The sequence below is a fragment of the Bifidobacterium italicum genome (genome assembly GCF_002286915.1).
GTDB classification, from domain to species: Bacteria; Actinomycetota; Actinomycetes; order Actinomycetales; family Bifidobacteriaceae; genus Bifidobacterium; species Bifidobacterium italicum.
The window spans coordinates 57,672-173,014 of sequence record NZ_MVOG01000005.1 but is presented as its reverse complement, the minus strand read 5'-3'; the positions used below and the strand labels follow the sequence as shown (position 1 = coordinate 173,014).

Sequence of the window (115,343 nt, the reverse complement as noted above, 5' to 3'; positions counted from 1 at the left end):
CACGCGCACCGGCCTGACGGACCTGCAGCGCGAGATGATCACGTTCTGCTATCTGTCGCGTCGAACCGCAGCTCACCGCGCACGCGAAGGCGAACATCGCGCTGGGCAACGACGCCGGTTTCCTGCGCAAGGTCTCACTCCAGTGCCTGCCTTACATCGGCTATCCGCGCACCCTCAACACGCTGCATATCGTCGACGAGGCCGACAAGGCGCTGCGCGCCGCGTGAACCGGCGGTCGTTGATTACGCAGAATCGGTGAGCATTCGCGACGTAGCGGCGCGCGCCCACATGCCGCCCTCTATAATCATGGCAGCATACGCATCATCAAGGAGGACGCCATGCAGGGATTCGCGACGTACATGGGCACCTACGGCCCCGTGAGGATCGATTGGCGGGACGACGCGATCACCGGACTGCGCATCGTCACGCGGGACGACCACGAGCACGACGGCGACGGCACGCCCACGACGCTCACCGACAGGACCTTCGACGAACTCGAACGGTACTTCGCCGGCGGGCTGCGTGAGTTCACCGTACCGGTCGCGTTCACATTCGGCACCCCGTTCCAGCGCGCCGTATGGCATGCGCTGCAGCAGATCCCGTACGGGCAGACGCGCACCTACGCGCAGATCGCACAGGCCGTGGGACAACCGAAGGCGGTGCGTGCGGTGGGATCGGCGAACAACCGCAACCCGATTCCGTTCATCGTGCCGTGCCACCGCGTCATCGGCGCCAACGGCAACCTCGTCGGCTACGCCTACGGCGTGGAGATGAAGCGTGCGCTGCTGCTGATGGAGATGCGCGCACCCGAGGCCGAGTGACGGTCATCGCATCCGTGGAACGGCACCGAACCAAGCCGTCCCGCGGATGCGCGGCTCACATGTCCGACGCCTCACCCTCCCCGGATCGTGCATCCTCTCCGGACTGCTCTTCCTCGTCGATGAGGATGTACGGCACGTAAAGGCCGCAGACGGTTCCATCCTCGGCATAGGCGAAGTAGGTCGCATAGTAGCCGTCGCCCCAGCCGCTCGTTGTCACGATGACGTCGTCGTCGGTGCCGGGCACCGTCCAGTTCACCCAGTCGCCGTATTCGGTCTGGTACTTCGGATGCGCCTTCGCGTTCTCGGCGAGCGCCTCCTCGAACGGCGTCTCCCACTCCTCCAGATCGCCGGCGTCCACGAGCTTGGCGGTATAGGCGACCGCCTCGTCACGCGTCCGCGCATCGGTGACGCACCCGACGCCGGCGTCGACGCCGAATCCGTAGAAGTCGCCGGGCTCGATCGGCTCGTCGATCTTTTCCGTGCCGGTCATGCCGCATTCGTAGCGAAGCGGCTTGGCATCGCTGATGCGCACATGCACGCAGGCGTAACGGTCGCCGTGCTCCTCACTGGGGATGACACACGCCTGCACCGGATAAACGCCTGGCGGCACGGTCTGCATGTACGGCTTCGCATCCTCCAACTCCGTCATCGGATCGCAGGCGACGATCCGCCCGGTAGGCAGATGCAAGTCCCCCAGCGCCAGCACATCGACCGCCACCGCGCCGATGGCGGGCTCGGTGAAATACTTCGCGAAGTCGGTGGCGGCATCCAACTGATGACGAATGGTCTCGTATCGTTCCATCCAGGATTGGTCCGGCATTGCACATCACTTCCTTGTGTCCGTCATCTCGATGGCATGGGCCGTCAAGGCATCGACGCCTCAGGCCCATGCGGGCATCGTAGCAGATGAGACGCGGGCGCCGCCGTGCAGCGTCCATATGCGACGCCTGACTCGCATATGCGGACCACCGGAACGCGGACGCCGCTACCGGTCGAACAGCCAGCTCATGATCTCGGCGTCGTACTGCAGGCGATGCGAGAGACCGACACGATCGTCATCGGCTCGCCGGTGTACCGGCATGACCTGGGCGGCATGGGCTACATGGGTATGGCGCGCGACGAACGCGAAGCGCGCACGCTCGCCGGCAAATTGTGACCAACACCCGCTATCGCATCGAGCGCCACACTCCAGTTGGTGCTGACCCGCACGGGATCACACGACGACCTGTTCTGAGGCGTCGGGCGTCGGGGGCGCTCACCTATCCAACGCGGCCGTCCCCGAGCCTGCACGGCCCATACGGCTGTACAGCACGAGCAGCACGACGGCGAGCGCGGCGAAAGGGACGCCGCTCAACGCCGGATAGTGGTAGTTCATATGCGATGCGTCGAGCACGGCGCCGCCGACCATCGAGCCGACGGCGTTGCCGAAGTTGAACGCGATCTGCACGGCGGCGCCGCCGATCAGGCCGCCGCATTCGGCCATGATGAGCTGCTGCGGCGCGGAGACGAAGAACAAGCCGAAGGAGATCACGAAGGTGAGCACCGCCGTGCTCACATGCGAACCGGGAATCAGGAAGACGGCGAGCAGGCCCATGCAGGCGACGAACTGCCCGAGCGCCGATGTGGCGCCCGGATTCCACCGGTCGCAGATGCGCCCGCCGATCAAGCCGCCGACGACCATGCCGAAGCCGGCGAGCATCATCAACGCGGAGACCATCGTGTTCGGCCAGCCGCCCACACGCTGCAGCCACGGGCTGACGTAACTCCACCAGCAGAAGATGCCCACGTTGCCGACGAAGACGGCGACGAGCACCATCCACGGGCCCGGCTTGCGCAGGAACATGAACTGGCCGCCGAGTCCGGCGTCGGCGCCCGTGGCCGCGATGAACGGCACCCATACACGCACGAGGACGCCCGTGACGACGGCGCAGGCGGCGAGCGCGGCGAACGCGAGATGCCAGGACAGATGTTCGGCGAGCAACGTCCCCGCCGGCACGCCGAGCATGTTCGCCACCGTCTGCCCCGTGACCATCGACGCCACGGCCTGCGCCTCCTTCCCGCGCCGCGCGAGCAGCTTCGCGATGAGCGTCGCCGTGCCGAAGAACGCGCCGTGCGGGAAGCCAGCGATGAAGCGCGCGACGATCATCATCGGCGCATTGACGGCGACCGCGCTCAATGCATTGCCGGCGAATGCAATCGCCATGAACAGGATGATGAGCGAGCGCGGCGGGATCCTGCGTCCGAAGATCAGCAGCAACGTGCCCACGCACACGCCGATCGCGTACGCCGAGATGAAGTTGCCGGCGAAGGGGATGCTCACCCGCAGCGCCTGCGCGACCTGCGGCAGGATGCCCATCATGACGAACTCGGCCGCACCGAACACGAACGCGCCTGCGGCGAGCGCGAACAGGCCGAGACCGTGGCCCCGTCCTTCGTTGTCCGCCGCCGCTCCGTTCGATGAATTGACTATTGTATTCGCCATCTACCGCCTCACCTTGTGCTCTGTTGATACCGATACGACCTATGCATCCGTCCATCCACCAGCGCGGATCGCCGCATGAAACGCCTAACAGCATAACGGACTCCCTGACCGCGCGTCTGCGCGAGCACGCGTATCGGCTCACCCGCGGTCGCTACGCCGTTTTGTGCGCGACGAGCGGCACGGCGGAACGGTCGGCGAGGCGCATATACTGCGGCCCGAGCCACGTCGTCAGCTCGGTCGGATGCAGGATGAGCGGCATCCGCGGATGCACCGGCGCCATCACGGCGTTCGCGCGCGTCGTGATCATCGAATACTCGTCGCCGCGCCGTATGCCGCCGATGAACATGACCGGCATATCGGGGACCACGAACGCATACCGCTGCTTGACGACGCGCCCGGTGCGCTCGCTGACGCGCGTCTCGGTCCCGCTGAATTCATAGAAGCGACGGCAGGCGATGATACAGCGGTCGTGCTCCATCGACGGCCGCCAGATCGGCTTGTCCGCGCTTTCGATGCGCGTGTTGAAGATCGGCTGCGGATTCCACTGCGTACGGTATCCCCACGACAGGTCCGCGCGCTCCAACGTGCCGGGAGTCAGGTCGCCGACGCCGACCGCCGTATCGAAGGTCGGCACGATCACCGGCGACACCGTCTTCGGATACACGTCGATCCATCGTCGTTCCCGCTCCTCGCGCGGGCTCCCCGACGACTGCGGATAGTCGAGCTCGCGCTGTTCGTACTGCGGCGTCGTGGCCTCCGCGGGCCTCGGCTCGGGTCGCTCCGGACGTTCCCCGCTCAGCTGTTCCACCAGCCGATCGACTTCCTCATCCGACAATCCCAGATAATGCACGCACATGCCTTCACCGTACATCCCGACGATCCCGCCGGCGTCCCCGTCCCCTGACAGCGTCACCGCACGAGTCATATGCGCCACCGTGAACGTTCCCGGCGGGTAGCGCACCCCTGACAATCGCTTGCGTCGCCCTTCGCGAACGGTATGTGCGCCGTCCGCACCCACAACGGTCGCAACGGGCACCATCTGCGAACGCGATGGGTGCGGTTTGCACCCGAAGCGTTCGCAACAGACGTCGTTCGCGAACGCAATCGGTGCACAGCTCCCCTTCGACGTTCACAAACGAGGGGGTCGGCGCCGGCTCACTTTTGACCCACAACGATTCCAGAGAGCGGATGACGGGAGTCGAACCCGCCTTTAAAGCTTGGGAAGCTTTCGTTCTACCGATGAACTACATCCGCATGCGGCCGTGACCGCCATCAGCTATCTTACCACACCCGCCGGCCACATCGGGACGTCCTATGCTCGTCCGCCGCGCGCGACCTGCGCGAGACGGTCGGCGTCCGCGATGCCCGGCGCGCCCATGTCGGCCGCCATCTGCCGCAGGCGGGCGATGCGGTCCTCGGTCGGCGGATGCGTCGAGAACAGCCGCGAGAAACCCTTCGCCGAGAACGGCGACTCGATCATCATCGCCGCCGTCGATTGGTCGGTCGCCGTCGCCGGCATCGGGTTCTGCGCGATGCCGTACTGGATCTTGTACAGCGCGCTGGCGAGCGCGTTCGGGTCCCCGGTCAGGACGCTGCCGTCCTCGTCGGCGTCGTATTCGCGCGTGCGCGAGATCGCCATCTGGATCAGCGACGCCGCGATCGGCGCGAGGATCATGCTGAGCAATGCGCCGAACGCACCGAGCGCGCCCGCGCCGTTGTCGGAGTCGCGGTCGTTGCGCGTGGAGTTGCCGAAGTACATCAGCGAGTAGCCGAGGTAGGTGATGACGGTGGCCATCGCGCCGGCGATCGCCGACGTGCGGATGTCGCGGTTGTACACATGCATCAGCTCGTGGCCGAGCACGCCGCGCATCTCCCGGTAGTCGAGGATGCGCATGATGCCCTGCGTGCAGCACACGGCCGCGTGCCGTTCGTTGCGGCCGGTCGCGAACGCGTTCGGCGTCTCGGTCGGGGCGATGTAGATGCGCGGCATCGGCTTGCCCGCCGTCTGCGACAGTTCGCGCACGATCGCATACAGCTGCGGCGCCTCCTGTTCGCTGACCGACTGTGCGTGCATCGAGGCGAGCGCGAGCTTGTCGGAGAACCAATAGGAGACGAAGGACATGCCCAAGCCGATCATCACGTAGTAGACGAGCGTGTCCACGTACGCGCCCGTCGCCCACCAGATGACCATGATGATCGCCCACATGACGGCGAACAGTATCGCCGTCTTCAGCCCGTTGTAATGGTTGTGCATCCGCAGTTTCCCGTTCATAGGCACCAGTGTACCGACGGCCCCCATCCGTCCATATCCCCTCTTCCGCCGTTCGCGCATATCGGCTACGCTAGTATGCCGTGACTAATGATTCTGAACTTCGCATTGCCGTCATCGGCGCCGGCCCGGCCGGCGTGTATTCCTCCGACATCTTCCTGCGCCAGCTCGCCAAGCTCGGCGACGAGCTCGGGCTGGGCACCGACGCACGCATCGACCTGTTCGAGAAGCTGCCGGTGCCCTTCGGCCTGGTGCGCTACGGCGTCGCGCCCGACCACCCGTCGATCAAGTTCATCGCGTCCGCACTCGAGAAGACGCTCGACAATCCGAACATCCATCTGTACTGCGACGTGGAGTTCGGCAAGGACGTGACGATCGACGATCTGCTCGAACGCTACGACGCCGTGCTCTTCGCGACCGGGGCGATCAAGGACAAGCCGCTCAACCTGCCGGGCGCCGACTATGACGGCGTCTATGGCGCGGCGAAGTTCGTCGAGTGGTACGACGGCTATCCGACCGGCGTGCGCGAGTGGCCGCTGCAGGCCGAGGAGGTCGCCGTCATCGGCGGCGGCAACGTCGCGATGGACGTCGCCCGCGAGCTGATGCGCAACGCCGACGATCTGCGCGCGCGCACCGACATTCCGGACAACGTGTACGAGGGCATCCTGCGCAACAAGGCGAAGACGCTGCATCTGTTCATCCGCCGTGGCGTCGCCCAGGCGAAGTTCTCCGTCCAGGAGCTGCGCGAGATGGAGAAGCTGCCCGGAGTCCAGCTGATCATCGACGAGGACGACTTCGAGCTCGACGACGATACGATCGAGGAGGCCGGCAAGGACAAGCTGACCCGTCAGATGGTCGAGGAGCTGTTCGCGATCCGCGAGATGGCGGAGGACATGGAGGACGACGGCGACGTCGACTTCGAAGGCAACCCGGCGGACCGCAAATACTACATCCACTTCAACTCCGCGCCGGTCGAGATCCTCGGCGAGGACGGCAAGGTCTGCGGCATCCGCGTCGAACGCACCGAGACCTCGGCGGACGGCAGGATGACGCGTACCGGCGAATACACCGACTACCCGGTGCAGGCCGTCTACCATGCGATCGGCTACAAGCCCGAATCCGTGCCGGGCATCGCCTATGACGAGCAGGGCGCGCATCTGGCGAACGCGAACGGCGACGGCCGCATCACCGTCGACGCCGTCAACGGCGAGGTGCGCGACCGTCTATACGCGACCGGCTGGGCGAAGCGCGGGCCGGTCGGCCTGATCGGCTCGACGAAATCGGATGCGCTGATGATCGTCACGGCGATGCTCGAGGATCTGGCGAAGAACAAGGAGAACGCGCGTCTGGCCCCGGACCGCGACCCCGAATCGATCGACCGCCTGCTCGCCGAACGCGGCATCAAGCCGATCGACTTCGCCGGCTGGAAGCGCGTCGACGCTTTCGAACGCGCCGAAGGAGCGAAGGAAGGACGCGAGCACAAGAAGGTCATCGAACCCGACGAGTTCCGTCGCCTCGCCCACGGCGAATGACGAGTTCGAAGCGGACGACCCGGGCGCGATGATCACGCGGGGCGGACGGCGGCAGGCCGTCCGCCCCGCTCTGCGTCGTCCGGCTCGCCCACCAGCCGATGCCGAAGGGTCACCCTATAGTTTTCCTTGGAAAAGCGTGGGCATACGTGAGAAACGGGTGCGCTGGGATGCAGAAGAAGACGAGACGCGGCACGAGTCCCAAATGGCGTGACGTACCGCTGACCGACGCGCAGTTCGACATCGCGATCGCCGGCCATCGCAGATCGATCGCCAAATGGAAGGGCATCGCGATCGCCGCGTCGGTCGTCGCGATGGGCGGCCTGCTCAGTGCCGGGGCCGTCGGCGTCTTCGGCGACGGCCCCGCGAGCGCCGCGCATCCCGCCGCATCCGCCATGCAGACGGCGCCGTCGCCGACGAGCCCCGCATCGGACGCCGCCGAGACGCCTTCCGACGGCATCGAAAAGACGATCGTCACGCCGAACCTCAACGACGTCGTGGCCGCCGCGTTCACGAATCTGCGCGCGGCCGACACAGCCGCCGCCGTATCGGCCGCCGGCGTCACGCTGAGCGACGCCGAATCCGCGCAGCTGCAGCGCGCGATCAGCGCCTACCATGAGGAGGGGTTCGAGGTCTCCTTCGCGGTCGTCGACATGCGCACCGGCGCCGTCGTCACATCCTTCGCGAACGTGCCGCGGTATTCGGCATCCTCGATCAAGGCCCCGTACATCCTGTCGCTCGCACAGACGGGAGCGTTCGACCTCGACGCCGTCTCGACGAGCGTCGACGCCGATGCCGCCTATCCCAACCGTCTGATCACGGCGACGCTCACCGTCTCCGACAACGACTCCTATGAGTCGCTGTACCGGCGCTACGGCACGCCGCCGTTCACGGCATGGACGGCCGGCTACACCTTCGACGCGCCGCTCATCGGCTACTACGAGTTCCTGACGGCGAGCGATCTGGCACGACTGTGGGTGCTCGGCTACCAGTATCTGTTCTCGGACACGGCGCCCGCGAAGGCGGACGGCGCCGCCCCCGCATCGCCGGAGGCGCGCGCATGGCTCGCGCAGCAGATGCGCGGCTCGCTCAACTCGTCGATCCAGATGGCGCACACCGAGAACGAGGAGGTGTACACGAAGGCCGGCTGGATCTACGGCGAGGGCGGCCTCTACGCGCTCAACGACGCCGGCATCGTGCTGCCGGCCGGCGCGCACGACCTGCAGACGCATCCGCAGGGCTATGTGCTCGCGATCCTGTCGGACGCGTGCGGCCGCAACGATCTGCTGAGCGCGCTGGCGACGACCGTCGACGACGTCATCGCCGACCTGCACGGCGAATCGTAAATTCCGCGCGGATGCGTCACGGGGCCGTCGCGGCGGACGATGACGTCCGCCGCGACGGCCCCGTGGCAACCATGTCCCGAATACGCGGCCCCGCCGCCGCTACTTGCGGTCGAACAACGCCGTCAGCGCCCACAGGATCGAGACGACGTCGATCGCCTCCTGCAGGAACGCGCCGGCGACGACCGGGATGAGGTTGAACGCCGCGCACACCATGCCGACGATCGCAAGCGCGATGCCGACGAGCACGGCCTGCAGCATGCGCTGCTTCGTCTGCCTCGCGATCCTGACGCCCTTCGGCACGGCGCCGATGTCGTCGTTCATGATGACGACCTCCGCCGATTCCGAGGCCGCCGTCGACGTACCGTCGGTCATCGCCATGCCGATGTCGGCGACGGCGAGCACCGGCGAATCGTTGACGCCATCGCCGACCATCATCGTCACGTCGCGGTGGATCGGTTCGCCGAGCAACTTCGCGGCCGCACGCTTCCACCATGTCTCGGTGCCGCTCCTCCCCTCCTGCGAAGCCCGACGCACGGCCTCCACCTTGTCCTGCGGCAGCAGTTCGTAGCGCACGTCGGTGATGCCGACCTCGTTCGCGATGATCATCGCCGACGACTTCTTGTCGCCGGTGAGCATCGTCTCCTCCTTGACGCCGAGGTCACGCAGTTCCCGGACCGACTGCTTCGCGTTGTAACGCGGGATGTCGCGCAGCACGATACGCGCCGCAAGGTGCCCGTCGATGGCGATGTAGGTGGCCATCTCGTCCGGTTCGAGCTCGTCGGGCCACAACTTGGCGGCCTCACGGTCGGCGGCTTCCATCGCCTTCTCGTTGCGTTCCTCCTCGGCCGCGTTGCGGACCTCCTGACTGGCGATGTCCTGCTCGGTCACGAAGGCGTAACGCCCGACCTCCACCTTGTGGCCATCCACGGTGCCGCGCACGCCCTTGCCCGGGATCTCGGAGACGTTGCCGACGACCGGGTAGTTCTCGTTCGGGTTCGGCAGCACACGGTGGGAGGCATCCACATGGTCGTCGACGGCCTTCCTGCCGCTCGAGCTCGGCAACCGGCCGAGCCGTTCCATCGCACTGCGCCCGGCCTCGACGATGCCCTTGGCGAGCACATGGACCGAGAAGCCCTCGACGACGCCCGCCATCATCAGGATCTCGTCCTCGGAGACGTCCGCCGGCACGCCCTTGGCCTTCTCGACGCGTACGACCTGCGGCTGCTTGACGGTGAGCGTGCCGGTCTTGTCGAAGAAGACATGCGTGACGCGGCCGAGGTTCTCGAGCACGTCCTGCGACTTGACGAGGATCTTGTGCTTGGCGAGGCGCGCGGTGCCGGCGACGTAGGCGACCGGCGCGGCGATGAGCAGCGGGCACGGCGTCGCGAGCACGAGCACCTGCGCGAAGCGCAGGCCGGTGCCGGAGACGATCCACGCGACGATCGCGATCGCGAAGGAGACGATCGTGAACGGCACGGCGAGCATGTCCGCCGTGCGCACGACGGCGGCGCGCGACTCCTCGGCGGCGGAGACGAGCTTGAGGATCTGCTGGTACTGGGAATCGGCGGCGAGCGACGTCGTGCGGATCATCATCGTCGTCGATCCGTTGATCGACCCGGAGAGCACCTGCGCGCCGGCGAAGATCGTGCGCGGCACCGGCTCGCCGTTGATGTTGCTCAGGTCGACGCTCGCCGTGCCGCTCAGCAACACGCCGTCGACCGGCACGATCTCGCCGGGCAGCACGAGCAGTACCGACCCAAGCCTGACGTCGTTGACCGGCACCGTCTCGAAATGGCCGTTGCCGGCGTTGAGCTGCCTGCCTTCGCGCTGGGCGTCCTCGACGGCCTGCTGCACCTTGCGGAAGCCTTCGTCGGTCATGTCCGCCTCGCCGGAGCCATCTGCGCCCGGCAGCGTGACGACGTGCGCCTGCTGCGGCGCGGCCTTGATCAGCGCGGCGAGGTTGCCCTTCGCCTTGTTCTGCGCATACGATTCGATCGCCTCACCGGAGGCGACCATGAGCACGACGGCCCACGACGCCCAGTACTGCTGCACGCAGACGGTGGAGACGAGCGCGACGATCGCGAGCAGGTCGACGCCCACATGGCCGTGCCTGATGCTGTCGATCATCTCGCGGACGCTCGTGTAGATCGTCCAGACGACGAACAGGATGATGATCCATTCTCCGACGCCGGGGTCGAAGGCGGGGTGGATGTGGCCCCATGGGCGCCACTGCGGAATGAGCGCGAGCGGGATCGCCGCCAGCAGCGTGAGAGGAAGAAGCGGCACTTCCTTGCAAAGATCGATGATTCTCCTCATCGCATCTCCTTACGGTCGGTATCGTCTTCCCGTCCCGCGCACGGCCGCGCAACGGGTGCGCGATTCCGGCGGGTCCGGGAACGTCAGCTTCACGCCTTGTTAGCCCATCGAACACGGCGCCCGGCTTGGCGCGCTTACGACACACGGCGTAAAAAGATTGCTAGGTTCATCTTCAGTTATCGGTTCGCGGACATGGGATTCCCATGGTGCGAACGTGTTTCACTGTAACAAAGAACGCCGGACAGTGCGAATCGCACTGTCCGGCGTCATCCCGGGATGCCGTCCGGGGCGGGGCCGAACCACCTCAGCACCGACCGGGAAGGCCGCAGGGGTCTACCACAGGCCGAAGGGGTCGAAGACGCCGCCGCCGTTGCGGTCGTTGCGCTGCTCCTGCTGCTGGCGGCGCTGCTCCTGCTGGTCATCCTCGCTGCGAGACGAACCGTTGACGTCCGCCTCGGGCTTGTCGAGCGTGACGTCGACGTCCATGACCTTGCCGTCGCGCACGACGGTCAGCTTGGCCGTCGAACCCATCGCCGCGGCACGCACGAAGCCGAGCAGCGAGTAGTTGTTCGTCACCGCCAGGCCGTCGTAGGCGACGATGACGTCGCCCTTGACGATGCCGGCCTTCTCGGCGGGGCCGCCCGAGACGAGCGCCTGCACTTCGGTGCCGGCTCGCGTCACGCCGTCCGCGGTCACCGTCGTGTTCTTGATCGTGACGCCGAGCGCGACGTGCTCGACCTTGCCGTTCTTGATGATCTCGTTCGCGACGCGCTTGACGAGGTTCGACGGGATCGCGAAGCCGATGCCGATCGATCCGACGTTCTCCTCGCTGCTCGCCGTCGACGCGATCGACGAATTGATGCCGATGACCTGGCCGGCCGCGTTGAAGGTCGGGCCGCCCGAGTTGCCCGGGTTGACGGCCGCATCGATCTGGATCGCGTTCGTCACGATCGTCTGGTTGTCCTCGTCCATCACCGAGACCGGTCGGTTGAGCGCGGAGACGATGCCGGTCGTCGCCGTGTCATCGTAGCCGAGCGGGTTGCCGATCGCCATGATCGGCTCGCCGACGGCCACCTTCGAGGAATCGGCGAACTCGACCGTCGTCAGGTTGGACGGCGGGTTCTTCAGCTGGATGACGGCCAGGTCGGTCGTCGAATCGGTGCCGACGACGTCGGCCTCGTACAGGTCGCCGTTGCTCAGCGTCACGACGATGCTCTTCGCACCGGAGACGACGTGGTTGTTCGTGACGACATGTCCGTCCTTGTCGATGATCGCGCCGGAACCCTTCGACGCGCCCCCTTCGACGGTCGTCGAGATCGAGACGACGGCGTTCGAGACCTTCGACGAGACGGCCGTCCAGTTCGGCGTCGCGCCGCCCTCGACGACGGCGCTGCCTTCAGAGCCGCCTTGGTTGGAGGAGATCGACGATATCGACGACGAGGTCGGCACCTTCACCCAGCCGTAGGTGAGCGCCGTCCAGCCGACGCCGAGGCACAGGATCGCGGTCACGACGGCGGAGACGACGCCGATGAGCACGCCGTGCGACTTCGTCTCCTCGCGGCCGATGTCGGCATACGGGTTGTGCGGGTCGTCGCCGCCCAACGGCGCGGCCGGCGACGCCGGCGCGCCGGGCGTGCCGTTGCCGTTCGCGCCGCTGTTCGCGGTGCCGAAGGGGACGTACGGCGACCGTCCGGCGTGCGGCTGCTGGTTCGCGCCGGGCATGTTCTGGTCCTGGAACGGCAGTGCGAACGGCGACGTCGGCTGCGTCTGGGCAGGGGCCGGCTGCTGGTTCTGCTGCGGCTGTGCCGGCGTCGTCGGCGCATAGGCGCCGTACATCGGCGCCGGACGGTATCCCTGCGACGCCGGCTGCTGTGCGGGCTGCGCATCGGACGGAGGAATCGGCGACGTATGCGCGTCGTCGGTTCCCGACGTTGTCGGCTGCATCGGCGGCAGCGTATGCGTCGCCGCTTCGTCCGACGGCGCGGCCGCGCCCGGCTGCTGCGCCGACGCCGCGTCATGCGCCGGTGCATCGTCCGTGTATGCGGCGTTCGGCTGCGCGCCGTCCGCGCGCCGCGCATCGTCGGGATCGCTCGTCTCCCACGGGTAACGGTTCTCGTCACTCATATGTCTCTCCGTTCGTCACTCCATGCATGGTCTACGTTCGTCACCGGTCATCGTAGTGCGCGGGCGGCGGGCGCGCGGCGCTGTTCGTCACCGGTAGAGGAATCTCTACCCACATAGTTAAAACACGGCTGCTTGACGTTTCCTGAATGTTTGTTGAGAGTCAAAACCATGTTTGATGGCAAGTTCCTTAGGAGCAGACAATGGCGGAACGCCTTCCGAGGCGTACATTGATAGGATGCTGCCATGGAGCGCAACGACGACCCCAACTGCCCGCACCACCTACGACACGACCGCGCGCCGGACATCGACCCCGGACATGTCCGCCCGCATGTGCCGATTCTGCGATACGACGACCTCTATTACTGCTTCGCCGACCTCGTGATCGGCCCCGTGCTGCCGACCGTCCAGCTCACGCTCCCCTCGTTCGCGAAGGACCGCCGCGGCAAACTATACGTCCGCGAGCGCAGCCTCATCGGCTTCTATCCGCAGAACGACGGGCCAGAAGACGTCGTCTCCATCAAACCCGTGCCGATCTGCCACCGGACGGTGATGGATACGACGCTCATGACGTACGGACAGTGGGTGCGGGAATACCGCGACCTTCCCGGCACACCGTTCTATTCCTCCACCTATGACGACGGCGACTACTGCAAACGGGCGTCCCGCTACGACGCCGACGGAGCAGAGGCGCAGGAGCACGCGATGTTCTACTTCGAGGAGGCGATGCGTGCGCACGCGGATATGTTCGGCACGACCGAATCGCTCAGCGATTGGGAGCGCCAGCAGCATCATGACTGTCTGAAGCTCGCCGAGATCCTGTTCCGCCACGCGGCCGGCCGCGGCAACGCGCGCGCATGGCTCGCCCTCGGCCGCATCTACGACGACGACCTCAATCACGGCGACTATTTCGACAGCTGCTACACGGCGAGCATCAAAGGGCAGCCGCCGATCATCGAGCAGCCGCCGCTTCCCGAACGCGCGCGGATCTGCTTCGAACGTGCGGCGACGCTCGGCGACGCGGAGGCGCTCGCGTTCCTCGGCGACCTGCGATTGGAAGGAAGGACGTGCAGACGCGACGCACGACGCGCGTTCGCGCTGTATGAGGAGGCGTATGCGCGCGGCGGCGGCCCGGGGCAGGTCCGCCATGCGCAGGCGGCTGCGGCGCTGCGGCTCGCGCGCTGTTATGAGTACGGCGTCGGATGCGCGGTCGATACTGCGAAGGCACTCACGCTGTATCGCTATGCGCAGGATCATCTCGCGGATATCGCGACGAAGAATCCGTGGTGGTATCTGCACGCCCACGCTGAAGCCGCGGATGAGATTGCGTATCTAACGAATCCGCCGATACACCTCGCCGTGGGCGACACCGACGCAATCGCCAAGGTTTCCTATACGCCGATTACGAAGTACCTGCCGACGCTTGAGCGGATGGACGATTTCGGCACGACTCATATCGGCATGGACTGGTTCTTCTACAACGACGACGTAATCCGCTTCATGGATGCCGTGTCACGATTCGCCGAAGAGCACCCCGAACTGGGCGCACGCAACTATCTGGGATTTTTGGAGGCGAGCATCCTCAGCACACCGATCGACAACGTTGATCCGGCGGATTGCGACGCGCGCACCGTGTTCCTGATGATTTTCTACGGCGTGCGGCAGGAGCGGTTCTGCACTGGCCTTCTCAACGACCTGCTGCGTGCGGGAACCATCCAACGCTGGCTGCGTCGCCTTGCGCAATTGGACGAGGAGCGGATGAGCGCGGAAGCAGCGCAACCCTGATATCGCATAACCTGACCGGCTATCCTTGCATGCTTACACGAATCCTTTCAGTGAAAGAACTAATTCTTTCACTGAAAGGATTCGATGTTAACATGAAAGGAGAGATGGAACCATCGTCTTGGAATCATAGGAGGATAGATGCTTCCGGAACACGAGTCTCTCACCGTAGAGTTCAAGAGCGAAAAGAGCCGCCCACAGACCGACAACGAAATCATCGACAACGTAGTCGCTTTCGCTAACACTGAAGGTGGTTCCTTGTATCTCGGCGTCGAAGACGACGGCACAGTAACCGGAATCAACAAAATCCATCAAAACACGAATAGACTTGCAGCTTTTATCTATAACAAAACCGTGCCACCCGTGCGGGTTCGCGTCGAGAAGCTTCAAATCGACGAAAAAACTGTTATTTGCATCGAAGTGGACAAGAACGAACAGATCGTAGCCTCGCGTGACGCCAAGATATCGCAACGCCGCCTGAAAGGGGACGGCAGCCCCGAAGTGGTTCCTCTCTACCCATCAGAATTCATCAGCCGACTATCCCAACAGCGTCAATATGATTACAGCGATCAGATCGCACCGACCGCTACTTACGATGATTTGAATCCCGCCTCCCGCGAGAAACTCCGTGAGCACATTCGTGAGACCCGCGCAGATAACACATTGTTGAGCTACAACGATGAGGACTTCGACAGGACTTTGGAGCTCGTCAAGGACAGTCCCCACGGATTATTGCCCTCTATCACGGGACTGCTGATGATCGGGAAACCCGAATCCATCGACCGCTGCGTCCCCTCGGCCAAGGCATCCTTCCACGTGCTGCGGAATCTGCAGCCTGTTGTAAGCAAGGACAACATAACGTTGCCCCTCGTCGACATGTTCGACGCCATCGATGATCTGCTGGCTCCTTGGAACACCAACCATGAAATCATGAGCGGACTCCTTCATGTGAATATTCATGATTATCCGCCGCAAGCATTCCGAGAAGCGATGGTAAACGCCTTCTGCCATCGCGACTATGCGCAACTGGAAAACGTAATATTCACCATAGACGAGCAGGGGATGACCATCTCCAACCCAGGTGGATTCATCGAGGGCGTCAACGCACAGAATCTACTCTCCGCCCAACCGCGCTCCCGCAATCCTCGGTTAGCGAACGTCCTGAGGATCGCCGGTTATGCCGAACAGGCAGGACGCGGCGTGGACACCATCTACAAGGATTACCTGTCCGCCGGAGGAACCCAACCTGATTACTCGGCTTCGAACATGCATGAGGTGGTGCTGCTTACCCGCAAAATCGTTCCCGATAAGGGGTTCGCAACCATGGTGGCCAAAGAGGAACGCCGTTTGAGCGGCCCGTTATCGGTCTGGTCGCTCATCATCCTCTCGTTGTTGAAGGAGCACCGTCAACTCACCCATGCACAACTTTGCTCCTATGCAGACGTGGAGGAACGACGCATTACATCATCAATCGGCACACTCATCGAAACAGGACTCGTCGAAGCTATCGGCAGCGGCAAATCACGCAGCTACATGCTCTCGCCAGAAGTATATAAACGCAATGAGGATCTGGTGACATATGTGCGGCAGAAAGGCGCATCCTCCACCCGCCACGATGCGATGATTCTGGATTACGCGCAATCGAACGACGACGCAATCACGACCGCCGAAGTTCAGGAGCTGCTTGGCGTGAGCTACATCACGGCATACCGGCGACTTAAGGATCTTGAGGACAAGGGACGCCTCATCCACGAGGGTGCAGGCCCCTCATCCCGGTATCGCATAGCGTGACCGGCTATCTTTGCATGCTTACATGGATCCTTTCAGTGAAAGAATCAGTTCTTACAGCGAGAGGATTCATGTAAGCATGCAAAGATCATCCACGCAGCGCACAATCGCGAGCCTTCGTCACAGACAGGAACACGTCGCACCGTGTCATTGCTCAGAACGAAACAGCGGCAAGCGTACATCGGCCCGGACGGACAACCGCAGGCCCTAGAATTGCGCACATGACCAGCACGAGCATTCCAGCAGACAGTACGATTACGAGCGCGCCGGCACCGCAGCTTGTCGAACATCCGCGCGGCGCCGAACCGGGCGAACCCGGCGATCGCAGCGCCTTCCATTTCGAACAGATCACACGGCTGCCCGACGCCGCGGACGGCAAAGGCAAAGGGGGCGCACGCTACGGGCGCACCGGCATCCTGCACACGCCGCACGGCGACATCAGGACGCCCGCCTTCGTGCCGGTCGCCACACAGGGCGCGATGAAGGCCGTGCTGCCCGAATCGATGGTCGAACTCGGCGCGCAGTGCCTGCTGTCGAACGCGTTCCATCTGTACGAACGCCCCGGCGAGGACGTGCTCGACGAAGCGGGCGGCTTGGCGAAGTTCATGAACTGGAACGGCCCCACCTTCACCGATTCGGGCGGTTTCCAGGTGCTTTCGCTCGGCGCGGGCTTCAAGAAGACGCTCGCGATGGACGTGAAAGGCATGAAATCGGACGACGTCATCGCCGAAGGCAAGGAACGCATGGCCTTCGTCGACGAGGACGGCGTGACGTTCAAATCGCCGCTCAACGGCTCGCTGCACCGTTTCTCGGCGGAGATATCGATGAACATCCAGCACAAGATCGGCGCCGACATCATGTTCGCCTTCGACGAGCTGACGACGCTGATGAACACGCGCCGCTATCAGGAGAACTCGGTCGAACGCACCTACCGCTGGGCGCAGCGCTGCGTCGCCGAGCACGAACGGCTCACGACGGAACGCGTCGGCAAACCCTACCAGGCGCTCTACGGCGTCGTGCAGGGCGCGAACTACGAGGATCTGCGGCGCCACGCAGCGCAGCAGATCGCGTCGCTCGACTTCGACGGCGTCGGCATCGGCGGCGCGATGGAGAAGCGCATCATCGGCGACATATGCGCATGGATCTGCGACGAGATGCCGCAAAGCCGCCCGCGCCATGTGCTCGGCATCGCCGCCGTGGACGACATCTTCGCATGCGTCGAGAACGGCGGCGACACCTTCGACTGCGTGGCGCCGGCGCGCTGCGGCCGCAACGGCGCGATCTTCACGCGCGACGGCCGCTACAACATCAAGCGCGCACAGTTCAAGCACGACTTCGGCCCGCTCGAGGAGGGATGCAGCTGCTACACATGCACGCACTACTCGCGCGCCTACGTCGACCATTTGCTGCGCTCGCACGAGATGAACGGGTTCACGCTCGCGACGATCCACAACGAGTACTTCTTCGTGCATCTGCTCGACGACATCCGCGCATCGATCGACGGCGGCTACTTCGACGAGTTCCGCGACGAGACACTCGCTCGCTTCTACGCGAACGGTTCGCGCGGATAGCAGCGCCGCCCACTTGTTCGTTACTTGCTCACGAGGGAGATGCGCTCGCGGATGTGCGGGTGGTCGGTGACGATTTCATCAGCTATGCCGATCGCGTAATCGGCATAGCTGATCTCGCTCTTGCCGTCGGCGTTCAGCATGAGGTCATCGGCAAGCTCAAGGACGCCGGCCTCGTCACCGTGGACGCCGGCGTCGGCGGCGCGCACATCGCACGGCCGTTGACGTCAATCACGTTACTGGACGTCTACCAGGCGATCGAGGGCCCCGACCGCCAGCTGTTCGGATTCCACGACAATCCCAATCCGCAGTGCCCGGTCGGCCGCAACATCCACACGCTGCTCGACGGCGAGCTCGATGCCGCACAGCACGCGCTCGAAACGCAACTGGGGCAGACGACGCTCGCCCGGCTCAACGACCGCCTGGACACGTTGACCGAGGGCTAATCAACGCAACACGCCGAGTTGCACGCCTGTTCCACATGGTGTAGATTAGCTATTTGTCTGCGAGCGTGGCGGAATGGTAGACGCGCTGTCTTCAGGTGGCAGTGAGCTCATGCTCGTGCGGGTTCAAGTCCCGCCGCTCGCACCAGCAAGAAATGGCTGATTCCCAACGGAATCAGCCATTTCGTTTTGCCCGGAAGCGGCCTTGTGACAACAATCCGAGAGCAGTTTGAGAATCCGACGGCGAAGGCATATCTGTCGGCGGCAAGCGACCGACTGTGCATGGGCCGCATCCAGATGGCGCGCCTCGTCGAACGCGCCAACCTGCAATGCTCCGAGGCGTCCCCGCCCGCACAACTCGGTTTTTCGCACCAAACCACGAGTGATGCGGCGCCTCGATCGGACGGGAGCCGCAGGACGCTCCACAATTCGCACAATTACGCACAACGACACCACCCATCCGCGCATAGGCCACCAAAACGACCAGAATCCCCCACATGCAGGGGCGCCACATCCATGCATCCCAGTGATCGGCCGCATATATCGACAGTTGGCCCGAACAATCCAGTTATGCACCCACCACCCGGATATGCGCGACGGCGCCGCCGGCGAGTGCAAACACCACCGCCATATGCATCACATCTACCACGGATGCCGCCAATATGCGTCCCTGCCACTGCATGCACGCCCTTCCCGCTAGGATGGCGGCATGAATCCTGCGAAAATCGCGCGCTTCCGTGACAGCGAACGCTACTTCATTTGCCCGATTTGCCATGAGACGCTGCACTTGGATGGCGCGAGCCTGCGCTGCCCGAACCGTCACACCTTCGATATCGCGAAACAGGGCTACGTCAATCTCGCGCCCGCCGCGAAACAGTCGCCGTTCTACAACAAGGCGTCGTTCGAGAACCGTGCGCGCATCCTCGAGGCCGGCTATTACGACGACATCCGCGACGCCGTGCTCGACGCCGTCGGCAGATATCTGAATCCGCGCGCCGCGATCCTGGATGTCGGTTGCGGCGAAGGCTTCTACGCGCGCGCCGTGCAGCGCGCGAATCCGGCCGCCGATGTGCTCGCCTTCGACATCTCAAAGGACTCGATTCAGCAGGCGGCGCGCGAGGACGCGACGATGGCCGTCCGATGGTTCGTCGGCAACCTCGCCGACCTTCCGGTGCGCGACGACGCAATCGACTGCATCCTCGACGTCTTCTCCCCGGTAAACGCCGCGGAATTCCACCGCGTCATGAAGGATGACGCCATCGTCATCAAAGTGATCCCCGGCGTGCATCACGATGAACAATTGCGCGAACTCGCACGCGAGCAGCTGCGCAACGCCGATTATTCAAACGAACACGTAATCGAACAGTTCCGTGAACACTTCAACGTCCTCGATATGCGCACCGTCTCGCGTACCTTTGCGATGGCAGCCGACGACGTGCACACCTTCGCGCATATGACGCCGCTGCTGTTCAACGTCGATATCGACGCGCTCGATCTCGCCCAAATCAGCGAACTGACGATAGAAGCGCGCATAATAGTCGCACGAAAGTAATTTTTCCAATTCGTGCGCGTGCTATTTTTCTCCTGTCTATGATGGATTATGCTGCCCGAGAAGAACAGCAACAGTCACTACAGACCACTGAAGGGGGTCATTATGACACAGGGAAAGCATGCGCAGGCGCGGCGCGAACAGCAGAACAAATCATTCCCGACGATGAAGACGGTGAACGGAGCGGTCGCCACGATGGCCGCGATCGCGACGCTCGGCGCGCCGATGGTCGCCATCGCCGACGAGCCGGCGGAGCCGCAGCAGCCGGACACGCAGACGCAGCAGCAGACGGCGACGAACGCCGTGCAGCAGGCGCAGGCGGCCGTCGACGCCGCCAAGGACGGAGTGGCGCAGGCGCAGGAAGCGCAGAAGAACGCCGAAGGCACGGTCACTGACGCGAACGGCGAAGTCGATCAGGCGAACGCGGCCGTGCAGGACGCGCAGCAGGCCGTCGACGACGCCATCGCCAACGATCCGAACACGGCGGCGGCGCAGGAGGCGCTCAACAAGGCCAACACGAAGCTTGACGAAGCCTCCGAACATCTGCAGAACGCCGTCGACACGCAGACGCAGAAGGCGCAGGCGCTCAAGCAGGCACAGGATGCGCAGACTGCGGCCAAGGCCGAGGAATCGAAGGCGCAGGACGCCGTGGACGAGCAGCAGATGAAGGTGGACGGCCTGCAGCAGCAAGTGGACGCCACCAACATGGAAGCGCTCGAGCAGGCCGCCGACAGCACCGCGAAGGCGGCGTCGGAAGCCAACGACGCGAGCGCGGACGCCGCCAAGCAGGCGGCCGCGGCACAACAGCAGACGGACGCCGCGAAGCAGCAGCTCGACGACGCGGAACGGATTGCCGGCGATGCCAAAGATCCGGCGAAGGTGGAACAGGCACGTCAGCACGCCGACGACACCGCCACGCAATACGATGAAGCGCTCAAGCAGGCGCAGCAGGCAAGCTTGCAGGCCGATCAGGCCAACGCGGCGCTCAACGACGCGACCCACACCTATCAGAACGCCAGCGACGGCCTGCTGAACGCACGCAACGACGCGGACGCCGCCAAGCAGGCGCTCGACAAGGCGAACGCGGCGCTCGCCGCCGCCGAACGCGACGAGACGACGACGGCGGAGGCGCTCGCGGCCGCGGCAACCGCGAAGAGCGACGCCGAGCAGAAGGTCGCCGACGCCGAACAGCGGGTGAAGGACACGCAGGCGGCGGCCGACAAGGCCGCGCAAGACAAGGTGGCGGCCCAGCAGAAGCTCGAGGCGGCGCAGAAGGCCGTCGACGAGGCGACAAAGGCCGCAACGAGCGCGACCGAGCTCGAGCGGAAGGGCGCGCTGGGCTGGTTCGAGCATCGCAATGCGGAACTCGCGCAGCAGGTTCTGACGGATTCGGCGTTGAGCACCAAGAATCCAAGCGAACCAGACGAGATCGCACCGCCCGATGGAGGATCGTGGCTGCAGTACACGCACATCGGGGATGCCAAGGACGCCACGAGTCTCGACAACATGCTCCGCGCAGTGGCGCTCATCCAGGAACTCAACCAGCTGCGCGCCAGCGAGGGCCTTGCACCGCTGAAGATCTCAGACGCCGCCATGGCTGCCGCGATGGTGCAGGCGAACGCGGCGACTGCGCAGTTCGAGCACAATCAGGTGCTGACGACCAACCTCTGGCTGGCCGAGAATCTGGCAATGGGACTCCCCGACCCCTTCACCGGTTGGTGGACGCAGGAGAAGGCCGTCTATAAGGAGGCCGTTGCCAGCGGTAAGTATCCGGGTCTCGAATCGATGACCCCGTATCAGGTCAGCATAAAGTACCCTGATCTCTACCCCACTATCGGTCACTACCTCAACTGCTCCGACCCTCAGGCGACTTCCACCGGCCTAGGCATGAGCCAGTACAGGCGCAACACCTCCGCCATGGAGAACAGCAGCTACGACATCAGCTATGACGGCGTCGACGACACGACACCCACCGACGCGGATGTCTACCAGCAGGAGTTGCAGGAATACGTCGATTCGATCCGCAACGCGCAGCAGAAGCTCAAGGACGCGCAGGATGCGCTCGCGAGCGCACAGGAAGCCGTGGAGGCCGCGAACAAGGCGAGCGATGCGGCGGACAAGGCCAGCGCGCAGGCAGCCGCCAATCTCAAGGCGGCGCAGAGTGCGCAGTCGGACGCCGAACAGGCCTACGACGACGCGACCGCCAAGCATGCGAATGCGCAGCAGGCCAAGGAGGACGCGCAACGGACGGCGAACAAGCAGGCGGCCAAGTACACGCAGGCCTCCGAGACGCTGAACACGGCGCAAGCCACCTATGATGTCGCCGAGGCCGCCTACACCGCCGCGCAGCAGAAGGCCGACGCCGCCAAGCAGACGCTCGATCAGGCGAACCGCAACGCCGACGCCGCCAAGCAGGCCAAGGACGACGCGGCTGCCAAGTACGCCGCGATGCAGAACGCCAAGGCGAATCTGGACAAGGCTCAAACAGCCTACGATGAGGCAAAGCAGGCAAGCGATGCGGCGCAGGCCGACGCCACCGCCAAGGCCGCCGAGGCGGCGTCGGCGCAGCAGGCGGCTGACGCGGCGGCCGCGCAACTCACACACGCCAAGCAGACGGTCGCCGATCTGCAGGCGGCCAAGGACGAACTCGCCAAGCGCAATCAGGCGCTCAACGCAGCCAAGGACACGGTCGCCAAGGCCGGCGAAGCGGTCGCCGACGCCCAGAAGAACACCGACGTGGCGCAGGCCGCGGTGGACGACGCCAAGAAGGCCAAGGACGCTGCCGACGCGGACGTCAAAGCCGCCGAGGCCGCGCTCGACGCCGCAAAGAAGAACGTCGGCAATACGCCGGCCGTTCAGGAGGCGCAGGCCAAGCTCGACGCCGCCAAGCAGGCGGCCGCCGACGCCCAGGCCAAGCTCGACGCCGCGAAAGCCGCGCTCGCCGACGCCCAGCAGGCGCTCAAGGATCGTCAGGAGGACCTGCGCCTCGCCGAGATCGCGCTCGAAGCGGCGATCAAGGCCGAGCAGCAGCCAACGAAGCCAACGAATCCGACAACCCCGTCGAAGCCCGGCACGACGACGCCGGCCACGTCGACCAGGCCGACCACTTCCGCCAAGCCGACCTCCACCAGCATGACAACCGGCGCCTCCAAGACGCCGCAGTCGGTGCAGGTCGCGCACGCCGCGAGCGACAAGCTCGCCACGACCGGCGGCGACATCGGCGCCGTGCTCGTCACCGCGTTCACGCTCGCGTTCGTCGGCGGCGTCGCCACGCTGAGCGCGCGCCGTCGCGAAGAGTGAGCGCAGAAGTGATCGCGTAGTCGACAGCGCAGCATAGTCGACAATCGCAATCAACAAACCAAGAGGCGGCCGGAACCCCAATGGATTCCGGCCGCCTCTCATATATCGTCGTCTGCGGCTATCGCGTGTTACCGCGCGTTATCGCCGGCCGCCGTCACACGACTGATTAGTCATTTAGTCATGCGGACGGGTGTTGAGGCGATGGTAGTAGAAGATCGCCGCGCAGCAGCACACGAGCGACGCGACGTTCGTCACGAGCTCGATCCACCACAGCGTCTGCGTCCAGCCGTTGCTCAGCGTCCAGAACACGCCCGGCAGCGTCACGAGCCAGCTGACGATGATGAACACGAACACCCAGATGCCCCACTGCTGACCCTTCTGCTGGTCGTAGAGGTGCTCCGGCGTCAGTTCGAAGTTCGGTTTGTTGTTGTACACGGCGAACACGCCGAACACAAGCAACGCGATCAATACGATCACATTGAGCACGGCCATCGTCACGTTCTGCGCCGTCGAGAGCATAATCGATCCTTTCTCTGCAGTCCCGTCCTCAGGCCGCCTCGCCCGCAGGCCCTCGGCGCGCCTCAGGTAATCGTCTCCGATTGTATGGTCGCACGCACGCCGGCGACCTTTGATTATGCAACCGGCACACCCATGCGCGCCGCGCACGCTACCGCACAGCGTTCACCGCACGAGGAACGACATCACGATGATGAGCGCGAATCCGGCCAGATCGGTACCGGTGAACACGGCGCCGGTCCACATGACGGCCGTGATCGTAGCCATGACCGGCTCGATCGTGCCGAGCATCGTCGCACGCATCGAGCCGATGCGCACGACGCCGGCCATGTACAGCCAGAACGCGACGAAGGTGCCGACGACGATCGTGAACAGCAGCAGCCCCCACCCGCGCGCGTCGAGCTGCGGCACATCCTTCCACGGCTGCACGAAGGGCGTGAGCAGCAGCCCCGACAGCAGGAACGTGATGCCGTTGACGACGAAGTTCCCGTACTTCGCGATGAGCATGACCGGGATGATCGCGAGGCACGCGCAGGAGAACGCGTCGGCAAGCCCCCACAGCAGCCCCGGCAGCGGCAGCGCGAGCGAGCTGACGTTGCCGCCGGTCGCGAGCAGCCACACGCCGGCGAACGCGAGAGTCACGCCGATGATCTCCTTGGCCGTCGGCCGGCGCCGTCCGCGCACGCACACATAGACGAGCACCATCAGCAGGTTCACCGTCTGCAGCACCGTCGCCGTGCCCGCGTTCGTCCAATGGATCGAGAACAGGTAAGCGACCTGCACGAGCGTGACGCAGGTGAGCGCAGTGAACATGTACATCGGGTATTCGCGCACGCTTTTCACGGCCGCGGCGAGCGCGCGCCGCGAGCCGACCGCCGCGCAGCCGAGGAAGATGAGCCCGGCGATGATCTCCCTGACGCAGGCGAGCCACAGCGGCGCGATGTGGTATCCCTCCATCAGGATCTTCGACACCGACCCGTTGATGCCCCACAAAGCGCCGCCGAGCAACGTGCACAGCACGCCGGCCATCATCCGCCGCGGCGTCTGTTCGAGGGACTGCGTGGCGACGGTCTCGTCGGCGAGCGTCTGCGCCGCATCGGCGCGTTCCTCATGCGCCGACCGGCTCAGCAGGTCCTGCACCTGCTCCTGCGCGCTGCGGCCGGCATCGGCCGTGCCGTTGGCGTCATCTCGATCATCGTGTGCGTTCCGCGTCACTGTACGCCCCGCTTTTGTGCTCATGCGCGGCCGTCTGCCGGCGCGCGCGCCGCTTTTCCCGAGGCGATTCTAACGCATCCGACGCCCGGCGGCGCTACGGCAGCACCGTCACCGTCTCCTCCGACTGCAGCCAGCGGAAGATCCGCTGCAGATACGGCGCCACGACGGCGTTCGGCATCGAGAAGATCTCATGCACCGAATCCTCGATGCGCACCTTGCTGATGCGGCCGCCGTCACGTCCTACGCGCTGCACGAAGACGTCCTGCGCCGGATTGCTGACCCAGTGATCGCGACCCGACTGGAACAGCAGCACCGGCACGTCGATGCGTTCGCACATGTCCGGATCGAGGATGGCGCGCGAGATGCGCACGGCCTGCCGCACCCATTCGTTCGAGGCCGCCGTCGTCCGGTAGTGCGTGTTCGCGATGCGCAGCTTCTTGTACCATTCGAGCCGTTCGGCGCACGCCCCCCGCTCGTCGCGCCAGTCGATGACCGGCGTGAACCCGTGCTGTCCGGGCGCCATCGCCTTCGCGCGCCCGAGGTCGCACGCCGCGCCGCACACGGCGGCCGCAAGCCAGTTCGGCACGCCGATGTTCGCCTTGATCATCGGCGAGGAGAGCACGGCCCTGGCCACGATGTTCGGGTGGCGTTCGAGCATCGCCGCCGCGATGCCGGCGCCCATCGAATGCGCGAACAGCGTGAGCCGCCCGTCGCGCGCATAGGCGCCGCCCACCTCCTTCGTGAACTTCGCGAGATCGGCGACGTAGCGACGCCAATCATCGATGGTGACGATCTGGTCGTCGGCCACGTCGCGCGCCGAATAGCCGTGTCCGCGGTGCTCGAGCACGCAGACCGAGAAGCCGGCGAGCAGGAAGTACCACACGAGCTCGCCGTATTTGGCCGCGAACTCGGAGAAGCCATGGGAGAACACGACGGCGCCGTGGTTCTCGCGCGACGCGCCGGGGATGCCGAGCCTGTGGAACTCGTCCACGTCGTAGCACACGTAGTGCAGCCTGCCGAGCCTGCGCAGCCGAGGCAACGGGCGACCCGCCCAATCCTCGCGCGCCGGTTCCATGTATCCTTCATGCGCGCATGTGTCCGTGGCGGGAAGCACCGTCCTCGCCATCGCCTGCTGCACATGCCGTTCGTCGACCATCGCGATTTCCATACCGACCATCCTAGGCGCCGACGCCGCGCGCCGGAATGCGCTCACGCGCTCGACGTACCGCGCGACGGGCCGCGCGTCCCCGCCGGTTGTGCGTTCCCTACAAAACGACGCCGGCGTGTGTTGTCGATTCATACGACGCGCACGTTCCCTACGGTACCGTAGGATGGCCGAGGCGGCCGCGGAGGCCGCTCGAACAAGGCTGATACGAAGGATGTCCCCCATGCTCACCGAGTACACGACGCCGGGCCATGCGCTCACCGTCCGCGACAATGAAACGATCTACACGTTGCTGACCGACCGCCTCGAGCGTTCCGGCGCCGATTCCCCGCTCACCGAGAACAAGGAGCCGGATGGCTCATGGAGCACGCTCACCGCCGGACAGTTCAACGACGAGGTCCGTGCGATCGCGAAGGGCCTGATCCAGTTCGGCGTCGCGAAGGGCGACGCCGTCACGATATTCTCGGCGACGCGTGTGGAATGGGGTCTGCTCGACTTCGCGCTCGCCGCCGTCGGCGCCGTGACGGTGCCGATCTATGACACCGATTCGGCGATCCAGGCCGAGCGCATCCTCAACGATTCCGACGTGAAGCTGGCGATCGCCGACAATCAGGAACGGTTCGACCGCCTCGACTCCGTCTTCGACCATTGCCCGCGCCTCGAGCGCATCCTGATGCTCGACGCGGACGCGATCGCCGCGCTCAAGGGCCTCGGCGTCATGGTCTCCGACGAGGAGCTCGACGAACGCATCGCCGGCGTCGGCGCCGACGATCTGGCGACGATCGTCTACACGTCGGGGTCCACCGGCGCGCCGAAGGGCGCCGAGCTGACGCACCGCAACTTCGTGAGCATCACGCGCGCGGCCGCGGAATGCGTCCCGGAGATGCTCGAAGGCGACGCGCGCCTGCTGCTGTTCCTGCCGCTCGCCCACTGCTTCGCCCGCTTCATCCAGTACTTCGTGTTCACTTCCGACGCCGGCGTCATCGGCTATCTGCCGAGCACGAAGACGCTGCCGCACGACATGCGGGTGTTCGAGCCGACCTTCGTGCTGTCGGTGCCGCGCGTGTTCGAGAAGGTCTACAACGCGGCGTCGCGCAAGGCCGGCACCGGCTTCAAGGGCCGCATCTTCGCGAAGGCCGCCGAATCGGCGCGCGGGTGGAGCGAGATGGCGCAGCAGGGCGTCCGGCCGGACGCGAAGCAGCGCGCCGAGCATGCGCTCTACGAGCGGCTCGTCTACGGCGCGATCCGCGGCGCCTTCGGCCCGCGCATCAAATACCTCGCTTGCGGCGGCGCGCCGCTCGACCGCCGTCTGGCCACGTTCTTCAACGGCATCGGCCTGACGATGATCCAGGGCTACGGCCTGACCGAGACGGCGGCCCCCTTCGCGTTCACGCGCGTCCACGACAACGTCATCGGCACCGTCGGACAGCCGGTGCCCGGCTCGTCGGTGCGCATCTCGCCGACCGGTGAACTCGAGGTCAAGGGACAGAACGTCTTCCGCGGCTACCACAACCTTCCCGAGAAGACGGCCGAGACCTTCGCCGCCGACGGCTGGCTGAGGACCGGCGACCTGGCGACGCTCGACGACGAAGGCCACATCACGCTGACCGGCCGTGCGAAGGACATCATCATCACGGCGGGCGGCAAGAACGTCGCGCCGATTCCGATGGAGCAGGAGATCGCCACCTGCCCGATCGTCGAACACGCCGTCGTCGTCGGCGACAACCGCCCGTTCGTCGGCGCCGTCGTCACGCTCGACCAGGAGGGTCTGGAGAACTGGCTGCCGACGCAGAAGCTGCCGGCGGACCTCACGCTCGAACAGGCCGCGGGGCTGCCGGAGGTCGCCGCCGAGATCCAGAGGTACGTCGACCGTGCGAACGCCGAGGTCTCCCGCGCCGAGTCGGTGCGCAGGTTCATCGTGCTGCCGGTCACGTTCACGCAGGAGAACAAGTGCCTGACGCCGTCGATGAAGGTCGTGCGCCCGAAGGTCAACGAGGTCTTCGCCGAGGCGATCGCCACCGGCATCTACGGCGTCAGGCGCTGAACCGCGCGTCCCCTCAGCGTTCGAGCGCGCGCTTGAGGAAGTCGCGCTGGAGCAGCAGCAGGTTGCGCGCGACGGTCGGGTCGTTCGTCATATGCGTGATGCCCGTCAGCGGCAGGAACGTGTGGTCGCGGCCGGCCGCCATCAGCGCGTGGCTCAGCCGCAGCGAATGCGCGATCGTCACGTTGTCGTCGGCGAAGCCGTGGATGAGCATCAGCGGCCGGCGCAGCGCCGGCGCGTCGCCGATGATGCCGTTGCGCGCGTAGTCGGCCTCGTCGAGCCCGAGGTAGCGCTCGGTGTAGCAGGTGTCGTACAGCGTCCAGTCGGTCGGCGGCGCGCCGGCGCACGCGGCCGCGAAGACGTCCGGCGCGTCGAGCACGGCGAGCGCGGACAGGAAGCCGCCGTACGACCATCCGATCATCGCGACGCGGTCGAGTTCCGGGCGCGGCAGCCCGTGCGCGCGGGCGCCGGATGCATGCCTGCCGTAGGCGGCCGCCTCGTTGATGCGGCGCACCGCGTCGTCGAGCGCGCGCACGGCGTCGACCTGATCCTCCAACGTGACCTGTTTCATCGCCTTGTACACCTCGCGGTCCCACGCCGGTCCGCGGCCCGTCGTGCCGCGGCCGTCGGCGATGACGACGAGATAGCCCTGCTCGGCCCACCATTGCGCATCCCAATACGCGGACTGGCTCATCGTGACCTCCTGGAAGCCGGGGCCGCCGTAGGGGTGCATGAGAACCGGCAGCGAGCGCGCGTCCGCGTACCGCACGCCGGTCGGCGCGACGATCGCCGCATGCAGCCCGCGTTCGCCGAGCCGAACGAAGCGCACGTTGATGTCAAGCCCCGGCGTCGCCGCGTTGTTGGCGACGGCGACGGCCTCGCCGCGGTAGTAGTGCGTCATCCGCGCGCGCGGGTCGGCCATGTCGCGGCCGGTGACGACGAGGCCGTCGCCGGCGCGCGTCGCGCTCCACACGCCCGGTTCGTCGGTGACCGGGTACACGTCGCCGTCGTAGTCGAAGGCGACCACGTCGAAGCTGCGCGCGTCGTGGTCGGCGGCCGTCGACGCCCACTGCCTGGGCACGTCGGGCGCCTGTTCGGGTGAGCGTTGCACGACGCACATGACCGTTTCGTCGTCGGCGTCGAGCACTGCGCGCACCTGCCAGCCGACCGGCGTGAACGGGCGACCGTCGACGGTCAGGCGGTTCGTGTCGTTCTCCATGTCGTTGATCGAGCAGATGAGCGCGCCGGACGGCGTGTAGGCGGGCGTGCCGGCGATGAGGTCGATCCACTGGCCGTTCGCGTGCGTCTCGAGCACGGTGACCGGCATCAGCGGCACGACGCCGTCCTTGACGGGCGCCAAGCGTTTCCAGTCCTGTTCCTTCGGCACGTCGACGCGCAGGATCTGCTCGTGCTGCTGAAGACGGTCGAGGACGCGCAGCAGCGGCATATGGCCGACGTCCCAACGCACGACGGCCAGATATTCGTAGGTGTCGTTGTCCCAGTCGACGAGCGCCGTGCGTTCCGCGTTCAGGCGGTCACCGCCCAGATGCACGACGTAGAGTTCGACGATCGCGTTGCGCGTGAGCGCGCGCGGATAGCGGTGGTCGAATCCGCGGCGCTCCGGATGGGCCGGATCGCTGATCGTCCACAGCGGCTCCGGCGAGGCGTCGAAGCGTTCGACGAGCAATGTGCGCGAATCGGGCCCCCACCAGAAACCGTCGTAGCGGTCCATCTCCTCGGCCGCGGCGAACTCGGCGACGCCGGCGCGCACGTCGGCGCGTTCGCCCTGCGCCACCGCGTAGGCGACGCCGGCTTCGCCGGTGGCGGCGTCGACGACGATGACGGCCGCGCCGGTCGAATAGGCGATGCGTGTGCCGTCGGGGCTCACACGCGGGTTGAGGATCGGATGGAGCGGCTCGCCGAAGCCGTCGGGGCCATGCACGTCGAGCGCATGCGTGTCGGCGGCCGCGGCCTCGGCGTCGAGCACGGAGACGAACAACTGGTCGTTGATCGTGAAGACGACGACATGGCCGGCCGCGTCGACCGAGTAGGAGACGATGCCGCTGCCGCCTTCGCGCGCGCGTTCGCGGCGGGCGCGTTCGGCCGCGGGCACGTCCTCGGCGTCGGCGTCGGCGAGCAGCGCGCGTGGATCGGCGAGCAGCGTCTCGGCGCCGTCGGCCTCGCCCATCCACAGCGACGTCACCGTGTCCTCGGCGCCGTCGGAGCGCAGGAACAGCATGCGCGATCCGTCGCCCAGCAGCCGGGGGGCGCGCGGGGCGCCGCAGCTGAATCGCAACGTGCGCGCCTTCGCGGCGGCGTAGTCGGGGATCGAGGAATCGGCGGGCAGGGCATCATTCGTGTGCACAGTGGTTTGCGTCATACCGCATTACGCTAGCACCGCGACCCTGCGCGTTGGCTGAACGCGCGCCGCCGCATATGCGGGGCGGGTGCGCGACGGCCGCGTAGGTCATCGCATATCCGTATAAAGGATGGGAACAGACGTATTCATATATCATGAGTCATATGCGACCCATGGCGCACGGCGCGCCATGCGGTGCTGTCCACGGCGACGTCCGACGCGGCAGGCCGTTCGCCCGGCGGTCGCAAAAGCCGGCGCGGTTTGCGACCAAGCGTAGGATGGGACAGGAATAAGAAAGGGACTACTATGAGCGTTCTTGACCGTTTTGAGAAAAGCGTGGAAGGCGCGGTCAACGGAGTGTTCGCGAAGTTCGGCTCCAAGGACCTGCAGCCCGTCGATCTGACGAGCGCGCTCGAACGCGAGATCGACGAATCGGCGATGCCGGTGGGTCGTGAACGCACGGTCGCGCCGAACGAGTATCGCTTCAAGCTGAGCACCCCCGATTTCGACCGCATCGAGCAATGGGGCTCCGAGGCGCTCGCCAACGAGCTCGCCGACAACCTCACGAAGTACGCGAAGAGCCAGCATTACGCGTTCGTAGGCCCCGTCGTCGTCGTGTTCGAGGAGGACCTCGAACTGTCAAAGGGCAACTTCAAGCTCACAAGCGAATCGGTGCAGGGCAATGCCGTCCCGGTCACGACCGACGCGCAGGCCGAGGACTGCCCGATGCTCGAGGTGAACAACAGCCAGTACCTGCTCACGAAGAGCAAGACGATCCTCGGACGAGGCTCCGGCTGCGACATCGTCATCGACGACCCGGGCATCTCCCGCAAGCATCTGGAGATCGACATCACCGACAACGGCGTCATCGCGCGCGACCTCGGCTCGACGAACGGCACCTACGTCGAAGGCCACCAGGTGCCGGCGGCCACGCTGCTCGACGGCAACACGATCACGATCGGCCGCACGCGCATCCTCTACTGGGCGTCGTCGCAGGACCAGGAGTAAACCGGGACACCTATTGCCGTTATGATTACCGAACTTACCTTCGCGGTACTGAAATACGCGTTCCTCATCCTGCTGTGGGTGTTCGTCTGGAGCATCGCCCGCTCGCTGTACCGCGACGTGGCCTCCTACAGCCCGCGTAAGTCGCGCGCGCGCCGCAAAAAGGAACGTGAGGTCCGCAGGAAGGCCGACGCGCCGGTCGCGGCCGCCCCCGCCAGCTCGACGCCGAACCATCCGACGGCGGCTGCGGCGCCGTCGGCCGCGGCCGACAAGCAGCCGACGCTGCTCGTCATCATCGACGGCCCGCTCGCCGGCACGTCGGTGCCGTTGAACTCATCCGTCATCACGTTGGGCCGCGCGGCCTCGAACACCGTCGTGCTCGACGACGAATTCGTCTCGTCGCACCATGCGCGCGTCTACCCCGACGAACGCTCGCACCAGTGGGCCATCGAGGACCTGCACAGCACGAACGGAACCGTGGTCAACCAGCAGCGCATCACCGTGCCGACGATCCTCGCGCCGCGCATCCCCGTGCGCATCGGCGCGACCACCTTCGAACTGAGGTGAGCCGATGACCTCCGCAGAGCACAGCACGCTGTATATGTATTCGACGACCGTCTCGGACGTCGGCACCGTCCGTTCCAACAACCAGGACTCGTCGTTCGCGGGCGCCCATCTCGTCGCGATCTGCGACGGCATGGGCGGCCACGCCGGCGGCGACACGGCATCGACGATCGCGATCCGTTCGCTCGCGCACATCGAGAAGGACAGCGCCGAAGGCGACGTCGCGCGCGCGACCGCGATCATGGAGACGTCGACGCTCGCCGCGCACGACGCGATCGTCGGCAAGGCGAAGCGCGAACGCAAACTCGCCGGCATGGGCACGACGATCACGGCGATCACGTTGGTCTCCGGTTACTGGGTCCTCGCGCACATCGGCGACTCACGTGCGTATCTGCTGCGCGACGGCGCGCTGATGCGCCTGACGAGCGACCACAGCTACGTCCAGCATCTCATCGACACGAAACGCATCAGCGAATCGGAGGCGCGCAACCATCCGCAGCGCAACGTCGTCATGCGCGTGCTCGGCGACTTCGACATCGACGCGCGCCCCGACATCTCGATCCGCGTCGCCCGCGCCGGCGACCGCCTGCTGCTGTGCTCCGACGGCCTGTGCGGCGTGCTCGAGGATTCGACGATCGAGGAGACGATGCTCGCGGCGAGCGATTCGGAGGAGTGCGCGCAGCGGCTCGTCTCGATGGCGTTGCGCGCCGGCAGCACCGACAACGTGACGGCCGTCATCGCCGACGCGACGCTCGCGCTCAACGCCGATTCCTTCGACGTCCCCCACCAGACGCCACTCATCGGCGGCGCGGCGAGCGCCTCGCTCGACGCGATCGCCGACATCGTCAACGAGCCGGTCGCCGCCGCGCCCGCGCTCATCGCGAAATCGTCGCCGGCGGAACGCGCGGCCGCGCTCATCCAGTCGCGTCCCGCCGACGACGACGAGGCGCACGACGCCGCACCGGCGAAGACGAGCGTCGGCCACACGAGCGAGGTGCGCGAGGAGACCGGCGAACTGCAGGACCCGGACACCGGCGAGATCCCGGTCGTGCGCAAAAGCAACGGCCGCTACAGCGCCGACCCGAACGATCCGGAAGTCGCGGCCGCGATCCACCACGAGCAGCTCGAGAAGAAGAAGGCGGCGCGCTCGCGCCGCTTCCGCGGACGCGTCGCCGCGGTGATCATCGCCGTCCTCGCCGCGCTCGCGCTGTGCGGGATCGCCGGCGGCGCGTACATGTGGAGCCAAAGGCAGTACTTTCTCGCGAAGGACGGCGACACGATCGCGATCTACCAGGGCGTGCCCACCGACATCTTCGGCATCAAGCTGTCGCATCCGGTCGAACAGACGGACCTGAGGTTCAGCGAACTGCCGGAGGGATGGCAGAACCAGCTCGAGAGCGGCATCAACGTCGACGACTACGACGCCGCCGTCGCGAAGGCGGACCAGATCGAACAGGAGCTCGAGAAGACGAAGCAGCAGAAGAAGGATGAGGAAGCGCGCCGCAAGGCCGCCGCGAAGGCGCAACAGGAGGCGCTCGAGAAGGCGAAGAAGGAAACCGCCTCGCCATCGCCGTCGGCTTCGTCGTCGCCGTCCGACACATCCCAGAAGAAGGATTCGAAGTGACGAAGACCCGGATACGCTATCTGCTGCAGATCCTCTTCGCGTTCGTCATCACGGCCATCGGCGTCTTCCAGATGTTCGCGAGGACCGAGGGGCAGCTGCCAACGAACGCGCTCGTGCTGATGAGCGTCATCGCCGTGCTGTTCATCGTCACGTGGGCGCTCATCTGCAGGTTCCAGCCTTACGCGAACCAGTCGATCATGGCGTGCGTGCTCATGCTCACGTCGATCGGCATCCTCATGATCGCACGCTGCGACGCGGCGATGGACGCCCATGTCGCGACGCGGCAGATGATCTGGCTGTGTCTCGCGCTCGTCTGCTGCGACCTGCTGTTCGTGTTCATGCACGACTACCGCGTGCTGCGGCGCTTCTCCTATGTGAGCATGGTCATCGGCCTCGCGTTGCTGCTGTCGCCGATGGTCCCCGGCCTCGGCCGCGAGATCGGCGGCGCGCGCATCTGGATCGGCGTCGGACCGTATTCGCTGCAGCCGGGCGAATTCGCGAAGCTGTTCCTCGCGTTCTTCTTCGCGTCCTATCTGTTCAACCACCGCGACCAGCTCGCCGTCGGCGGCAAGAAGCTCGGACCGCTGCAGCTGCCGCGACTGAAGGACCTCGGCCCGATCATCATCGTCTGGGTCGCGTCGATGGGCGTGCTCATCGTGCAGCACGATCTGGGCACGTCGCTGATGTTCTTCGCGATGTTCGTCGCGATGCTGTACGTCGCGACCGGCCGCGTGAGCTGGGTCGTCATCGGCTTCCTCGCCTTCGCCGCCGGCTGCGTCGTCGCCGCGCGCATCTTCGCGCACGTCGGCTACCGCGTCGACGCCTGGCTGCATCCCTTCGATCCGGCGATCTACAGCCGCTATCCGGGAGGCTCGAGCCAGATCGTGCAAGGCCTGTTCGGCCTCGCCTCGGGAGGCCTGATGGGCACCGGCCTCGGTCAGGGGTACCCGACCGTCACCCCGCTGGCGAACTCCGACTTCATCTACGCGTCGACCGGCGAGGAGCTCGGCCTCGTCGGACTGTTCGCCGTGCTCATGCTCTACCTGCTCATCATCGCGGCCGGCATGATCATCGCGATGAAGATCAAGGACGGCTTCGGCAAGCTGCTGTCCTCGGGACTCGTGTTCACGATGGCGTTCCAGGTCTTCACCGTCGTCGGCGGCATCACGCTCGTCATCCCGCTCACCGGCCTGACGATGCCGTACATGGCGGCCGGTGGCTCGTCGCTCGTCGCGAACTACATCCTCGCGGCGCTGCTCGTCATCATCTCGAACGCGGCGAACAAGCCGCAGTCCGACGAACTGAGCGACACCTTCCGCATGGAGGCGCTCTCGGTGCTGCGCAGCCGCCAGCAGGCCGAGACACGCAACGTCGCCGGCGGCCCTCGCCCCGGCTCCGGCGCCGCCGGCGACGACGGCCCGGTCACGCAGATCGTCGCGCCGATCAACACGCATTCCTACGTCAACCTGCCGCGGCGCGCGGGCGGCGGATCGCGGCCGGGAGGTGAGGCCTGATGAACAAGACGCTACGTCAGCTGTTCACCGCCGTCCTCGTGCTGTTCGTGATCCTCGGCATCTCATCGTCGTTGATCATGACGGTGCGGTCGAACGCGCTCGCCAGCGACTCGCGCAACGTGCGCACGCTCTACTACACGAACAGCGCGGCGCGCGGCGCGATCCTCGCCTCCGACGGCACGATCCTCGCCAAATCGGATGCATCACAGGACGAATACAAATACCAGCGCTCCTACGCGGACGGCGCGCTCTACGCGCCGGTCACCGGCTATTTCTCGGTCACGCAGAAGGCCGACCGCGGCATCGAGGCGTCCGAGGACACACTGCTGACCGGCAAATCGGACGCGATGTTCTGGCAGCGGCTCAAAGGCCTGTTCACCGGCGAGGAGAACCGCGGCGCCTCAATCGAGACGTCGATTGACACGAAGCTGCAGAAGGCCGCCTACGACGCACTCGGCGACGACGACGGCGCCGTCGTCGCGCTCGAGCCGAGCACCGGACGCATCCTCGCGATGGTGAGCAAGCCGAGTTACGATCCGAACCTGCTTGCGACGCATGACGGCGGCGAGGCGAACAAGAACTACGCCGAGCTGAGCCAAGGCGCGGCCAGCCCGATGATCAACCGCGCGACGAGCCAGCTGTACCCGCCCGGATCCACGTTCAAGACCGTCGTCGCGGCCGCCGCGATCAACTCGGGCAAGTACAACATCAACTCGCAGATCCCGGCCGGCGCAAGCTACACGTTGCCGGGCACCGAGACGGCGCTGACGAACTCGTCGTCGGCCGGCGACGGCATCGACGGCAAGATCTCTCTGAAGGACGCGATGGCATACTCGTCGAACACGGCCTTCGCGCAGCTCGGCGTCGCGCTCGGCGACGATACGGTCTCCGACATGGCGAAGAAGTTCGGCTTCGATTCGACGATCACGATCGACGGATCCGCCGCCGACGGCACGCCGATGCGCGCCGTCGCTTCGCGCTTCCCGCAGCAGGTCACGCCGGACCGTCTCGCGCTGGCGTCGATCGGACAGGGCGACACCCTCGTCACGCCGCTGCAGAACGCGATGGTCGCCGCGGCGGTCGCGAACAAGGGCAAGGTCATGAAGCCGACGCTCGTCGACCGTGTGCGATTCAGCGACCTGTCGGTGCTGCCGGACACGAAGCCGCAGGTCATGAGCACGGCGTTCAGCGAGGACACGGCGAAACAGCTCACCGAAGGCATGGAGGCCGTCGTCACCGATGAGAACACGAATCTGGAGATCCCCGGCATCCGCGTCGCCGCGAAGACCGGCACCGCGCAGATCGGCGCCGACAACGATTCGATCGACGGCTGGGTCATCGGCTTCGCGCCGGCCGACGATCCGAAGATCGCCGTCGCCGTCATCGTGCACAACGTCGACCTCTACGGCTCGTTCGCGGCGGGACCGGTCATGACCGCAGTAATGAAGGAGGCGCTTACCCAATGAGACTCATCGAAGGACAGCTCATTCACCGGCGTTACCGCCTCGATTCGCGTCTCGCGCAGGGAGGCATGGGCGAGGTGTGGAAAGGCTACGACATCCAGCTCGGCCGCCCGGTCGCGATCAAGGCGCTGCGCACCGACACGACGAACCAGGAGTCGAAGCTGCGCAGGCTGCGCGCCGAGGCGCGCAATTCGGCGAATCTCGCGCACCCGAACATCGCCGCGTTGTTCGAGTACTACGAGCATGACGGCATCGGCTTCCTGATCATGGAATACGTGCCGAGCAAGTCGCTCGCCGACCTGTTCCATGAGATCGACGGCCCGATGGAGCCGACGCAGCTGCTGCCGGTCCTCATCCAGACGGCGCGCGGCCTCTTCGTCGCGCACTCGCATGGCGTCATCCATCGCGACGTCAAGCCGGCCAACATCATGGTCTCGAGCAACGGCGAGGTCAAGATCACCGATTTCGGCGTCTCCTATTCGACGAACCAGGAGCAGATCACGCAGGACGGCATGGTCGTCGGCACCGCGCAGTACATCTCCCCCGAGCAGGCGCAGGGGCAGCACGCCACGCCGCAGTCGGACATCTACTCGCTCGGCGTCGTCGCCTACGAAGGCCTGTGCGGACACCGGCCGTTCACCGGCGCGACGCCGGTCGACATCGCAGCCGCTCATGTCAACAACCCGGTGCCGCCGCTGCCTGCGACCGTCGACTTCCAGCTGTCGCAGTTCGTCATGTCGATGCTCGCGAAGGACCCGCTCGACCGTCCGCAGGACGCGTTGACCGTGGCCCGCGTCCTGTCGCGCATCGAACGCCGTCTGCTCGACCAGCAGACGAGCGCCGTCGACGCGACGATGGTCACATCCGGAAAGCGGGTGCCGCGACGCGTCGCGAGCGCGCCCCATCATGATCCGGCCACGAACACGATCCCGTCGTTCGCGCAGGCGGCGCAGGCGGATTCCCCACGACACAACCACTTTGCGGTGCAAGGCGGAAGGAGCAGCAATGAGTAGCATGCCCACGACGCTGGATGGTGGTCGCTACCAGCTCGGCCAGCTCATCGGACGTGGCGGCATGGCGGAGGTCCATGTGGCCGTCGATACGCGTCTCGGCCGTACCGTCGCCATCAAGATCATGCGCCCCGACCTCGCCCATGACGAGATCTTCCTGACGCGCTTCCGGCGTGAGGCGCATTCGGTCGCGCAGATGAACAACCCGAACATCGTCAACATCTACGATTCGGGCGAGGAGATCATCACCTTCGAGAACGGCCAGACCGAGCATCTGCCGTATCTGGTCATGGAGTACGTCAAGGGCCAGACGCTCAGGGACATCATCAAGGCGAACGGCCCGCTGTCGCAGCGGGACGCCGAGCATGTGATGATCGGCGTGCTCAGCGCACTCGAGTATTCGCACCGGATGGGCATCATCCACCGCGACATCAAGCCCGGCAACATCATGATCTCCGAACAGGGCATCGTCAAGGTCATGGACTTCGGCATCGCCCGCGCGCTCGACGATTCGGCGACGACGATGACGAAGTCGCAGGGCGTCGTCGGCACCGCGCAGTACCTCTCCCCCGAGCAGGCGCGCGGCGAGACCGTCGACATGCGCTCCGACCTGTATTCGGCCGGCTGCGTGCTCTATGAGATGCTCACCGGCCGTCCGCCCTTCACCGGCGATTCGGCGGTCGCAATCGCCTACCAGCATGTCTCCGAGGTGGCCGTGCGTCCGAGCACGATCGTGCCGGGGCTGCCGACGGCGTGGGATTCGATCTGCGCGAAGGCGATGGCGAAGGACCGCCAGAACCGCTACGCGACGGCCGCCGAATTCAAGAACGACATCATCGCGTTCATGAACGGCGGCGTGCCGACGGCGACCGCCTTCAACCCGCTGACCGACCTGTCGGCGACGAAGGCGCAGCAGCTGCCGATGACGCCACCCCAGCCGGCGACGGTCCAGCAGGGGCCGGCCACGCAGCGATTCAACCCGGTCACCGGCCAGTTCGAACGGGTCAATCCGGATGGTTCGACCGGTTCGCTCAGGACGCGCGCGGATCGTCGCGCCGAGATCGCGAAGAAGAAGCACAAGCGCAACGTCGTCATCGCGTCGATCGCCGCCGCCATCGTCATCCTCGGCATCGCGATCGGCGGGTGGCTGTGGTGGGACCATGCGCAGAACGCGACGAAGTTCGTGACGGTGCCGACCTTCAACGAGACGACGACCGAGGCGCGCGCACGCAAGCAGCTCAGCGACCTCGGCCTCAACATCAACGTCAAGCAGGACGCCGATTCGACGAAGCCGGAGGGCATGTTCACGAAGCAGACCCCGGCCGGCGGCAAGCGCGTCGCCGAAGGCAGCACCGTCGAGGTGTGGTTCTCGACCGGCCCCCGTTCGATCAAGATCCCGGATGTGACCGGCTATACGCAGGAGCAGGCGAGGTCGACGCTCGAGGACGCCGGATTCGTCGTCGAGTCGAGCGTGCAGACCGAGGACAGCGCGACGATCGCGAAGGACCATGTGACGCGTACCGACCCCGCCTACGGCACTTCGCAGCTCAAGGGCTCCACGATCAGCCTGTGGGTGTCGTCGGGCATGACGAAGGTGCCGGACGGCATCATCGGCAAGCCGCAGGATCAGGCACTGGCCGCGCTCTCCCAGATGGGGCTGACGGTCACCGTCATGCAGGAGCCGTCGGACACCGTCGACAAGGGCTCGGTCATCCGCGTCTCGCCGGAGGTCGGCACGTCGGTCGAGCAGGACAGCACGGTGACGGTGTGGGTGTCGACGGGCCGCGAACAGGTGAACGTGCCGTCCATCACCGCCGGCGAGTCGCTCGCGAGCGCACGCGCGGTCCTCGAGGCGGCCGGACTGAGCGTCAAGGTGGACGGCGATTCATCGGACGGCGCGACCGTCGAATCGATCAGCCCGTCCGCCGGCACGAGCGTGGACAAGGGCTCCGAGGTCACGGTCAAGACGAAGGCCCCGTCGTCGCCGTCGCCATCACCGTCGGGATCCTCCTCCTCGCCGTCGTCTTCCGGCTCGGGGCAGAACGGCGATGACCATGACCAGCGCTGACGGATGCACTGCATAGCCGGCGGCGGCATCGCAATGGGCGGGGCCCGGATCGTTCATCGATCCGGGCCCCGCCCATTGCGATATGCATGGCAGGAGCGCGCTCAGCGCATGCTCAACGCGCGAGTTTCGGCTGCAGACCCAGGCTCCTGTCCACCGCGCCCGGCTGGCCGCAGACGGCGAGCCAGTTCGCGAACAGGCGGTAGCCGTCCTGCGTGAGCACCGATTCGGGATGGAACTGCACGGCATACAGCGGCAGCTCGCGGTGCTTGATGCCCTGCACGATATGGTCGTCGACGGTCCACGCCGTCACCTCGAGCACATCGGCCGGCACCGAGTCGGGCTCGACGGCGAGCGAATGGTAGCGTGTGGCCGTCATCGGATTCGCGACGCCGGCGAAGATCTCATCGTCGATGTGCTCGACGAGGCTCGTCTTGCCGTGCATGATCGACGGCGCATGGCTCACCGTGCAGCCGAACACCTCGGCGAGCGCCTGCATGCCGAGGCATACGCCGAACATCGGCGTGCGCGTCGCCGCGCACACACGGATCATGTCCTCGCTGACGCCCGCGTCGGCCGGCGCGCCCGGCCCCGGCGAGATCAGGACGCCGTCGTAGCCGTCGAGGACGGCGTCATCGGCCGGGTCGAGCGCGTCGTTGCGCACGACCGTCACGGTCGCGCCGAGCGTCTTGAGATAGCCGACGATCGTGTAGACGAAGGAATCGTAGTTGTCCACGACGAGGATATGCGCGGAATCGGTCATGAAAGGTCCTCTCGCTGGCGTGCGGGCTGTACTAGCCAACCAGTGTAGTGCAATCAGTGCAGCGGGCGTGCGGCGCGCTACACGGCCACGTAGTTGGACATCTGCTGCAGGAACGGGACGTTCGCGGCCGCCCATGGGAAGCCCCACTGGAACAGCGCGGCCGCGGCGGCGAAAACGAGCAGCAGCATCAGCAGCCAGCGGATCGGCGCGACGCCGGGCTGGTGGCGCAGCAGCCATCCGTAGATGTCGGCATCCGGCAGCGGCCTGTCCCCCTCACGGATCGCACGCAGCGCCGGCCAGCGCCACGCGACGGCCGCCGCGAGGAACACGACGAGGTACACGACGAGCGCGCCCCACACCCACGGCGCGAGCGACGTGATCGACGATGCGAACGAATGCCGCTCGTTGTTGATGAATTCGACGGCGCCGTTGGAGTCGGTCTTCGCCAGTTCCTTCGGGATGCCGTCCGCGACCTTCGCCCAGTACGCGAACTCGCCGAAGCTCACCCAGCGGTGCGTCGGCGTCGTGTATTTCGGCTCGCAGGTCGTCATCGTGATGAGCCGTTTCGTCGGCGGCTCCCCGGGATGCTCGGGGTTCGCGCCGATGACCCAGCCTTCGTCCGGCGTCACGATCGTGTAGTCCGTGTAGTGGTAGACGTACCAGTAGTCCTTCGAGCGGATGACGATCGCGTCGCCCTTTTCGAGCTTGTCGACGTCGCCGAGCGGCTGCCCGTAGCCGTTGCGGTGCCCGGCGATCGCGAAGTTGCCGACCTGACCGGCCATCTGCGAGTCCACGTAGTGGCCCAGACCGTGCTGGTTGAGTTCGGCGAGCTCGGTGCCCTGCACGAGGTTGCGTTCCCACTGGTCGCCGAAGCGCGGGATGTAGACGCGGGCGATGAGTTCGCCGACCAACGCCTCCTGCGGCTGCACCGGCGGCTCGCCCTCCTGCGGCTGCGCGATCGTCAGCGTGCCGCCGTCGTTCGGCTGCGCCCATGCGACCTGCGCGCGCGTCTCCTGCTGGACGTGGTCCGACTGCACGCCGGTCCACCACTGCATCCACGCCACATACAGGCCGCAGATCGCGGCGAAGGTGAGCAGCAGTTCCGCGATGATTGTGACGATCGAGCGGCCGACGCTGCGTGTGCGGCGCGGCGCCGCATGCTGACTGTGTGCCATGGTGGTGTTTTCTCCCCCGTTCTTCATGACCGGTCGTCCCGGACGGCCGTCGCCGGCCGTGTCCGCGGACTGTATCAAGGATCGTACTCTATTGGTCGCCGCCGCCCGCGTGCGCGTCGCCGCCCGCGGCATCATCGGTATCGCCGCCCGACCTGTTCGGCTGTTGCAGCACATGCGCGTACTGCAGCGGCTGCAGCAGCATCGTCGTGCTGTCGAAGTGGAGTTCGTTTTCCGTGCGCACGTCGTAGCCGAGTCCGTACGCGTCCACGTACTGCCGGTAGATCTGCACGGCGCGCGAATCGTCGAGCGCCTGGATCATCAGCGTCGGCGGCCCGATCGCGGAGATCGTGAACGGCGGCGAGTACTTGCGGCCCTGCAGCAGCAGCACGTTGCCCGAGCAGATGATCGCCGACGTCGACAGCACACGCTGGTCCATGATCTGCATCGACTCGGCGCCGCCCGCCCACAGCGCGTCGACGACCGCCTCGACATCCTGCTGATGCACGACGTATTTGTCGTTGTCCACAGCCGACCCCGACGAATCGACGGCGTTCTTCCACATCGACGAATCGTTGAGCGTCACCGTGACGCCCGGGCCTTCGACGGCGGGCAGCATCGTGCTGGAACCGGCGTCCTCGGACGGCGTCGACTGCCCGGACTGCACCTGCGCGCTCAACCGGTCGACCTGCGCCGAGAGCTCCTTCACATCGGCCTGCAGCTCGTCCACCTTGCGCACGCGGTTCTCGACGAGCTCGGCGGCATCGGAGGAGACGGTCGTCGTGCGGTTGACGCGCATGTTCGTGATGAGCAGGAAGCCGGCGAACATGACGACGAGCAGCACGGAGACGCTGCCTATGAACGACTTGCCGGTGCCATGCTTCGGTCTGTGCCTGGCCATATCCGTCTCCTTACGAACCGTGCCGCCGAACCGTATGGCCCACCTTCGCGGCGACGCGCGAAAATATGATGATTTTGCTCATGATGGCCGCCGTTGGTGGCCGCTTTCGCGAGCAACCACTATGATACCTAATTAGCCTATGCAAGGAGATTAGATAAATGGCTGACGAAGAGCTGCACAAAACACCCACGGATGGCCAGGTCGACGAACACGGCACCGCCGAGAAGTCGAACGACGAGCCGGGCATGAACGACGCGGAGACGGACAAGGAGCCGATGGATCTGGCGCAGGCCGCCACCTACGTCGAGAACGACGAGATCCCGGTGGGCCGCATCCAGGAGATCCTCAACCAGACCGTCGACGAGAAGGACATGACGCCGCAGATGCGCCGCATGATGCAGCGTCAGCGTGAGAACACGAAGCGCGTCGAGGAGAGCATCAAAGGCACGAAGGCGAATCCGGGTTGGTTCGTGCCGGTGTTCTGCGCATTGATGATCATCGGCCTCATCTGGGCCGTCGTCTTCTATCTGACGAACTACACGTATCCGATTCCGTCGATCGGCTCATGGAATCTGCTGATCGCGTTCGCGTTCATGCTCGCCGGCTTCATCATGATGGTCTGGTGGCGTTGAGACCGTGGCACATGGCTGATCAGGGCGTCCTCCGACGCCCTTTTTTGTTGGCCGCCACCGCCGCTGCGGCAGCCCGTAGACGACCACACCTATAAGCGGCCGCTCACCCCTCCCACACGGCATTCCTTGCGTGACCTCACCCACATACTGCCACTCACAGCCCAGTCAACGGCTTTCCATGCGTGACCTCACGCACATACTGCCATCCACGCCCTCGGCGACCGTGCCCTCAGTTGCGCTTGTGCGCGCGGATCAGGATGTGTCGACCGGCGTCGTCGGTTGTCGCGAAGACGTAGACGTCGCCGCCATCGGCCAGCTTGAGCTTCTTCGCGAGCTGGGCGGCCATGAGCGGGAAATTGCGTACGGCGACGTTCGCGCGCCGTACGCCGTCGAGCAACCGCCGGACGTCCTTCTTGTTCATCGTGCCGATGCCGTCGATCACGAAGGCGCGGCCGGGGAAATCGTCGAACCACCGATCGGCGACGAACAGATGGCTGTTGACGCCGATCTGCGCCGCCGGCCAACGCCGCTGCAGCGTCGCGAACGCACCGCCTTTCATGATCGCCGCGTTCGGTTCGTAGAGGAAACGCATACCGGGCAGCGCCGATGACGGCGCGACGGCCGGCCGTTCGTCGTCGCCGACGCGGAACTCGACGCATGCGCCGTCGTCCACGCATCGGATCAGCGGCCGCTCGGTGCGCTCCCTGTCGAGCACGACGAGGATCTCCTTGCATTCGTTGTGCACGGCGACGATGTCGAGACGACGCACCGCGCCGCCGAAATCGTCAATCGTCTGCCGCCAATCGAGCATCGGCGACAGTTTGACGACGACGAACGGCGCTTTGCCGAGCAATGCATCACGCAACGCGAGCACGTCGGGCGTGCAGTCGGCGATCGCGACGGTGCGCGCGCCATGCGCGTCGCGCCGCGCCGGATCGACGTAGATGAGCGTCGCCGGCGGCATCGCCTCAAGGAACGCGACGCCGTCGTCGCAGACGACGCGCGCGTTCCCGACGCCGAGTTCGCGCAGATTGTGTCCGGCGAGCGCGCACAGCCGCGGTTGCCGTTCGACGTAGACGGCCTCGTCGAATGCGCGCGCCATGAAGGAGAAGTCGACGCCGAAACCGCCGGTGAGATCGACGAGCGTCGTCGGATGCGGACGTCCGGCGATGAGCTCGGCGGCCAGCCGCGCCTTGTATTCGGCCGCAGGCTGCGACGAGCACTGTTCCATCGGCACATGCGGCGGGTAGATGATGCCGTCGTTCGCCGCCCAACGCGGCAGTTTCGACCGGGCGGTACGCCGACCGGCGATCTGGTCGAGCGCGAAGGGCACATCCACGTCACCGTCCCGTTTCGCGTGGAGCGCGACGTCGCGCACGTCCTCGTCCTGATGCGCCGCGATGAACGCGCGCGTCGCCTCATCGATGCACGGCGGCATGCGGTCGTCGGCGCAGATGGCATTATCGTCGTTGTCCATAAGCCGCATTGTAGCGGCGCGGCGCCCGCAGGCCATCCAGAACCATACGGATCCGCGACAACGTGCGAGCGGACTCCCCCGTCGTCTCAGGCGTCCTCTGACAGCGTCCGCATCCAAGCCACACGCGCGCCGCCGAGGCTTGCGGATCCGCGACTGCAGACACGGACGTGTACCCAAATTGGGTAGAACGGTTGACACCGTTTCAATGCCGACAGGATAATGAGCAATAGGTCTTTCCACGGTTCGCTCCGGCTCCGCCACCCGTCCCGGGAACATGCCCAGAGGACGAACGACAGCCCTCTCCATGACCGCGAACCCATTGCTTCAGGGCAAATCGATCGACCTGACGGACGGCCGTTGTATCCGACGCACGATACCGGCCCTACGGGGTGGGAGTCCTTGAGGAGGAAACAGTGGCAGGGGATGTCCACTGTGTTCCTAATTTTTGACATAACGTGAAATGTGGATAACTTTTGATGCCCTACATCTAGGGGACATCCCGGCGTGAAATCCCTATTTATGGCTTGATTCCAACGGTTCAGCGCGGATGTGGATAACGGTTATCCACATCCTCCACCAGTAGGGAAACCATAGATATCAACATTTGTGGATATCTATGTGGATAACTTCAGGCGGTTTCCTCACCCTATCCCCGGGTTATCCACAACGTTTTCCACATTATGTGGAAAACTACACCGCTGTAAGTTGCGCGGCGACGCCGGACAGTCGATCCATCACCCGCCCGACGCCGCCACCGCACATTTTGCGACCCCTCGCTCACAGGGCCATCGCGTAGATGTTGCTCTGGTTGCACACGACGACGATGACCGCCTCGAGCAGCAGCACCGCACCCCCGTAGATCGCCGTGCGAGCCAACGTCGACCTGCGCCGCAGCGCGCGCGGACCGTCCACGACGAGCAATGTCAGCAGACCGCCGAAGACGAAGCCGCCGACATGCGCCTGCCATGCGATGTTCGGCACGACGAGCGGCATCGCGAAGTTGATCACCATCCAGACGAGCATCGAACGCATATCCGAGCCGGCTTTCCGGTACACGACGAGGCATGCGGCGAACAGGCCGAACAACGCGCCGGACGCGCCATAGGAGTAAGTGAGCCAGCCGGAGGGATCACGTCCGAAGGCCGCCCACATCTCCATGCCGACGCCGCCTCCGACGCCTGCGATCAGATACAGCATCAGATACGGCCAATGCCCCATGAGCCGTTCCAGGAACGGTCCGACGCACCACAACGTCAGCATATTGAACAGGATATGGAAGATCGACGTCGGCGCATGCAGGAACATCGACGTGACGAACATCCACGGCTCGTGCGCCGCACGATAGGGCTGCATCGCGCCGTACTGCAGCAGCTGCGCGAGCGTCGGGCGGCTCACCAGATTGAGGACGAACTCGACGATCCACAACGCGACGCATACGACGATGATCGCCGACGTGACGACCGGTTCGCCGTTGCGCCACCGGTAGCGCAGCGACCGCAGCGAGAACACCTGCCGCATCGACGGGGAGTCGGGGAACAACGAAAAATGATTGTTGGGCATAGGTCACACTGTAGCGCAGGGTCGTGCGCCGCCGCGCATGCCGCCGACGCCGTCTTCGCGTTGCGGCGCAAGGACTTGCCATGAGCACAACCGAAGTCGCGCGAACGCGGTGAAGGTCCTATGATGGTGAACAGAGTTGTCTGGGGAAACCAGTCGACCACGTAATCGGAAAGGAGCCGTCATGAAGGAACACAAGTCCTCTAGCGGTTGGAAATTCTTTGCGCTGCTCTTCGGCGCGCTGCTCGCGGCAGTCGTCGGAGTCTACATCTACAAGCAGCAGAACCCGGACTACGATCCGTGGGAGGAGCCGTGGGAGAACAGCTCGTCGCCCGTCGACCTCACACTCGCGAAGGACAAGACCGAGGACGACGTCGATAAGGTCGCTCCGGCTGCCGACGCCGCCTGAGCATATGCGCCGCACTGCGTTGCGCGGCGACGCTCCGCGCGAAACGCGCATTATCGACATCAGAGGACCGCGGTGTGCACGATTGTTGGAACGTGCACACCGCGGTTTTCATATATATGGTGATTTCACCACCGATATCACCATATATACTCGCGTATGCAGCATGCGCTCGCGCAGCGACGCCGATGCCGCCGTCCATACGACGAGAATCCGCGCATACCGGCGGCCGATTGATCGCGCTATATAAGACGAACGGCGGGCGACACCCGAAGGTGCCGCCCGCCGTTCGTCTTATGCCGCGGTCAGCGTGACGACCGTGTGAATCACTTCTCGGTCGGCAGCGGGCCGGTCATCCAGACACGCTCGAGGTAATCCTCGATCGAGCGGTCGGAGCTGAAGTAACCGGAGTTGGCGACGTTGAGGATCGCCTTGCGGTTCCACTCGAGCTGATCGGCGTACAGCGTCTCGATCTGCGACTGGATCTCATGGTACGCCGTGAAGTCGGCGAGCGTCATGAACCAGTCCTTCGTCAGCCAATCGGAGACGAGCGGAGCATAGGTCTCCTTGTCGCCGTTGGAGAAGGTGCCGTCCGCGACCATGTCGATCGCGGTCTTGAGGCGCGGATCCGCTTCGTAGAACTTCGCCGGATCGTAGTTGCCCTCATACATCTTGTCCACCTCGTCGACGGTCATGCCGAAGAGGAAGAAGTTGTCGGCGCCGACGCGTTCGCGGATCTCGACGTTCGCGCCGTCGAGCGTGCCGACGGTGAGCGCGCCGTTGAGCGCGAACTTCATGTTCGACGTGCCCGAGGCCTCCTTGCCGGCCTGCGAGATCTGCTCGTCGAGCTCGGTCGCCGGGATCAGCATCTGCGCGACGCGGATGTTGTAGTTCCACGGGAACACGACCTTGAGCTTGCCCTTGACGTCCGGATCGTTGTCGATGACCTTGGCGACGTTGTTGATGAGCTGGATCGTCATCTTGGCGAGGTAGTAGCCCGGGGCGGCCTTCGCGCCGAAGATGACGGTGCGCGGCGTGACGTCCTCGGCCTTGACCTTGCCGGACTTGATGTCCGCGTAGGTGGCGATGACCTCGAGGATCTTGAGGGCCTGACGCTTGTACTCGTGCAGACGCTTGATCATCGTGTCGAACATCGTCGTCGGGTCGAGTTCGAAGCCGTACTCAGCCTTCGCGAAGTCGGCGAAACGGACCTTGTTGTCGTACTTGACCTTCGCGAACTTCTTGACGAACTCGTCGTCCGCGGCGAGCGGCTCAAGGTTCTTGAGCAGTTCGAGGTCCTCGAGCCACTTGTCGGTGCCGAGGCCTTCGGTGATGAGCGCGGACAGACCCGGGTTCGCGAGCTTCATGAAGCGACGCGGGGTGACGCCGTTGGTGACGTTCGTGAACTTCGCCGGATAGATGTCCGAGAAGTCGCGCAGCGTCACGTCCTTGAGCAGCTGCGAGTGCAGCTCGGCGACGCCGTTGACGTGCGAGCCGGCGTAGGAGGCGAGGTACGCCATGCGCACCGACGGGTTCTCGCCCGCGGTGAGGATGCGCATACGCTCGATCTTCGCCTCGTCGTCGGTGCGGTCGGCGAGCTCGTGCATGAACTGGTCGTTGATCTTCTCGATGATCTCGAGATGACGCGGCAGCAGCTTGCCGATGAGCGACGCCGGCCACACTTCGAGCGCTTCCGGAAGCAGCGTGTGGCACGTGTAGTTGAAGGTCTTCGTCGTGATGTCCCACGCGGTATCCCAGTCGTAGCCGTACTCATCGATGAGGATGCGCATGAGCTCCGGGATGCCGATGACCGGGTGGGTGTCGTTGAGCTGGAAGCAGATCTTGTCCGGGAAGGTGGTCAGATCCGGCTTCTCGGCGTCGCCGTAGAAGACGCGAATCGCGTCGTGCAGCGAAGCGGAAGCGAAGAAGTACTGCTGCTCGAGGCGCAGTTCCTTGCCGACCTCCGTCGAATCCTCCGGGTAGAGGATCTTCGAGATGTTCTCGGCCTCGACCTGCGGCTTGACCGCATCGAGGTACTCGGACTTGTTGAAGGTGAGCAGGTCGAACTCGTCGTATGCGCGAGACTGCCACAGACGCAGCGTGTTGACGCGGCCGGATTCGTAGCCCGGAACCATGTAGTCGACCGGGATCGCGCGGACAGCCCACGCCGGCTTCCACACGCGCTTGCCGTCCTCTTCGACGACTTCGCCGCCGAAGTTGACGCGCTGGTCGCGCGCGTAGTCGATGTGGCCCCACGGATCCTCATTGGTCAGCCAGTAGTCGGGACGCTCGATCTGACGGCCGTCCTCGTCGAATTCCTGACGGAAGATGCCGTAACGGTACTGGATGCCGTAGCCGAAGGCCGGAACGCCCAGCGACGCGAGGGAATCGATGAAGCAGGCGGCGAGACGGCCGAGGCCGCCGTTGCCGAGGCCCGGCTCGTATTCGGCGTCGATGACTTCCTGGGCGTCGAAGCCCAGCTCCTTGACGGCCGCGTAGAACTGGTCGGTGAGGCCCGAGTTGAGCAGCGCGTTGCGCAGCTGCTTGCCCATGAGGAACTCAGCGGACAGGTAGCCGACGGCCTTGGTGTTGCCGTTGATCATGTCCTGCTGGGTCTTCATCCAAGAATCCATAAGGTGCTTGCGCACGGCGGTGGCCGTGGCGACGTAGATGTCGGCCGGCTTCGCCTGTTCAGGCGTAACGCCCTGCGTGTACTTGAGCTCGTTGCGGATCTCGTCCGCGAACTGGGCTGCGGTAACCGAGGACTTCGGTGCCGTAAGTTCGGTCATATCTATGACTCCTCTGAACATTATCTTTCTCATGAACGTCCACGGGCAAAAGCACCTGCTCTATCGGAAATCCGCACCACAAGCTCTTCCGTCCGTTTTTGCATACGTTCTCAAACAGCAAATCATAGCATAAAGTCCACTTCTCCAACGCCTGCGTCTACGCTCACGCGCTTTTTATGCAGCAATCTCCACATCACGGAAGCGCTTCAGCCGTCGTAAGCAGTCGCCAACGTCGCCCATGCGTCCTGCGCGTATGACGCCGGCACGCGTGTCACGCGTGTCGTTCAGTGCGATTTCAGTTCATCCCCGCCGGTGGATGCCATGCCGCGCCCATCGAACGACTCCGGTGCGCTCCGCGCCCGTTCCGATCGCCTACGTCATCCTCCGCGAACATGACGGTCACGGCATGCACCCGTTCCGATCGCAAACCCGCCGTTCCGCGATCCCTCCGGGTGCACTTCGCGACGATGACGATCGCCTGCGCCGTCATCGGCGAACGCTTTCGTCACCGATCGCACCGATGATGATCGCGCAGCCCCCGTTCCGACCGCCGCCGGCGCGTCCTGCACCCGCAACGATCGGCGATACCTAATATATTGACTTATCGCAGCGTGCGCGCACAATACGAAGCATGGCTGCTATCCATAAGAAGGACATCCCCGCCGGCATGGACGCCTACGACGTATGGTGCGACGCCGCGCATGCACTCGTCGGCACCGAGACGGCGACCGACATCGCCCCCGCGTTGCCACGCCCGACGATGGCGCTCGCCGTCCGTTACTCGCTGCATATGCTCGAGCTGAAGGCGCCGGGGCCGGGCGTCGAGGTGCGCGTCGCGCCATGGGGAGCCGTGAAGATCCTCGACGGCCCCGCCTCGGATCCCCACAACCTCACGCCGCCGAACGTCATCGAACTCGAACCGGCTGTCTGGCTGCGCGTCGCCAGCGGCATCACCACCTGGGACGAGGAACGCGAAGCCGGCCACATCAGCGCGGTCGGCGAGCGCGACGACCTTTCGGCGATCCTTCCGCTCGGCTGACCCATCAAAAACCGTGTGCGTGTGCGCGGACACGAGGTTCGCGCACACGCACACGGTTCGGATTGCGTTGCGAGGCAGCCGCCGAACGATTCCTCAGCTATCGTTCGGAGTCGGTGCGATCGGCATGCTTGAAGGCGCCCGGCACTGGCATCGGAATAGGCTTGTGCGGCTTGGGCGCTGGCGTCGCCGGCATCTCTCCGCTTGTGGACTTCGCGGCGGCCTCGGCCGCCCACTGCGCATAGTCATCAAGATCGTCCTCGGACGCGGCGGCCACGACGGTCTCCTCATCCTCGAACTCGTCAACATCCGCGTCTTGGGCGTACTTCGCCTCCACATCGGCAAACGGATCGAATGAACCGGATCCTGGTTCCTGCGCTCCCAGCTCCTTCGCAAGCTCGTCATAATCCGTGTCAGTGGTCAGGTACTTGAGCTTCCTAGCTATCTTCTGCTGCTTGGCTTTTTGACGTCCGCGGCCCATCTGACCCCCTGGATTAACTGTTTGCTATCGATTCATCACATAAGAGAGTACCACCTCTGCACCCCTCTTTTGTTGTCTGCTCAGATTTCTACGATGAAAACCACCGAAAACCAACGATTCGACACGGCACAAGGATTACGTATGGCTGAAGAACAAGAGGCGCGCCTGACCGCGGCCGGCAACGAAATGAGCGCGAGTTTCCTCGCTGCGAGAAAGCGTTCCGAGGAAACGCTCAAGAAGCTCGAGGAGAATCCGGGCAAGTTCACGATGCTCACCGGCGACCGTCCGACGGGCCGCCTCCACCTCGGCCACTTCTTCGGCTCGATCAAGGAACGCGTCGCGATGCAGAACCGCGGCGTCAACACGAACATCATCATCGCCGACTACCAGGTGATCACCGACCGTGACACGACCGAACACATCGACGACAACGTCCTCAACCTCGTCCTCGACTACATGGCCGCCGGCATCGACCCGGAGAAGACGATGATCTTCACGCATTCGGCGATTCCGGCGGAGAACCAGCTGATGCTGCCGTTCCTGTCCCTCGTCACCGAGGCCGAGCTGCACCGCAACCCGACCGTGAAGTCGGAGATGGAATCCTCCGGCCACGCGCTCACCGGCCTGCTGCTCACCTACCCGGTGCATCAGGCCTGCGACATCCTGTTCTGCAAGGCGAACGTCGTGCCGATCGGCAAGGACAACCTGCCGCACGTCGAGATCACGCGCACGATCGCGCGCCGGTTCAACGAACGCTACGCGAAGAAGCATCCGATCTTCCCGGAGCCGGCCGCGATCCTGTCGGACGCGCCGGAGATCCCGGGACTTGACGGCCGCAAGATGAGCAAATCCTATGGCAACTCGATCATGCTCGGCGTGACAGCCGAGGAGACGGCGAAACTCATCAAGAAGAGCCCGACCGATTCCGAACGCATGATCACATTCGATCCCGAGCACCGCCCGCAGGTCGCGGCGCTGCTGACGACCGCGGGGCTCGTCACCGACCGCGACCCGAAGGAGATCGCCGAGGAGCTCGGCAACGCCGGCGCCGGCGCGCTCAAGCAGTACGTGACCGAATCGGTCAACGAATTCCTCGCGCCGCACCGCGAACGCCGCGCCGAGCTCGCACAGGACATGGACACGATCCGCGACATCCTGCATGAGGGCAACCGCCGCGCGAACGCGATCGCCAATGAGACGCTCGACGAGGTCCGCGAGGCGATGGGCATGCGCTACGACCGCTGACGCGAGCGCGCATAGCACAACATGTATCGAAACGCTGCGGGGCGGCGCTTGGATGTCCAAGCGCCGCCCCGCAGCCATATGCGCATCGTCCGCCGTCACACGTCGTACCGCCATGATTTGTCGGTGACGACGCGCGCCATCGCCAGACCGATCGGCAGGCAGATGATGACCATGAACGCGCGGAACGCCCAGTCGAGCGCGAGCAGCGTCTCGAACTGCCCCAGATGGAACATCGCCTGGTACATATACATGCCCGGCACCATGATGACGATCGACGGCACCGTCAGGCAGATGCGCGGATAGCCCAGATGCGGCGGCAACAGGCGGTGGCGCACCGCCGAACGCCACGCCGAGGCGAGCAGTCCGGCGAGCATCGCGCCAAGGAACGCGCCCGCTTCCGGCGGCAATCCGTAATCGACGAATTCAAGGCGCAGCGTATCGGTGATCGCACCGATCGTCGCCGCCACGAGACACATGCGCTGCGGCGAGTTGAACATCATCGAGAACCCCCATACGCCGATGAACGCGAACAGCGCGCGCAGGCAGCAGTTCACCCACGGGTCGAGATGCGGCGATTCGAAGCCCTGCGGATTGAGCTGCACGAGCGATGCGACCATCCATCCGGCGAGCGTCGCCATCAGGATGATGCACATGACGTACATCACGCGCTGCACGCCGGACGGGAAATCGATCTTCGCCATGTCGAGGCCGCCGGTGATGAGCGGGAATCCCGGAATGACGAACAGCATCGCGCCGATGTACGCCGTGTCGTGCTGCAACGCCACCGGATTGAACAGACCGATCAGACGCAACGTGCCGACGCATGCGAAGGCCGCCACGGCCACGCAGACGAAAGTCACGAAGAACTGGTTGAGATGATGCGCGAACAGCCGCCGCCGCAGCCATTGGCCGAGACCGGCGCCGACGAACGCGCCGATCATGTCGTACGGCGCGCCGCCGAGCAGGAACACGAAGGACGCGCATGCGCAGGCGGACGCGAGCCCCGAGAGCGCCGGCGAGTACAACGGCTTGCGGCGTTCGATCATGTCGAGGCGCTTATGCACGTCGCGCACCGTGATCTCATGCGTCTTGCGCGCGGCGCCAGCGTCGCCGACATGGTCGAAATGCTCGGCGTAGCCGTTCTTCGGCGGTCGCTGCGAACGTTCACGCCATGCGCGCGTACGCTCGCCGGCGGCCGCGCGCAGTCGCGTCCGCGATGTACGCGGCATCGTCAGCTGTTCGGCGCTGCCACGCGCGTCGTCGCCATGGCCGTCGGCCTTGACGAGCGCGTCGATGACGGTTTCGCCGACTTCCGTCGGTGCATCGTCCGCCGATCGCGCGTCGGCGCCAGCGGCAGCAGCCGCGTCGGAGGCGGCGATGCCGGCGAGCGCGGCCTCGTGGTCCTCGACGGCCGCGTCGGAGGCGGCGGCGCGTTCGGCCACGCGTGCCTGATGCCGCTCCTCGCGCAGCCGCTTCGCCATATCCGCGGAGACCTGCGAGGCGTCGCGCATGTCGAGATGCTGCATGAGTCCGTCGGAGACCTTCGTCTCACGGTGGTACATCGATCCGGTGCCGAGGTTGACGCTGAACCAGTCGGCGAAATGCTCGAGCAGCCAAATGCGTTCGGTGTTGACGCCGGTCGTCGGCAGGTTGACGACTTCGGTGATGCGCCCGGACCCGTCGGTGCACGCCGCCTCGATGTCGGTGAGGTTGACGTCGGCGCGCACATGCACGCCGAGCGGGTATGCGATGCGGTGCATCATCTCGCGCACGCGGAAACTGCCGGTTCCGGCACCGAGGTCAAGCATGCCGACGCGCACGATGACGCTCGCCTTCGCGGCGATGCCGGCGTCCTGGATCGGCTTGTCCCAGTCGCGCTCGATGTCCTCCATGTCCAACGGAATCGAATGGGAATGGTATTTCCCGGCGGCCGTGGCGCCGCTCGTGGCCGGCTCGCCGTGGTTGTGAGGATGGTCGGCGGCGGCGCCCCCGGACGGAGCGTGGGGGTCCTCGCCGTTCCCCTGTGTCTGCTCATTGCTCATGGATTCCATTAATGTGCGGACGCTGGACGTGGCCGCAGTGCGCCGGCGGCCCCCGCACGCGCCATGCGCGCCATCCGGGCAATCCGGGGACATGCACGACCAAAAACCGCCAAAACCGCGAAATCCGCCGATCATGGCAGCCCATGCACCTCTCAATACCGCGCGCGCGAGGACGCCTATGGGCGCCGTCTCATATCATGGCCCTTCCGGCGCCCGAACGGCCTTTGCTGTCGATTCCCCGCGCCTACAATGGGCGTGCAACCGAAGAGAACTTAAGGCTGTGGGCTCGCAACGTCCGATCAACACAACCGCGGAGGAGCCGCGGATGAGCGGAAGACCGAGCAACCTGATGTTCTTAGAAGGAGGTCAATGTGACTGATAACGAACAGATCACGCCTGCGGACGCGGCCATCGTCACGTCCGGTCTGGGGACCAAGGCCCCCGAGGAGCGTGAGCTTCCCCCCACTTTGCACGAAGATATGGATCTGTGTCTTGAGATCCTGCGTGGGGTGCTTTCCGAATACGACGAATCGCTGCTCAACACCTTCGACACCGTGCGCCAGTACGCCGTCGACGCGAGCGCGGAACGTTTCTCGGGCGTGCTCACCGACACCCATCCCGAGCGCGACGACCTTGAAATGGCCGTCAAGACGATCGACGCGATGAACCTGCACGATGCGCAGCTGCTTGCGCGCGCGTTCACCACGTACTTCCATCTCGCGAACCTGTGCGAGGAGAACTACCGCGTCTCCGTGCTGCATGACCGCGAGGCGAAGGTGGACGATTCCCAGGCGATCGACCCGGTCAACGAGATGACGAAGGCCTACCATCAGCTCATCGCCGAGATGGGCCCGGCCAAGGCGAAGGAGCTGCTCGACCGTCTCGAGTTCCATCCGGTCTTCACCGCCCATCCGACCGAGGCGCGACGCAAGGCCGTGGAAGGCAAGATCCGCCGCATCTCCGACCAGCTCGCCGCGTACCGCATGCTGGGCGGATCGGACAAGAAGGAATGCTACCGCCGTCTCTACAACGAGATCGACGCGCTGTTCCGCACGTCCCCGATCGCGCTCAAGAAGCCGACGCCGGTCGAGGAAGCCGACACGATCCTCGACATCTTCGACAACACGCTGTTCCATACGATCCCGATGGTCTACCGTCGCTTCGACGACTGGGTGCTCGGCGACAAGGCCGGCACCGTCGAACCGGCATGCCCCGCGTTCTTCCATCCGGGCAGCTGGATCGGCTCCGACCGTGACGGCAATCCGAACGTCACCGCGAAGGTGAGTCGCCAGGTGGCGCGCAAGTTCTCCGACCATGTGCTCGCCGCCCTCGAGGAGGCGACGCGCAACGTCGGCCGCAACCTGACGATGGAGGCGGAGACGACGCCGCCGAGCGACGAGCTGCACACGCTGTGGAACCAGCAGAAGGAGATCAGCGAGCGGCTCACGAGCAAGGCGTCGCTCATCTCGACGAAGGAACTGCACCGCGCCGTCATGCTCGTCATGGCCGACCGTCTGCACTACACGATCAAGCGCGACACCGACCTGATGTACCACAGCGCCGACGACTTCCTCGCCGATCTGCGCATCGTGCAGCGCTCGCTCGCCGAAGCCGGCGACAAGCGCGCCGCCTACGGCCCGCTGCAGGACCTCATCTGGCAGACGGAGACCTTCGGCTTCCACATGGTCGAGATGGAGTTCCGTCAGCATTCGGTCGTGCACGCCCGCGCGCTCGACGACATCCGCGAGCACGGCCTGCACGGAGAGCGCGGCGAACTGCAGCCGATGACGATCGAGGTGCTCGACACCTTCCGCGCGCTCGGCGCGATCCAGAAGCGCAACGGCGTCAAGGCCGCGCGCCGCTACATCATCTCGTTCACGAAGAGCGCGAAGAACGTGCGCGACGTCTACGAGCTCAACCGCCTCGCGTTCTCGAACCCGGACGATGCGCCGGTCATCGACGTCATCCCGCTGTTCGAGCAGCTTGAGGATCTCGAGAACTCGGTGAGCGTGCTCGACGAGATGATCAAGATCCCCGAGGTGCAGGCACGGCTCAAGCAGACGGGTCGCAAGCTCGAGGTCATGCTCGGCTACTCCGATTCGTCGAAGGACGCCGGCCCGACCTCCGCGACGCTCGCGCTGCATTCCGCGCAGGAGCGCATCGCCACGTGGGCCGAGGCGAACGACATCGACCTGACGCTGTTCCATGGCCGCGGCGGTGCCGTCGGCCGCGGCGGCGGTCCGGCGAACCGCGCCGTGCTCGCGCAGCCGAAGGGTTCCGTCAAGTGCCGCTTCAAGCTCACCGAGCAGGGCGAGGTCATCTTCGCCCGCTACGGCAACCCGGTGCTCGCGATCCGCCACGTCGAGTCCGTGGCCGCCGCGACGCTGCTGCAGTCCGCTCCGAGCGTCGAGAAGACGAACACGGAGATGACCGACGCGTTCGCGCCGATGGCGAAGAAGCTCGACGAGGTCTCCCACGCGACGTATCTCGACCTGCTCAACACGCCTGACTTCGCGCCGTGGTTCTCGACGGTCACGCCGCTGACCGAGGTCGGCCTGCTGCCGATCGGCTCGCGTCCGGCGAAGCGCGGCTTGGGCGCGAAGTCGCTCGACGATCTGCGTACGATCCCGTGGATCTTCTCGTGGGCGCAGGCGCGCATCAACCTCGCCGCATGGTACGGCCTGGGCTCCGCATGCGAGGCCTTCGGCGACCTCGAGACGATGCGCAAGGCGTATCAGGAGTGGCCGCTGTTCTCGACGTTCATCGACAACATCGAGATGTCGCTCGCGAAGACCGACGAGCGCATCGCGAAGATGTACCTCGCGCTCGGCGACCGCGACGATCTGCGCGACAAGGTCCTGCACGAGATGGAGCTGACGCGCCGTTGGGTGCTGCGCATCGTCGGCGACGAATGGCCGCTGCAGCACCGCCATGTGCTCGGCCAGGCGATCCGCATCCGCTCCCCGTACGTGGACGCGCTGTCGGTCACCCAGGTGCTTGCGCTGCGTTCGCTGCGCAAGAAGGTGGACAAGGAGGAGCTCTCGAAGAGCCAGCAGGCAGGCTTCATCTACCTGATCCTGTGCACCGTTTCGGGAGTCGCCGCCGGCCTGCAGAACACCGGCTGATCCCCGGCGGATACGCGTGGAGGGGTGCCGCATCGCGCGCGATGCGGCACCCCTCCACGCGTATCTGGGCATCTTTGGGTACCTGAAACACCCAAAGATACCCAGATACGATACCTACGGTCTCTTATTGATACAAACTATCAATAAGAGACCTCAACATCGTCGATACACTGCATATCGCGTGTTCTTATTGATAGTTTGTATCAATAAGAAGCCTCAGCATGCAGTAGAATGCTCCTATTACCACGTAGTATCCATAAGGGGCGTCAGATGGCAGATGAGTACCGACCACTCGCCACGTTGTTCCACATGGATACGTCCACAGCTCGCGACGCACATCTCGAAGAGCTCGCCCAAGCACGCTTGACCGCGGATTCCACATTCCGCACCGGAATCACGACGAAACTGGGGGAATTGTTCGTCGGTATGCCGCGCGAACTCATATGTCAACTCAACGGTGTGCTTGTGCGGGAGCGTTCGATCGCGGTGTTGTGGAACGGCATCCCGCGCATCATGAAACACAACTACATCCTCCATGCGATCAGTGAGGAAATCCTTTCGACGAACGACATCGAAGGGGTACGCAGCACACGCAAAGAGGTACAGGACGCCGTCGAAACGGCGCAACACGAAATCGGGCACACCGTGCCGCCCGCACCCCGCGACCCTTACCGCACCGTGCGGTTCACGGGGTTCGCCCGACTCTACCTTGGCCTGACCGATGAACATGTGCGACTGCCGCAGACACTTGACGACTTACGTGCGATCTACGACGATGTCATAGGCGATGAGATCGCCGACGAAGACCGCCCCGATGGTGAACGGTTCCGCAAAGACGACGTGGATATCATCGGCGCCGGCGAACGGGTCGTGCATACCGGCGCACATACCGAAAGCCGCATCGATGAGCTGCTCACCCAAATGCTCACCTTGATGAAGTCCGAACAGATGCCACCGGTTCTGGCTGCCGCGGCCGCGCATTTCCTGTTCGAATACACACATCCGTTCTACGATGGCAACGGCCGCATAGGCCGCTATCTGCTCGCACTGAATCTGCAGTCCACGCTCACGCTGCCGACCGTGCTTTCGTTGTCGCGCACGATCGCCGACAACCGGCAGCGGTACTACAAGGCGTTCGGTAGCGTGGAACAACCACTCAACCACGGCGAACTCACGTTCTTCATCCAGATGCTGCTCGACTGCATAGCGCAGGCGCAACACGCACTCATCGAGCAGCTGACACAGCGGTTGAACCGTTTGAGCGCGCTCAGCACACAGTGCGATGACATCGCGCGCGAGCACGATATGTCCGATCATGCGCGGCGGACACTGTACGCCCTTATGCAGGGAGCAGCGTTCGGCACGACGGGCGGCATGACACTCGATGATGCCGCACAGTATTTGAACCTATCCAAACAAAGCGCACGCAAAGCCGTGGATGAACTTGAGCGCCTCGAACTGATCGAGTTCACGAAGCGGCGTCCGCTCACGTTCGTCTATGCGGGCGCACTGCCGGAGTAGTGAGATGAGCGATGTGCGTCAGCGCGCGGAGGGAACCGCCACGCTCGCGCGTTTCACGAGATGCGTCATCAACTCCACATGCTCAGGCAGGGCGGTACGCCCCTCAATCATCGACATCAGTGAAATGGCGCCGAATCTGGCCATTTCCCCCGGGCCGCATGGTGCACGGTCGTCAACGGCGGCAGCAATAGCTCGCTTGTCGGCAGATCATCGAACCCGACGACCGAGAGATCGTGCGGTATCTGCAGACCCGCCTCCCACGCAGCACGGTAGACCCTTGCGGCCTGCATGTCACTCGCCGCGAAGACCGCCGTTGGAGGGGATTCCAACGCGCAAAGACGGCGCCCATGTTCCTGACCGTCCTCGAAACGGAAATCCCCCGCAGATACAAGATCGGGGTCTATCGGCACCTTCGCGCTGTCCATCGCATCACGGAACCCATCCAGACGGCGGACCGCAGTTCAAAACACCCAAAGATCCCCAACTGTTCGTCTTTTTGCGCCGAAAACGCGCACAGAGCGCTCACGTGGCACCCAAAGATGTCAAGATACCCTCCGCTCACGCATACGTGAACGTCATCGGGTCGTGGCCGGCGCGCGTCGGGCCGTCGAGCGCATCGATCTGCGCGTGTTCTTCGGGCGTGAGTGCAAAGCCGAACAAATCGAGGTTCTCACGTTGGCGTTCGGCGTGCACCGATTTCGGAATGATGATCGTCCCATTTTCGATATGCCAGCGCAGAATGACCTGCGCGGGCGTCACGCCGTGCGCGGCGGCGATGCGCTCGACGACGCCGTTCGCAAGGTCGGCGCCGCGCGCCATCGGCGAATACGCCTCCACCGCGATACCGTGGGTGCGGCAGTACGCGACGACGTCACGTTGCTGCCATGTGGGGTGCAGTTCGATCTGGTTGACGGTCGGGTACTCCCCCGTTTCGTCGAACAGCCGGTCGAGGTGCTCGGGCATGAAATTGCAGACGCCGAGCGTGCGCACACGTCCTTCGTCACGCAGTGCGCGGAACGCCTTCCACGTCTCGCCGCTACGCCAGTCGAACGGCGTCGGCCAGTGGATCATGTACATGTCCACGTAGTCGAGCTGCAGCAGCTCAAGAGACCGATCGAACGCGCGCATCGCGGAATCGTATCCCTGTTCGGAATCGCGTAGTTTCGTCGTCATCCACAACGACGCGCGTTGCTCGCCCGTGTTGTATCCGGTCGCGGCGAGCGCGCGCCCGACGCCCTTCTCATTGTTGTAGCCGGCGGCGCCGTCGATGTGACGGTAGCCGACTTCCAACGCCGATTCGACGACGGGTACGACACCTTCGTCGTCGATGCGCAGCACACCGAGACCGATCTGCGGAATCCGCGTACCGTCGTGCAGTGTGATGAGGGGGATGTCTGGATGCTGTTCGCTGTGGGTGCCCATGGCGCGCCTTTCTGTGGATGGTCCGTCGGTGGTTCGTTTTGTCGTTTCTCTATCTGCCGATGCTAGCACCGCATACGAAGCTCCCGTGTACGGGAAAAGGCGGTGCGCCGACGCCCGTTGTGGACGTCGGCGCACCGCCGAGGGGAAGGAAGGAGAGGAAAGGAGTTCAGTTATTTGATTATCGATACCACTGATGATTGGTCAGTGGCGGTTCGCGAGTTCGTGGTACATGTCCTCGATCTCGAGTTCGCGCGCGAATGCGCGGGGCGTGGTCTCGGCATCGATGGTGGCGAGCTCCACGCCGGCGATGCGCGCGAAGTCCTCCCATGCCTCACGGCCGACCGAGGTGGTCATGCATGTGTGGTGCGAACCGCCCGCGCGCAGCCAGCATTCGGCGGAGACTTCCAGACTCGGCTCGGGCTTCCACAGCGCACGCGCGCACGGCAGCTTGTCGAGAGAACCGAGCGGTTTGACGACGTCGACGACGTTCATCAGCATGCGGAATCGAGTACGAACGTCGGCAAGCGACACGACGACCGCATCCTGCTTCGGCGCCACGGTGAACACGAGACGCACGGGGTCGGCCTTGCCGCCGATGCCGAGCGGATGGATCTCCAGACGAGGCTTGGCGATCGTGCCGACCGACGGCGAGACTTCGAGCATGTGCGACCCCATGATCATCTCGTTGCCCGGGGTGAAGTTGTAGGAGTAGTCCTCCATGAGCGACGCGCCACCGTCGAGGCCGTAGCCCATGACGGCTCCGATGCGCACGAGCACCGCCGTCTTCCAGTCGCCTTCGGCGGAGAAGCCCCAGCCGTATTCGGACGGGAAACGCTGCGGACCCACACCAGGCAGCTGCGGCAGGGCGCCCAGGTCCTCGAAGTTGTCGACGCCGGCCGTGCAGTTGTTGGCGCGCATCATGTTCACCATCGCGCACTCCTCGCGCGCGGCGATGAACAGCGAATCATAGTCCTTGTCGAGCAGCTCGGGCGCGATCTCGTACTTCGCCTTGTAGTCCTCGATGAGGTCCTTGACCTGACCCTCCTTGACCGCGTCATAGGCGGCGACGAGCTCGTTGACGGCCCAGGTGTTGATCGAGGCGCCGAACACGCGCTCGGCCTCGGTCTTGTCGCCTTCGGTCACGGCCACATTGCGCATGTTGTCGCCCCAACGCATCACGTTCATCGTGTTCGAAGCCTGCCAACCGGCGCATGCGCGTGCCCACACGCCGATCTTGTCGGCGACCGCGGGGTCGGTGTAGTGGCCGACGACGATCTTGCGCGGGATGCCGAGGCGCGTGACGATGTACCCGTATTCACGGTCGCCGTGCGCGGCCTGGTTGAGGTTCATGAAGTCCATGTCGATCGTGTTCCACGGGATCTCGAAATGGTGCTGCGTATTGAGCTGCAGGAGCGGCTTCTTGAGCGCTTCGAGACCGCGGATCCACATCTTCGCCGGCGAGAACGTGTGCATCCATGTGATGACGCCGATGCAGTTGTCGTCAGCGGAGGCGTCGACCATGAAGCGGCGCACACCATCCGATGATTTCAGCGTTGGCTTGAGCACGAGCTTGACGGGGATGCGGCCGCTCGCGTTGAGCGCGTCGACGATTTCGGTCGACTGCTGCGCGACCTGACGCAGCGCTTCCTCGCCGTACAGGTCCTGCGAGCCGACGCCGAACCAGATTTCCTTGCCTTCGAATGGGTTCTCCATTGCCATGGTGTTTCCTCACTTCACTGTGATGTTGGGTTGGTTGTTGTTGTGGATTGATTGGGGATTTCCGCAGCGCACTGTGCATGGTTGTGGATTGCGCTGTGGATATCCTCGGGGAATGGATATCCACAGGGAACGGTTCGCTCAGTGCTGTCCGTACACGTTCTGGTACCGGTCATTGAGCTTGTCGATGTCCGCCTGCGCGATCGGGATGATGTCGCCGATCTGCCGGGCCGCCCACATCGTATGTGCGACTTCCTCGGTCATCGCGGCTGCCTTGACGGCCGCCTCTGCATCCTTGCCGATGGTGAACGGCCCGTGATTCTGCATGAGCACCGCAGGTGACTTCGGGTACTTCCTGAGCGTTTCGACGACGCCTTCGCCGATCGCCTCGGATCCGATAAGACGGAACGGACCGACCGGCACATCGCCGCCGAATTCATCGCCCATCATCGTCAAGCCGCATGGGATGTTCTGCCCCGTCGCCGCCCAGGCGGTCGCGTACGTCGAGTGCGTGTGCACGACGCCGTACACGTCCGGCATATGCCGGTAGATGTACGCGTGCGACGCGGTATCCGACGACGGCGATTCCGCACCGTCGACGACGTTGCCATCGAGGTCGCACACGACCATCGAGCTTGGCGTCAGGTATTCGTACCGCAGTCCCGACGGTTTGATGACCATGAGGTCGGCCGTGCGCAGCCGTTGTGAGACGTTGCCCGCCGTCCACACGACGAGGTTCCACTTGATGAGCTGTTCGTGCAGGGCCGCGACCACTTCGCGTACCTGCTTGACTTCCGCGCGTACTTCGGGACCGTAATCCGCAAGCGTTGCCATAATTGTTCCTTTCGATGTTCGATTGCTGGATGTGCTATCTGGTGGTGCCGTTTTTGGGAAAAGGCCGAGACGATTACCGCGCGCCTATCGGCATATGGTCGACCGCATCCCGTTCAACCGGGAGCGCCTCGACGAACCGCGCGAAGAACCTGCGGAATCCGTCGACATCGACCGGATCCGGCTCCTCGGTCTCCGACTGCGCGTCGGCGAATACGATATCGTCAAGGTAATCGGCGAGCGGCATTCCGGCATGCTGCAAATAGTCAGCGAGCACGGCCATGCCCCACGCGCCCCCTTCAGATGCGGTCGTCATGACGCGGATAGGCGTATTGAACGCGGCCGCGAGGATGCGCTGCGCGACGACCGGCGTCGCGAAGATACCGCCGTGGCCAACGAGCGAATCGATCTGCACGCCCTCGTCCTGCGTCATGACGTTCATGCCGATCGTGACGGGTGAGAACGCGCCGAAGAGCTGTGCACGCATAAAGTTCGCAAGGTTGAAGCGCGCCTCCGGCTCGCGGACGAACAGCGGACGCCCCTCGGCGAGTCCAGCAAGGAACTCGCCGGTGCGGAACGGGTAGGCGAGCATCCCTCCGGCGTCTGGATCGGCGTCGTCGCTAATTGCGCAACGGAACAGTTCACCATACAGATCAGCCCCATCGATCGAGCAGCAGTTGATCTGCGCGAACTCACGGAACAGGCTGATCCATGCGTTGAGATCGGACGTGAAGTTGTTCGCATGGCTCATACCGGCGAGATCGCCCGCGGGCGTTGTCACGAGGTCGACTTCGGGCCGCAGCGCCGACAGCTTGTGTTCGAGTACGACGGTCGCAAAGATCGACGTGCCTGCGGAGACGTTGCCGGTGCGGCGGCGCACCGCATTCGTCGCGACCATACCCGTTCCGGCGTCGCCCTCCGGCGGCGCGAGCACGACGCCCGGCTGCAGGGCGCCCGAGGGGTCGAGCAATGCGGCGCCTTCGGCCGTGAGCACGCCAGCGGGTGCACCCGCGACAAGAGGTTCGGGCAACAGGTTCTCAAGCTTCCACGGCTGTGCGGCGACTTCGGGGAGCGCGTCGAACTGTTCAATGAACGCGCGTTCGTAGGTCTTCGTCTCCGGATCGATCGGGAACATGCCGGAGGCGTCGCCGACGCCGAGGACCTTGCGCCCCGTAAGCTTCCAATGCACGTAGCCAGCGAGCGTCGTGAAGTAGCACACCGACGACACATGGGGCTCGCCGTCGAGGACCGCCTGGTACAGGTGCGCGATCGACCAGCGCTCGGGGATGTTGTACTGGAACAGCTGTGAAAGGCGGTCATGCGCCTCGCTCGTGTTCGTGTTCTGCCATGTGCGGAACGGCACGAGCAGCTTACCGTCCTTGTCGAACGCAAGATAGCCATGCATCATCGCGGAGAAACCGATCTGGCCGATGCGCGTGAGCTTGAGCCCATAGTCCGCTTCGACGCGGTCGGCGACGTCGGCGTAGACGCTCTGCAACCCGCGCCAGATCTTGTCGATGTCATACGTCCACAGACCGTCGACCATATGCGACTGCCATCCGTAGTCGCCGGTCTCGATCGTGTTGCGCTCGTCGTCGATGAGCACCGCCTTGATGCGCGTCGACCCGAACTCGATGCCGAGCGACGTGCGTCCATCGCGGATCTTCTCGGCGACCGCGTCCTTGCTGTCCGTCCTATGCTGCATGATGCTTACTCCTTTGCGATTCCGATCCGTGCGCTCATTTGGCCTTGCCGGCCGCCTTGAGCTTCCAGTAGTCCTCGATCTCCTCGAGGCTCTTGCCCTTCGTCTCGGGAACGAGGACCGTCACGCCGAGGAAGCAGATGAAATCAAGCGCCGCAAAGAAGGCAAACATGCCCGCTCCGCCCCAATGGGCGAACATCATCGGCGTGAACTGGCCAATGCAGAAGTTGACGCCCCACAGGAACACGGTGCAGATGCCGGCGGCGCGGCCGCGCAGATAGGTCGGGAACAGCTCCGGGATCATGACCCAGGTCACCGGGCCCATCGAGTAGGCGAAGGCGGCGATGAATCCGCATGCGAATATGAGCATCCAGATGCCGTCCCAATGCATGCCGTAGGTGAGCGCCATGAGCACCGCGAAGACGCCCATCAGGAACGCGCCCGACTGCATGAGCGGCTTGCGCCCGAGTTTGTCGATGAGCGCCATGCCGACGAACGTGAACAGCAGCTCGACGGCGCCGACGACGGTCGATGCGATGAATTCGCCGTTGTTCTCGAAACCGATCGACGCGAACATCGTCGGACCGTAATAGGAGATCGTGTTCTGTCCGACCGCCTGGTTGAAGATCGCGAGGAAGATGCCGACGAGCAGCGCGCGCAGCAGCGGCTGGCGGAACAGGTCACGGAACGTGGAGCCCTGCTCCTCTTCGAGCGATTTCTCGATCGAGGCGACCTGCGCCTTCGCGTCATCGGTGCCGCCGATGCGTTCGAGGATCGCGAAGCCCTCCTTCGTCTTGCCCTGCTGGAGCAGGAATCGTGGGCTCTCCGGAGACAGGAACAATGCGATGAAGAAGATCGCCGCGGGAATCGCGCCGATGCCGAGCATCCAACGCCAGCCGGTGTTCTCGCCCCACAGATGTGTGCCTGCGTTCGCGATGAAGAAGTTGATGAGGTTCGTCAGGAAGATGCCGATGATTGTGAGTAGCTGATACGCGGAGCTCAACGTGCCGCGGTACTTCGTCGGCGCGCATTCGGTGATGTAGGTGATCGCGAGCGCCGACGCCAGGCCGATGCCGACACCGCCGACGATACGGGTGATGATGAGGGACGTCGGATCGTAGGTGAACGCGGACACAAGCGCCGAGACGAAGAAGCAGGCCGCACCGATGAGGAGCACCTTGCGGCGGCCGATCTTGTCGGCGAGGAAGCCCGAGACGCCGACGCCGAGCACGCCGCCGATCATGATCGATGAGATCACGAGGCCCTGCATCGCGGCGGATAGATTGTAATGCACGGCGAGGAATTCGATGGCGCCGGAGATGCTGACCGTGTCATATCCGTACAGCAGACCTGCCATACCTGCGCTCAACGCGAGGATGACGACGTATTTCATCGACCCTTCGCGCTTGGTTTCCCGCGCAGCGGGAATCGTGTTGTCCATGTTCGCTCCTTCGCTCAGCTTGAACAGTTGCGACCGACGTCACCCGCCTCCTCTACGCGGCTTGTGAGTCCTCGGTTCAGATGTGCTGACATGAAGAATGTTAGCGCGAACAAAACCTCGACACGCCACGTACTCAGAGAAAAGTTTGCGTTAACAACCATTGGAAAACAAGACATTGCAAAAACCGAAAGAAGTTCTTGCGAGGTTGCCCGTAATTTGAACGTCCTTCCCGCATCAGCGATGTGGGACCGCGCACCGACCGGCACGATCAAGCCGAGCGACATAAGGCCCACGCCCTGCCGTGAAGTTTGGGCAATCTGGCTCGTCCTTCTCACCCATGAGGGGCCGCGCCTCCTTCATGGCCATATCGCGGACGGCCTGATCGCTATCGCGCTCGTGTTCCGATTCCCCATTGACGGCGTCCTGTTGAAGCCGGACAGCTTCGTCCCATTAATCCCGCAGAACGCCTAGGCGGCTATCCGGTAACCGGCATGGCAATGTTCATCGTCACCGCCCATATCGCTTGGACGGTTGGTTCCAGCGACGCTCCGGCGGGACGTCTACGCAATATCGACAAACGATAAGGCGCCGATGCGACGCCCGGCCGGAACATGAAATTCGACGCCTCAGCGCAGATTCATCCAAATAACGCCAAGTGTTCGAAAACGAGCAATGCCCGGCAAACTGATTCGCGATTCTCTCCCATATGGGCGGTCGCGTACAGTGGTGCATGGCCCGCCTACGATGATGCGCATATCATCCCTCACCTGCGCCGCGCCGCACGCACGGACTGCCGCACAATCAGATCGGCCGACGCCAGCCCCACGCCATGCTGTGAGTTCGGGTAGCCCGGTTCGTCCCCCTCACCCATGAGGAACAGCGCCTCCTTCATCGCCATGACGCCCAGGTCGTCGAAATCCTGCCGCACTGTGGTCAGCGGCGGGTACAGGTTGCTCATGCCGGGCATGTCGTCGAAGCCGGTCACGCTCATGTCGTCGGGCACGCGCACGCCATGCTCAAGCAACGCACGGATCACGCCGATCGCCATCACATCGTTCGAGCACACCGCGCAGGTGGGCAGACGACCGCCGTTCGAGCCGATATTGTCGAGGATGTGGTTCATGCGCCGGTAGGCGTCGGCGGATTCCCAGTCGCCGCACTGCACCGTCACCGAGTTCACTGTGTTCTCCGCACACAGTTTGTTCCACGCCATCAGGCGCGTGCTGGCGTCACGCCACTGCTCAGGCCCCGCGAAGAACAACACGTTGCGATGCCCGTGCTTGCGTATGAGCCGCATCACCGACGCCATGCCGCCCCACTGGTCTATGCCTACCAGCGAGACATGTCTGCGTTGGCGCGCATTGAACATGCGCAGACCCTCACTCACGCTCACGTCGCCGTGCGACGAGGCGATGACCACGCACGGCTGGCTCACCTGCGACTGGCACGCTACCTTGAACATCTCGTCGGTGGGCGTCAGGAAGATGAACGCGTCGACGCCCTGCTCCATGAACATGCCGCACAGGTCATCGAACTCCGCTTGCGCGCACTCCGCCTCATGCACCATCGCCACCGAGACGAACATGCCGTGCTCACGGGCGGTCGCCTCGATCGACGCCAACGCGCTCACCGGGCCGTAAAACCGCTGGCCGCCGGCGATCATGCCGATCGTGCGCGTACGGTTCGACGCCAGCGAGCGCGCGGAGTTGCTGGGCCGGTACCCCAATGCGGCAATCGCACGTTCGACCTTCTCACGCGTGGCCGGCGCAACGTTCGGGGAATCGTTGATGACCCGCGAAACGGTCTGATGGCTCACACCCGCAAGTTTCGCAACCTCAAACATCGATGGGCGTTTCGCACCCTTGCGGTCGGCCATCGCCACCTCCTGCGATCGCGCGCACCGGGACGCGCGCTGTATTCAAACTTTCATGATGTACTTTAGCGCATGAACCATTGCGACCACTAGAAGCCGCCCCCTCATCGAAGCATCGGGGTGAAGCTCCCCCGCGGCACCAACGTGGCCGAGATCAGCAGATGATGGCGGCAGGTGCGATTGCGCGCAATCGCGTCCTTGAGCGTCTCCAGCCCCACGTACACCAGCTCGTGCTGGTCGATGTCGAAGGTGGTCAGCGGAGGCGCCGTATACTGCGCGATCGGCAGATTGTTCACGCTGATGACGGCGATATCATCCGGCACCTTCACCCCTGCGCTCGCGAAGGCCTGCAGCACGCCGACGGCCATCGGGTCGGTCGCCACGATGATGGCGTCCGGCCGGTCGCCTTCGGGATGTTCCTCCAGCATACGTTCGGCCAATGCCCGTCCGTTGTCCACGGTGACGGGCCCATGGGCGTAGACGAGATCGCGGTTGTCGAGCCCCAGCCGCTCGCTCCAATCGACGAACGCCATCGAGCGTATGTCCTCCTTATGGTTGTGCAGCCCCATGATCAACCCGCGGCCGCCGATGAACCCGATGCGTCTGCGCCCCGCATCGATGAATGCGTCCAACGCGTCCAGCATGCACTGGCTCAGATCAGGCTGGACCGAATCGAACCAGGCCGGAGCCGGATTCGTGTCCATGAACACCCCGTACGGCAGCGATTCATGCAGCCGCTCCAGATCCTCGCGTTCGATCAGCCCCGGACCGATCGCGAGGAAGCCGTCATAATCATCGGCGCCGGCGATGAGCTCCGCCGCGTCCTCGAAGTAGGTGAGCGTCATCCCCTGCTCGTGCGCCACCTGTTCCACTTCCTGACGCAGCGCTTGGAAATACTCGTCTTCGAGTCCCTCCACCTGCGGATGCACGTCAAGCACGGCGATGGTGCGCATCGGCACATTGGCGAATCCCAGCTGGGCCGCCGCCCGCATGATGCGACGCCGGGTCTCCGGCTTGATCTTGAACGAGGCGTCCCCGTTGAGCACACGGGACACCGTGGCCTGCGACACCCCCGCCAATGCGGCGATCTCCTTGCGTGTCGCCATCGTCACCTCACTCCGCTCGGCATGCATGATTAGTAAACTACTTTACCAATCATAGCGCCTCATGGCGCGCGGGGCATGGGTGACCGTGGGTGTGTGCGAGCCGTGACATCGCACCCGCCCACGGTCACCATGCCGGCGTCCGCGCGCCGATCAGCGGCGGATCACGATCGCGCCGTTGGGCTGCAGCACCGCCGTGGCCCCGTTCGATTCCGCACGGTACATGACGGCCGTTTCGCCATGCGGCACTGCGACGGTGACCGCCTCACGCCTGCGGTTGAACACGAATTCGTATGCCCTGCCGTCCGACTGCGCGCGGGTCACGCGCAGCACGTCGCCGTCGGCCGCCGCGGCATCCGGGAACATGCCCATCGCAGCGAACAGCTGCGGCAGGCTCGCCACGATGCCGTCCTTGCCCAGCCGGCCGCCCACATAGCCCGTCATGCCGTCGCCATACGGATGGACGGTGATGGCGGGACGCCCGTTCATGCCGGTCATGTCCTCGGCCTCGAAGGTCGCAAGCACCCGTGTATCGGGCGCGACCGACGTGATGACATCGGCGAGGTCATGCACGACGGCGCCATTGCTGACATCCAGATGGTCGAGCGCGCCGGCGAAGCGGTCGCCCAGCGGGCAATGCTCCTCGATGCGCACGCCGGCCACATCGCCGATGAGTCCGGGCCATCCTCCCAGGAACAGACGATCGTGCTCGTCGGCGATCGCACTGTAATAGGTCACGATCGCCTTGCCGCCCCGCGCCACGAAGTTGCGCAGACGCGCGGCGGTGGCATCGTCGAACAGATAGACGCACGGGATGACGACGACGTCATGCGTATCCCAATCGCCATGCACCGGCGTCACGTCGGCGCGGATGCCGTATTCCACGAACGCGCCGAACCAGTCCAGCGGCTCGGTCCACCCCTGCACCGCCTGGTTCGGCACCGTCGTGTGCTCGGCGGCCCATACCGATTCGACGTCGTAGACGATGGCGACCGGCGAATCGGTCACCTTCGATCCGGTGACGTCCGCCAGATCGTGCAGATAGGAGCCCAGCTCGCATACATCGCGGTAGATCTGCGAATCCTCGCCTGCGACCGGCAGCATCGCCGAATGGAACTTCTCGGCCCCGGCGCGCGATTGCCGCCACTGGAAGTAACAGATCGCGTCCGCGCCCATCGCCAGATGGAGCAGCGAATCACGCACGAGCGCGCCCGGTTCCTTGCGCGGATTGAGCCCGCGCCAGTTGACGGCGGACGTGGACTGCTCCATCAGGAACCACGGTTCCTTGCGCGCGATGCCGTCCACATGTGACGACGAATACGCCATCTCGTCAAGATGCCATGAGCCCGGCGTGAAGTAATGGTCGTTCGAGACGAAATCGACTTCGCGGCCCCAATCGTCATAGTCCATCGTGCTCTCCGACGAGTTGACCATGAAGTTCGTCGTGATCGGGATGTTCGGCGTGATCGAAGCCAATACGTCGCGCTCGGCGCAGAAGAACTCCTTGAGCGCGTCCGAGCTGAAGCGCTTGTAGTCGAGCAGACGTCCCGGATTCGTGAAGTTGCCTTCGCCGATGTAGCGCGGCGGCAGGATCTCGTCGAACCCGTTGAAGCGCTGCGACCAGAAGTTCGTGCCCCATGCCTCGTTGACGGCGTCGATCGTGCCGTACTTCGCGCGGCACCAATCCTGGAACGCGCGCATCGCGTCGTCCGAATAGTCGAAGCGGTTATGGCAGCCGTACTCGTTGCTCACATGCCAGGAGACGATGGCGGGGTTGTCGCGGTAATGGTCGGCCATCCGCCGGCACAGACGCAGCGCATACTCGCGGAACACCGGGCTCGTCGGACGCCAGTGCTGGCGGGCGCCGGGCCAGACGACGTCGCCGCGCTCGTCGCGAGGCAGCACTTCGGGATGCTTGGCGGTCAGCCACATCGGCGGCGAGGCCGTGCCCGATGCCAAATCGACGGCGATGCCGGCCGCATAGAGCTTCGCGATGATGCGATCGAGCCAGTCGAAGGTGAAGACGCCGTCCTCGGGCTCGATGTTGGCCCACGAGAAGATCGCCAGCGAGACGATGTTGACGCCGGCCTGCGTCATCAGACGCACATCCTCGTCCCAGTATTCCTCCGCCCACTGGTCGGGGTTGTAGTCGGCGCCGTACCAGATCCGCGCATCGTTGCCGGGCAGTGGCTGCGGCCAACGATGGACGCGGCGCGGCTTGGTGGTGATCGGGCTTTCGCATGCGGTCATGATTGTTCCTTTCTGATCGGTATCGGATATCGGATGTCAGGCGTTGACGTCGCTGCTCTCGGCGAGTTCGGCCTCGAGCTGCTCGACGATCTCCTCATGCTTCTTCTCGTCGATGCGGACGGTGAGCAGGAAGACGAGCAGGCTGAGCACGATGCCGGCGGACGGGATGATGTACGCCCAGGTCGTGAAGGTATGGATGTTCGAGGAGGTCATATCCGAGGCGGACACGGTGCCGACCATGCCGGCGGCGACGGCCACGAAGCCGACGATGCCGTTGGAGCAGGCGCCCGCGATCTTATCGAGCATCGGACGCACGCTCAACGTGACCGCCTCGTTGCGGCGGCCGGTCTTGAGCTGGCCATATTCGATGGAATCGGTCATTGTCAGGATCGCGGTCATCTGGATGGTCTGCTGCGGCAGATAGAACAGGCACAGCGCGACGAGCACGACCGCAAGGTTACGTGGCGCCATGATGAACATCGCATACGCGGCGATCATCAGCGCCATGCCGGCGGCATACAGCCAGCGGCGCGGAATGCGCCGGTTCAGGACCGGGTACAGCGGCGTCGTGACGAGACCGGTGACGACCGGGATGACGCCGGCGATCGCGAAGCGCTCGGGGGTGCCGAGCACATAGGTGAACTGGTAGAACAGCACGCCGGTCGTGGCGACGTTGGCGACGGCGTACAGCAGGTAGCTCAGCGCGGTCCACAGCAGCTGGTCGTTGCGCCCGATGGCCTTGAACGCGTCCAGCGGACCGCAATGCTCCTCCTTCGTACGCAGGCTGCTCGAGCTTTCGCGGGTGCCGAACGCGACGGACCAGGCGGTGAGCAGCCCGAGCACGGCGATGATGACGGCGAAGGCCGTCCATCCGGACTGCCCCTGCGCGTACTCGCCGGTGAAGCGGTAGGTGAAGTAGCTGACGATCGGAATGACGATGACGGTGACGCCGTTGTAGCCAATCGAGCCGGTCAGCGAGCCGAGCGACGTGTACACCGCGCGCTCATGCGAGTCGCTGGACAGCGCCGGGATCATGCCCCAATAGGAGATGTCACGCGCCGAATAGAAGATGTCGAGCGCGACGAAGGTGATGATGAACAGCGTGATGAACCATGTGGTGTTCACGTTGACGAGTCCGAACAGACCGCTGAAGATGACGACGAGCAGCACGGATGGCACGATGCCGCCGATGAACTGCCATACACGGAAACGGCCCCACTTCGTGCGCGTGTTGTCGACGATGTTGCCGATGATCGGGTCGAGGAAGATCTCGGCGATGCGGATGACGACGACCAACGACGTGATCAGCGCGATCATGCGGGCCGCGACGTCCTTGTCCACGCGTACGAACAGCGCGGTCGTGACGTAGGTCATGAAGAAGGTGCTCATCGCGTTGTAGAACGCGGACTGGCCGAGGTTGCCGAAGGCGAAGCAGATCTTCTGACGCCGCGCGCGCCGGCGCTGCGCCTGCTCCTGCGGACCGTTTCCGATTGCGCTCTGCATGGCATGCTCCTTGATGGACGTTGATGACATTACCGGCGGCTGCGGTGCCGTCTCGCTGGATGTACTCGTCATGTCGTTCTCTCCATTGCGATATCGACGTTATGTCTGGCGTGAACCATGGCGTCATTCCTGATGTCATGCCCGACGCCGTGCTCTGCGGTTGTCGCGATCGGTACTGCGCTGCACCGGTCATGTCACGTACTCTACCATTTACCGACTTTACTAAACAAATTTAGGCGTGTCGGAAAATCATTACCTTGATGACGCAAAACCGTAACCCCCGGCTTTGCGGGGCACGAGCCACGCCGCCCAAGGAAGCCCCGCCTCCGGCCGCTCGTCGACGCCCGCATCGCAACGCCTTGAGCCACGCCCATACGGCGGCGCGCAGGCGCCGATTGCGCACGGTGAACAATCCGCTGATGACAAAGACCCTATGATTTACCGTAACGCACGAACCGCGACGACCAGAGGAGACACGATGACCGAGCACACCGAAGAGACGACCGCGAACAGCACATGGAGCCGCATGCTCGCCGGCAACCGGCGCTTCGCGGAAGGCAACGCCACGCATCCGTGGCAGGACAAGCAGACGCGCGAATCGCTCATCGACGCGCAGAATCCGGACGCGGCGGTGCTCAGCTGCTCGGATTCGCGCGTGCCGCCGGAGATCATCTTCGACGCCGGCCTGGGCGACATGTTCACGGTGCGCACGGCCGGGCAGATCATCGACGACGCCGTGTTGCAGTCGCTCGAATACGCGGTCGACGCGATGCATGTGAGCCTGCTCGTCGTGCTCGGCCATCAGCATTGCGCCGCCGTCGAGCAGGGCGTCAAGGAGCTCGACGCGCTCGTGAAGAAGCTGTCCAAGGAGGACGGGCACGAATCGCCGGCCGTGCGCGAACAGCTGATGGAGGACCTCGACGAGGTCATCCTCTCGTCCGATTCGCAGTTCCTCAAAAACGTGGGCCTGTCCGTCTGGCAGGCGCGGATGGCCGGCCTCGACTCGAGCGAGGATTATGAGCAGGTGAACATCGCACGCACGATCGAACATCTGGTGACGCATTCGGAGATTATCCGCGATGCACTCGCCCATGAGCAGCTGATGATCGTGGGCGCCCGCTACCGTCTGGATTCCGGCCTGGTGGAGGTGCTCAGCTTCTGAACGCCGCTTTTGCCCCGCAATCAGCTGTATCTGCGATTTTGGGGTGGGACTTCCGTGAGACTAGGCCCCTATATGCGCCACCCTTATCGCTTCTGTTCGCATATGGTGGGTTTAACGGCAGTCGGAGAAGGAGTCTCTCGGATGCCCCACCCCAAAATCGCAGATATCCTCTTGCCGGCCGATTGCCCTGCCGATGACATACGCTTGAGTCATGTCTTTAGGTTTGAACATACTGCTCATCTTCGTCTTCCTGCTGCTCGGCGCCGTCTTCGCCGGCACCGAGCTCGCGCTCGTCTCGCTGCGCGGCTCGCAGATCGACCAGATGGAACAGGAGGACGCGCGCGGCGCCCGCGTCGCGAAGATCGCACGTGACCCGAACACGTTCCTTTCGACCGTGCAGATCGGCGTAACACTTTCCGGCTTCCTGTCCGCCTCCTTCGGCGAATCGTCGATCTCCCCGTTCATCGTGCCGGTCGTGGAGAGCTGGGGCGTGCCCAGCAATGTGGCCGCGCCGCTCACGACGATCGCACTCACGCTCATCATCTCCTACTGTTCGATCGTCATCTCCGAAATGGTGCCGAAACGCATCGCCATGCAGCGCAACGAACAGATCGCCCGCGCAGTCGTCCCCGCGATCTCCGCGTTCGCGAAGGTATGCAAGCCGATCATCTGGCTCATCGGCAAGAACACGAACGGCATCGTCCGCCTGCTCGGCTTCGACCCGAACGAAACCGAATCGGAGGTCTCCGATGAGGAGCTACGCGTCCTCGTCAGCTCGAACTCGAACCTGACGACCGACGAACGCACGATCCTCGATGACGTCTTCGACGCGTCCGAGAAGATCGTCGCCGAGGTCATGCGCCCGCGCGCCGACGTCGCGTTCCTCAACGCGGACATGCCGCTCGCCGAGGCCGCCGCCTTCGTCCGCGACATGCCGTATTCCCGCTACCCTGTTTCCGGCAAGGACTTCGACGACATCCTCGGCTTCGTCCATGTGCGTGACCTGCTCGACGTGCAGAACCCCGACGGCATGACCGTCGCCGACGTGACGCGCGAGGGCATCGCGTTGCCCGGCACATCGAAACTGCTGCCGAGCTTGGCGCTGCTGCGCAAACGCGGCATCCATCTGGCCACCGTCATCGACGAATACGGCGGCACCGACGGCATCGTCACGCTCGAGGATATGACCGAGGAGCTCGTCGGCGACATCCGCGACGAATACGACCTGCCCGAGGACCCCGCGAAGGGCGCCGGCAACGGCACCGTGTTCGTCGACGGCGTCGCGACGGTGGACGGCAGCATGACGATCGAGGATTTCGCCGATCTCACCGGCATCGAACTGAGCGATGGCCCGTACGAGACGGTCGCCGGATACTTCCTCGCGCACACCGGCAAGATGGGCGAGGTTGGCGACACCTACACCTCCGAGGACGGCGGCTACACGATGACCGTCACGAAGGTCGACGGCCGCAGGATCGAGACGATCGAAGTGCGCAAACAGGACGATCAGGAATCCGCAACGACCGAAGAGGATAACGGGGACAGAGGTTAGGCCGACAGCTCACGCCCAGCCAACGCACGGCAATGGCACGTAAGCTCGAAAACAGCGTATTAGTCAATCATCAGAAAGGAACGAACAATGGCACTGTCATTCATCATCCCGGGCCTCGACGAGGCATCCTCGGAGAAGATCATCGGCATCCTGCAGGAGCGCCTGAGCCAGGAGCAGGAGGCCGCGCTCGTGCTCAAGCATGCGCATTGGAACGTCGCCGGCCCGAACTTCATCGCCGTGCACGAGATGCTCGACCCGCAGGTCGACGAAGTGCTCGCGATGGCCGACGAGACGGCGGAACGCATCGCAGCGCTCGGCGGTTCGCCCTCCGGTCGCCCCGACGACATCGTGCGCTACCGCACCTGGGACAAGTTCGAACTCGAAGGCCGTCAGAACACGCTCGACTATCTGCGTGCGCTCGACAAGTACTACGACTCGTTCATCAAGGCCGACCGCACCGCCGTCGCCGAGCTCGATGACCTCGACTTCGTGAGCAGCAACATCATCCAGGACCACGTGCAGAAGCTCGAGCAGTTCCAGTGGTTCATGCGCTCGTTCCTCATCGACTGACCTGATCGACAAGCTGCCCCGCTGACAGGCGGGCATATGCGGGGTGCGGTTCACTTCCACCCGGAAGTGAACCGCACCCCGCATATGCCCGCCTGTCAGCGGTTTTCCTACTTCTGGAAGCCGTCTTTCGGCGAGAATCCAGCGTAGTTGCGCGCGACTTCGATCACACGATACACATCGAGCTGCGGCTGTACATCCATTTCGCCGCGGCGTATGTAGTCGAGGAACCTGCTCCATGCCGCCTTCGCCCGTATCTCATCGCCATTGGCGAGCGCCGCGAGCGCCGTGCTGATGCGCTCGACGTACCCTCGATGCCAATCCAACACGAGCCACGCCGCCCGATGCCCATCGTCCGCGCTGACCACGTGGTTCACAAGCGTGTCCTCGACGGCGCGCGCCTGTTCTGATAGCTCTGCATACCGTTTCGCCTGCTCGGGGTCATGTCGTTCACCAATCGCAATGAAATAGTCGCAGGAGGATAGTTCGGAGGCTGTCTCCAGCCATGGCAGCGCATCACGCCACCCTTCGCCGAGCAGCGCCTCAAAGTACTCATCTTTGAGCTGTTCGTAGTCGAGCCACGGATTCCACAGCATCCGTCCCATCACATAGTTCGGCAAATAATGCGGGAAACCGACGCGCAGCTCTTGACAGCTGATGTAGCCGTTGAGGCCGAGGCTCCCGAGCTTCGCGATATCACGGCGGATCGTATCGCTGATGGCGAGATATCCGAAGTCTCCGTAGTGCGCACGGCCGAGCGGGTAGTCGTAGACGAAGGCATCCCCGTGGAATGTCTTCTGCCATGCGAACAGGTACGAGAGGTTGTCCTCGAGCGAGTTGGGCAGCACGATCTGGTTGCGCATGTATGACGCGGGCTCGGGCAACTGGTCGAGATTCACGTCGGCGTAGCTGCGTTCGAAGGTGCGCGTGATCGGCGCGAACATCATCGTGAAACGCCCAGGATGCCTGATCGTCTCGTATTCGGGGGCAAACAGCAGCTCATGGTAGAGCAGGAAGCAGATATGCGCATCCAGCCCTTCCTTGGTGAGACGCTCATCGAGCGCGTTGAGGAACCGCACATACTGGTCCGACGGCAACCATGTGCGGCATTTGTCGCATTCGCAGATGTTATTTTGGGCGTCGGAGAGCCATACGTGCAGGTAGTCGACGTCGGGGTGCTTGCGCGCATAGTCGACGACGATCTCGACCATGCGCGGCGTCACCTCGGGGTTCGAGAAGTCAAGGCTCGTCAGGATCGGAGCGCCGTCGACGAGCTCGCGCTTGCCGTTGAGCTCGGCGACGAGCGGTTTCTTCTCCTCCGGGATCGTCAGTCCGGATTCCCATCCGTACTTCGATGAATAGCCGAGCACCTCGCCGGTCCATCCGTGCCCCACGCGATGCTGTACGATGCCGCGTGTGCGCATCGCCTCATCGACGCGGTCGCTCATCTGCTGCGCGATCCCCGCGTCGAAGGGCTCGGCGTTGACATATGGATTGAATTCGTGCTGATACCAGCGCTTGAGGAAGGGGTACGGATTCTCGAACTGCACGAAGAACGTGTTGAAGCCGAGCTTGGGCAGCCAGTCGATGAAATCGATGATATTCTCAACACTGTCGGCGCCTTCGATGCATACGCCGCGGTGAGCGAAGGCGGCTGTCTCCCGGATGTCAAGGACGGTGCTGCCGAAGACGTCGCGGTCGAGCTTCAGCAGCCTTTCGCCGGCGGCGCCCGGCTGTGGGAAGCGCGCCCCGAATTGATAGGCGAACCGGTACACGGCGATCAACAACGCGATGTCGGTGTTCGCGTCGATGCTGAGTCTACCGTCGGCGAGCGCGATGCGGAACTCATCCTTGAGTTCCGCATCCTGTTTCAACCCTGCCGATGTGAGGACCAGCTGTGCGTCAGCGTCCTCCGTTGCTTCGTGGATGTCGATGCCGAACATCCGTTCCATCAGCCGTGTCAGTTCCTTGGTGATGAACGTCGAGGCGTATGCGCCTGCGTCGATATGCGCCAACATGATGATTGATGCTCCTTCGGTTGCTTCCGTGTTCATTGACGATGTGCCATATGCTGGGACGTATCCGTCGTGGACGAAGCAGCCTGTGGCGCCGTGGCCTCGGCGGACTGCTCACGGTGTTCGCGGCGTTCCTCGGAGCGCTTGGCCACTTCCTTGAGCTCGGCGACTTCGTCCGCGGATTCGCTGGTCTGCACGCCCGCCGCTTCGGACTTGAGGTGGGCCGCGTCGGCGGCCTTGAAGAACGGCAGATAGATAAGGAAGGAAATCACGACGAGCACGGACTGCAGCACAGCGCCCTGCCAGCTGCCCGTGGCCAGGAAACCTCCGACGATCGGCGGTGTGGTCCAAGGGAGCGCCACGCCGGTGGTGTAGGGGACAAGGCCGGTGGCCATGCTTACATAGGCAAGGACCGCATTGACAATCGGCGCGAGTACAAAGGGCACGAACATGATCGGGTTGAGCACGGTCGGGAACACGAACAGGATTGGCGTGTTGATATTGAACAACGCGGGGATTCCAGATACGCGGCCAAGCGTCTTGTACTCACGGCTGCGTGACAGGAACATCAGGCACAGCGCCAGGCCGATCGTCGCACCGCCTCCGCCGATGTACACGAAGAGATCCATGAACGGCGATGTGATGATGTTCGGCAGCGCCTGTCCGCTTTGCAGCGCCAGACGGTTCGCGTCGGCCTGCTGCAACCAGATCGGGCTCATAACCGAACCGACCACCTGACCGCCATTGACGCCGCAGAACCAGAATACCGAGTTGAGCAGCACGGCAACGAAGGTGCCACCAAGTGTGCCGCCAATGAGTCCGAGCGGTGCGCCGATGATGAGCGCGAGCAGATTGTTGAGACTGCCGACGCCGGTGGCTTGCAGAATCTTCATGATAACCGCAAAAAGGATGATGATGACGGCGCCGGGCACGAGCGCGGCGAACGAGCGACCCACCGCATCCGGCACGCCCTTGGGCATCTTGATCGTGAAGTCATGCTGGATGAACTGGCGGTAGATCTCCGCCGCAATCATTGCGACGACGATCGCCGTGAACAGCCCTTTGCCGCCCATCAGTCCGTAGGGGATGCCAAGGCCACCATCCTCCGTTTTAAGCGGCGGCGTGACCAGCAGGAACGCGCCGATCGAGATGACGCCCGCGGAGGGGCCGTCCGTGTCATAGGATTTCGCGAGGCTGTAGGCGACGCCAAAGGCCGTGGCAAGAGATAGCAGGCCGAAGGTGTTGTCCGCCATTGTGCTCAGCAGCACATCGAGTCCGCCGTGCTGGTTCAGCCATGTAATCCAGGCCGGGATCGGAAAACTGCCGATCAGCGTGAAGATCGACCCCACGAGCACGAGAGGCATCGCCATGAGCACGCCCTCCCGGAGCGCCTTAAGATGCCGTTGTGCAGCTACTTTCTCACCAATTGAGGTAATCTTGCCTATTAGTGCAGCGTTCATAGATGCAGTCCGAGCCATGCATCCTCCTTGTTCTCCATCGAACTTGTCTCAGATAACTCTTGCTTACCTGTACGGGAAATGTCCTTAGCCTCGCAAATTACCGCGCACTCGCCGCACGAATCGTCATTGACCGTTTTCGGCGTTTTCTACCGTGACTCACCTGTACTGACCGGACATGATGGCACCGCATCTGCGATGGATGGAAAGCAAAGGCACGCAATGACCAGCCTGACCGACAACTCATCGGGACCGACGAACGCTGATTCACGTGAAACACAGATACCGAAGGGCGCCTCGAGCGTGTTCGCCAATGCGAAATCTTCCGAGACGGCCCCTCGGTACATGCAGTTGCATCTCACCAAACTCAGCGGAAGGTCGGCGCCGCCCATTCGGTGCCGGGTTCGCCGATGCCGAGGCTTTCGCGATGGTAGTCCTGCTCGCCGGTCAGCAGCTCGGCCGCGAACTTGGCCACGGCCTCGCGGGTGATCTGCGCGTCCTTGAACGGTTCGCCCTTGCGCGTCACGTCCACGTCGGTCTTGGCCGGGTTGTCGTACAGCCACGTCGTGCGCAGGATCACATAGTCGAGATCGGAGTTCTCGATCGCGTTGACGGCATCGACGTAGTTCGTCTTCCACACCAGGCCGGTGTGCTCGCGGTACCACGCCTGGAACGGGCCGGCCACCTCCTGGTAGACGTCCGGCACCGACATCGCGATGAAGCGCTTGACGCCGGTCTCGTCGAGATCCTTGATGAGCGGCAGCATGATGTCCGGCGTCGCCACATAGGCGAGGAACACGCCGTCGGAGCCGCGCACCGCGTCCTTGACCGCCGACGAGTCCTTCAGATCGCCGTCGACGAAGCGCACGCGCGGACCGTCGAACGCGCTCAGACGTTCGGCGACGTCATGTCCGAACAGCACGAGGTCCGCATCGCCGTGCTCAAGCAGATACTGCGCGGTCATACGGCCGATCCGGCCGGTCGCCGCAAGAATCGTATAGGTTGCCATAGTTGTTGTTGATCCGTCCTTCCGAAAATGATCACAGTGTCCCATGCGCCCGCGCATCCGCGCGGCGCACCGTTCACGAACGCAGCGCGCGCAGGCTCTGTCCGAAGATGTTCACGATGGCCGTCGGGTCGCGGTGGTCGAAGAACTGGCTCTCGTGCTTGTCGAGGCCGGCGATCGTCGTCATATCCTCGTCGCTGAGCTCGAAGTCGAAGACGTCGAAGTTCTCTTCCATCCGTTCCTTGTGCACCGACTTCGGAATCGCGACGATGCCACGCTGCAGCAGCCAGCGCAGGATCACCTGACCGTTCGTCTTGCCGTACTTCGCGCCGATCTGCGCGATCGTCGGGTCGGTGAAGATGTGATGCTTGCCCTCGGCGAATGGCGCCCAGGCCTCGACCTGCACATCCTGCTCCTGCGCGAAGCGCACCTCGTCCTTCTCCTGACACCACGGGGAGACCTCGATCTGGTTGACTGCGGGCTTCACGTTGCTCATCAGTTCGAGGTTGATCAGCTGGTCCGGCGCGAAGTTGGAGACGCCGATCGAGCGGATCTTGCCGGCCTGCTGCGCCTCCTCGAGCGCGCGCCACGCACCGGCGACATCGCCGTACGGCTGATGCAGCAGATACAGGTCGAGGTAGTCGAGGCCGAGCTTGCGCAGCGAATCGTCGATGCCCTGCTTCGCCTTCTCATAGGTGAAGTGGTCGACCCACAGCTTGGAGGTCACGAAGATGTCCTCGCGCATCACCGGGCTCTTCGCGATCGCCGCGCCGACCGCCTCCTCGTTCATATACGCGGCCGCCGTGTCGATCAGTCGGTAACCGGTCGCGAGCGCGTCGGAGACCGCCTGCTCGCACACCGAGAGATCCGGCACCTGAAAGATGCCGAAGCCGAGCTGCGGCATCGTGTTGCCATCATTCAACGTCACATACTGCATGATCGTTCCTCATTCGTCTGTTGTCATCCATATGCGGATCCGTCGTTCGTTTCCGCGTTCACCCAGCATCGTAAAGTCCTCGTTTCGCGAAGTACAATGCCTATCATTGATGCTGTTATGCGTTCCGCGCATAGTGCGTTCGGCGCCGGCGGAAAAGGACCGGGATGCGCCGACGATTCCTCAGGGAGGCGGCGATCATGATCGAAATGGAGGCGTTGCGCGAACTCGTCGCGTTCCACCGCTATGGCACATTGAGCGCCGCCGCCGACGAACTGCGCATCACGCAGCCGACGATGACGCGCGCGATGCGCAAACTCGAGCGCGACCTCGGCGTCACATTGTTCGACCGCAGCGTCAGGAACCGGCTGTCATTGACGCCGACCGGCGAACTCGCCGCCGAAGAGGCGTCGCGGCTGCTCGACGACTATGAGCGCTTCGTCGAGACGGTCCGCAGCGACGCGCGCCTGCGCAACGAAATCGTCATCGAGTCGGTCGCGCCGGGGCCGCTGCATTTCCTTGCCTCCCTTGAACATGATGGTGACACCGCCGCGGCCGACGCAACAGGCGCGGCCGACGCCACAACTGATGCCCCTGCCGCGCACATCACGATCCGTCACGACCTGATCGATCCGGAGGCGGCGCTTGACGAACTGCTGCAGCGCAAGGCGACGATTGTCTTCACCGACCGCGAGATCGACGATCCGCGCGTCGAATCGCTGTATCTGGGCCGTGAATTCCTCGGCGTCGCCATCGACAACTTCAATCCGCTCGCGCAACACTCGAGCGTCACCTTCGCCGATCTCTCCGGCATGAGCTTCATCGTCGCCTCCGACATCGGCCCATGGCGCACGCTCATCGAGCAGCGCATCCCGGGGGCGCGGTTCCTGTACCAGCAGGATCTGGGTTCGCTTGAGCAGATCAGCCGCTATTCGGCGTTCCCCTTCTTCTACTCCAATCTCACGCGTTCGTCTCCCGACGTCGATGAACGGTTCGTCGTGCACACGCGCACTCCGGTGGCTATCGACGACCCCGCCAACCGCATCGATTGCTACGCGACCTTCCTGACCGATAACCGCCGCGTCGCGCTGCCGATCCAACAGCGGCTGGCGCAGCACTGGCCGCGCGAGACGTCCATGGACGCCATGGTTTCCGCCGCTGGCTGATATGATGACAGACGTCGGTGGTGACGCCGAGGGACGAGCGAGGGGAGCGCGGGACGCGATGGGCATCCTATCCAAACACAATCCATGGGGGCTGACGCCAACCACGGCACTCAGACGTCAACAGCAGGCGCAATCGACCTACATGATGTTGGGGCAGGCTGATTGGGTGCTGCGCCGATCGGAGCAGATCTCCTTCTCCGCATCGGGCAGCACGCGACGCTCGATGACCTTCGACGTCACGCTGCCCGAAGACGAGCAGCTGTGGCTTAAATGGCGCCGCCCGGCGAGCCATGAGAATCAGGTATCGAACGCCGACGAATACGAGGAGCACTACCAATACGTGGGCCTGCCGATCACCTTCCTCGGCAAAGGCGATCTCATCCACTTTGACGCCACCGACGGCCAAGGTAACACGCTGCACACCGTGCTCAGCGAAGACAACGGCATCGTATTGTACAATGCGCTGAATTACTGCCTGTGCGCTCAGGATCCTGAGGAAGCCAACGATCTGCTGTACACGTTGAATCGTGCGATGCATACGCAGATGCGGCGCGAGCTCGCTCGCATCGATGATATCGAGAAGACGCTCGGACGACGCCGACGTGACGAGCTACGCGACGATCTGGCCGAATACCGTACACAGCTCGAGGATGCGGCCGCCTGCTTGCAATGGTGGTGTGACTGCCGTGACGGAAATGTGCTGGAGGACAAGACGGACATCCGTTACGACGGCAAGCCACTCATCGCCAAATATTACTCCAGACACTCGGTAAAATATCTGGCCCTCAACTTGGTGCACGACGCGATTATCCAAGGTATGCAAGGAGCATGGCCGGGTGTGCGTAGTTCCCGTAACCCCGGGAGCATCTTCCCGACGGCGCATGTCCATGGGCTTCCCGAATCGGTCTTCGCTCGCATTAACGCGGGCAGCGGCAAGACGCCATCGATTTGCACGGTTCCGTTAAGCGACGCAGCCGCGAATGAATTAGAAGTTCTGCGCAAGCAGACGATTGCAGCACTGCTTGAAGAGATGTGCCCGGATACCGGAGATTCAAGTAATTCTGCTGATGCTGCGATGGGCATAGTGGCTGCAACTGACGCCAAGCCACTCCATGACGATTGGATCATGACTGCGTTCGCGGAATTCGTCCATCGATGGCGCGCGCAGATTGAGACGTCTTCACTGCCGGCATCGAAGAAACAGGAACGCGAAGACACCCTACGCACCTATCTGCTGCTGCTCTCCTCGGCATGCGACACCTATCCGCTCGTCGTACTGATTCCGCGCGAGCAAGCGCACAAACGGCTGCTCATCAAGATCTCCTTCGACGCCGCGTACCGTGAACGATTCATCGACGTCATCAATCCGTGCGCGCAGACGATCGAGTTCGCGTTCCAGACCTACGGCGCCCACTCCACGCATCTGGAAGTGGAACCGCTCGACGACATGATCCTCACCAACGCCCAACAGGTCGCAGCTGAAACCGGCACACAGCACAATCAGCACCGGCAGCACAATGCGCGGCTGCGCGCGAGGGCGACGGCCAGGCGGCTGCATCTGGCGACGAAGGCGGACGCGAGGCAGCCGATGACCAGGCTGCGACTCTCCCTGATGATGCGGCGCAACTTCATCGTCTCGTTCCTGTTGTGGTCGACGATGACGCTGCTGTTCACGGGTTTCGCCGCCTATCTGGTGAACCTGGCCGATCCGGCCGTGCCTTTCGACCATCTGCCGGCGCAGATCAGCGGCCTGCTGGGACAGGACAATATGCTTGCGCTGCTGGCACTCATCCTCTCTCTGTGGATGGCGCGGCGCATCAGCACAATCCAGCATCCGCTTGTCGAAGGCATCAACGCTTCAACGAACGCGTTCATGAACATGAACATCGCGCTGATCCTTGTTTCGGCGTTCATCGTCTGCTACCAGTCGACGCCCACCGATGCGGTGTCACGAATCTGCACCATCGTCATATTCCTCATGGCTTTGGGCATATGGTTGTGCTCGGTGTGGATGATGTGGACGTACACGCATCGGAGGATCAAAGACGACCGCGTGCTGCCGCTGACGATCGCCGTACCGCATGGCAAGTCCCGGTTAAGCCGCAACGCGGGCAATCCGCAGTCGGCCGTCATGCCTGCGGACAAGGCGGCGTTCTCAATTCTCGAATCGTTCTCAGATGAGCAACGCAGGATCGCAATCGGTGCACTCGAATCGACGATGGAGAAGATCAAGCGCGACATCCATAGCGAAGCTAGGTAGGCGCAGGGCGGAGTACAGGCCGGTCAGAACGTCTGCACCGGCATCTGCACGCAGTATCCTGCGTTGAGGGAGAGCAACTTCCGGGTTTTCCTCGGATATACCGCCCGAAGACCGCCATTTCCCAGTGCCGATACTCGCGCCTATGCCAGATGTTGCTCTCCCCCAACGCAGATATGGCCCGAGCACCTGCCAATCCGGCCCCATGAGCCACGCTGACACCCCATTCTCCGCCCCGGGAGAGCCCGAGCGCACTTCGGGCACCTTCGAAACGCGTCCCCAACCACGCCAAGCGCACCCGCCAGCCCCGCAGCGCGCTATAACAGCAGGTCGTCGTGCGCGTTCACCGAAATGAATGTGACCCTTCCGGCGCCATCGCGCGTGAAATGCAGCCGGTACTGGCCGTGCACGTTGCGCCGGAGGATCACATTGCCCTGATCGTCCTTACGACTGGGATTGTCCCCTCCCCTGCCGGTGCGCAGCGGGTGCTGGCGCAGCCCGTTGGCTGTCTCCCGACCCGTGAGCACGAACAGCATCGTGTGAATCAGCGACCGGCGTGACATGTCCCCGTGTTCGCATTCCGCCAATGAGTCGAGGAACTCGTCCGCATAGGCCCATTGGGCCAGCGGCTGATTCCCGCGTTCCTCGACTGTGAACTGCAGCAACGATTGCGCATGCAGCTGCCAGTCGAGTTCCTCGCGCGGCGACGCGAAGCGTCCGCTGAATGCCGCGAGCGGGTTCCCATCCTCCAACGCCTTCTCGTAGTCACGATTGTCGCGGTTGAGCTTGGCGTTGTCTTCACGGAGTTTGCCAACCGCGTCGTTGAGCCTCCGGTTGTTCTGGCTGAGGTCGACGACTTGCGCGTGCATCCTGCGGATCGTCGCATGGGCCGCGTCGAGCGTGTCCACCGTGGCAAGGAGCCGCTCGACCGGAACGTCGGCGAGTGTGCTGTGTGCGCGCAGCCGCGGCAGATAGTCGAACGCGGCACCAACGCCGAGCCATGCCGGGCCGCCGGGCAGCAAACTCGGCGCCGGCAATACCGTGTCATCCGTGCCGGGCAACGACAGCAGCCAATCGTCGCCGTCGCGTTCCTCGACGCGCAGCGCGATTTTCTGCCCGCGGTTGAGCATCGGCCGCAGGTCGGCGTTGACGTCAACGCCGCTGCGGCGAACAGTTCCGCCCCGCGCACGGCCACTTCGACGGCCGCACGCCCGGCGAGCGCCGGGTACAGCATGATCTTGAACATGTCCTCGCATACGAAGATGATGCGGCCGGCCACGGTGGCGCCGGCGACGTAGTCGTGCAGCGCGTCGGCGGCGGTACGCCAGTCGGGGATGATGATGAAACCGTCCGCTGCCGTCGGGATGTCCGCGCACGGCCTGTCCTTTATGCAGCAGCGGCGCCGCGTCGAGCGACGGCGGCACGTCGAGCGCCGCTTTGCGCAGGCTGCGTTCGTCGTCGATCGTGATGTAGGCGACATCGTCGAGCATCATCGCGACGACGCCTTCCGTGGGCGCGCCGTTCGACTGCACCTCATGCGCCGACTGCGGTTGCGCGTCGTCCTCGTCGGGCACGCCGAGTCGATAGCCTTCGGGGTAGGCGACATTGAGGACGCGTTCGGTGAGTTCGTCGACGACGTGGGCGCTGTCGGCTGCCGAATACATGCGCAGCAGCCGCGAGCGTCCCGGCCCCGCGAAGCTGCTGGGTGCGAGGAAACGGCAGGCGCCGTTGTACGCGCACGCCCAAGGAGGAAGGTGGTCGCGCAGCCAGTCGTCGGCGGCGCGATCGGTGATTTCAAAGACGACGGCGGCGCTCTCAATACCATCAAGCAGCGCATCGACGTTGAGATACGGGTTCGTCATACCCACGCCGAGCGAGACGAGGATGCATGGGCATTCGCGGCGTGCGCCGGCAATCGTGTGCGCGATCATGTTCGCCGGCGGCTTGCGTCGTGTGGGCAGTCGGCGGTCGAGCAGCTCGTCGATGCGGTCGAGGAAGCGCAGTGCGGACAGTGATGGCATCGCGCAGCCGACGAGACGCGGCTCGTCACACCAGGCGTCGCCGGGCGGGAAGACGCGTGCGGCGCTGCGGTAGGGGTTGACGGTGCCGAGATGGTCGCGCGCGGCGTCCTGTACGGCGTTGGAGAGTCGCACGGTAACTGCGCGTGTGCCGGCGACGCGGCGCACCTCGTCAATCGGTACGATCGGCTTGCCGCGCGCGTCCTCGGACAGCAGCACACCGGCGACGTCACGGCTCGATTTGCGCAGCCAATTGACGAATTCGGACAGCGTGAACGTGTCATCGATGACTTTGCCGTCGTATGAGCCGTCCATATGCGCTCCTTGCTTCTACCGCCCCCGGTGGCTTTCAGCATAGCAGCCAGACCGGGGGCGGAACGCGCAGGAGGCTCACTGCCGGCGCAACGACGATGCGTAGTCGTCAAGCACGTCGAGGATGCCGCGGTGCTCCCACACGACATTGCGTTTGGCGGTGTTGCGAGAGGTGAGAATGTCGGCATCGGCGAGCGCACGCAGCGCACGCTCGGCCTGCGGTTTGGATAATCCGACGGTCGAGCGCAGATACTGCGAGTTGATTACCGGCTGCGCAATCAGATGCGGCAGCACCTTCCACACAGCTGCATCCCTACGCGTACCTCGAAGAGCGGTTTTGACGGATTCGATTTGCCCATCGAGTCGATCGATCAGATCGATGCCACTCTGCGCGGCGAACAGGCTCGCCTCCGCGAATACGGAAATCAAAGGAGCCGCATTCCCCTCACGGAATGCGGTAAGCGCATCGAAATACGTGTCGGTAGCGCGGAGAAGACCCGCCGAAACCGGCGGTACGACATGCATGGTGAGACCCTTGTTGCGCAGCACGGCGTGGATGAGCGCACGACCCGTTCGGCCGTTGCCGTCGGCAAATGGGTGGATCGTCTCGAATTGTGCATGGGCCAGCGCAGCCTGCGCAAGCACCGGAATGTCGTCGCGCAGGAGGAATGCGAGCAGATCGTCGATTGCCGGCTGCACCAGCTCCGGCTGCGGAGCCACGAACGAAGCACCTCGCGGCGAATGCGAACTAGTGCCCACCCACACGAGCTGCTCACGGAATCTGCCGGCGTATTCGTCCCAGCCGGGTTGTGCGCTGAGCAATGCCTTATGCATGCGCAGCAGATTCTCCTGCGTCATGCTTCCGCTGAATTCCAACGCCGATTCCATCGCCCGCACATTGCCTACGACGATCTGCGCATTCTGGCTGCCTCCCTCATCAAGGAGCTCCAACGCCAGATTCTTCGCGCCGACGGTGAGATGCTCGATCTGAGAGGATGACGCGGCTTCGGTCCGCAGCAGGACCGCGCTCATCGGGCCGAGGGACTGCACTTGTTCGCCAAGTTTCCACAGTGCATAGGCATCGAATCTAGCCAACGCCTGACTCGCCTCGTCGATCACAGTGCCCAACGCTGACGGCAGATTGACATCCAGGTCACGCAACGCAATGGGAACGGCCGATTCATACGGACCATTGCCCCTCATGCGCTGCGACCGGGAGACATAGTCGCCGTCGGCGATATGCCATACGTGCTCTTCATGGCCAAGTGCAGGAACATGCCATTCGACCATGGTGGGCACCTTTCTGCGTTCGGATGTGTAGCTACCGATGATTATAGCTACAGATAATCGATTATCTGTAGCTATAGAGGAACTTAGCTACGGATATCCGGATATCTGTAGCTAAGGGAGACGATGGCTACAGATATCGCTTCGACACGGGCGCGGGGATGCTGCGGGCCTGCTGCTTCTCCACGCACCGGGCTTCTTCAGCAACCGGCGGCCGATTGACGTGTCATCGTCCTGACGGAAGCGCCGTCAGGTCAGGCTCGTCGGACTGGGCGAATCACCATCACCCTCGCCGTTATGCTTTTTTATATTCTTTATACTTTCGGAACTCCGATAACGAATCTATTCAAACCCACTGCATAACATGACGTCACCCATACTGATCGGCAGAGGAGACGGCCTCGAGAAATTCGAGATGGCGCTCGACAACAGCTTGGGCGACATGGTGCATGCTCCGGAAATCGACGGGCTGAGCTCGATGCAGAAGGAGTATCTGCTCGCCATGGCCCAGGACGACGGGCCATCGCCCACCGGGGATATCGCCAAGCACCTCAAACGAAACGCCGGCTACGCGAACGTGTACCGCACGCAACTGATCAAGGAGGACGTCATCTACTCGCCCGCATGGGGTCAGACGGATTTCAAACTGCCCTACATGCGCAACTACCTGCACGAACACGGCGCCTATCATTTCCTGCACAGCAGTAAGGAGTGATTGGGCCGGCTGGTGACGACGACGGCACTCCCAGATTGGTGAAGAGCCGTTCGACAGGATCTTGGTGCGCTAACCGCATCCAAGCAACCGATTGTCGATTTTTAGCGAACGCATGGCAGGAACAGCGCTCAAATATGACGAAGAAACCCAAATCGTCAAACGAACTTGACAGTAAAGCTTACTTGACATATGCTTGCTTCACCCATCCGCACATCAACATGAATATGGAGGTTATGTCATGAGTGAGAAAACAACTCAGAAACAGTACCGGTTCGGGCGCATCAAGCCGAACGGAACGCCGGCGTTACGACTGGCGGCCCCCATCGGACTGGCGGTCGCGATCGGCATGGGCGTCGCGCTGTGGTTCGCTTTCCCTCATCCGCATGACGGCGTGCGCACATGGCTGGGCATCACAGTTGCGTGCGCATGCCTCGCGCCAGTGATGATCGCACTCAGTTGGACGCTGCTTGTCGACCGGTCGACGATTCCGGGCGCTATCGCACACCCCGAACATAATGTGGAAACCAGCTGGTATGACCAAGCCGCAAAAGACAGCTTCCATCTGCTCCTCGCCGTCACAGGAATCGGCGCCGCAATCGCGAGCTTCTGTTTGCCGTCGACAGTGTCGTGGACACTTGCCGCCGTTTTCGTTTTCACCGCCGTGGCGTTCGGCATAAGCTATCTCATCCACAAGGTCGGCGACCGATGAAGAACCGACTAGCAGAGCTGCGACACGAACGGCAGTGGTCGCAGGAGAAACTCGGCACGATACTCGGAGTGAGTCGCCAAACAATCATCTCGATAGAAAAAGGCCGATTTGATCCATCACTGCCACTCGCATTCCAGATCTCCAACGTTTTCGGCCTGACGATCGAGGACATCTTCACGCCGGAGGAAAAGTGACGGCATCTGGCCATCTTCGGATATCCGGAAATTCGGCGACGACATGGACTCAACACTGGAACCGCAATCACGGAATCAGTGATACATACCAGTTCCCCCATGCTCCGACAATCAGCATTGCTGCACGCGCGCGTCGTCTTAGGCCGCATTTCAGCACCGTTGCGTAACACGTACCGACATAAGCCATTCTTGCATAGGCCCCTTGCCGGCCTCCCCTCAAGAAATATAGTTCTCAATAAGAAGCTGATGCGTGATGCAAAGGAGCATATGATGAAACGCGCACCTATTCCAAAGATGATGAGCATACTGATCGTCCTGTGCGTCGTCATAACGCTGTGTTTGACGACGATCCCTTATGCCAACGCCACCGAGGCTTCGCCGGAACTCACCGCGGAACAAACAGAGTCTGGCGTCATCGCCACCGTCAGAGGCGCTCAATTCGTCAAACAGGATAACGGCAGCGTCGCCATCATATCCAACGAAGGCGCACTTCTGGACACACTTCCCGCCACATATGAAAACAAGTCCATTGAATACGAGATATACAGGGACAACAGCCTCCTGGCACGCCGAGGAGGCGCAGAAGGGCGCACCTTCTACGCAAGACGGGGTCCCGCATTCCGCTCGTTCGATTGGGGTGCATATGCAGGCTGCATTGCAAAGACATCGCTGGGCGCTGGAGCGACAGCAGGCATCTCTACGATTTTCACTGGCGCAGGCGCTGCTGCCGCCACCGCTGGAGGCTTGATTGGCGGTCTGGTCTGGGGCCCGATTGGCTGCTACCGGCGCTGATGCCATCCGATTCGGAAAGGAGCATGCCATGCATCGGAATTATTTGATCAAAATCGCTGTTATCAGCGTACCAGTATTGGTGATTGCCGTTCCACTGAGCATGTGGACATTGGGGGTCGCAAACCCTTTTAACTGCCGCGTACTGTTGAATGCAGCGACGATCACCGCAATCGCAGGTATATCTCAATGGATTGCTTGGAGAATCATGGAGCCAGACAACGGCTCGGACCTATCGGTACAGCCCGAATCGCCCCACCATCGTGAGCAGAATGATGGAAGCGAGAGCTAACGCCATAGAAACATGCAAGCCGTTCCCTGGTATAAGAGCAATCCACGGATAGACAAAACCTAAAAAAGTAGGTTAAATCTAATATTAACCAGCATTCTTTTGAATTGTGGCGGCCGTGATACCGCCCACCACATCGGCGAATGTGTTTGAAGTATCCCCGGCAGGAGGCTGCATCGTGGCACAGCGTGAATCGCCCCAATCGCGTACAAGTCCGACGGCAGCAATACGAATGACAGCGTGAATGTGACCGACAACTCTGGCAGCTACGGAACTGTTAGCTTGCGGGTTTTGCTGCACACTGCACGCGGACCGGCCCCCAATCAACCTTTATGGCGGCCACGATGCGCGATCGCATCGCCACTCCCTGTAGGCGATAAGCGTGCTATAACAGATGCCAGCGAGGGCAACGCGGAGGAGGACATATATGGCACGACGACTATCCAGAGTCATTACGATAGGCGCGCTCATCGTCACCTGCACGTTGGTGTCGTCCTGCGGGAGCGCAATAGGAGGCGCAGACGAAGACAGGTCGGCGAGGCAGTCAACGCCAAGCATCACCCCATATATCAGCGCAATCGACAAGGACGGCGATGGCGTCGACGACCAAAGCGACATCTTGCAGAACGCGCGTGCCTACATCGCCACAAAACCGGCATACAAAAGCGAGTATTACGCAACCGGCTACCCGAACGACGGATATGGCGTATGCACCGACGTCGTAGGCGCAGCCCTGCGCGGAGCCGGCTACGATCTGATGACGCTCGTGCATGAAGACATACTCGCCCATCCTGAGCGTTATGACATCGACACACCTGACGTCAATATCGACTTCCGCCGAGTCCCCGTACTCAACGCGTACTTCGCCGCGCATGCGATCAATCTCACGACGGACACCACAGACGTCGGCGCATGGCAGGGCGGCGACATCGTCGTCTACAGCAACCACATCGGCATTGCCTCCGACACACGCAACGCAGACGGATTGCCGCTGCTCATCCACCACGTGAGCGCGAAGCAAAAGCAGTACGAGGAGGACGTGCTCGGCACGTTTCCGCAAAAGCTCGTCGGGCATTACCGGATCAGTTGAGCGCGGACGAGATCCAGCTTCTGACCAAATCGCAGGACGTGCCATTCTCGGGATGGCGCATATTTCTTGGATCGCGACGATATGGTCGGGGATGACGAGAGGGGATTGCTTTATGCAATGAAATATACCGTAGATGCATGAGATCTGCACCCCCGTGGTCAACGCAGTAGATTGCTATACTATGGCAACAATATGCGACTGGAGTAGGAGATTATGACCGACGTCTTTGAGTGTGATGAAAATGCTCAGGATGGTCTCCGTGATCGCGGTTCGAGATTTTTGGGTTATCTTTCCGCCGTGTCCAAAGTCGGATTGAAACCGGTCAGGATCCTCGAGCCCGGGGAAGACGTCATCTTGTCCTCTGATCTGCCTAATCACCCGTCGATCATCGTTGGACCTAGCGAACGTAGGAACGCTTGGCTGACGGTGAAGAAGACTCGTAAACCTGACGATGTCAGGATACCGGCAGAGTTGAGACGGTACATCGACCCCAGAAGCGTTGCTGACACGACATGCCAGCCGAAGCTCAATGATGAGTTTGCGATGTTGAAGAAAGATGCGGATCTGGAGAAGGCGTGGGATGGCGGGAGTCTCCAAACGGTCAAGCGGGTGAAATCCGCTTTTGAGGTTTGGAAGGAACAGACCTGGAGACCTTGGGTGACTGCGACCCGGCCGCAAGAGAGGGCGTTCGGGCTGTATCAGAAGATGTTCGATCTTTATCTGCGTCTTGATCAGACTTTGGATTATTCCGAACTCGTATTCGGCCATTGCGTCCTGACATGGAAAGGCCGGCAACGTGTGGCCTATCCATTGGTATTGACCGGCATGCGGCTCGTTTTCGGGGAGGACACCGGAGATATTGAGGTGGTTCCATCGGCCGAGCCCCGCATGGTGCTGGATCCGGTCGAAGGCACCGATCTGCCGGGGTATAGTGTGCTTGGTAGGCTGCAGGATAGGTTCAACGATCAGCCTTCCGACTTGTGGAATGAAATTGAGTTGCAGAACCTCGAGAACAGCATCGTTCAAAGCATGGGGTCGTATGGGCAGCTTGGAGACGATCTCTCTCTCGTGCCGGCGGCGGATCCGGTGTTGCATCGTGGATGGGTGCTGGCACTGCGTAAGCGGGCGGATAATCGTGGCAGATTCTACGATGCGTTGTCCCAAAAACTCCGGGAATTCGATGAGCTGCCATTGGCCTTTGAGGCCATTTTCTCCACCCCCTGTATCTTGGAGGGCACCTTCGGGAATGAAGGTCAGGAGGAAGCGGTGCAGCGCATATTGATGCCACTTCCGGCCAATGACGAGCAGCGGAGAATCATTTCACAACTCTCCCGTAATGCCGGCGTGACCGTTCAGGGTCCTCCCGGAACCGGCAAATCGCATACGATTGTGAATCTCATCTCGCATTTGCTTGCGCAGGGGAAGCGTGTACTTGTCACAGCCGAGAAGGAACAGGCACTTGCTGTTCTGAAGGATAAGCTGCCAGACGAGTTGAAGGATTTTGTTGTTGCCAACATCGGCTCATCCACTTCGGAGAACGCCGATCTTCGACTGTCCATACAACGGGTGCAGGATTCCTTAGCTAATCTCGATGTGAATGATGCCGAGGTCCGCATCAACAAGCTCGATCATGCTATCAACGACGCCCAGGACAGGCTGACATCCATCGACCAACAATTATGCGACTCCCTAGCAAGGGAGAACAGTACATACATGTTCAACGGGTCAGAGATGAAAGCAGAGGATGTCGCTCGGTTGGTAGCGAGGGACGAGCTGGCCTCCATCATCCCTGAGCATGTTCCTCCAGATGCGGCGATACCGTTGGATCGGGACGAATTCGAGAGGTATGTATCGCTGTGCCGGAGGCTGGATAGGGATGATGAGCGATATGGAGATGCGGATCTTCCCGACCCGAGCAGGCTTCCCTCGGCCCAAACGCTCGATACTCTGTATGGCCAACTCACGCGCGTGAATCGTCAGGTGGCGAATCTACAGAATGCGGGACTGGAGATATCCGTCTTCGATGCCGCCACACCCCCACAGATGCATGACATCGTCCGCTTGTTGCAGAAAGGGCATTCCTCTCTAGCGCAACTCAACCAGGAATGGGAGCGTCAACTCGGTGACTGGGTACGTGAGGGCAGCCAACAAATCATATGGATCGAAGATGGCATGAGGAAAGCCAGCGAGCAGCTTTCCTGCTGCATGCCTCTGTCCCGTGCGCGTTTAGGTCATTCCGTGATCGTCCCTGATGGTGTTTTCAACAAGCAAACGGAACTATTGCGGACATGGAAAGATCGTCTTGGCCGGGGCAAGGGCATTCCCCGGCTGTTCAACAAGGATCTTCGTGAATTCGCTGCGACCATCTCCGTGGATGATGCCCAACCGCAGACGATTGGAGATCTGAATCTGGTTCAGGGATATATTGAAGAACGCCGGCTGCTCAACCAACTGGGAACCACCCTCGCGCAAAGCTTTCGGGGTCTGCCGATTGACCTTCCCAAGGCGGACGATGGCACGCTGATCCAGATATCTGATCTGATTGATGATGTGAGGAAGACGCTCCGATGGTGGCGCGAGGTTTATCCGAACCTCGAAACAACGGTGCGACGTTTCTTCCCCTACAGGAACATGTCGCATGATTTCTTCCCCGAGGACAATGCTTCCATGGGTGCGGACAACCTTCAGGCGGCCATTCAAGCATTGCAGGATGCGCAAGTGAGACGCGAGCAACAACACCTGCAGCGTGAGCTGGATTCGATTATCCAGAAGGTGGGCGGTCATTCCGGACGCCTATGGGACAGATTATCACAGTCACTGAATGAGAAGGATGTATCCCAATGGTCGGAGGCATTGGCAGCATCCGCCAGCCTTCGCGCGATTGAGGAGCAACATCGTGAACTCGACCGGCTGCATGAACGACTGTCTTCGGTATCCCCGCTATGGGCGAAAAACATCAGGGATTCCCACGGCGACGCCACAGTGACGGGAGCGATTGACAAGTATAGGACCGTCTGGGAACTTGCGAAAGCCCGGGAATGGGTCAGACAGCTGATTCAGTCGTCTGATGTCGACGAGCTCATGCGCGAATCGCAGGGAATCACGAAGAAACTAGTCGATATGGTCACGACCGATGTTGTCCTATCGGCACGTCTCCATCTTAAGCAGGCACAGAGGCCCAGCGACAGGCGTGCTTTGCAGGCCTGGCTGGATGCAATCAAAAAAGTGGGCAAGGGGACCGGAAAGAACGCTTCGCGATTCATGGCCACCGCTCGCAGGGAGCTGCCGCACGCATTGAATGCGATGCCTGTGTGGATCATGCCCATTCACAAGGTGTTGGATAACTTCGATCCAGGAATCTCACAGCCTTTCGATGTCATCATCGTCGATGAATCCTCACAGTGCGATCTGTTGTCGGTCGGTATCCTGGCTCTGGCGAAAAAAGCCATAATCGTCGGCGACGATAAACAGACATCACCGACCAATGCATTCAAAGATGTGGATCAATATACGAAGCTTCAGGAGAAGTACATCCCCGATTTCACAGAGAAAACCCTGTTTTCCGGCGACGAGTCCCTGTATGCGATTGCGAATCGCGTTTTTGAATCTCGTATCCTATTGCAGGAGCATTTCCGCTGCGTACCGGAAATCATCGAATACTCGAACAGGTTCTATAACGGTCAAGTGTTCCCGTTGAGGGAACGCACCCATCCTGAAATAGGGTCGCCTCTACGCGCACGCTATGTCCCCGATGCCACTACAAGAAAGGTCTCGGACAGTGTCGTCAATGAGGTCGAAGCACGAGCATTGACCGACCAGGTCGTGGCCTGCATCAAAGACACCCGATACGATGGGATGACTTTTGGCGTTGTCACATTGATGAGCGGCAGTCAGCAGAAAATCATTGAGAACATGCTTCTCAACGCCATCGGCACGGAGGAGTATGCCAAGCGTAAAATACGGGTTGGCAACCCGCCGGTCTTCCAAGGTGACGAGCGTAATGTGATGTTCCTTTCCTTCGTGTCGGACTCGAAGAAGAGCACGGGTACAACGGAGCGTAGCGCTCAATGGATGAATGTAGCCGCATCCCGCGCACGAGACCAGCTATGGGTGTTCTATTCAATGGACGTCGATTCCCTCGCTGATGCCGATTACAGGAAAGGTCTCATAGAATACGTTCAAAATCACAGCGACGAGACTGTTCTCAACGATTTGTTCGGGACCACCCGCACCGAATTCGAAAAGGATGTTCTCCGTGACCTGCTGACATACGGATGCGAGGAGAGCGGCATTTCGCTCCACCACCAAGTAGGCCGGTACGATATTGACTGCGTCGTCACCATCGGCGCAGGACTGCGGCTCGCCATTGAATGTGACGGCGACGATCCGGACAACAATCCCGAGAGTGCGCGCGAATTCCACAAGGAAATTAAAAAACAGCGTGTGCTCGAAAGACTCGGTTGGCACTTCATTCGTCTAAGTGCCTCGGCCTACTATTTCGACCGGAAGTCCGCCATGAACCCCGTATAGCAGTACTTGAACGATCTTCAGGAACGCAAGCGAAAGCTGCCAGAACCGCTTATCACGCATCCGGTCGCTGGGCAGGAGTCCGCGCACGAATCCGCAACAGTTGCACATCCTCATGCGCGACATGAAAAGCCCGCACGGCTGGAGGAAGACACCGATGACATTCAGGACGATTCAACCTCCCGGTCCTCTGGCGGGGCTTCTGCTCCGCTCTATAGCGATACTGCATCGGATGCCGACACGACTATCAAGAGCAACCTCGACCAAGGATGAAATATACTCGAATTACCTGACGCCATAAACCTCGAATACATCAACAAAAGACCAAAAACAGAATTCTTTAGGTAATTGACAGACAGAAAATCAACAAGGAAATGACTGAATTGAAAGCGAAGGGACATCGTTTCACATTCAAACCAGAGAGCGGTAGGATGACCTACGGACTGCCGGGATGGTGGAAAAATAAATCGCCGTCAAGCCCCGACATGATTATCGCCGGCCGAATGCGGCTCTTCCCTTTTGAGTGCGCAAGGGCCGTGCTCCATCATTTGTTGTGTGAATGATAAAAAGAATGGGGCACGGCCTGTCCCTGATTTTAGCGTGTTCGACGGTCAGTGCCTGTTGGGGCTGGATCGGTTGGATCTTCGCGCCCGGTCCATGCGTTTTCTTGGTCGCGGGGACGGTTCGGACGTGTGGCAGATCCGACGCGAAACAGGGGATGAATCAGCGCGTGCGTGCGTCACGTGTGGCTGCATGTGCCAGGTGTGTATTTTGTCAAATCCGCTTGTACGGTGTCGTCACTTTTTTGTACGGTGTCGTCGGTTGTTTTGTACGGTGTCGTCGGTTTCGTGGTTTCTGGTTTTGTTGGTTTGTTGGTTATTTCATGAGTGAGTGTGTGTTGCGGTAGGATTCGGCTGGATACAGTGGAAGACGAAGGACGGCACTCCCATCGACCAGTTCCGCGCACACGACGACTGACATCGTCGAATACACCCGCAACCCGCGCTTTTTATACCCCACATAACCGTCATTGACCGTCATGTTCGCATATGAGAATATGGCGGCATGAGTGCATCGACGAACGACGAGACGAACGACGTCGTGCCGAACGACGTGCGCAGGCGAAACGTCGATCTCGCGCTGCAATCGGTCGCTTTGGAAGGCGGACATATCGACGGCGACTTGGCGGACGCATTCATCGCATACGCCGACGGCGAGGTCGACGAGGATCTGCTGCTTGAGCTCGCAGTCGCCCGTTATCCCCATCGCGAGGCCGCATCGGAACATCAGATGATCGGCATGAATGAGGCAACCGTCGACCCCTATCTCATTCCCGGCACGCAGGTGCTGCGCAATCTTGTCGGCGTGCGGGATGCGGAGACGCTCTCCACGATCGAGTTCACGTTGTTCGCGGTCCGATTGATCAAACTACAGACGATGCGGATACCGGCGCGCGGCACCGTGCGGCAGCTGCAGCAGATCCACCGCTATCTGTTTCAGGACGTGTACGACTGGGCGGGAGAACTGCGCACCGTCGCCATCAGCAAGGCGTACACGATGTTCCTGCCAGCGCACATGTTCATCACGGGCATCCCGTACTGCGAGCGCGCACTCGCCGACGACTGCCATCTGCACGGGCTGCCTCGCTGGCAGTTCGTGGAGCGGATGAGCGTCCACTACGACGATTTCAATGTGCTGCATCCATTCCGTGAAGGCAACGGACGCACGCAGCGCTTCTTCTGGGATCTGGTGGCGCGCGATGCCGGATGGCAGTTCGACTGGCGGCTGATCGGCAAGCAGGAGAACGACGTCGCATCCGCGCGCGATGCTCGCCGGCGACTATGCGACGCTCATCCGCATGTTTGACAAGATCGTCAAGCCTCTGAGCGAGCCCCTCACCACCGACGACGCCGCGCTGCGGCGACGGGTGGAAGCCATGTCCGGTATGGGTTCCTGAGGCGCCCTTCCTGACCGCTGGGCTTCTTTTCCGACCGTCAGATTCCGCTCCTTTTCCTCCCCGGCCGCTCAAATCTCCTTCGGGCCATCCCAAATCACCTTTTCAAGCCGCCTCGCGACTGTATCTGCGCTGAGGAGGAGCATTTTCTCCGGATCCCTGAGTACTACCCTCCGCCTGCCCGCATCTTTGCAAGCATCGGCGGTGCCGCTACTCGCCACCCAGCCGGAAAATGCTCCTCCTCAGCGCAGATACATCATCGATACCATCCCGACAAGCCACCGACTGCGTGCCACAACGCCTGCGGCAGTGCCCAAGAATGCGGCCTCCGCCGGCGCACATCCTTCGCGCCTCATGCGATTCGCTCCGTAAACCTAGACATTGCAACGAATCGGCAATATTTCGCACAGCCATAATCAGCAGGAACAATGGAGATAGGCCATGACGGCAAAAGATAGACCGCGAGACGCCGCAACGGCAGCGAGGAAGACGGGAGAGGAGCGAGGACATGCCCCGAACGATCGACATGCATATGGACATGACGCTGTCCGAAGTGCAGCAGGCGTTCGAGACGGCGGCACTGCTGGAGGGATTCCACACGAGGTTCCGCGTCTGCGCATTCTCCGACAACTACTTCTACGGCACTGAGCGCTCCTTCATCCCCCGTGTCCATCTGCGACGCGACCACATCGATCTGACCGAGGACGACGACACGAAATGGGATCTTCTGATCCCGGATTGGATCCCCCACTCCGAACTGTTCATCGACTATGCGCTCAACGCCGCAGACGGCACACGACTAGAACCCGGACGACTCACGCTTGTGAGGGCCGCATTGCGCACATCGGATGTCGTCGACGCCTACGGCCTCGTCACCGACCCCGACGATCAGAACATTGTTCCCGACGTATTCGCCCTTGTACTCCCCGACCACAACCTCACGATTCCCTTCAACGCCATGAGCAAAATCATGCTCGTCGACTTCAGCGACGGCGGCGTGGACCATGTCACCGTGGTTGACAGACGTTTTCTCCACCAACTCCCGAAGCTAGAGGCATCCATCAAAAAACGCGCGGCATTCGTCGCCCATCCGCAAGGCCAGCAAATGGTCGACCTCTGCATGGACGAGGCAATACTCAACACCTTGCTCTCAGTCGAAGCGCAGGAGGGGATGGACGACGAGTCCTCCTGCCATTTCTATCAATTCGTCCACGACAACCCTCGCGTCCTGGATCAGACCGAGCAGACCGCGCAGACTCAGCCCGCGCGGACCACACAGCCATCCGCGCAGGGCGCCAAACCATCAGCACAGCCCGAACAGCAAGAGTCGACGCCCCCTCAGTACCAGGTGGAACCGTTCGGACCCGCGGCGGTCTATCTGCTCGACGACATCCGCTCCAAGCGTCCGAACAAGCTGCTGAAGCAGAACTGCTCGTATTTCTCGCGCATGGCGAGAGGAGTGAAGCCATCCGCACGCGAGCTTGCGCCAGGATGGCGTCATGGCATTAGTCTCGCCTACGACTTCCTCACCACCCGCATCGACGCCCACGCTTACTATGAACAGCCCGAAAGAAAGTTCATTCTCGACTTCATCAACGATTACCCGGATCTTATCGGAGCATTCGACCTACTCGGACATCACGATTGGCCGGCTCCCAAACGGCCAACCGGGATACCCTCAATCGACGCAAATCCGGCGGACTGGATCGCCATGCGCATCTTCGGCCTTGTGCCGATCGCCGCACTGATGCAACAGCTGCCGCCCGATCATGCAGTTCGAAAAGACCTAGGCAAAAGAATCGTACGTTTCGAGAACGGCCACTGCGTGCACTTCATGGAAGAACGATATGAAATCGTACGGAACGAGTGGCTGACCAGTCAGATCGCATACTGGTCGAATCTTCCTTCGACCGCAAAGCCCTACCAGCAGAGACTGCGCGACGATGTCCTCGAAGCGTATATCGAAATCGACACACTGCTCGAGCAGGGATGGGCACGACAGGACGCGAATCCGGAATTCTATTTCCTCAGTCCGACCGAATCCTATCTGGAACGCGCTCTGCGGGCAGTGGTCAATACCGATCCAATTCGCCTCGACGCGAATGCGGTCCGTGTGCTTGCCGCCTGCAATGTGCTCGTCATACTCAAGGCGATGGAAACGCAATTGGATCTGACCTACTGCGACAACATCGTGATGCCCCCATCGCTGCGAAGCCTGCGATATGACGCGAAGTGGTGCATGGATACACTGCAGGATCCTCAGAAGCAGGGCATGATCGAGTTCAGCACCGAAGAGTACTTCGGACGGCATTTCGGAAGCCTGCTGCCTTACATCTTCGCCAAGGATTGGCAGTTGAACAACAACCTGCTCTCCCTCGCTCCGGAATACGATTGCAATACCCCCTCCCGTGTGATCCGCACATTGTGCGAACTGGTCTCCGCGGCGAACGCAGAGGATGGCCGCGCCAATCCGAACGACTTCTTCTGCGCCGCGGGAAGCGAACCACAGTTCATGGTCCGCAATCTCAAGAACAGATACGAACTCGACGACGTCGGTCGGATGACCGGACTCATGGGTCGTACGCTCGTGCCGGGAATCGGCAAACATATGAGCTGGGTTCCGGAGCGACTGATGTGATGGGAAGGAGTCCGGCAGCCAAAGCATGTGCCCAGATCGTCGCATGACGCCGCTCATACTTTCAGGACCGCATACTCCCCATTCCCAAACACTGCAAGAAAATGCACTACGATCCAGCAGAGAGTAAAGATTTATATGTAACGTAATATTTGTTGCATATGTAAATAATAACAACAAACAGGAAAGGATGATTATGGAAAAGCCATTCATCACCGAAGCGGAGTTCCTCGAGTTGGGACGCACCGAAATCAGCACGGCGAAGGCGCTCGCGGAAGCACTTCATGTGTTCCAGCCCCAGGTGACCCTCACCGATGAGGGCGCGAAGAAACTGTACCGGAACATCCAGCTGTCGCTCTTCGCCACTCGCATCAAGGATGCCGAGAAGGGCAAGAAGAGGGAGGACGACGAAACGATCGCCGGCTGGCTCGATAAGGGCTTCCCGACGTTCCGCTACGGCCATGCCGGCAACTTCCTCGTTCCGGATCCCAAGGACGACTTCAGCTGGAATCGTCCGTGGGATGACATCGAGCATCCTTCTGAGGAAGACCGCGCCCAGCTTCATCGCGAATACGAGACGCTGTGCAACGAAGGCGCGCTGAGCACCCCAGTCATGCTGATTCAGATCAATTGGTCCGGCATCGGTTGGAACAACAACGCCCCGTTCTGGTACAACATCCTCAACCACGGGGGAGTCGACGGGGAGAAAGATGGAGTCAAATGCATGGCCGGCAGACTGCCGAAGATCTGGCACACCATCGTCGACAACGGCTACGAGGACACGTTCCGCGGCGCTTATGTGACCGATTTCTACAAGCCGTTCTCCACCCCGAAGTCAGGCACGTTCGAAGAGACGTTCAAGGGCGCAACCCTGGGCGCATACCTGCATGACGACGATGCCGCCAAGGCCAAGTGGAACACGAATCTCGACAATTCGGACTACGCGGATCTGCGTCGTTTCGCCACGCTCGAGTCCGGCGACGACTTCACCGGGAACATCGACCCGCAGCTGAATCTCCTGACGCTGCTGTACATGGCGATGTTCGTCCAGCTGTGCGAAGAAGCCAAGATGCTCCACATCGAGCATCCAATCATGGTTCCGTGGGGCCGGATTCCTCAGTCCGGTCTGGAAACGTCCACGGCGAAGGCAGAAGGCAGCGAGACGTTCCCGCTCCCCGCCGAGCTCCCGTTCCTCGACGGCAAGTCGGTCGAAGTCGCGTTCGCCGATACCTTCATGCAGCATAATTCCAACGGAAACGGCCATATGGGCGGCTGGCTCGAGACGGAAGCCCTCAGCACCTTCTCCACCATCAGGGACATGAAGGCGGACTGGAAGGCCGAATACGGCGACAAGGCCTGATGCGTTCCCGCTCAGGAAAACAACATCGCCGAGTTCAGGTGACTGAACGAACGCGATGAAAGACAAGCATGGGGGTCGTGGTGCTCGTACCACGCCCCCCATCGTTCAGCAATGAATCAGCGTCCGCGCCTTATTTGGCATCCACCACGAGCGATTCGTCTTCGGCGGTGATGCCGTTGGTGTCATCAGCGTCCCCCGAGACGGAGAAGGCGGAGTCGTCACCCGACAGGGTGATGACCGCGCCCTTCACCACGGCAATCCATTCGGGCGCTCGAGCCACATACAGAACGATTTCGTCCATATACGGCGCCGCCGCCCTGCATCGACGTCGCGGTGCGAATGTCGTCGATGCCGGGCGGCGCCTGAAACAACCGCGCAGCCGTTGCACTCAGTCGAGGATCAGATACGACTTGATCGTCTTGCGCTGATCCATCGCCTCGTAGGCGGCTTGGATGTCGTCAAGACGGAACTCGGATGTGAACACGCTGCCCGGGTTGATGTCCGCATTGAGCACGGCGTCGAGCAGCACGTCCTTGTCATACGTCGTGACCGACGCAGGGCCGCCGTAGACGCCGACGTTCTGGTAGAACGTACCCTCGCCGCTGATCTGCTGACCGTGCGGCAGGCCAACGCGACCGATCAACGCGCCCGGACGCGCGACCGACACGGCCTCTTGGAACGAGGCATCGGTGCCGACGCATTCGAGGACGGCGTCGGCGCCGCCGTCGCTGATCTCCAGCAGCTTCGCGACGCCTTCGTCGCCACGTTCGGCGACGTTGTCGGTCGCGCCGAACTCCTGCGCGAGCGCGCGGCGGTCGTCGTGACGGCTCGTCGAGATGATGCGCTTGGCGCCCATCATCTTCGCGGCGATGATCGCGCACAGACCGACGGCGCCATCGCCGAGCACGATGACGGTGTCACCGGGCTTAACCTGCGCGGTGCGGGCGGCATGGTAACCGGTCGCCATCACATCGGACAACGTGAGCAGGCTCTTGAGCATGCCTTCGCTGTAGTCCTCCGGCTGTCCCGGAACCTTGACGAGCGCCCACTGCGCATGCTGGAAACGGATGTACTGACCCTGCGCACCCATCGAGAAATTGTCCGGATGCGCCATGCAGGAGCCGTCGAAGCCGGCGCGGCAGGCGCGGCACCGGCCGCAGCCATGCGTGAACGGCGCGATGACGAAATCGCCGGGCTTGACCGACGTGATGGCGTCGCCGACCTCCTCAACGATGCCGATGGCCTCATGCCCCGAGTTCTCCGAATGCTCCTCGGTCTGGTTGATGCCGCGGAACGGCCACAGATCCGATCCGCACACGCATGCGCGCACGACGTGGATGATCGCATCGTCCGGCTGCTCGATCGCCGGCATCGGAGCCTCCTCGACGACCATATGTCGCGCCGACTCGAAGATAGATGTCTTCACAGTATGATGTCCTTCCGTCAGAGGCGTCCGGCCCGCGCCGGAACACCCGATTTTTCAACCGTTGCATCATTGTATGATGCAGGAATTCGCCTGCGCCGTCAGTAGCAGCGAATCCTGATCCCGCCATGCCGCGTCATGCAAGGCCCTCGATGCAGATGCCCGCGGTTTGGGATTGCGCCGGCAAACCGAACGCGCCAAGCGCCTTGCATTCCTTGTCGAACTGCGCACGGTTGGCACCGCTCAAATCGAGCTGATATTCAGGAATCGCGATCAACGGGCCGTTCAACTCCAAACCATCCGCCGTGCCGTCATCGACGATCACGATGCCGACGCCGTACAGATCGGCATACGTACAACTGATGAGCGTGAGCCGGTCGCCTATCAGATATCGGCGCAGCCAGTTGTAGAGGAAATCGAGCATTGCGTCGGAAGGTTCGGTCGGCAATGGCAGAATCGGCATGCGCTTCGACCGCAAGTCGGACGGGTAGTAGACATCGTTCACGTCCACATACAACGCGGCGTTCTTGACGACGATGAATCGTTTTCTGATGAACGCGAGATACTGCTCTCCCACAACGAACGGGATGACGATCATGAACACCATCGACACGAAGCCCAATAGGATATGCCCGTATTCGCCGAGCACATAGGTCACATAGGCCAGCCCTATCACCAATGCGATCGCAGCCATGCACACAAGCGTGGCGAGCGGCTTCCTCCGCAGCATGACGATCGACGTGATGTCGTTGCGAATCACGCGTTCCTCAGCGGATGAGCGGGTGCGCGCATCCTTCGTTCTGCGCGAGAAATAGATGAAGAACGGGGAGCCGATGATCGCGAACAACACGGCGATGAACGTGAACACGATGATCGGATAGCACCATTCGCCGAAATCGTTGAATACGGCAATGACGACGAACAGGAAGTCGACGAGCAACAGACCCCAGCCGACGAGCTGCCAGAACAGGTATGGGTGTCTCTCGGGAAAGCTCATGCCGCTCCGTTTCGTGTCCGCGGGGCGCCGCGCGCACGGTGCGCGGCGTTTGGTTCCAGCATAAGGAACGCGGTGGCGACGTGAGGTGCGCGTCTCACGCGTATCTCACACGTATCTCGTCACTTTGGGTGTTTCATCTACCCAAAGACGACGAGATAGACACCAGAACACCGCTGTACGATTCCAGGCAGCGGTTTGGCGCACCCAAAGATGGGGAGATAGGCGCGAGCGCGCCGCCGCGCACGCTCACGCACCGATTATTCGCTGAGATCTTCGGCGATTTTCTCCAGTAGACGCATGCCGCGCTGCGATACGTACACTTGGATCTGCCGACGGTCGAAGGGGTTGGCTTTGCGGTACAACAGCGCTTCGTCGGTGAGCCGGTCGACGAGCCGGGACAATGTGGCCGCGGGCAATACGGTTTCCTGGGCGAGCCCGGACATCGTGATGCCGCCACGCCCCGCGATCGTGTCCATGATGAGCCATTCGTCGACCGTCAGATCGAAGGGTTTCAGGCATTTCGCCATGGTCTTCACAAGGCGGCGGCCTTCCACGACGCTTGTCTTCCAACCATCCAGCCGCGCGTTCGCCCACCGGGCCGGGTCCATCACTGCGGAAGCTTGCGTGTCCGTGGCGTTCATCGTATCCGCTCCCTTCATACCGGTGATATCAGGGCATATCAGGGGCGTTCGCGAGACCCGTAACAAACCCATGATGTAATTCTATACGGAAACAGTGTAACAGTTTGGCGTAAAACGCCGAGTCATTCATCGTTTCATGCCGGAAGCAAAACGGAAGGAGCTACCATGGCCGATTCGCTGCATGTGGGCATGGTGCTCCCGTTCTCTGGGCCGGGAGGCCAATACGGGCCGTCATCCCAAGCGGTGACCGAGTTCGCGATCGAGGACATCAACGCAACGGGTGGCATCCTCGGACGCAGGCTGTCCCCGGTATGGATCGACGGTGGCCGCGCGCCGGACATCGTCGCGCAGGATGTGCGGCATATGCTTGACGATGGTTCGCTTGACGCGATAAGCGGCTGGCACACGTCCGCGGTCCGGGAGGCACTCGCCCCGCTGGCCGCGGGAAGCATCCCCTACGTGTACCCGGCGCTCTACGAGGGCGGCGAGACGACGTCGCGCGTCCTATGCACAGGCGAGACGCCCGACCTGCAGATCATCCCGGCGATCCGCTGGCTGCGCGACCACAAAGGCGCGCAACGCTGGGGCATCGTCGGCGACGACTACATATGGCCCCGCAAAACCGCCGCCGCCCTCGGGGAGCACACCAACGAACTCGACATCTCGATCGAGCGCCAATGGTTCGTCCCCCAGGAGGCGACCTCGTCGCCACGTGCGTTGGCGCATATATGCGACGACATGAAGCAGCATGCGTTGCAAGGCCTCCTCATCCTCATGGTCGGGCAGAACGCGGCGCGGTTCAACCGCGAATTCTCGAAACATCTGCAATTGAGCGGCATCGCGCGCTTCTGCCCGCTCATGGACGAGAACACGCTTCTCGCCTGCGGTGCGAAAAGCACGAAACGGCTCTTCACGGCCGGCGGGTATTTCTCCTCACTCACGACAGAGGACTCCCTCGACCTCAACGAACGCTTCACGCGCACACTCGGCGAGACGGCGCCGCTCTTGAGTACGACAGCGGAATCCTGCTATGAGGGATTGCTCGCGCTCCGCGCACTGCTCTCGCAACAGGCGTCCGCGCCACTCTCCTACCGGGGACCTCGCGGTGCGGTATCGCTTGGCGCGCACGCGCAGCAGACGATATACATCGCCCAGGCGCATCATTACGATTTCGAGATCCTCGACTGCATATCACAGTGACCTCCGCGCATCGCGCACCATTGGATACATCGTCGTCATATATTTCCATATGGAAACATTTCGGCAACACAACGACCATCTCCCCGAAATCTCGTCCTGAGATATTTCCAAATGAAAACAATATCTGAATTCCAGCGATCAGGACAAGGAGAACACCATGCGTCACGGAGATATCAGCTCAAGCCCGAACACCGTCGGCATCGCCGTCGTCAGCTACAAGATCCCACGTCTGCACACGAAGGAGGAAGTGCTCGAGAACGCGCGGCACATCGCGGATATGGTCGTCGGCATCAAATCCGGATTCCCAGGAATGGACCTCATCGTCTTCCCCGAATACTCCACCGAAGGCATCATGTACGACGAGGATGAGATGTACGAGACGGCCACGACCATCCCCGGCGACGAAACGCGCATCTTCTCGCAGGCGTGCATCGACGCGGACACGTGGGGCGTGTTCTCGATAACCGGCGAACGCCACGAGGACCACCCGAACAAGCCCCCATACAACACGCTCGTGCTCATCAACAACAAAGGCGAAATCGTGCAGAAGTACCGCAAGATCCTGCCGTGGACGCCGATCGAAGGGTGGTATCCGGGAGACCAGACCTATGTGTGCGAAGGGCCCAAGGGCATCAAGATGTCGCTCATCATCTGCGACGATGGCAACTACCCGGAGATCTGGCGCGATTGCGCGATGAAGGGCGCGGAACTGATCGTGCGCTGCCAAGGGTACATGTATCCGGCACAGGAGCAGGAGGTCATCATGGCGAAGGCGATGGCGTGGGCGAACAACTGCTATGTCGCGGTCGCCAACTGCTCCGGGTTCGACGGCGTCTACACGTACTTCGGGCATTCGAACATCATCGGGTTCGACGGGCGCACCCTCGGCGAAACCGGCACCGAGGAGAACGGCATCCAGTACGCGCAGCTGTCGATCCCCGAGATCCGCGACGCGCGACGCCATGACCAGTCGCAGAACCACCTGTTCAAGCTCATGCACCGCGGATACACGGGCGTGCTGCACGGCGGCGACGGGGACAAAGGCATCGCCGAATGCCCGTTCGACTTCTACAAGACGTGGGTCAACGATCCGAAGAAAGCGCAGGAACAAGCCGAAGCCATCACGCGGTCGACGATCGGCGTCGCGAGCGCACCCGTCTATGACCTGCCGACGGAAGACACAGAGGACACGGAAGACACGGAAGACACAGCAGCGGTGGGCATCAGTGAAACCATCATCGAGGAAACGGAGGTGGCGTGATGAGCGCGGAAACGATCACCCCAGCGGCACCGAACGCAGCGAAAGCACCCCCGGCATCGGCCGGGGCAGCACAAGGCGGTGCAGCGAGCGCGTCGAACGCGGCGAAGGAAAGCCTTGAGGACTACACACTGCGGTACGCGCCGCGCAGCTACCGCAAATGGACATGCGGCGCGGTCGGAGCCGGCGCGCTCGGCGGCATCGCCTATCTTGCGGATTTCGCGATCGGCGCCAACATCGGCCTGTCCCACGGCACGGCGAACGGTCTGCTCGGCATCCTCGTGGCGGCGGTCGCGATATTCCTCACCGGACTGCCGCTCGCGTACTACTCCGCGCGGTACAACATCGACCTCGACCTCGTCACACGCGGTGCGGGATTCGGCTACTGCGGGTCGATCATCACGAACATCATCATGGGCAGCTACACGGTCATCTTCTTCGCGACGGAAGGCGCGATCATGGCGCAAGGCCTCAAACTGGGACTCAACATCCCACTGCCCATCGGATACCTGATCACATCCGTCATCATCCTGCCACTCGTGTTCTATGGCATGAACGCGCTCACGATCCTGCAGAAGTGGACAACGCCGATCTGGCTCGTGCTCATGCTCGGCCCCGTCATCTACCTTGTCGTGAGCCACCCGGAATCGGTCCATCAGTTCATCTCATACACGGGCACCGATGGCGCGGGCGTGAACTTCGGCAGCGTCATGCTCGCCGCAGGCGTCTGTCTCTCGCTCATCGCGCAGATCTCGGAACAGAACGACTACCTGCGCTTCATGCCGCCGAAGACGGCGAAGAATCACAAGTCCTGGTGGGCGTCGATGCTGCTCGGCGGCCCCGGTTGGGTCATCTTCGGCGCATGCAAGCAGGCGCTCGGCATGTTCCTCGCGATCTACCTCGTGAGCAACGTCGTAGGCGGCTCGTCGTTCGCGAACGAACCGGTCCGCCAGTTCGTGTTCGCGTTCCAGCAGATGATGCCCCCGGCTGTCGCGATGTTCCTCGCGGTCGTCCTCGTCGTCATCTCCCAGGTGAAGATCAACGCGACGAACGCCTATTCCGGTTCGCTCGCGTGGACGAACGCGTTCACGCGCATCACGAAAACCTACCCAGGGCGCATCGTGTTCCTCATTTTCAATGTGGGCGTCGCGCTCGCGCTCATGGAAGCGAACATGTTCGATATGCTCAACGCGGTGCTCGGTTTCTATTCGAACGTCAGCATCGCATGGATCTTCGTCGTCGCGACCGACATCGTCATCAACAAATACGTGCTCAAGATCTCACCGAAACAACCTGAGTTCCGCCGCGGCATGCTCTACGACTGGAACCCCGTCGGCATCGTCGCGCTGTCACTAAGCGCAATCGTTTCGATCGCGGCGTATTTCGGGGTGTTCGGTCCGCACGTACAGCCGTTCTCCCCGATCATCGCGGCCGCGATCGCGTTCATCTGCACGCCGCTCATGGCGCTCGCGACGCGCGGCAAGTACTATCTGCGCCGCCGCGACGACGGCATCGACCTACCGATGCTCGACGAGGACGGCAACCCGAGCGGCGAGAAACTCATGTGCCACGTCACCGGCATGGAATTCGAACGGCCGGACATGATCGCCTCGGCCAAGCGTGGCGCCAACGGCGAACCACAGTACGTGAGCAGCCTCGCGCTCGCGACCGACAAAACAGGCGAACTCGTGCTTCCCGAGGATCCTCCGGTACGCAGATGATCGCGGATCACCGATTCGTCGGACGAGATATCCATCCTTGGTCAGCCAAGGATGGATATCTCGTCATCTTTGGATGTTTCACCTACCCAAAGATGGCAAGATAGCCGTCAAAATACCGCCATACGAGTCCAGATCGCGGTGTGAAACACCCAAAGATACCGAGATGTGCGCGCGAGCGCGACCTCGCGCGCCGTGACGTCACACACAGGACTTGAGATAGCGGCCTGTCACACTCAGCGGGTTATCCGCGACCTGCGTCGGCGTGCCGACGGCCACGATCTCGCCGCCGTTTTCGCCGCCGCCGGGACCCATGTCGATGATCCAGTCGGCGTTCGCGATCATGTCGAGGTCGTGTTCAATCACCAGCACGCTCGCACCATGGTCGATGAGCTTCTGGAAGACGCCGATCAACGTGCATACATCGAGCGGATGCAGACCGATCGTCGGCTCGTCGAAGACGAACAACGTCCCCTCCTGCGCGCGTCCCATTTCGCTCGCGAGCTTGAGCCGCTGCGCCTCGCCGCCGGACAGCGCCGGCGTGCTCTCGCCCAACGTCAGATAGCCGATGCCGAGTTCGTGCAACGTCGCCAGTTTCGCATGGATGCGCTTCTGCCCGACGAACGTGTCCATCGCCTCGTCGACGGTCATCGCGAGCATGTCCGGCAGCGACACCGCCTCGCCGCCGCCCTTCGGCGTCCGCGTGATCTCGCCCGCCGCGTCGCTGTAGCGGGTGCCGTGGCAGTCGGGGCAGTCGATGTCCACGTCGGGCAGGAACTGCACATCGAGCGTGATCTGTCCGGTACCGTCGCATGTCGGGCAGCGCAGCGAGCCGGTGTTGTAGGAGAACGCGCCCGCCTTCAGGCCGCGCGCCTTCGCCGCGTCGGTGCGCGCGTACAGGCGCCGCAGGTCGTCGAGCACGCCGCTGTATGTCGCGACGGTCGAGCGCACGTTCGCGCCAATCGGCGTCGCGTCGATCATCGTGACCTTGTCAATGCCCGGCGCGTCGAGCGCGCGCACATGCTCGGGCAGCCGTTCGTCGGCGATCTTCGCGCTGAGCGCGGGCACGAGGCTTTCGAGGACGAGCGTCGTCTTGCCGGAGCCGGAGACGCCGGTGACGACGGTGAGACGATGTTTCGGCACATGCGCATCCAACGCGTGCACGGTGTGCAGCGGCGAGGTCCTGATGTCGATGTCGCCTTCGTCGAACATCGCGTCGGCGGCCGTCTGCGGACGTACGATGCGTGCACGTTCGCTTGCGAGGAACGGGCCGATGAGCGAATGCGGATCGTCTTCGACGTCGCCCACCGTGCCCTGCGCGATCACGGTGCCGCCGTGCGCGCCGGCGCCGGGCCCCATTTCGATGATCCAGTCGACGTCGCGCAGCACACGCGCGTCATGATCGACGACGACGACGGTGTTGCCCTGCTCCTTGAGGTCGCGCATGACGCCGATCAGACCGTCGACGTTCGCCGGATGCAGGCCGATCGACGGTTCGTCGAGCACATACATCGCGCCGGTCAGTTCGCTGCGCACGGCGCGCGCGAGCTGGATGCGCTGGCGTTCGCCTGTGGAGAGCGTGGAGCCTGCGCGGTCGAGAGTCAGGTAGCCGAGGCCGAGTTCGAGCAGACGGCGCGCGGTGCGCGTGAATTCGTCGACGATTGTCTGCGCCATCTCGCGCATGTCGTCCGGCATCGTCGCGGGCACCGTACGCACCCACGCCGCGAGGTCGTCGAGCTGCATCGCGCACTGTTCGGGCAACGTCCTGCCGTCGACGGGCAATGTACGCGCGCGTTCGTTGAGCCGTGTGCCGTGGCAGTCAGGGCATGGTTCCTCTTTGATGAACGGCTCGACGCGCTTGAGCGCCTTCGCATCCTTCGCCTTGTCGAGCGCGTTGAGCACGGTGCGTTCGGCGCTGAAGTATGTGAAGTCGAGTTCGCCGGCGCGGTTCAGTTTCTTCGAGTGGTACAGAATGTGCCGTTTTTCGGCGGGGCCGTGCAGCACGATCTCCTTCTCATGATCGGTGAGGTCCTTGTACGGAACATCGGTGCGCACGCCCATCTCACGGCACACGTCGACCATGATCGACCACATCAGCGAACGCCACGGCGCGACCGCTCCCTGTTCGATCGTCAGGTTCGGGTCGGCGATCAACGTCGACTCGTCCACGGTGCGCACGATGCCGGTGCCCGAACACGTCGGGCATGCGCCGCCCGAGTTGAACGCGAGCTCCTCGGCGCCGAGCGGCTGCACATCGGCGCCGCACACGGGGCAGACGATCGGGCGTTCGAGCGCGACGTTCGGCGTCGGGTCGAGCATATGCCCGTTCGGGCACGTGTAGTTGCCCAGACGCGACGTCATCAATCGAAGACTGTTCAACAGTTCGCTCATCGTGCCGAAGGTGCTGCGGATGCCGGGAACGCCCGGCCGCTGATGCAGCGCGAGCGCGGGCGGCACATGTTCGATCGCGTCGATCTTCGCCTCGCCGCTCTGCGCGATGCGACGACGCGTGTACGTCGACAATCCCTCGAGATACCGCCGTGAGCCCTCCGCGTAGAGGACGCCGAGCGCGAGCGACGATTTGCCGGATCCGGAGACGCCCGCGACGGCGACCATCCTGCCGATCGGCACCCGCACATCCACGCGCTTGAGGTTGTGCACGCGCGCACCTGTGATATCGATTGTCTTCGCCATGCCGTCACTTCCCTCCGCCTACATCCGGCCGCCTATGTCCGCCGTTCGCCCGATGATTCGCCGCATCGACGACGCGCAGATTGCCGAGCCGCCGTCCGATGCCGCTATTGCCGAGCGTAAGACGCGCGCACACGCTCCGCCGTCAGCACATTCGCACGTACGGCCATCATGAACGACGCGACGACGGCGAATACGGACGGTCGCCGTATTCGCCGGACGACGCGGGGCTATCGATCGAGACGCGCGCAGGGACGGCGATCGCATTCATGCGAATCCATGCGAACCAACAGCGTTCTTTGAGCTTTCGCCATCGGTTTTCCAAGATGCGCGCCATACCGTAAAGCCATCGGCTCACGGGATACGCGAACCGAGATAACTGAACATCTCCTTTTTCCTTCTCTCTCAGTGTTCGGCCGGGACCGCGAACAGCGCGGCCCCGGCCCTTTCCTTGTCCTTGTATCGATATCGATCGGCGGCGGCTCAGCGTTGCGGCTTCACGCTCCATGTGGCCACGTAGGTCGGCACATGGTGCTCGTGCAGGTTGCCTTCGCCGTTCGTGTCCTCATACAATGCGCGCAGCATGAACCCGGCCTCAAGTTGGCCGCCGATCTGCTCGTCGAGCGTGTGCGAGAACTGCATGCCGCAGTCCGCGTCGAGCAGCATCCGCCGCGCATGCTCGTCGTGGAGCGGATTGAACGGCAGCGTGTACGTCAGCGTCGTCTCGTCGTCGTCGAAGATGTAGTTGACGCCGTTGTCGTAGCCGCCGATGAGTGAACCGCCGGGTTTGAGCACACGGAAGCACTCGCGGAACACCGGGCGCACCTGTTCGATGTAGCAGTTCGAGACCGGATTGATGATCAGGTCGAAGCTTTCGTCCTCGAACGGCAGCGGTTTCGTCATATCCGCCTGGACCACATCGATCTCGTAGCCTTCGCGTTGCGCGACATCGGTCTCCCGTTCGCATTGGCGCGACGAATAATCGAGCACCGTGCACTGGGCGCCGAGCGCCGTCATGATCGGCATCTGCTGTGCGCCGCCGCTCGCCAGTCCCAGCACGCGTTTGCCGCGCACGTCGCCGACCCATTCGTGGGGAACCGGCTTCGTGGGCGTGAGCAGGATGTCCCATTCGCCGTTACGTGCGCGTTCGAAAGTCTTGTGCGAGATCGGCACGCCCCACTGCCAGCCCTCATCGACCCACCGGTCGATCGTCCGCGCGTTCTCGCTTTGATAATCCTCCATGATTGAGTCCGTTCTCTTGCTTTACTGCTCTCACTGTTTGCGTCACGCTCAAGCCTATCATCGACGCGCATCGTGCAGACGAACACCGTATCCACGATGAACATGAGCGCCATTCCGTGCTGAAATCGACATTCCAAGTCCGCCATTCCGTGCTAGAATCGGCATACAGAATCCGCCATTTCGTGCTGAAAACGACGTCCAGAACCCGCCATTCCGTGCATGGAGGGAGCGCAGATGTTCAAACGCAAGGCTTACGAGTTGCATGAACACTGGAAGGACATCAACTGGCAAAACATCCCCAAGCAGCTGGAACGAGACGGCGATCGCGTCAGCCTGTCCCCTCTATATGAGCGGGCTGCTGTGAGCATGGCCATCACATCACAGATGCAGAAAGGAGCAGCATATGATGTCGCGCAAAGAGGCCTTGGATGTTCTTGGACATTGGCGATTAGAGACTGAACCCATCTTCGACGTTCCGTCCAGGAGCAGCGGAGTGGAAGGAGCCGGAGCCTTCTACATCGGCGACGATTATGTACTGAAGTGCTGCGAAAACCCCGATGAGGTCAATAACGCCGCGGCGCTCTGCGAGGCACTGCAAAGCGCCGACGTATACGCCTCCTCCCTCATCAGGACGACGGATGGACGCGCATACGTACAGGACGGCGCACTGTTCTTCTATATGACACGGAGAATCGTTGGCACGCAGTTGACCGCCCGGAATTTTTACGGAAGCGACCATACCGCCAAAGCACAGCTCCTCGGTGAATCCATCGGGAAGCTGCATCGCGCTTTACGCCAAGTGAAGGCATCCGTGAACGATGTGAATCTGTATGAATCGGTGAAGAACTGGGCATTGCCAAAAATGGAGGACATCCTTCCGCTCCCCGAATCGTTCCGCCGCGATTATCTGCATGAATTCGGAGCGCTGTACTCCGACCTGCCCAAACAGATCATTCATCGCGACCCGAATCCGTCAAATATTATCGTTTCGCAGGACAAATGGGGTTTTATCGATTTTGAACTCTCGGAGACCAATCTGCGTATCTACGATCCCTGCTATGCGGCCGTCGCCATTCTGAGCGAAAGCTTCGACGGGAACGACCACGCCGGACTCTCGACATGGTTGGAGACATACCGGAATATCATGAGAGGATACGACAACGCGATACGGCTTACCGATAAGGAACGCGTCGCGATTCCTTACGTGGTCGTGGCGGAGCAGATGACCAGTACGGCATGGTTTTCCGAGCAGAACAGATACGCAGGCCTGTTTGAGACCAACAAGCGCATGACCCAATGGCTCATCTCTGTTTTCGACGAACTGAGATTCGACCG

At 62.9% G+C, this 115,343-nt stretch carries 85 protein-coding genes, 2 tRNA genes and 3 pseudogenes (2 of these 90 cut by a window edge); 49 read left to right on the top strand and 41 right to left on the bottom strand.

Going from position 1 to position 115,343, the window contains the following annotated elements; all coding sequences use genetic code 11:
* Both B1400_RS02215 and B1400_RS02210 read left to right on the top strand, forming a co-directional pair.
* Positions 1–227: pseudogene (locus B1400_RS02215) on the top strand (carboxymuconolactone decarboxylase family protein); it begins 499 nt to the left of the window's first position.
* Between the two features lie 111 nt (positions 228–338).
* Positions 339–821 (top strand): methylated-DNA--[protein]-cysteine S-methyltransferase, encoded by a 483-nt coding sequence (locus B1400_RS02210; RefSeq protein WP_095612832.1) that lies wholly within the window; start codon positions 339–341, stop codon positions 819–821.
* Between the two features lie 55 nt (positions 822–876).
* Here the strand turns inward: B1400_RS02210 and B1400_RS02205 are convergent, their stop codons facing one another.
* Positions 877–1,641, bottom strand: coding sequence for a DUF4241 domain-containing protein (locus B1400_RS02205; protein ID WP_095612831.1), 765 nt, complete (start codon positions 1,639–1,641; stop codon positions 877–879).
* A gap of 213 nt (positions 1,642–1,854) precedes the next feature.
* Between B1400_RS02205 and B1400_RS10035 the strand changes: the two genes are divergently transcribed.
* Complete coding sequence (locus B1400_RS10035; RefSeq protein WP_268802254.1) at positions 1,855–1,977, top strand: hypothetical protein; 123 nt, start codon at positions 1,855–1,857, stop codon at positions 1,975–1,977.
* Between the two features lie 99 nt (positions 1,978–2,076).
* Here the strand turns inward: B1400_RS10035 and B1400_RS02200 are convergent, their stop codons facing one another.
* From B1400_RS02200 to htpX, 4 genes are all read right to left on the bottom strand, one after another.
* Positions 2,077–3,303, bottom strand: coding sequence for an MFS transporter (locus B1400_RS02200; RefSeq protein ID WP_095612830.1), 1,227 nt, complete (start codon positions 3,301–3,303; stop codon positions 2,077–2,079).
* Between the two features lie 151 nt (positions 3,304–3,454).
* Positions 3,455–4,228, bottom strand: a complete 774-nt coding sequence (locus B1400_RS02195) for an SOS response-associated peptidase family protein (RefSeq protein WP_235607265.1) — start codon at positions 4,226–4,228, stop codon at positions 3,455–3,457.
* Between the two features lie 258 nt (positions 4,229–4,486).
* A tRNA-Gly gene (locus tag B1400_RS02190) sits at positions 4,487–4,557 on the bottom strand.
* A gap of 58 nt (positions 4,558–4,615) precedes the next feature.
* Positions 4,616–5,575, bottom strand: coding sequence for a zinc metalloprotease HtpX (gene htpX / locus B1400_RS02185; protein ID WP_095612829.1), 960 nt, complete (start codon positions 5,573–5,575; stop codon positions 4,616–4,618).
* An 80-nt stretch (positions 5,576–5,655) separates the two neighbouring features.
* On the opposite strand from htpX, the gene B1400_RS02180 reads away from it, so the two are divergent.
* Both B1400_RS02180 and B1400_RS02175 read left to right on the top strand, forming a co-directional pair.
* Entirely contained in the window at positions 5,656–7,104 is a 1,449-nt protein-coding gene (locus B1400_RS02180; RefSeq protein WP_095612828.1) for an FAD-dependent oxidoreductase, read from the top strand.
* Positions 7,105–7,271: 167 nt separating this feature from the next.
* Positions 7,272–8,447 carry a serine hydrolase gene (locus B1400_RS02175; protein WP_095612827.1) on the top strand — a complete coding sequence of 392 codons (1,176 nt, stop codon included), beginning with the start codon at positions 7,272–7,274 and terminating at the stop codon, positions 8,445–8,447.
* Between the two features lie 99 nt (positions 8,448–8,546).
* On the opposite strand, the gene B1400_RS02170 is transcribed toward B1400_RS02175, so the two are convergent.
* Both B1400_RS02170 and B1400_RS02165 read right to left on the bottom strand, forming a co-directional pair.
* Complete coding sequence (locus tag B1400_RS02170; RefSeq protein WP_095612826.1) at positions 8,547–10,763, bottom strand: heavy metal translocating P-type ATPase; 2,217 nt, start codon at positions 10,761–10,763, stop codon at positions 8,547–8,549.
* Between the two features lie 333 nt (positions 10,764–11,096).
* Positions 11,097–12,887 (bottom strand): S1C family serine protease, encoded by a 1,791-nt coding sequence (locus B1400_RS02165; protein WP_095612825.1) that lies wholly within the window; start codon positions 12,885–12,887, stop codon positions 11,097–11,099.
* A 243-nt stretch (positions 12,888–13,130) separates the two neighbouring features.
* Here B1400_RS02165 and B1400_RS02160 point away from each other — a divergent pair, with 243 nt between their 5' ends.
* The 8 genes and pseudogenes from B1400_RS02160 to B1400_RS02130 all read left to right on the top strand — a co-directional run bounded on the left by B1400_RS02160 (position 13,131) and on the right by B1400_RS02130 (position 23,314).
* A complete protein-coding gene (locus B1400_RS02160; protein WP_095612824.1) occupies positions 13,131–14,669 on the top strand; it encodes a DUF6508 domain-containing protein in 1,539 nt (512 codons plus the stop codon).
* A gap of 138 nt (positions 14,670–14,807) precedes the next feature.
* A complete protein-coding gene (locus B1400_RS02155) occupies positions 14,808–16,457 on the top strand; it encodes an RNA-binding domain-containing protein (RefSeq protein ID WP_095612823.1) in 1,650 nt (549 codons plus the stop codon).
* A 218-nt stretch (positions 16,458–16,675) separates the two neighbouring features.
* Positions 16,676–18,025 (top strand): tRNA guanosine(34) transglycosylase Tgt, encoded by a 1,350-nt coding sequence (gene tgt, locus B1400_RS02150; protein WP_095612822.1) that lies wholly within the window; start codon positions 16,676–16,678, stop codon positions 18,023–18,025.
* A 59-nt stretch (positions 18,026–18,084) separates the two neighbouring features.
* Positions 18,085–18,468 (top strand): Rrf2 family transcriptional regulator, encoded by a 384-nt coding sequence (locus B1400_RS02145; RefSeq protein WP_201260177.1) that lies wholly within the window; start codon positions 18,085–18,087, stop codon positions 18,466–18,468.
* Positions 18,469–18,527: 59 nt separating this feature from the next.
* Positions 18,528–18,613, top strand: a tRNA-Leu gene (locus B1400_RS02140).
* Positions 18,614–18,705: 92 nt separating this feature from the next.
* Positions 18,706–18,792, top strand: a pseudogene (locus B1400_RS09895) (response regulator transcription factor); the annotation flags it as partial.
* Positions 18,793–19,174: 382 nt separating this feature from the next.
* A complete protein-coding gene (locus B1400_RS02135; RefSeq protein ID WP_026644858.1) occupies positions 19,175–20,017 on the top strand; it encodes a putative RNA methyltransferase in 843 nt (280 codons plus the stop codon).
* Positions 20,018–20,119: 102 nt separating this feature from the next.
* Positions 20,120–23,314: a CAP domain-containing protein gene (locus B1400_RS02130; RefSeq protein WP_095612820.1), complete on the top strand. Its 3,195-nt coding sequence runs from the start codon at positions 20,120–20,122 to the stop codon at positions 23,312–23,314.
* A 174-nt stretch (positions 23,315–23,488) separates the two neighbouring features.
* Here the strand turns inward: B1400_RS02130 and B1400_RS02125 are convergent, their stop codons facing one another.
* The 3 genes from B1400_RS02125 to B1400_RS02115 all read right to left on the bottom strand — a co-directional run bounded on the left by B1400_RS02125 (position 23,489) and on the right by B1400_RS02115 (position 26,213).
* The gene (locus B1400_RS02125; RefSeq protein WP_095612819.1) at positions 23,489–23,833 is read right to left on the bottom strand and encodes a hypothetical protein; all 345 of its coding nucleotides are present in this window, start codon (positions 23,831–23,833) and stop codon (positions 23,489–23,491) included.
* Positions 23,834–23,995: 162 nt separating this feature from the next.
* A complete protein-coding gene (locus B1400_RS02120; protein ID WP_095612818.1) occupies positions 23,996–25,069 on the bottom strand; it encodes a DMT family transporter in 1,074 nt (357 codons plus the stop codon).
* 70 nt (positions 25,070–25,139) lie between these two features.
* On the bottom strand, positions 25,140–26,213 hold the full coding sequence (locus tag B1400_RS02115; protein WP_095612817.1) for an alpha/beta fold hydrolase: 1,074 nt from the start codon (positions 26,211–26,213) through the stop codon (positions 25,140–25,142).
* Between the two features lie 220 nt (positions 26,214–26,433).
* On the opposite strand from B1400_RS02115, the gene B1400_RS02110 reads away from it, so the two are divergent.
* The gene (locus B1400_RS02110) at positions 26,434–28,254 is read left to right on the top strand and encodes an AMP-dependent synthetase/ligase (RefSeq protein ID WP_095612816.1); all 1,821 of its coding nucleotides are present in this window, start codon (positions 26,434–26,436) and stop codon (positions 28,252–28,254) included.
* A 13-nt stretch (positions 28,255–28,267) separates the two neighbouring features.
* Here the strand turns inward: B1400_RS02110 and B1400_RS02105 are convergent, their stop codons facing one another.
* Positions 28,268–30,631 (bottom strand): prolyl oligopeptidase family serine peptidase, encoded by a 2,364-nt coding sequence (locus B1400_RS02105; protein ID WP_095612815.1) that lies wholly within the window; start codon positions 30,629–30,631, stop codon positions 28,268–28,270.
* Positions 30,632–30,916: 285 nt separating this feature from the next.
* Between B1400_RS02105 and B1400_RS02100 the strand changes: the two genes are divergently transcribed.
* From B1400_RS02100 to pknB, 7 genes are read left to right on the top strand one after another with little or no spacing between them, the layout of a single operon-like run.
* A complete protein-coding gene (locus tag B1400_RS02100; protein WP_095612814.1) occupies positions 30,917–31,618 on the top strand; it encodes an FhaA domain-containing protein in 702 nt (233 codons plus the stop codon).
* A gap of 21 nt (positions 31,619–31,639) precedes the next feature.
* Positions 31,640–32,182, top strand: coding sequence for an FHA domain-containing protein FhaB/FipA (locus tag B1400_RS02095; RefSeq protein WP_095612813.1), 543 nt, complete (start codon positions 31,640–31,642; stop codon positions 32,180–32,182).
* Positions 32,183–32,186: 4 nt separating this feature from the next.
* Positions 32,187–33,803 carry a PP2C family protein-serine/threonine phosphatase gene (locus B1400_RS02090; protein WP_235607264.1) on the top strand — a complete coding sequence of 539 codons (1,617 nt, stop codon included), beginning with the start codon at positions 32,187–32,189 and terminating at the stop codon, positions 33,801–33,803.
* Positions 33,800–35,317, top strand: a complete 1,518-nt coding sequence (locus B1400_RS02085; RefSeq protein ID WP_095612812.1) for an FtsW/RodA/SpoVE family cell cycle protein — start codon at positions 33,800–33,802, stop codon at positions 35,315–35,317. Before B1400_RS02090 ends, B1400_RS02085 begins: the two co-directional genes overlap by 4 nt.
* Positions 35,317–36,783 carry a peptidoglycan D,D-transpeptidase FtsI family protein gene (locus B1400_RS02080; protein WP_095612811.1) on the top strand — a complete coding sequence of 489 codons (1,467 nt, stop codon included), beginning with the start codon at positions 35,317–35,319 and terminating at the stop codon, positions 36,781–36,783. Before B1400_RS02085 ends, B1400_RS02080 begins: the two co-directional genes overlap by 1 nt.
* Positions 36,780–37,793: a serine/threonine-protein kinase gene (locus B1400_RS02075; protein ID WP_095612810.1), complete on the top strand. Its 1,014-nt coding sequence runs from the start codon at positions 36,780–36,782 to the stop codon at positions 37,791–37,793. The genes B1400_RS02080 and B1400_RS02075 overlap by 4 nt, the downstream gene beginning before the upstream one ends.
* Positions 37,786–39,858: a Stk1 family PASTA domain-containing Ser/Thr kinase gene (gene pknB / locus B1400_RS02070; RefSeq protein WP_095612809.1), complete on the top strand. Its 2,073-nt coding sequence runs from the start codon at positions 37,786–37,788 to the stop codon at positions 39,856–39,858. Before B1400_RS02075 ends, pknB begins: the two co-directional genes overlap by 8 nt.
* Before the next feature lie 112 nt (positions 39,859–39,970).
* Here pknB and B1400_RS02065 read toward each other — a convergent pair whose 3' ends face one another.
* The 3 genes from B1400_RS02065 to B1400_RS02055 all read right to left on the bottom strand — a co-directional run bounded on the left by B1400_RS02065 (position 39,971) and on the right by B1400_RS02055 (position 42,691).
* On the bottom strand, positions 39,971–40,618 hold the full coding sequence (locus B1400_RS02065) for an anthranilate synthase component II (RefSeq protein WP_095612808.1): 648 nt from the start codon (positions 40,616–40,618) through the stop codon (positions 39,971–39,973).
* Between the two features lie 77 nt (positions 40,619–40,695).
* Positions 40,696–41,820, bottom strand: a complete 1,125-nt coding sequence (locus tag B1400_RS02060) for a class E sortase (RefSeq protein ID WP_201260180.1) — start codon at positions 41,818–41,820, stop codon at positions 40,696–40,698.
* A 61-nt stretch (positions 41,821–41,881) separates the two neighbouring features.
* Positions 41,882–42,691 (bottom strand): DUF881 domain-containing protein, encoded by an 810-nt coding sequence (locus tag B1400_RS02055; RefSeq protein ID WP_095612806.1) that lies wholly within the window; start codon positions 42,689–42,691, stop codon positions 41,882–41,884.
* 158 nt (positions 42,692–42,849) lie between these two features.
* Here B1400_RS02055 and crgA point away from each other — a divergent pair, with 158 nt between their 5' ends.
* Positions 42,850–43,323 (top strand): cell division protein CrgA, encoded by a 474-nt coding sequence (gene crgA / locus B1400_RS02050; protein ID WP_095612805.1) that lies wholly within the window; start codon positions 42,850–42,852, stop codon positions 43,321–43,323.
* Positions 43,324–43,552: 229 nt separating this feature from the next.
* On the opposite strand, the gene B1400_RS02045 is transcribed toward crgA, so the two are convergent.
* Both B1400_RS02045 and B1400_RS02040 read right to left on the bottom strand, forming a co-directional pair.
* On the bottom strand, positions 43,553–44,800 hold the full coding sequence (locus B1400_RS02045; RefSeq protein ID WP_235607263.1) for a THUMP-like domain-containing protein: 1,248 nt from the start codon (positions 44,798–44,800) through the stop codon (positions 43,553–43,555).
* Between the two features lie 777 nt (positions 44,801–45,577).
* Positions 45,578–46,360, bottom strand: coding sequence for a rhomboid family intramembrane serine protease (locus B1400_RS02040; protein WP_095612804.1), 783 nt, complete (start codon positions 46,358–46,360; stop codon positions 45,578–45,580).
* Positions 46,361–46,541: 181 nt separating this feature from the next.
* Between B1400_RS02040 and B1400_RS02035 the strand changes: the two genes are divergently transcribed.
* On the top strand, positions 46,542–46,766 hold the full coding sequence (locus B1400_RS02035; protein WP_024540346.1) for a hypothetical protein: 225 nt from the start codon (positions 46,542–46,544) through the stop codon (positions 46,764–46,766).
* 323 nt (positions 46,767–47,089) lie between these two features.
* Here B1400_RS02035 and B1400_RS02030 read toward each other — a convergent pair whose 3' ends face one another.
* Positions 47,090–49,552 (bottom strand): glycogen/starch/alpha-glucan phosphorylase, encoded by a 2,463-nt coding sequence (locus tag B1400_RS02030; protein ID WP_095612803.1) that lies wholly within the window; start codon positions 49,550–49,552, stop codon positions 47,090–47,092.
* 631 nt (positions 49,553–50,183) lie between these two features.
* Here B1400_RS02030 and B1400_RS02020 point away from each other — a divergent pair.
* Positions 50,184–50,591 (top strand): sterol carrier family protein, encoded by a 408-nt coding sequence (locus tag B1400_RS02020; RefSeq protein ID WP_095612801.1) that lies wholly within the window; start codon positions 50,184–50,186, stop codon positions 50,589–50,591.
* A 97-nt stretch (positions 50,592–50,688) separates the two neighbouring features.
* On the opposite strand, the gene B1400_RS02015 is transcribed toward B1400_RS02020, so the two are convergent.
* Positions 50,689–51,069, bottom strand: a complete 381-nt coding sequence (locus B1400_RS02015) for a DUF3073 domain-containing protein (protein ID WP_095612800.1) — start codon at positions 51,067–51,069, stop codon at positions 50,689–50,691.
* A 141-nt stretch (positions 51,070–51,210) separates the two neighbouring features.
* Here B1400_RS02015 and trpS point away from each other — a divergent pair, with 141 nt between their 5' ends.
* Entirely contained in the window at positions 51,211–52,314 is a 1,104-nt protein-coding gene (gene trpS, locus B1400_RS02010) for a tryptophan--tRNA ligase (RefSeq protein ID WP_095612799.1), read from the top strand.
* Between the two features lie 95 nt (positions 52,315–52,409).
* On the opposite strand, the gene B1400_RS02005 is transcribed toward trpS, so the two are convergent.
* Positions 52,410–54,206 (bottom strand): threonine/serine exporter family protein, encoded by a 1,797-nt coding sequence (locus B1400_RS02005; RefSeq protein ID WP_235607280.1) that lies wholly within the window; start codon positions 54,204–54,206, stop codon positions 52,410–52,412.
* Positions 54,207–54,727: 521 nt separating this feature from the next.
* Here B1400_RS02005 and B1400_RS02000 point away from each other — a divergent pair.
* Both B1400_RS02000 and B1400_RS01995 read left to right on the top strand, forming a co-directional pair.
* Positions 54,728–57,481, top strand: coding sequence for a phosphoenolpyruvate carboxylase (locus B1400_RS02000; RefSeq protein ID WP_095612797.1), 2,754 nt, complete (start codon positions 54,728–54,730; stop codon positions 57,479–57,481).
* Positions 57,482–57,751: 270 nt separating this feature from the next.
* A complete protein-coding gene (locus B1400_RS01995; RefSeq protein ID WP_095612905.1) occupies positions 57,752–59,002 on the top strand; it encodes a Fic family protein in 1,251 nt (416 codons plus the stop codon).
* A gap of 116 nt (positions 59,003–59,118) precedes the next feature.
* On the opposite strand, the pseudogene B1400_RS01990 reads toward B1400_RS01995, so the two are convergent.
* The 6 genes and pseudogenes from B1400_RS01990 to B1400_RS01965 all read right to left on the bottom strand — a co-directional run.
* Positions 59,119–59,451: pseudogene (locus B1400_RS01990) on the bottom strand (substrate-binding domain-containing protein); the annotation flags it as partial.
* A gap of 109 nt (positions 59,452–59,560) precedes the next feature.
* Positions 59,561–60,424 (bottom strand): aldo/keto reductase, encoded by an 864-nt coding sequence (locus B1400_RS01985; protein ID WP_095612795.1) that lies wholly within the window; start codon positions 60,422–60,424, stop codon positions 59,561–59,563.
* Between the two features lie 201 nt (positions 60,425–60,625).
* Complete coding sequence (gene araA, locus B1400_RS01980; protein ID WP_095612794.1) at positions 60,626–62,143, bottom strand: L-arabinose isomerase; 1,518 nt, start codon at positions 62,141–62,143, stop codon at positions 60,626–60,628.
* A 138-nt stretch (positions 62,144–62,281) separates the two neighbouring features.
* On the bottom strand, positions 62,282–62,974 hold the full coding sequence (locus B1400_RS01975) for an L-ribulose-5-phosphate 4-epimerase (protein WP_026644887.1): 693 nt from the start codon (positions 62,972–62,974) through the stop codon (positions 62,282–62,284).
* Between the two features lie 73 nt (positions 62,975–63,047).
* On the bottom strand, positions 63,048–64,676 hold the full coding sequence (locus B1400_RS01970) for a xylulokinase (protein ID WP_095612793.1): 1,629 nt from the start codon (positions 64,674–64,676) through the stop codon (positions 63,048–63,050).
* 34 nt (positions 64,677–64,710) lie between these two features.
* Positions 64,711–66,114 (bottom strand): sugar porter family MFS transporter, encoded by a 1,404-nt coding sequence (locus B1400_RS01965; RefSeq protein ID WP_095612792.1) that lies wholly within the window; start codon positions 66,112–66,114, stop codon positions 64,711–64,713.
* 90 nt (positions 66,115–66,204) lie between these two features.
* Between B1400_RS01965 and B1400_RS09445 the strand changes: the two genes are divergently transcribed.
* Positions 66,205–66,585, top strand: coding sequence for a hypothetical protein (locus B1400_RS09445; RefSeq protein ID WP_133064585.1), 381 nt, complete (start codon positions 66,205–66,207; stop codon positions 66,583–66,585).
* A gap of 292 nt (positions 66,586–66,877) precedes the next feature.
* On the opposite strand, the gene B1400_RS01955 is transcribed toward B1400_RS09445, so the two are convergent.
* The 4 genes from B1400_RS01955 to B1400_RS01940 form a co-directional block, all read right to left on the bottom strand.
* Positions 66,878–67,990 (bottom strand): LacI family DNA-binding transcriptional regulator, encoded by a 1,113-nt coding sequence (locus tag B1400_RS01955; RefSeq protein ID WP_095612791.1) that lies wholly within the window; start codon positions 67,988–67,990, stop codon positions 66,878–66,880.
* A gap of 101 nt (positions 67,991–68,091) precedes the next feature.
* Positions 68,092–69,093: a LacI family DNA-binding transcriptional regulator gene (locus B1400_RS01950; protein ID WP_095612904.1), complete on the bottom strand. Its 1,002-nt coding sequence runs from the start codon at positions 69,091–69,093 to the stop codon at positions 68,092–68,094.
* 150 nt (positions 69,094–69,243) lie between these two features.
* Positions 69,244–71,340 (bottom strand): beta-galactosidase, encoded by a 2,097-nt coding sequence (locus B1400_RS01945; protein WP_095612790.1) that lies wholly within the window; start codon positions 71,338–71,340, stop codon positions 69,244–69,246.
* Between the two features lie 36 nt (positions 71,341–71,376).
* Complete coding sequence (locus B1400_RS01940) at positions 71,377–72,843, bottom strand: glycoside-pentoside-hexuronide (GPH):cation symporter (protein ID WP_095612789.1); 1,467 nt, start codon at positions 72,841–72,843, stop codon at positions 71,377–71,379.
* A 478-nt stretch (positions 72,844–73,321) separates the two neighbouring features.
* Here B1400_RS01940 and B1400_RS01935 point away from each other — a divergent pair, with 478 nt between their 5' ends.
* The 3 genes from B1400_RS01935 to B1400_RS01925 all read left to right on the top strand — a co-directional run bounded on the left by B1400_RS01935 (position 73,322) and on the right by B1400_RS01925 (position 76,127).
* Positions 73,322–74,005 (top strand): carbonic anhydrase, encoded by a 684-nt coding sequence (locus B1400_RS01935; RefSeq protein WP_235607262.1) that lies wholly within the window; start codon positions 73,322–73,324, stop codon positions 74,003–74,005.
* Between the two features lie 211 nt (positions 74,006–74,216).
* A complete protein-coding gene (locus tag B1400_RS01930) occupies positions 74,217–75,557 on the top strand; it encodes a hemolysin family protein (RefSeq protein WP_095612788.1) in 1,341 nt (446 codons plus the stop codon).
* Between the two features lie 87 nt (positions 75,558–75,644).
* Complete coding sequence (locus B1400_RS01925; protein WP_095612787.1) at positions 75,645–76,127, top strand: Dps family protein; 483 nt, start codon at positions 75,645–75,647, stop codon at positions 76,125–76,127.
* 107 nt (positions 76,128–76,234) lie between these two features.
* Here B1400_RS01925 and B1400_RS01920 read toward each other — a convergent pair whose 3' ends face one another.
* The 4 genes from B1400_RS01920 to B1400_RS01905 all read right to left on the bottom strand — a co-directional run bounded on the left by B1400_RS01920 (position 76,235) and on the right by B1400_RS01905 (position 81,539).
* Positions 76,235–78,142: a DUF4838 domain-containing protein gene (locus B1400_RS01920; protein ID WP_095612786.1), complete on the bottom strand. Its 1,908-nt coding sequence runs from the start codon at positions 78,140–78,142 to the stop codon at positions 76,235–76,237.
* A gap of 32 nt (positions 78,143–78,174) precedes the next feature.
* On the bottom strand, positions 78,175–79,617 hold the full coding sequence (locus tag B1400_RS01915; protein WP_095612785.1) for a PTS sugar transporter subunit IIC: 1,443 nt from the start codon (positions 79,615–79,617) through the stop codon (positions 78,175–78,177).
* Positions 79,618–79,963: 346 nt separating this feature from the next.
* The gene (locus tag B1400_RS01910) at positions 79,964–80,605 is read right to left on the bottom strand and encodes an NAD(P)H-binding protein (protein WP_095612784.1); all 642 of its coding nucleotides are present in this window, start codon (positions 80,603–80,605) and stop codon (positions 79,964–79,966) included.
* A 73-nt stretch (positions 80,606–80,678) separates the two neighbouring features.
* Positions 80,679–81,539: an aldo/keto reductase gene (locus B1400_RS01905; protein ID WP_095612783.1), complete on the bottom strand. Its 861-nt coding sequence runs from the start codon at positions 81,537–81,539 to the stop codon at positions 80,679–80,681.
* A gap of 197 nt (positions 81,540–81,736) precedes the next feature.
* Here B1400_RS01905 and B1400_RS01900 point away from each other — a divergent pair, with 197 nt between their 5' ends.
* Entirely contained in the window at positions 81,737–82,702 is a 966-nt protein-coding gene (locus tag B1400_RS01900) for a LysR family transcriptional regulator (RefSeq protein WP_095612902.1), read from the top strand.
* A 1-nt stretch (position 82,703) separates the two neighbouring features.
* Positions 82,704–84,962, top strand: a complete 2,259-nt coding sequence (locus B1400_RS01895) for a hypothetical protein (RefSeq protein ID WP_095612782.1) — start codon at positions 82,704–82,706, stop codon at positions 84,960–84,962.
* 314 nt (positions 84,963–85,276) lie between these two features.
* Here B1400_RS01895 and B1400_RS01890 read toward each other — a convergent pair whose 3' ends face one another.
* Together B1400_RS01890 and B1400_RS10080 are read right to left on the bottom strand one after the other, a co-directional pair.
* The gene (locus tag B1400_RS01890; RefSeq protein ID WP_095612781.1) at positions 85,277–87,292 is read right to left on the bottom strand and encodes a hypothetical protein; all 2,016 of its coding nucleotides are present in this window, start codon (positions 87,290–87,292) and stop codon (positions 85,277–85,279) included.
* 75 nt (positions 87,293–87,367) lie between these two features.
* On the bottom strand, positions 87,368–88,579 hold the full coding sequence (locus B1400_RS10080; RefSeq protein ID WP_095612780.1) for a Fic family protein: 1,212 nt from the start codon (positions 88,577–88,579) through the stop codon (positions 87,368–87,370).
* Between the two features lie 361 nt (positions 88,580–88,940).
* Here B1400_RS10080 and B1400_RS01880 point away from each other — a divergent pair, with 361 nt between their 5' ends.
* From B1400_RS01880 to B1400_RS01840, 11 genes are all read left to right on the top strand, one after another.
* A complete protein-coding gene (locus B1400_RS01880; protein WP_095612779.1) occupies positions 88,941–89,291 on the top strand; it encodes a hypothetical protein in 351 nt (116 codons plus the stop codon).
* 238 nt (positions 89,292–89,529) lie between these two features.
* Positions 89,530–90,000, top strand: a complete 471-nt coding sequence (locus tag B1400_RS01875; RefSeq protein WP_095612778.1) for a hypothetical protein — start codon at positions 89,530–89,532, stop codon at positions 89,998–90,000.
* Positions 89,997–90,194, top strand: coding sequence for a helix-turn-helix transcriptional regulator (locus B1400_RS01870; RefSeq protein ID WP_095612777.1), 198 nt, complete (start codon positions 89,997–89,999; stop codon positions 90,192–90,194). The genes B1400_RS01875 and B1400_RS01870 overlap by 4 nt, the downstream gene beginning before the upstream one ends.
* A gap of 246 nt (positions 90,195–90,440) precedes the next feature.
* Positions 90,441–90,986 (top strand): hypothetical protein, encoded by a 546-nt coding sequence (locus tag B1400_RS01865; protein ID WP_133064584.1) that lies wholly within the window; start codon positions 90,441–90,443, stop codon positions 90,984–90,986.
* Between the two features lie 28 nt (positions 90,987–91,014).
* Positions 91,015–91,275: a hypothetical protein gene (locus B1400_RS09440; protein ID WP_133064583.1), complete on the top strand. Its 261-nt coding sequence runs from the start codon at positions 91,015–91,017 to the stop codon at positions 91,273–91,275.
* Between the two features lie 424 nt (positions 91,276–91,699).
* Positions 91,700–92,362, top strand: coding sequence for a DUF1287 domain-containing protein (locus tag B1400_RS01860; protein ID WP_095612775.1), 663 nt, complete (start codon positions 91,700–91,702; stop codon positions 92,360–92,362).
* Positions 92,363–92,575: 213 nt separating this feature from the next.
* Positions 92,576–96,892 carry an AAA domain-containing protein gene (locus tag B1400_RS01855; RefSeq protein WP_095612774.1) on the top strand — a complete coding sequence of 1,439 codons (4,317 nt, stop codon included), beginning with the start codon at positions 92,576–92,578 and terminating at the stop codon, positions 96,890–96,892.
* A gap of 6 nt (positions 96,893–96,898) precedes the next feature.
* A complete protein-coding gene (locus tag B1400_RS09435) occupies positions 96,899–97,162 on the top strand; it encodes a hypothetical protein (RefSeq protein WP_133064582.1) in 264 nt (87 codons plus the stop codon).
* A gap of 792 nt (positions 97,163–97,954) precedes the next feature.
* On the top strand, positions 97,955–98,755 hold the full coding sequence (locus tag B1400_RS09590; protein ID WP_157909614.1) for a Fic family protein: 801 nt from the start codon (positions 97,955–97,957) through the stop codon (positions 98,753–98,755).
* A gap of 596 nt (positions 98,756–99,351) precedes the next feature.
* The gene (locus B1400_RS01845; RefSeq protein ID WP_095612773.1) at positions 99,352–101,481 is read left to right on the top strand and encodes a hypothetical protein; all 2,130 of its coding nucleotides are present in this window, start codon (positions 99,352–99,354) and stop codon (positions 101,479–101,481) included.
* A gap of 193 nt (positions 101,482–101,674) precedes the next feature.
* The gene (locus B1400_RS01840) at positions 101,675–102,838 is read left to right on the top strand and encodes a hypothetical protein (protein WP_095612772.1); all 1,164 of its coding nucleotides are present in this window, start codon (positions 101,675–101,677) and stop codon (positions 102,836–102,838) included.
* A gap of 130 nt (positions 102,839–102,968) precedes the next feature.
* Here B1400_RS01840 and B1400_RS09585 read toward each other — a convergent pair whose 3' ends face one another.
* From B1400_RS09585 to B1400_RS01825, 4 genes are all read right to left on the bottom strand, one after another.
* A complete protein-coding gene (locus B1400_RS09585) occupies positions 102,969–103,139 on the bottom strand; it encodes a hypothetical protein (RefSeq protein WP_157909613.1) in 171 nt (56 codons plus the stop codon).
* Between the two features lie 87 nt (positions 103,140–103,226).
* Positions 103,227–104,231, bottom strand: a complete 1,005-nt coding sequence (locus tag B1400_RS01835; protein WP_201260179.1) for a zinc-binding dehydrogenase — start codon at positions 104,229–104,231, stop codon at positions 103,227–103,229.
* A 166-nt stretch (positions 104,232–104,397) separates the two neighbouring features.
* Entirely contained in the window at positions 104,398–105,258 is an 861-nt protein-coding gene (locus B1400_RS01830) for a hypothetical protein (RefSeq protein WP_095612770.1), read from the bottom strand.
* Positions 105,259–105,515: 257 nt separating this feature from the next.
* The gene (locus B1400_RS01825; RefSeq protein ID WP_157909612.1) at positions 105,516–105,899 is read right to left on the bottom strand and encodes a MarR family winged helix-turn-helix transcriptional regulator; all 384 of its coding nucleotides are present in this window, start codon (positions 105,897–105,899) and stop codon (positions 105,516–105,518) included.
* A gap of 165 nt (positions 105,900–106,064) precedes the next feature.
* Between B1400_RS01825 and B1400_RS01820 the strand changes: the two genes are divergently transcribed.
* The 3 genes from B1400_RS01820 (at position 106,065) to B1400_RS01810 (ending at position 110,078) form a co-directional block, all read left to right on the top strand.
* Positions 106,065–107,099: a substrate-binding domain-containing protein gene (locus B1400_RS01820; RefSeq protein WP_095612768.1), complete on the top strand. Its 1,035-nt coding sequence runs from the start codon at positions 106,065–106,067 to the stop codon at positions 107,097–107,099.
* Between the two features lie 157 nt (positions 107,100–107,256).
* Complete coding sequence (locus B1400_RS01815) at positions 107,257–108,360, top strand: aliphatic amidase (protein ID WP_095612767.1); 1,104 nt, start codon at positions 107,257–107,259, stop codon at positions 108,358–108,360.
* On the top strand, positions 108,360–110,078 hold the full coding sequence (locus B1400_RS01810) for a purine-cytosine permease family protein (protein WP_095612766.1): 1,719 nt from the start codon (positions 108,360–108,362) through the stop codon (positions 110,076–110,078). The genes B1400_RS01815 and B1400_RS01810 overlap by 1 nt, the downstream gene beginning before the upstream one ends.
* Positions 110,079–110,276: 198 nt before the next feature.
* Here B1400_RS01810 and B1400_RS01805 read toward each other — a convergent pair whose 3' ends face one another.
* Both B1400_RS01805 and B1400_RS01800 read right to left on the bottom strand, forming a co-directional pair.
* Positions 110,277–112,769: an excinuclease ABC subunit UvrA gene (locus tag B1400_RS01805; RefSeq protein WP_095612765.1), complete on the bottom strand. Its 2,493-nt coding sequence runs from the start codon at positions 112,767–112,769 to the stop codon at positions 110,277–110,279.
* 480 nt (positions 112,770–113,249) lie between these two features.
* The gene (locus B1400_RS01800) at positions 113,250–114,008 is read right to left on the bottom strand and encodes a class I SAM-dependent methyltransferase (protein ID WP_095612764.1); all 759 of its coding nucleotides are present in this window, start codon (positions 114,006–114,008) and stop codon (positions 113,250–113,252) included.
* 234 nt (positions 114,009–114,242) lie between these two features.
* On the opposite strand from B1400_RS01800, the gene B1400_RS09580 reads away from it, so the two are divergent.
* Both B1400_RS09580 and B1400_RS01795 read left to right on the top strand, forming a co-directional pair.
* The gene (locus B1400_RS09580; RefSeq protein WP_157909611.1) at positions 114,243–114,467 is read left to right on the top strand and encodes a hypothetical protein; all 225 of its coding nucleotides are present in this window, start codon (positions 114,243–114,245) and stop codon (positions 114,465–114,467) included.
* Positions 114,412–115,343: the 5' portion of a phosphotransferase enzyme family protein gene (locus tag B1400_RS01795; protein WP_095612763.1), read on the top strand. Its footprint extends 4 nt past the window's final position; the window shows 932 of its 936 coding nt (coding positions 1–932); the start codon lies at positions 114,412–114,414; its stop codon lies beyond the right edge, outside the window. The genes B1400_RS09580 and B1400_RS01795 overlap by 56 nt, the downstream gene beginning before the upstream one ends.

What these genes read in the sequence shown, in the direction of transcription:
- B1400_RS01970 (WP_095612793.1), bottom strand. Translation starts at nt 64,676, where the DNA reads ATGCAGCATAGGACGGACAGCAAGGACGCGGTCGCCGAGAAGATCCGC.
- B1400_RS02135 (WP_026644858.1), top strand. Translation starts at nt 19,175, where the DNA reads ATGAATCCTGCGAAAATCGCGCGCTTCCGTGACAGCGAACGCTACTTC.
- B1400_RS02210 (WP_095612832.1), top strand. Translation starts at nt 339, where the DNA reads ATGCAGGGATTCGCGACGTACATGGGCACCTACGGCCCCGTGAGGATC.
- B1400_RS02065 (WP_095612808.1), bottom strand. Translation starts at nt 40,618, where the DNA reads ATGACCGATTCCGCGCATATCCTCGTCGTGGACAACTACGATTCCTTC.
- B1400_RS01995 (WP_095612905.1), top strand. Translation starts at nt 57,752, where the DNA reads ATGGCAGATGAGTACCGACCACTCGCCACGTTGTTCCACATGGATACG.
- B1400_RS02020 (WP_095612801.1), top strand. Translation starts at nt 50,184, where the DNA reads ATGGCTGCTATCCATAAGAAGGACATCCCCGCCGGCATGGACGCCTAC.
- B1400_RS02200 (WP_095612830.1), bottom strand. Translation starts at nt 3,303, where the DNA reads ATGGCGAATACAATAGTCAATTCATCGAACGGAGCGGCGGCGGACAAC.
- B1400_RS02055 (WP_095612806.1), bottom strand. Translation starts at nt 42,691, where the DNA reads ATGGCCAGGCACAGACCGAAGCATGGCACCGGCAAGTCGTTCATAGGC.
- B1400_RS02040 (WP_095612804.1), bottom strand. Translation starts at nt 46,360, where the DNA reads ATGCCCAACAATCATTTTTCGTTGTTCCCCGACTCCCCGTCGATGCGG.
- B1400_RS01950 (WP_095612904.1), bottom strand. Translation starts at nt 69,093, where the DNA reads ATGGCGACACGCAAGGAGATCGCCGCATTGGCGGGGGTGTCGCAGGCC.
- tgt (WP_095612822.1), top strand. Translation starts at nt 16,676, where the DNA reads ATGACCAGCACGAGCATTCCAGCAGACAGTACGATTACGAGCGCGCCG.
- B1400_RS01835 (WP_201260179.1), bottom strand. Translation starts at nt 104,231, where the DNA reads ATGGTCGTCGAGGAGGCTCCGATGCCGGCGATCGAGCAGCCGGACGAT.
- B1400_RS01910 (WP_095612784.1), bottom strand. Translation starts at nt 80,605, where the DNA reads ATGGCAACCTATACGATTCTTGCGGCGACCGGCCGGATCGGCCGTATG.
- B1400_RS01935 (WP_235607262.1), top strand. Translation starts at nt 73,322, where the DNA reads ATGACCGAGCACACCGAAGAGACGACCGCGAACAGCACATGGAGCCGC.
- B1400_RS02100 (WP_095612814.1), top strand. Translation starts at nt 30,917, where the DNA reads ATGAGCGTTCTTGACCGTTTTGAGAAAAGCGTGGAAGGCGCGGTCAAC.
- B1400_RS01875 (WP_095612778.1), top strand. Translation starts at nt 89,530, where the DNA reads ATGAGTGAGAAAACAACTCAGAAACAGTACCGGTTCGGGCGCATCAAG.
- B1400_RS09445 (WP_133064585.1), top strand. Translation starts at nt 66,205, where the DNA reads ATGAAGAATGTTAGCGCGAACAAAACCTCGACACGCCACGTACTCAGA.
- B1400_RS01890 (WP_095612781.1), bottom strand. Translation starts at nt 87,292, where the DNA reads ATGGACGGCTCATACGACGGCAAAGTCATCGATGACACGTTCACGCTG.
- B1400_RS01880 (WP_095612779.1), top strand. Translation starts at nt 88,941, where the DNA reads ATGACGTCACCCATACTGATCGGCAGAGGAGACGGCCTCGAGAAATTC.
- B1400_RS01920 (WP_095612786.1), bottom strand. Translation starts at nt 78,142, where the DNA reads ATGTTGGCGCATATCGACGCAGGCGCATACGCCTCGACGTTCATCACC.
- B1400_RS01840 (WP_095612772.1), top strand. Translation starts at nt 101,675, where the DNA reads ATGGAAAAGCCATTCATCACCGAAGCGGAGTTCCTCGAGTTGGGACGC.
- B1400_RS01855 (WP_095612774.1), top strand. Translation starts at nt 92,576, where the DNA reads ATGACCGACGTCTTTGAGTGTGATGAAAATGCTCAGGATGGTCTCCGT.
- B1400_RS01830 (WP_095612770.1), bottom strand. Translation starts at nt 105,258, where the DNA reads ATGAGCTTTCCCGAGAGACACCCATACCTGTTCTGGCAGCTCGTCGGC.
- B1400_RS01860 (WP_095612775.1), top strand. Translation starts at nt 91,700, where the DNA reads ATGGCACGACGACTATCCAGAGTCATTACGATAGGCGCGCTCATCGTC.
- B1400_RS09585 (WP_157909613.1), bottom strand. Translation starts at nt 103,139, where the DNA reads ATGGACGAAATCGTTCTGTATGTGGCTCGAGCGCCCGAATGGATTGCC.
- B1400_RS02035 (WP_024540346.1), top strand. Translation starts at nt 46,542, where the DNA reads ATGAAGGAACACAAGTCCTCTAGCGGTTGGAAATTCTTTGCGCTGCTC.
- B1400_RS02110 (WP_095612816.1), top strand. Translation starts at nt 26,434, where the DNA reads ATGCTCACCGAGTACACGACGCCGGGCCATGCGCTCACCGTCCGCGAC.
- B1400_RS02155 (WP_095612823.1), top strand. Translation starts at nt 14,808, where the DNA reads ATGCTTCCGGAACACGAGTCTCTCACCGTAGAGTTCAAGAGCGAAAAG.
- B1400_RS02175 (WP_095612827.1), top strand. Translation starts at nt 7,272, where the DNA reads ATGCAGAAGAAGACGAGACGCGGCACGAGTCCCAAATGGCGTGACGTA.
- B1400_RS01940 (WP_095612789.1), bottom strand. Translation starts at nt 72,843, where the DNA reads ATGCAGAGCGCAATCGGAAACGGTCCGCAGGAGCAGGCGCAGCGCCGG.
- B1400_RS02075 (WP_095612810.1), top strand. Translation starts at nt 36,780, where the DNA reads ATGAGACTCATCGAAGGACAGCTCATTCACCGGCGTTACCGCCTCGAT.
- B1400_RS02165 (WP_095612825.1), bottom strand. Translation starts at nt 12,887, where the DNA reads ATGAGTGACGAGAACCGTTACCCGTGGGAGACGAGCGATCCCGACGAT.
- B1400_RS02130 (WP_095612820.1), top strand. Translation starts at nt 20,120, where the DNA reads ATGACACAGGGAAAGCATGCGCAGGCGCGGCGCGAACAGCAGAACAAA.
- B1400_RS01900 (WP_095612902.1), top strand. Translation starts at nt 81,737, where the DNA reads ATGATCGAAATGGAGGCGTTGCGCGAACTCGTCGCGTTCCACCGCTAT.
- B1400_RS01870 (WP_095612777.1), top strand. Translation starts at nt 89,997, where the DNA reads ATGAAGAACCGACTAGCAGAGCTGCGACACGAACGGCAGTGGTCGCAG.
- B1400_RS02060 (WP_201260180.1), bottom strand. Translation starts at nt 41,820, where the DNA reads ATGAAGAACGGGGGAGAAAACACCACCATGGCACACAGTCAGCATGCG.
- B1400_RS02030 (WP_095612803.1), bottom strand. Translation starts at nt 49,552, where the DNA reads ATGACCGAACTTACGGCACCGAAGTCCTCGGTTACCGCAGCCCAGTTC.
- B1400_RS01820 (WP_095612768.1), top strand. Translation starts at nt 106,065, where the DNA reads ATGGCCGATTCGCTGCATGTGGGCATGGTGCTCCCGTTCTCTGGGCCG.
- B1400_RS01815 (WP_095612767.1), top strand. Translation starts at nt 107,257, where the DNA reads ATGCGTCACGGAGATATCAGCTCAAGCCCGAACACCGTCGGCATCGCC.
- B1400_RS02120 (WP_095612818.1), bottom strand. Translation starts at nt 25,069, where the DNA reads ATGAGCACAAAAGCGGGGCGTACAGTGACGCGGAACGCACACGATGAT.
- B1400_RS02105 (WP_095612815.1), bottom strand. Translation starts at nt 30,631, where the DNA reads ATGACGCAAACCACTGTGCACACGAATGATGCCCTGCCCGCCGATTCC.
- B1400_RS01955 (WP_095612791.1), bottom strand. Translation starts at nt 67,990, where the DNA reads ATGGCCGACCGCAAGGGTGCGAAACGCCCATCGATGTTTGAGGTTGCG.
- B1400_RS02170 (WP_095612826.1), bottom strand. Translation starts at nt 10,763, where the DNA reads ATGAGGAGAATCATCGATCTTTGCAAGGAAGTGCCGCTTCTTCCTCTC.
- B1400_RS01915 (WP_095612785.1), bottom strand. Translation starts at nt 79,617, where the DNA reads ATGGCTCGGACTGCATCTATGAACGCTGCACTAATAGGCAAGATTACC.
- B1400_RS01810 (WP_095612766.1), top strand. Translation starts at nt 108,360, where the DNA reads ATGAGCGCGGAAACGATCACCCCAGCGGCACCGAACGCAGCGAAAGCA.
- B1400_RS02125 (WP_095612819.1), bottom strand. Translation starts at nt 23,833, where the DNA reads ATGCTCTCGACGGCGCAGAACGTGACGATGGCCGTGCTCAATGTGATC.
- B1400_RS01985 (WP_095612795.1), bottom strand. Translation starts at nt 60,424, where the DNA reads ATGGGCACCCACAGCGAACAGCATCCAGACATCCCCCTCATCACACTG.
- B1400_RS01965 (WP_095612792.1), bottom strand. Translation starts at nt 66,114, where the DNA reads ATGGACAACACGATTCCCGCTGCGCGGGAAACCAAGCGCGAAGGGTCG.
- B1400_RS01930 (WP_095612788.1), top strand. Translation starts at nt 74,217, where the DNA reads ATGTCTTTAGGTTTGAACATACTGCTCATCTTCGTCTTCCTGCTGCTC.
- B1400_RS02090 (WP_235607264.1), top strand. Translation starts at nt 32,187, where the DNA reads ATGACCTCCGCAGAGCACAGCACGCTGTATATGTATTCGACGACCGTC.
- pknB (WP_095612809.1), top strand. Translation starts at nt 37,786, where the DNA reads ATGAGTAGCATGCCCACGACGCTGGATGGTGGTCGCTACCAGCTCGGC.
- B1400_RS01925 (WP_095612787.1), top strand. Translation starts at nt 75,645, where the DNA reads ATGGCACTGTCATTCATCATCCCGGGCCTCGACGAGGCATCCTCGGAG.
- B1400_RS02015 (WP_095612800.1), bottom strand. Translation starts at nt 51,069, where the DNA reads ATGGGCCGCGGACGTCAAAAAGCCAAGCAGCAGAAGATAGCTAGGAAG.
- B1400_RS01905 (WP_095612783.1), bottom strand. Translation starts at nt 81,539, where the DNA reads ATGCAGTATGTGACGTTGAATGATGGCAACACGATGCCGCAGCTCGGC.
- araA (WP_095612794.1), bottom strand. Translation starts at nt 62,143, where the DNA reads ATGGCAATGGAGAACCCATTCGAAGGCAAGGAAATCTGGTTCGGCGTC.
- B1400_RS10035 (WP_268802254.1), top strand. Translation starts at nt 1,855, where the DNA reads ATGCGAGAGACCGACACGATCGTCATCGGCTCGCCGGTGTACCGGCAT.
- B1400_RS02195 (WP_235607265.1), bottom strand. Translation starts at nt 4,228, where the DNA reads ATGACTCGTGCGGTGACGCTGTCAGGGGACGGGGACGCCGGCGGGATC.
- B1400_RS02160 (WP_095612824.1), top strand. Translation starts at nt 13,131, where the DNA reads ATGGAGCGCAACGACGACCCCAACTGCCCGCACCACCTACGACACGAC.
- B1400_RS09580 (WP_157909611.1), top strand. Translation starts at nt 114,243, where the DNA reads ATGTTCAAACGCAAGGCTTACGAGTTGCATGAACACTGGAAGGACATC.
- B1400_RS09590 (WP_157909614.1), top strand. Translation starts at nt 97,955, where the DNA reads ATGAGTGCATCGACGAACGACGAGACGAACGACGTCGTGCCGAACGAC.
- B1400_RS02095 (WP_095612813.1), top strand. Translation starts at nt 31,640, where the DNA reads ATGATTACCGAACTTACCTTCGCGGTACTGAAATACGCGTTCCTCATC.
- B1400_RS10080 (WP_095612780.1), bottom strand. Translation starts at nt 88,579, where the DNA reads ATGGTCGAATGGCATGTTCCTGCACTTGGCCATGAAGAGCACGTATGG.
- htpX (WP_095612829.1), bottom strand. Translation starts at nt 5,575, where the DNA reads ATGAACGGGAAACTGCGGATGCACAACCATTACAACGGGCTGAAGACG.
- B1400_RS01845 (WP_095612773.1), top strand. Translation starts at nt 99,352, where the DNA reads ATGCCCCGAACGATCGACATGCATATGGACATGACGCTGTCCGAAGTG.
- B1400_RS01865 (WP_133064584.1), top strand. Translation starts at nt 90,441, where the DNA reads ATGCGTGATGCAAAGGAGCATATGATGAAACGCGCACCTATTCCAAAG.
- B1400_RS01800 (WP_095612764.1), bottom strand. Translation starts at nt 114,008, where the DNA reads ATGGAGGATTATCAAAGCGAGAACGCGCGGACGATCGACCGGTGGGTC.
- B1400_RS02115 (WP_095612817.1), bottom strand. Translation starts at nt 26,213, where the DNA reads ATGGAAATCGCGATGGTCGACGAACGGCATGTGCAGCAGGCGATGGCG.
- B1400_RS02080 (WP_095612811.1), top strand. Translation starts at nt 35,317, where the DNA reads ATGAACAAGACGCTACGTCAGCTGTTCACCGCCGTCCTCGTGCTGTTC.
- crgA (WP_095612805.1), top strand. Translation starts at nt 42,850, where the DNA reads ATGGCTGACGAAGAGCTGCACAAAACACCCACGGATGGCCAGGTCGAC.
- B1400_RS01975 (WP_026644887.1), bottom strand. Translation starts at nt 62,974, where the DNA reads ATGGCAACGCTTGCGGATTACGGTCCCGAAGTACGCGCGGAAGTCAAG.
- B1400_RS02045 (WP_235607263.1), bottom strand. Translation starts at nt 44,800, where the DNA reads ATGGACAACGACGATAATGCCATCTGCGCCGACGACCGCATGCCGCCG.
- B1400_RS01945 (WP_095612790.1), bottom strand. Translation starts at nt 71,340, where the DNA reads ATGACCGCATGCGAAAGCCCGATCACCACCAAGCCGCGCCGCGTCCAT.
- B1400_RS09440 (WP_133064583.1), top strand. Translation starts at nt 91,015, where the DNA reads ATGCATCGGAATTATTTGATCAAAATCGCTGTTATCAGCGTACCAGTA.
- B1400_RS01825 (WP_157909612.1), bottom strand. Translation starts at nt 105,899, where the DNA reads ATGAACGCCACGGACACGCAAGCTTCCGCAGTGATGGACCCGGCCCGG.
- B1400_RS01895 (WP_095612782.1), top strand. Translation starts at nt 82,704, where the DNA reads ATGATGACAGACGTCGGTGGTGACGCCGAGGGACGAGCGAGGGGAGCG.
- B1400_RS02005 (WP_235607280.1), bottom strand. Translation starts at nt 54,206, where the DNA reads ATGGAGGACATCGAGCGCGACTGGGACAAGCCGATCCAGGACGCCGGC.
- B1400_RS02205 (WP_095612831.1), bottom strand. Translation starts at nt 1,641, where the DNA reads ATGCCGGACCAATCCTGGATGGAACGATACGAGACCATTCGTCATCAG.
- B1400_RS01805 (WP_095612765.1), bottom strand. Translation starts at nt 112,769, where the DNA reads ATGGCGAAGACAATCGATATCACAGGTGCGCGCGTGCACAACCTCAAG.
- trpS (WP_095612799.1), top strand. Translation starts at nt 51,211, where the DNA reads ATGGCTGAAGAACAAGAGGCGCGCCTGACCGCGGCCGGCAACGAAATG.